The sequence below is a fragment of the Streptomyces sp. NPDC093984 genome, from assembly GCF_044764595.1.
Taxonomy (GTDB): Bacteria; Actinomycetota; Actinomycetes; order Streptomycetales; family Streptomycetaceae; genus Streptomyces; species Streptomyces cynarae.
On sequence record NZ_JBIWIM010000001.1, the window covers coordinates 1,643,061 to 1,741,903 of the forward strand.

75 protein-coding genes, 1 tRNA gene, 1 rRNA gene and 4 pseudogenes (1 of these 81 only partly in view) are annotated in these 98,843 nt (G+C 71.4%); 26 read left to right on the plus strand and 55 right to left on the minus strand.

What is annotated here, in order from left to right; genetic code table 11:
- The 7 genes from ACIRC0_RS07390 to ACIRC0_RS07420 all read right to left on the minus strand — a co-directional run.
- Nucleotides 1-531: the 5' portion of an NUDIX hydrolase gene (locus ACIRC0_RS07390; protein WP_263232473.1), read on the minus strand. 228 nt of this gene lie to the left of the window's left edge; the window shows 531 of its 759 coding nt (coding positions 1-531); the start codon lies at nt 529-531; its stop codon lies off the left edge, out of view.
- Between the two features lie 130 nt (nt 532-661).
- On the minus strand, nt 662-2,695 hold the full coding sequence (locus ACIRC0_RS07395; protein WP_403612777.1) for a glycogen debranching N-terminal domain-containing protein: 2,034 nt from the start codon (nt 2,693-2,695) through the stop codon (nt 662-664).
- Nucleotides 2,696-3,000: 305 nt separating this feature from the next.
- The gene (locus ACIRC0_RS07400; protein WP_403612444.1) at nt 3,001-4,542 is read right to left on the minus strand and encodes a DUF4192 domain-containing protein; all 1,542 of its coding nucleotides are present in this window, start codon (nt 4,540-4,542) and stop codon (nt 3,001-3,003) included.
- Nucleotides 4,543-4,746: 204 nt separating this feature from the next.
- Nucleotides 4,747-7,503: an alkaline phosphatase family protein gene (locus ACIRC0_RS07405; RefSeq protein ID WP_403612447.1), complete on the minus strand. Its 2,757-nt coding sequence runs from the start codon at nt 7,501-7,503 to the stop codon at nt 4,747-4,749.
- Between the two features lie 4 nt (nt 7,504-7,507).
- Nucleotides 7,508-8,872, minus strand: coding sequence for an ABC transporter permease (locus ACIRC0_RS07410; protein ID WP_403612450.1), 1,365 nt, complete (start codon nt 8,870-8,872; stop codon nt 7,508-7,510).
- Entirely contained in the window at nt 8,869-9,819 is a 951-nt protein-coding gene (locus ACIRC0_RS07415) for an ABC transporter ATP-binding protein (RefSeq protein ID WP_403612452.1), read from the minus strand. The genes ACIRC0_RS07410 and ACIRC0_RS07415 overlap by 4 nt, the downstream gene beginning before the upstream one ends.
- A gap of 328 nt (nt 9,820-10,147) precedes the next feature.
- A complete protein-coding gene (locus ACIRC0_RS07420) occupies nt 10,148-12,307 on the minus strand; it encodes a DEAD/DEAH box helicase (RefSeq protein WP_403612455.1) in 2,160 nt (719 codons plus the stop codon).
- Between the two features lie 407 nt (nt 12,308-12,714).
- Between ACIRC0_RS07420 and ACIRC0_RS07425 the strand changes: the two genes are divergently transcribed.
- Nucleotides 12,715-13,350, plus strand: a complete 636-nt coding sequence (locus ACIRC0_RS07425; RefSeq protein WP_403612458.1) for a hypothetical protein — start codon at nt 12,715-12,717, stop codon at nt 13,348-13,350.
- Nucleotides 13,351-13,820: 470 nt separating this feature from the next.
- Here the strand turns inward: ACIRC0_RS07425 and ACIRC0_RS07430 are convergent, their stop codons facing one another.
- From ACIRC0_RS07430 to ACIRC0_RS07440, 3 genes are all read right to left on the minus strand, one after another.
- Nucleotides 13,821-14,423, minus strand: a complete 603-nt coding sequence (locus tag ACIRC0_RS07430; protein ID WP_403612460.1) for a hypothetical protein — start codon at nt 14,421-14,423, stop codon at nt 13,821-13,823.
- Nucleotides 14,424-14,492: 69 nt separating this feature from the next.
- Entirely contained in the window at nt 14,493-15,194 is a 702-nt protein-coding gene (locus ACIRC0_RS07435) for a ribonuclease HII (RefSeq protein ID WP_403612463.1), read from the minus strand.
- 139 nt (nt 15,195-15,333) lie between these two features.
- Entirely contained in the window at nt 15,334-15,957 is a 624-nt protein-coding gene (locus ACIRC0_RS07440; protein WP_403612465.1) for a TetR/AcrR family transcriptional regulator, read from the minus strand.
- Between the two features lie 175 nt (nt 15,958-16,132).
- Here ACIRC0_RS07440 and ACIRC0_RS07445 point away from each other — a divergent pair, with 175 nt between their 5' ends.
- Nucleotides 16,133-17,680 (plus strand): MFS transporter, encoded by a 1,548-nt coding sequence (locus ACIRC0_RS07445; RefSeq protein ID WP_403612467.1) that lies wholly within the window; start codon nt 16,133-16,135, stop codon nt 17,678-17,680.
- 146 nt (nt 17,681-17,826) lie between these two features.
- Here the strand turns inward: ACIRC0_RS07445 and ACIRC0_RS07450 are convergent, their stop codons facing one another.
- From ACIRC0_RS07450 to ACIRC0_RS07460, 3 genes are all read right to left on the minus strand, one after another.
- On the minus strand, nt 17,827-18,732 hold the full coding sequence (locus ACIRC0_RS07450; protein WP_403612470.1) for an ADP-ribosylglycohydrolase family protein: 906 nt from the start codon (nt 18,730-18,732) through the stop codon (nt 17,827-17,829).
- Nucleotides 18,733-18,744: 12 nt separating this feature from the next.
- Nucleotides 18,745-19,404 carry a histidine phosphatase family protein gene (locus ACIRC0_RS07455; RefSeq protein WP_103841380.1) on the minus strand — a complete coding sequence of 220 codons (660 nt, stop codon included), beginning with the start codon at nt 19,402-19,404 and terminating at the stop codon, nt 18,745-18,747.
- A gap of 111 nt (nt 19,405-19,515) precedes the next feature.
- Nucleotides 19,516-20,121 carry a YdbC family protein gene (locus tag ACIRC0_RS07460; protein WP_403612474.1) on the minus strand — a complete coding sequence of 202 codons (606 nt, stop codon included), beginning with the start codon at nt 20,119-20,121 and terminating at the stop codon, nt 19,516-19,518.
- A gap of 128 nt (nt 20,122-20,249) precedes the next feature.
- Here ACIRC0_RS07460 and ACIRC0_RS07465 point away from each other — a divergent pair, with 128 nt between their 5' ends.
- Nucleotides 20,250-20,804, plus strand: a complete 555-nt coding sequence (locus ACIRC0_RS07465) for a TerD family protein (protein WP_403612476.1) — start codon at nt 20,250-20,252, stop codon at nt 20,802-20,804.
- A gap of 58 nt (nt 20,805-20,862) precedes the next feature.
- Here ACIRC0_RS07465 and ACIRC0_RS07470 read toward each other — a convergent pair whose 3' ends face one another.
- Together ACIRC0_RS07470 and nrdR are read right to left on the minus strand one after the other, a co-directional pair.
- Complete coding sequence (locus tag ACIRC0_RS07470) at nt 20,863-23,751, minus strand: vitamin B12-dependent ribonucleotide reductase (RefSeq protein WP_403612479.1); 2,889 nt, start codon at nt 23,749-23,751, stop codon at nt 20,863-20,865.
- A 150-nt stretch (nt 23,752-23,901) separates the two neighbouring features.
- The gene (nrdR, locus tag ACIRC0_RS07475) at nt 23,902-24,462 is read right to left on the minus strand and encodes a transcriptional regulator NrdR (RefSeq protein WP_403612481.1); all 561 of its coding nucleotides are present in this window, start codon (nt 24,460-24,462) and stop codon (nt 23,902-23,904) included.
- 523 nt (nt 24,463-24,985) lie between these two features.
- Between nrdR and lexA the strand changes: the two genes are divergently transcribed.
- Nucleotides 24,986-25,765 (plus strand): transcriptional repressor LexA, encoded by a 780-nt coding sequence (gene lexA / locus ACIRC0_RS07480; RefSeq protein WP_103841370.1) that lies wholly within the window; start codon nt 24,986-24,988, stop codon nt 25,763-25,765.
- A 218-nt stretch (nt 25,766-25,983) separates the two neighbouring features.
- On the opposite strand, the gene ACIRC0_RS07485 is transcribed toward lexA, so the two are convergent.
- The 4 genes from ACIRC0_RS07485 to ACIRC0_RS07500 all read right to left on the minus strand — a co-directional run bounded on the left by ACIRC0_RS07485 (nt 25,984) and on the right by ACIRC0_RS07500 (nt 32,523).
- Entirely contained in the window at nt 25,984-27,957 is a 1,974-nt protein-coding gene (locus ACIRC0_RS07485) for an ATP-dependent DNA helicase (RefSeq protein ID WP_403612483.1), read from the minus strand.
- 144 nt (nt 27,958-28,101) lie between these two features.
- A complete protein-coding gene (locus tag ACIRC0_RS07490; protein ID WP_403612486.1) occupies nt 28,102-28,878 on the minus strand; it encodes a GNAT family N-acetyltransferase in 777 nt (258 codons plus the stop codon).
- Nucleotides 28,879-28,948: 70 nt separating this feature from the next.
- Nucleotides 28,949-30,925 carry an IucA/IucC family protein gene (locus tag ACIRC0_RS07495; RefSeq protein WP_403612779.1) on the minus strand — a complete coding sequence of 659 codons (1,977 nt, stop codon included), beginning with the start codon at nt 30,923-30,925 and terminating at the stop codon, nt 28,949-28,951.
- 257 nt (nt 30,926-31,182) lie between these two features.
- Nucleotides 31,183-32,523 carry a diaminobutyrate--2-oxoglutarate transaminase family protein gene (locus ACIRC0_RS07500; RefSeq protein ID WP_403612782.1) on the minus strand — a complete coding sequence of 447 codons (1,341 nt, stop codon included), beginning with the start codon at nt 32,521-32,523 and terminating at the stop codon, nt 31,183-31,185.
- A 425-nt stretch (nt 32,524-32,948) separates the two neighbouring features.
- On the opposite strand from ACIRC0_RS07500, the gene ACIRC0_RS07505 reads away from it, so the two are divergent.
- Nucleotides 32,949-34,175 (plus strand): trypsin-like serine peptidase, encoded by a 1,227-nt coding sequence (locus ACIRC0_RS07505; RefSeq protein WP_403612488.1) that lies wholly within the window; start codon nt 32,949-32,951, stop codon nt 34,173-34,175.
- 99 nt (nt 34,176-34,274) lie between these two features.
- On the opposite strand, the gene hflX is transcribed toward ACIRC0_RS07505, so the two are convergent.
- From hflX to miaA, 6 genes are all read right to left on the minus strand, one after another.
- Nucleotides 34,275-35,765 (minus strand): GTPase HflX, encoded by a 1,491-nt coding sequence (hflX, locus tag ACIRC0_RS07510; RefSeq protein ID WP_403612490.1) that lies wholly within the window; start codon nt 35,763-35,765, stop codon nt 34,275-34,277.
- Between the two features lie 176 nt (nt 35,766-35,941).
- Nucleotides 35,942-37,444, minus strand: coding sequence for a M1 family metallopeptidase (locus ACIRC0_RS07515; RefSeq protein WP_403612492.1), 1,503 nt, complete (start codon nt 37,442-37,444; stop codon nt 35,942-35,944).
- Between the two features lie 210 nt (nt 37,445-37,654).
- Nucleotides 37,655-39,838, minus strand: a complete 2,184-nt coding sequence (locus ACIRC0_RS07520; protein WP_403612495.1) for a RelA/SpoT family protein — start codon at nt 39,836-39,838, stop codon at nt 37,655-37,657.
- Between the two features lie 504 nt (nt 39,839-40,342).
- Nucleotides 40,343-41,212 (minus strand): diaminopimelate epimerase, encoded by an 870-nt coding sequence (gene dapF, locus ACIRC0_RS07525; protein ID WP_403612497.1) that lies wholly within the window; start codon nt 41,210-41,212, stop codon nt 40,343-40,345.
- 84 nt (nt 41,213-41,296) lie between these two features.
- Nucleotides 41,297-41,785: a hypothetical protein gene (locus ACIRC0_RS07530; RefSeq protein WP_403612784.1), complete on the minus strand. Its 489-nt coding sequence runs from the start codon at nt 41,783-41,785 to the stop codon at nt 41,297-41,299.
- A 107-nt stretch (nt 41,786-41,892) separates the two neighbouring features.
- On the minus strand, nt 41,893-42,831 hold the full coding sequence (gene miaA, locus ACIRC0_RS07535) for a tRNA (adenosine(37)-N6)-dimethylallyltransferase MiaA (RefSeq protein WP_403612500.1): 939 nt from the start codon (nt 42,829-42,831) through the stop codon (nt 41,893-41,895).
- Nucleotides 42,832-43,013: 182 nt separating this feature from the next.
- Here miaA and ACIRC0_RS07540 point away from each other — a divergent pair, with 182 nt between their 5' ends.
- The gene (locus tag ACIRC0_RS07540; protein WP_403612503.1) at nt 43,014-43,289 is read left to right on the plus strand and encodes a hypothetical protein; all 276 of its coding nucleotides are present in this window, start codon (nt 43,014-43,016) and stop codon (nt 43,287-43,289) included.
- A 25-nt stretch (nt 43,290-43,314) separates the two neighbouring features.
- A complete protein-coding gene (locus ACIRC0_RS07545) occupies nt 43,315-43,566 on the plus strand; it encodes an antitoxin (RefSeq protein WP_403612506.1) in 252 nt (83 codons plus the stop codon).
- Between the two features lie 148 nt (nt 43,567-43,714).
- On the opposite strand, the gene ACIRC0_RS07550 is transcribed toward ACIRC0_RS07545, so the two are convergent.
- The 4 genes and pseudogenes from ACIRC0_RS07550 to ACIRC0_RS07565 all read right to left on the minus strand — a co-directional run.
- Complete coding sequence (locus ACIRC0_RS07550) at nt 43,715-44,425, minus strand: class III extradiol dioxygenase subunit B-like domain-containing protein (RefSeq protein WP_403612508.1); 711 nt, start codon at nt 44,423-44,425, stop codon at nt 43,715-43,717.
- 50 nt (nt 44,426-44,475) lie between these two features.
- The gene (gene miaB, locus ACIRC0_RS07555; RefSeq protein ID WP_403612511.1) at nt 44,476-46,005 is read right to left on the minus strand and encodes a tRNA (N6-isopentenyl adenosine(37)-C2)-methylthiotransferase MiaB; all 1,530 of its coding nucleotides are present in this window, start codon (nt 46,003-46,005) and stop codon (nt 44,476-44,478) included.
- A 106-nt stretch (nt 46,006-46,111) separates the two neighbouring features.
- Nucleotides 46,112-46,393: pseudogene (locus ACIRC0_RS07560) on the minus strand (carbohydrate ABC transporter permease); the annotation flags it as partial.
- A 36-nt stretch (nt 46,394-46,429) separates the two neighbouring features.
- Nucleotides 46,430-47,202 (minus strand): annotated as a pseudogene (locus ACIRC0_RS07565) (alpha/beta fold hydrolase); the annotation flags it as partial.
- Between the two features lie 85 nt (nt 47,203-47,287).
- Between ACIRC0_RS07565 and ACIRC0_RS07570 the strand changes: the two are divergent.
- Both ACIRC0_RS07570 and ACIRC0_RS07575 read left to right on the plus strand, forming a co-directional pair.
- Nucleotides 47,288-48,082 (plus strand): SGNH/GDSL hydrolase family protein, encoded by a 795-nt coding sequence (locus ACIRC0_RS07570; protein ID WP_403612515.1) that lies wholly within the window; start codon nt 47,288-47,290, stop codon nt 48,080-48,082.
- A gap of 87 nt (nt 48,083-48,169) precedes the next feature.
- The gene (locus ACIRC0_RS07575; RefSeq protein ID WP_200418558.1) at nt 48,170-48,400 is read left to right on the plus strand and encodes a hypothetical protein; all 231 of its coding nucleotides are present in this window, start codon (nt 48,170-48,172) and stop codon (nt 48,398-48,400) included.
- A 12-nt stretch (nt 48,401-48,412) separates the two neighbouring features.
- On the opposite strand, the gene tatA is transcribed toward ACIRC0_RS07575, so the two are convergent.
- From tatA to ACIRC0_RS07595, 4 genes are all read right to left on the minus strand, one after another.
- Nucleotides 48,413-48,670 (minus strand): Sec-independent protein translocase subunit TatA, encoded by a 258-nt coding sequence (gene tatA / locus ACIRC0_RS07580; protein WP_403612518.1) that lies wholly within the window; start codon nt 48,668-48,670, stop codon nt 48,413-48,415.
- Between the two features lie 156 nt (nt 48,671-48,826).
- Nucleotides 48,827-51,388, minus strand: a complete 2,562-nt coding sequence (gene mgtA, locus ACIRC0_RS07585; RefSeq protein WP_403612521.1) for a magnesium-translocating P-type ATPase — start codon at nt 51,386-51,388, stop codon at nt 48,827-48,829.
- The gene (locus ACIRC0_RS07590; RefSeq protein ID WP_403612523.1) at nt 51,378-51,734 is read right to left on the minus strand and encodes an ArsR/SmtB family transcription factor; all 357 of its coding nucleotides are present in this window, start codon (nt 51,732-51,734) and stop codon (nt 51,378-51,380) included. Before ACIRC0_RS07590 ends, mgtA begins: the two co-directional genes overlap by 11 nt.
- Before the next feature lie 105 nt (nt 51,735-51,839).
- On the minus strand, nt 51,840-52,244 hold the full coding sequence (locus ACIRC0_RS07595; RefSeq protein WP_403612525.1) for a MazG nucleotide pyrophosphohydrolase domain-containing protein: 405 nt from the start codon (nt 52,242-52,244) through the stop codon (nt 51,840-51,842).
- A gap of 95 nt (nt 52,245-52,339) precedes the next feature.
- Between ACIRC0_RS07595 and ACIRC0_RS07600 the strand changes: the two genes are divergently transcribed.
- Nucleotides 52,340-53,338 carry a TAXI family TRAP transporter solute-binding subunit gene (locus tag ACIRC0_RS07600; protein ID WP_403612527.1) on the plus strand — a complete coding sequence of 333 codons (999 nt, stop codon included), beginning with the start codon at nt 52,340-52,342 and terminating at the stop codon, nt 53,336-53,338.
- Nucleotides 53,339-53,459: 121 nt separating this feature from the next.
- Here the strand turns inward: ACIRC0_RS07600 and ACIRC0_RS07605 are convergent, their stop codons facing one another.
- Nucleotides 53,460-54,881, minus strand: coding sequence for an ATP-binding protein (locus tag ACIRC0_RS07605; protein WP_403612529.1), 1,422 nt, complete (start codon nt 54,879-54,881; stop codon nt 53,460-53,462).
- A gap of 9 nt (nt 54,882-54,890) precedes the next feature.
- Nucleotides 54,891-55,577, minus strand: coding sequence for a response regulator transcription factor (locus ACIRC0_RS07610; RefSeq protein WP_403612531.1), 687 nt, complete (start codon nt 55,575-55,577; stop codon nt 54,891-54,893).
- A 344-nt stretch (nt 55,578-55,921) separates the two neighbouring features.
- Between ACIRC0_RS07610 and ACIRC0_RS07615 the strand changes: the two genes are divergently transcribed.
- The 4 genes from ACIRC0_RS07615 to ACIRC0_RS07630 all read left to right on the plus strand — a co-directional run bounded on the left by ACIRC0_RS07615 (nt 55,922) and on the right by ACIRC0_RS07630 (nt 59,450).
- Nucleotides 55,922-56,698: an amino acid ABC transporter ATP-binding protein gene (locus ACIRC0_RS07615; protein WP_403612533.1), complete on the plus strand. Its 777-nt coding sequence runs from the start codon at nt 55,922-55,924 to the stop codon at nt 56,696-56,698.
- A gap of 84 nt (nt 56,699-56,782) precedes the next feature.
- Nucleotides 56,783-57,697, plus strand: a complete 915-nt coding sequence (locus tag ACIRC0_RS07620; protein WP_403612535.1) for a transporter substrate-binding domain-containing protein — start codon at nt 56,783-56,785, stop codon at nt 57,695-57,697.
- A gap of 164 nt (nt 57,698-57,861) precedes the next feature.
- Entirely contained in the window at nt 57,862-58,509 is a 648-nt protein-coding gene (locus tag ACIRC0_RS07625) for an amino acid ABC transporter permease (RefSeq protein ID WP_403612538.1), read from the plus strand.
- Nucleotides 58,506-59,450: an amino acid ABC transporter permease gene (locus tag ACIRC0_RS07630; protein WP_403612540.1), complete on the plus strand. Its 945-nt coding sequence runs from the start codon at nt 58,506-58,508 to the stop codon at nt 59,448-59,450. The genes ACIRC0_RS07625 and ACIRC0_RS07630 overlap by 4 nt, the downstream gene beginning before the upstream one ends.
- An 88-nt stretch (nt 59,451-59,538) precedes the next feature.
- Here ACIRC0_RS07630 and ACIRC0_RS07635 read toward each other — a convergent pair whose 3' ends face one another.
- Both ACIRC0_RS07635 and ACIRC0_RS07640 read right to left on the minus strand, forming a co-directional pair.
- Nucleotides 59,539-59,976: a hypothetical protein gene (locus ACIRC0_RS07635; protein WP_403612543.1), complete on the minus strand. Its 438-nt coding sequence runs from the start codon at nt 59,974-59,976 to the stop codon at nt 59,539-59,541.
- 76 nt (nt 59,977-60,052) lie between these two features.
- Nucleotides 60,053-60,511: a hypothetical protein gene (locus ACIRC0_RS07640; RefSeq protein WP_403612546.1), complete on the minus strand. Its 459-nt coding sequence runs from the start codon at nt 60,509-60,511 to the stop codon at nt 60,053-60,055.
- A 324-nt stretch (nt 60,512-60,835) separates the two neighbouring features.
- On the opposite strand from ACIRC0_RS07640, the gene ACIRC0_RS07645 reads away from it, so the two are divergent.
- Nucleotides 60,836-61,513 carry a LuxR C-terminal-related transcriptional regulator gene (locus ACIRC0_RS07645; RefSeq protein WP_403612548.1) on the plus strand — a complete coding sequence of 226 codons (678 nt, stop codon included), beginning with the start codon at nt 60,836-60,838 and terminating at the stop codon, nt 61,511-61,513.
- Between the two features lie 145 nt (nt 61,514-61,658).
- On the plus strand, nt 61,659-63,341 hold the full coding sequence (locus tag ACIRC0_RS07650) for an FAD-dependent monooxygenase (protein WP_403612786.1): 1,683 nt from the start codon (nt 61,659-61,661) through the stop codon (nt 63,339-63,341).
- 106 nt (nt 63,342-63,447) lie between these two features.
- Here the strand turns inward: ACIRC0_RS07650 and ACIRC0_RS07655 are convergent.
- Both ACIRC0_RS07655 and ACIRC0_RS07660 read right to left on the minus strand, forming a co-directional pair.
- A pseudogene (locus ACIRC0_RS07655) lies at nt 63,448-64,465 on the minus strand (IS481 family transposase); the annotation flags it as partial.
- A gap of 51 nt (nt 64,466-64,516) precedes the next feature.
- A pseudogene (locus ACIRC0_RS07660) lies at nt 64,517-64,810 on the minus strand (VOC family protein); the annotation flags it as partial.
- On the opposite strand from ACIRC0_RS07660, the gene ACIRC0_RS07665 reads away from it, so the two are divergent.
- The 4 genes from ACIRC0_RS07665 to ACIRC0_RS07680 all read left to right on the plus strand — a co-directional run bounded on the left by ACIRC0_RS07665 (nt 64,704) and on the right by ACIRC0_RS07680 (nt 66,996).
- Nucleotides 64,704-65,780 carry a helix-turn-helix transcriptional regulator gene (locus ACIRC0_RS07665; RefSeq protein WP_403612551.1) on the plus strand — a complete coding sequence of 359 codons (1,077 nt, stop codon included), beginning with the start codon at nt 64,704-64,706 and terminating at the stop codon, nt 65,778-65,780. The pseudogene ACIRC0_RS07660 and the gene ACIRC0_RS07665 sit on opposite strands and share 107 nt — an antisense overlap.
- Nucleotides 65,781-65,897: 117 nt before the next feature.
- Nucleotides 65,898-65,984, plus strand: a complete 87-nt coding sequence (locus ACIRC0_RS07670; RefSeq protein ID WP_315986099.1) for a putative leader peptide — start codon at nt 65,898-65,900, stop codon at nt 65,982-65,984.
- Between the two features lie 71 nt (nt 65,985-66,055).
- Nucleotides 66,056-66,598 (plus strand): cysteine dioxygenase, encoded by a 543-nt coding sequence (locus ACIRC0_RS07675; protein ID WP_403612553.1) that lies wholly within the window; start codon nt 66,056-66,058, stop codon nt 66,596-66,598.
- Nucleotides 66,595-66,996, plus strand: a complete 402-nt coding sequence (locus tag ACIRC0_RS07680; RefSeq protein WP_403612556.1) for a rhodanese-like domain-containing protein — start codon at nt 66,595-66,597, stop codon at nt 66,994-66,996. Before ACIRC0_RS07675 ends, ACIRC0_RS07680 begins: the two co-directional genes overlap by 4 nt.
- A gap of 110 nt (nt 66,997-67,106) precedes the next feature.
- Here ACIRC0_RS07680 and recX read toward each other — a convergent pair whose 3' ends face one another.
- The gene (gene recX / locus ACIRC0_RS07685; protein WP_403612558.1) at nt 67,107-67,883 is read right to left on the minus strand and encodes a recombination regulator RecX; all 777 of its coding nucleotides are present in this window, start codon (nt 67,881-67,883) and stop codon (nt 67,107-67,109) included.
- Between the two features lie 3 nt (nt 67,884-67,886).
- Complete coding sequence (recA, locus tag ACIRC0_RS07690; protein ID WP_403612561.1) at nt 67,887-69,017, minus strand: recombinase RecA; 1,131 nt, start codon at nt 69,015-69,017, stop codon at nt 67,887-67,889.
- Between the two features lie 323 nt (nt 69,018-69,340).
- On the opposite strand from recA, the gene ACIRC0_RS07695 reads away from it, so the two are divergent.
- The gene (locus tag ACIRC0_RS07695; RefSeq protein WP_403612564.1) at nt 69,341-70,114 is read left to right on the plus strand and encodes a hypothetical protein; all 774 of its coding nucleotides are present in this window, start codon (nt 69,341-69,343) and stop codon (nt 70,112-70,114) included.
- A 10-nt stretch (nt 70,115-70,124) separates the two neighbouring features.
- On the opposite strand, the gene ACIRC0_RS07700 is transcribed toward ACIRC0_RS07695, so the two are convergent.
- Both ACIRC0_RS07700 and ACIRC0_RS07705 read right to left on the minus strand, forming a co-directional pair.
- The gene (locus ACIRC0_RS07700; protein ID WP_403612566.1) at nt 70,125-71,339 is read right to left on the minus strand and encodes an AI-2E family transporter; all 1,215 of its coding nucleotides are present in this window, start codon (nt 71,337-71,339) and stop codon (nt 70,125-70,127) included.
- A 59-nt stretch (nt 71,340-71,398) separates the two neighbouring features.
- Nucleotides 71,399-71,593, minus strand: coding sequence for a DUF3046 domain-containing protein (locus tag ACIRC0_RS07705; RefSeq protein ID WP_366029482.1), 195 nt, complete (start codon nt 71,591-71,593; stop codon nt 71,399-71,401).
- 80 nt (nt 71,594-71,673) lie between these two features.
- On the opposite strand from ACIRC0_RS07705, the gene ACIRC0_RS07710 reads away from it, so the two are divergent.
- The 4 genes from ACIRC0_RS07710 to ACIRC0_RS07725 all read left to right on the plus strand — a co-directional run bounded on the left by ACIRC0_RS07710 (nt 71,674) and on the right by ACIRC0_RS07725 (nt 79,483).
- Complete coding sequence (locus ACIRC0_RS07710; RefSeq protein WP_403612569.1) at nt 71,674-72,618, plus strand: hypothetical protein; 945 nt, start codon at nt 71,674-71,676, stop codon at nt 72,616-72,618.
- 240 nt (nt 72,619-72,858) lie between these two features.
- Complete coding sequence (locus tag ACIRC0_RS07715) at nt 72,859-77,790, plus strand: ATP-dependent helicase (RefSeq protein WP_403612572.1); 4,932 nt, start codon at nt 72,859-72,861, stop codon at nt 77,788-77,790.
- A 25-nt stretch (nt 77,791-77,815) separates the two neighbouring features.
- On the plus strand, nt 77,816-78,658 hold the full coding sequence (locus ACIRC0_RS07720) for an Fpg/Nei family DNA glycosylase (protein ID WP_403612574.1): 843 nt from the start codon (nt 77,816-77,818) through the stop codon (nt 78,656-78,658).
- A gap of 63 nt (nt 78,659-78,721) precedes the next feature.
- Nucleotides 78,722-79,483, plus strand: coding sequence for an SDR family NAD(P)-dependent oxidoreductase (locus ACIRC0_RS07725; RefSeq protein WP_403612576.1), 762 nt, complete (start codon nt 78,722-78,724; stop codon nt 79,481-79,483).
- A gap of 586 nt (nt 79,484-80,069) precedes the next feature.
- Here the strand turns inward: ACIRC0_RS07725 and ACIRC0_RS07730 are convergent.
- The 9 genes from ACIRC0_RS07730 to ACIRC0_RS07770 all read right to left on the minus strand — a co-directional run bounded on the left by ACIRC0_RS07730 (nt 80,070) and on the right by ACIRC0_RS07770 (nt 94,613).
- Nucleotides 80,070-80,540: a Dps family protein gene (locus ACIRC0_RS07730; RefSeq protein ID WP_403612579.1), complete on the minus strand. Its 471-nt coding sequence runs from the start codon at nt 80,538-80,540 to the stop codon at nt 80,070-80,072.
- A 205-nt stretch (nt 80,541-80,745) separates the two neighbouring features.
- Nucleotides 80,746-81,123, minus strand: a complete 378-nt coding sequence (locus ACIRC0_RS07735; RefSeq protein WP_103845022.1) for a helix-turn-helix domain-containing protein — start codon at nt 81,121-81,123, stop codon at nt 80,746-80,748.
- Nucleotides 81,124-81,232: 109 nt separating this feature from the next.
- On the minus strand, nt 81,233-81,778 hold the full coding sequence (locus ACIRC0_RS07740) for a CinA family protein (protein WP_403612583.1): 546 nt from the start codon (nt 81,776-81,778) through the stop codon (nt 81,233-81,235).
- Entirely contained in the window at nt 81,775-82,602 is an 828-nt protein-coding gene (pgsA, locus tag ACIRC0_RS07745; protein ID WP_403612585.1) for a CDP-diacylglycerol--glycerol-3-phosphate 3-phosphatidyltransferase, read from the minus strand. The genes ACIRC0_RS07740 and pgsA overlap by 4 nt, the downstream gene beginning before the upstream one ends.
- Entirely contained in the window at nt 82,599-84,080 is a 1,482-nt protein-coding gene (rimO, locus tag ACIRC0_RS07750) for a 30S ribosomal protein S12 methylthiotransferase RimO (RefSeq protein WP_403612588.1), read from the minus strand. Before rimO ends, pgsA begins: the two co-directional genes overlap by 4 nt.
- 106 nt (nt 84,081-84,186) lie before the next feature.
- Complete coding sequence (locus ACIRC0_RS07755; RefSeq protein ID WP_403612590.1) at nt 84,187-85,056, minus strand: helix-turn-helix domain-containing protein; 870 nt, start codon at nt 85,054-85,056, stop codon at nt 84,187-84,189.
- A 289-nt stretch (nt 85,057-85,345) separates the two neighbouring features.
- Nucleotides 85,346-88,048 carry a DNA translocase FtsK gene (locus ACIRC0_RS07760; protein WP_403612592.1) on the minus strand — a complete coding sequence of 901 codons (2,703 nt, stop codon included), beginning with the start codon at nt 88,046-88,048 and terminating at the stop codon, nt 85,346-85,348.
- A gap of 138 nt (nt 88,049-88,186) precedes the next feature.
- Nucleotides 88,187-88,867, minus strand: a complete 681-nt coding sequence (locus tag ACIRC0_RS07765; RefSeq protein WP_263232409.1) for a two-component system response regulator — start codon at nt 88,865-88,867, stop codon at nt 88,187-88,189.
- A gap of 286 nt (nt 88,868-89,153) precedes the next feature.
- Entirely contained in the window at nt 89,154-94,613 is a 5,460-nt protein-coding gene (locus tag ACIRC0_RS07770) for a HAMP domain-containing protein (protein ID WP_403612595.1), read from the minus strand.
- 376 nt (nt 94,614-94,989) lie between these two features.
- Between ACIRC0_RS07770 and ACIRC0_RS07775 the strand changes: the two genes are divergently transcribed.
- Entirely contained in the window at nt 94,990-97,737 is a 2,748-nt protein-coding gene (locus tag ACIRC0_RS07775; RefSeq protein WP_403612597.1) for a SpoIIE family protein phosphatase, read from the plus strand.
- Between the two features lie 80 nt (nt 97,738-97,817).
- On the opposite strand, the gene ACIRC0_RS07780 is transcribed toward ACIRC0_RS07775, so the two are convergent.
- From ACIRC0_RS07780 to rrf, 3 genes are all read right to left on the minus strand, one after another.
- A tRNA-Thr gene (locus ACIRC0_RS07780) sits at nt 97,818-97,890 on the minus strand.
- Nucleotides 97,891-97,977: 87 nt separating this feature from the next.
- Complete coding sequence (locus ACIRC0_RS07785) at nt 97,978-98,640, minus strand: DegT/DnrJ/EryC1/StrS family aminotransferase (protein WP_403612789.1); 663 nt, start codon at nt 98,638-98,640, stop codon at nt 97,978-97,980.
- Nucleotides 98,641-98,752: 112 nt separating this feature from the next.
- Nucleotides 98,753-98,843 (minus strand): 5S ribosomal RNA (rrf, locus tag ACIRC0_RS07790); the annotation flags it as partial.

The following is a 98,843-nucleotide window of genomic DNA, read 5'->3' on the forward strand; positions in this document are numbered from 1 at the left end:
AGTGGCCAGCGAGGAGTACTCGATCTTGGATCGGGCGCGCTCGACACCGTCCGCCAGGATCTGCGCGTGATCGAAGGCGAGCGGAGCCACCGGTTCGCCGGCGCGGCCGTACCCGCCCTGCTGCAGCAGCTCCTCGACCGGCGCCCAGCGAACGTTGCTGGCGTCACCGCCGGCCCGGGGCGCGGGCAGGTCGGGGGCGAGCGCGAGATGGGCGACGCTCACCACCCTCATCCGCGGGTCGCGCTTCGGGTCGCCGTACGTGGCCAGCTGCTCCAGGTGGGCGCCGTTGTCCTGAGCCGGTGCGGACGGGTCGTGGGCCCGCAGCCCCGTCTCCTCGGCCAGCTCGCGCGCGGCGGCCTGCGCCAGGTCCTCGTCAGCCCGGACGAAGCCGCCCGGCAGCGCCCACCGGCCCTGGAAGGGCGGCTCACCCCTGCGCACCGCCAGCGCACACAGGGCGTGGCGGCGCACGGTCAACACGACCAGATCCACGGTGACGGCGAAGGGCGGGAAGGCTGACGGGTCGTAGGGCATGCCGCGATCATAGTCGTCTTCCTGACGATAAACACTCCCTTCCACGACCGCTTCGGCGGCTGATCCACTTCTGTCCCATACAGGTCTCATCGACAGCCGCCCTCCGTGCTGCCGCCCACGTCATCCGAGGTCACACCCCCAGCTGCAGCCCGTCGGCGGCCTCCTCCACCATGGCGAGGCCGAGCCGGCCCACGCGCACGGAGAAGGGGGCGCCGGCCAGCTTCAGTCCGGTCAGGACGATCTCACCGAGCGGGGCGCTGCGGACCGGACACAGGGTCACCGTGCCGGCGGGCGCGTCGGGACGGATTCCGACGAGCGCGGTGAGCAGCAGCACCCCGGCGGCGGCCGCCGTGGCGGCGGGCCGGCAGGCCGCCGGATGCGGCAGCGGCGCGCTCCCTTCCGTCCGCGGCTCGCCGGCGAACATCTCGGGCAGCCGGTATCCGAACGCCTCCGCCGCCGCCAGCATCCCCCCGAGCAGGCCGCCCGCCTCCTTCTCGTACCCGGCGGCGGCCAGTCCGGCGACGGCGACCGCCGTCTCCTGGACGCGCACCGCTCCCCCGCGGTGTCCGAACGGGTTGTACGCCGCCTCCCCGGCCGCCAGGCCGCGCAGTCCCCAGCCCGAGTCCATGGCGGGGCCGCCGAGCAACCGCGCGAGCTGCTCGGTGCGCACCTTGTCCAGCAGGCCGGGCGCCAGGGTGCCGCAGCCGAGCAGCCCGGTGTCGAGGAGGTGGGCGGCGCCCGCGCCGAGGTGCGGTACGAGGCGTCCGTCGCGGGTGCGGGCGGCCGCCGGTCTGCCCCCCGACCGGTCCTCGATCCAGAAGTCCTCGCAGAACGCGTCGCGCAGCTCCTCGGCCCATTCGCGCAGCTCGGCCCCGCCCGGTCGCCCGCATGCGTCGAGCAGGTCGGCGCCGACCACCGCGGCGCGGTGGGCGTACGCCTGGGTCTCGCAGCGCAGCGGCCCGGCCGGCTGCGGGTCGGGGAGGTAGACGCCGTCACCGACGGTGGTGCGCAGCCACCGCAGACAGTGCTCGGCCGCCGGCAGCAGCTCCTCCGTCTCCCGCTCGGGAAGTCCCCAGCGCCAGGCTTCCGCGAGGAGCACGGGGAACAGCAGGGTGGCGTCGGTGCCCGTGCAGCCCGGTGGCAGATGCGCGCCCGCGTCCCGGCGGGGCCCCGGGATCATGCCCGAGCGGAGCCCCGGGCCGCCGAGTTGGGTACGGGCGAGGATCCGCAGCGTGCCCGCGGCCAGCCGGGTGCCGAGCGGCAGCGTCATCCGGGCCGCCGCCAGGGACTCCGCGGGCGCCGGGCCGCAGCGCCACGGCGCTCCGGCCGCCGGCTGGATGTCGGAAGGGTGCACGGGGTCCCGGAGCAGCAGGGCCCTGAGGTCCTCGACGCAGGTGTCCAGCAGCGGCTGGACACGGGGGTCGTCCCCGGTGGCCCGGGCCTGCGCGAGCGGGCTCGCCGCGCCGTGTCCCACCGCTCTGACCGAAGCCGCGCCGTCCGGCCGCAGCCGCAGTTCCACGCTCCGCGTCCCGCCGGGCGGCAGTTCCAGCTCCCAGCGCAGGAGCCCCGCCGAGGCGAGGGCGTCCGTGGGAGGCGGTGCGGCCGTGACCGCGCAGTCGCCCTTCTGACACGACCAGCGCAGCCCGGAGTCATGGACGGTGGCGGGGACTTCGGGTCTGGTGCTGCCCGAGGCGATCTCTCCCAGTTCCGCGAGGTCGGTGCCCAGGGACACCTCCATCGGCAGCCGCAGCGGGCGCGGGGCCGCGCTGTGCAGGGTGATCCGCTCCGTTCCGTCGGCGAACCGAACGCGCTCCACGACGACGTCCGGATCCGGGCCCGCGTCGGGGGACGCGTGCACCGTCCCCACGAAGCGGGCCCGGTCGGCCGCGACCATGCGGGCCTGAACGGGAAGCGGCTCCCGCCCGGCCACCCGCACCTGGCAGCGGGAGAGCACGCGCCGGCCCGCTCGGTAGAACCCCTCCAGGCCCTGTCCCGTCAGCTGTCCCTGATCCGTGGAGATCACAAGGCCGGGCAGGGCGACGCAGATCAGCGCGGTGTGGGCGGGCGGCAGGTCGGCGATTCGGCGCGGCGCAGCGGGCAGGGGCGGAGGGCAGGCCTGGGGCCGGTCGACGTGCGGGACGGGAGCCGGTGTGCCGTCCGGCATCCAGGACACGGCCGGTGGGGTGCCCCGGGAAGACCGGGGCTCCGAGGGTCCGTGGCGGGGACGCCGGTTGCCGTCGGGTGTGGAGAACGGTGCGGGCAGGGGCATGGGGCGGCTTTCTCTGCGCTCGGTACGCCTGGGGTGCGCCCGGAGCCGGGTGGGCGGCTCCGGAGAGGGTCGTGAGCGATGCGGCGGCGCGACCCGTGCACGGGTTCCGCCACTCAGGTGAACGGATCGCGCCTGCCCGGGGTCACGCCCGTGGGAGGGGAAGCCGACCGAACGGCGGTACGCCGCACCGCAGGACGTGCTCATGTGCCGCCCTCCCCCGTACACCGGCCGGGACGGCGGCGGGCACCGGACCGGCCGGTCGCCTCCTCCGCAGCCCGCTGCCCTTCGCCACCAGGTGGGATGTCGGCAGGGCGCCTGCGAGGTGCCCCGGCCCCCTTGGCGGGACGACGGGTCGGCCGGCTGCCGCCACTCGCCGGCCGGACCGTGCGCCTGCGCCGGGGGGCGCCAGGGGCACGGGTGGGCTGCTGCGGGGTGGGCGCCCCGGTCGGGGCGGGGGGCGCGGCACCGTCCGGGAGCTCGGCCCTGTCATCCGACATCGTGGCCGGCGTCCCCTGCTTCCCTTCGCGGCCCGCACGTTCCGCACGCAGGCAGCGGCGGACGGTCTCCGGGTCGAGGCCCTCGTTGCAGGCCTGGTGCAGGAGGCGGGCGAAGAGGTAGTCCGGGTCCGCGCCCAGGGCCATGGCGAGGGCTTCACGGGCCTCGAGTTCGTCGCCGGTCGACCAGGCCACCCACCCGGCGAGCGTCAGCGGCGCCGCGGCGTGCTCACCGTACGAGCCGGCACAGCGACGGGCCAGGGCGCGCCACAGCCGCAGCGCCACGGCGGCCTCCGCGCCCTCCATCCACTCCGCCGCACGGTCGCGGGTCATGCGGTCCTGGAGGCCGACGATCAGGGCCGCGGCCTCGTCGTGCCCGAGCAGTTCGTCGTCGCGCCGGTCCGCGGCCGGGGCTGCGGACACCGGCGGGGCCGCGGCGAGCCGGGCCATGACCCGCTCGGCGAGTGCGAGCGTCTCGGCGGCGACCCCGTCGCGGGTGCCGTCGTCCAGGATTCTCCGCACGAGCGCCATGCTCGCGGCGTCCAGCGCCGCTTCCTGATCGAGCGCTGCCGCCGTCTCCCAGGGACTGAGCCGCGCCCGGAACTCCTTGAGCGTGCCGCGTACCTGAAGGCCCGCGTAGGTCGCGGCGGCGGCCAGGACGGAGGTGCCGGGCAGGCCCAGCGGCTGCCCCTCGGAGGGACAGCAGCCGGGGCTGGGGCACACATACGACCAGAAGCGGCCGTCGGAGAGGCACAGGGCCTCCACCACGGGCGCGTCGAGGCTGCCGCAGGCCGTGCGCAGCGACTGGGCCAGCGGCCGGAGTCGCTCCATCACATCGCGTCCGGTCTCACCGCTCGACGGTTCCTGGACCAGATAGGCGACCATGCTTTCCGGTCGGGCACCTCTGCGCTCGCTGCCGACCACCAGGCCGCGCGCCAACTGCTGTGCCGCGGACGGCCAGTCGCCGGGCTGGGCGGGGATGCCGAGCCGTGCGCGCCCGCCGAACCTCCCCCGCCCGTCCCGGTCGTGCAGTGCCACCAGCACGATGCTGTCCTCCGGACGGTACCCGAGCAGGTACGGCAGGGCGTCGGCCAGCTCGGCCGGGGTGCGCAGCGTGACCTGGGTTTCGCCCGGGCCTCCCGCCGAGGGGCCGTGTCCTGCGTACGCGATGGGCTCGCCGCTGTGGTGTGCGGATCCGTGCGTGTCTCCGATGCCGGAGGGGCCGGCCGCTTCGTCGTGGTTCGTCATGCCGCGACCATCTCGCGGATCATGGAGTTCCGCTTGACCTGTGGACAACCCTGATCATGGGCACGCCAGCAGTTGTCCACAGGCGGCCGGGGTCGCTCGCACGATGTCCGACCGATCGGGTTGCCTGGGCGCATGGACCACAAGGGAAGGGGCCTCGAGTCGGCGGTGACGCCGGCCCGGGACCCCTCGATGCGAACAGCTATGTCAGCCGTCGGACTCCGACGACGGGATGTAGGCGCCGGGCACGTCGTTCGGCGCGTAGATCTTGCTGTCACCGGGGTACGGCTTGGACCAGTTGTGCGTCTCGTACCACGTGAGACGGTTCATCTGCTCCGGGTTGGCGAAGTCGGGCACCGCCTTCGTACCGGTCAGCCGCTGGTGCGACTCCCAGGCCTTCCACTGCGCCGCGACCTTCTGCTCGGCCGCCGGCACCGTTACGGACGTCTGCGCGGGCGCCGCCTTGGCGTCCTGCGGCGCCGGGGTGTCCGGGCCGCAGGAGGGCTGGGTGCTCAGGCCGAGGGTCAGCGAGGTCCGGTTGGGCTGGGCCTTGAACGGCGTGTAGTCCGGCTTCTGGGTGAACGCGCCGAACATCGGGGTGGCCGCGCTGTCCATCTGGTTCATCGGGTGGATCCCGAGGATCTGCTCGATGGTGCGGATCATCGTGATCTGCGAGTAGTAGTGGTTGTCGACCTTGCCGTGCTGGGCATAGGGGCTGATGATCTGGACCGGGGCACGGTGGCCGTCGACGTGGTCGAGGCCGGCCTGGGAGTCGTCCTCGACGACGAAAATCGCCGAGTCCTTCCAGTACTTGCTGTGCGTGATCTCGTCGACCATCTTGCCGACCGCGAGGTCGTTGTCCGCGACCTCGGCGGCCGGGCTCGCCGGACCACCGGTGTGGTCGTTGGAGAACCAGAACATGTTCAGGTTCGCCGGACCGTTCTTCTCGAAGTCCTGCTTCCAGATCTGTTCCTTGTAGACGTCCGGGACGTTGAGGTCGAACAGCGGGAAGCCGGGCACCGACACCTTGTTGAGCGACGGGATCGCCGAACCCGTCTGGATGGGGTAGGCGGTCTTCTGCCCGGTCGCCTCCATGTTCTTGGCGTCGCAGTACAGGTTCTGCCAGGTCGCGCCGGCCGGCTTGCTCTCGATCGACTGGAACTCGCCGTAGTCCTTGACGGACTTGCCGGCCGCCTGCGCGCCGGTCCAGATGAACCCGGACTTCTGGTGGCCGAGAACGTCGTCCTCGGTGTCGTAGCTGCGCGTGTACTCACCGGCCGAGGACTCGGTGTACTCCGGGTTGTCGGCCTGCATCAGCCAGTTGTGGCCCTCGGCGGAGTTCGTGCCGACGTCGTAGAAGTTGTCGTACAGCCCGAACTGCTGCGCGAGAGCGTGCTGGTTCGGCGTCACGTTCTCGCCGAACTGCGTGAGCGACGAGTCGCCGTTGCCCTTCGCGATGTCACCGAGGACCTGGTCGTAGGTCCGGTTCTCCTTGACGAGCAGGAAGACGTGCTTGATCGTCGAGGGGGCGCCGAGCCGCGTCGGGACCGGCACCGGCTTCGCGTTGCTCTTGCCCTTGGCCAGCTTGACCGAGCCGGCGGTCCAGCCGTTCTGCTTGAAGACCTTGGCCGTCTCGGACCTGATGACGCTGTCGTCCGGCAGCGAGAACTGCGTCAGGCTGGAGGTCGTGTCGTGGGTGCCGTGGCCGGCGGCGGTGGTCGGGCGGCGCGCGTCGATGCCACGGGTGTTGGAGACGACCACGGTCTTGCCCACCGTGGTGATCCCCGAGGGGAAGTAGTCCGTCGGGAGCAGGCCGACGTAGCCGGCCGGCTGCTGCGAGGACGTGTACCGGTACACGGCGACCGCGTTGGCGCGGCCGAGCGTCACGAGCAGGTGACCGTCGTCGGTGAGCATCACCGCGTTGGGCTCGTAACCGACCGACGCCTCCGGCCACGGCTGCGTGGAGATGGTCTGGACGACCTTGTCGTTGGCGATGTTGATGACCGACACGTTGTTGTCGGCGGTGTTGGTGACGAACACCGCGCCCTTCTTGGCGTACACCGCGGTCGGGTGCAGACCGACGTCGATGGACCCGACGGCGGCGGACGGGTTCGCCACGTCGATGACGCTGACCGTGCCGGTGGTGGAGGCACCGGTCTCCGGGTTGGCCGGCACCTGGGTGCCGTAGGAGTTCATCGTGGTGTCGCCGGCCTTGGCCGGACGGCCGCCCTCGTTGCTGACGTAGAGCTTGTTGCCGACCAGGGCGACGCCACGCGGGGCGTTGCCCACGGCCCAGCTCTGCTTGATGGTCCCGGTCGCCGCGTCGATGGCGACCACCCGGTTCTGGCCGTTGACCGCGGAGTACACGGTGGAGCCGTCGGCCGAGAACACCGCCGCACCCACCAGCGCGTGCTTGGAGCCGTCGGCCGGTATGGAGACGGTCGTCGGGTTGGAGAGGGTGCCGTCCGCGTTCACGGTGAACTTGGTGTAGCCGTCGCTCTGGCCCAGCCACAGCTGCTTGCCGTCGGGCGAGTACGTCGGACCCTCCTGGCCGACGGAGCCGCTGCTGATGCGCAGGTCGTCCGCCTTGTTGCTGCCGACCTTCTGCTTCACCTGCCCGGTCTTGAGGTCCATGACGACCAGCGCCGCGTCACCGTCGGCGACCGCGGCCGCGAGGTGGCTGCCGTCCGGGCTGACCGACGACGACATGATCTTGCCGTCGTTGATGACGGTGCGGCTGCCGTACGGGGCGATGTACTGGTCGGCGGAGACGACCTGGCCGTTGGCGGTGACCTGGCCGACCTGCTGGGTGCCGAACTGGTGCGTCTGGGCGACAGCGGTGCCCGTGACGGCGAGGGCGACAGCGATGCCCGACGTCACCAGCACAGTCCGGCGGCCGACACGTCTACCGAAAAGGCTGACCCGCTCCTTCTCGTTGCTTCGACGCTGACGTGTTACCTGCATGGAACTATCCCTTCGAGGAGGTGTCGAGCAGTTCGACGTTTCCGTCGAACTGCCATAGGGGGTTCGGGGCGTCCCCGGTGGGGGTACGGACGAGGAAGTAGCCGTTCACTTCCTTCGGTCCGTCGCCGTCGGCCACGAACCGCCCGTCTGAGGCGACGTCAAGTTGGTAGATGGCCGTCCCTGCGGCCGCGACGCCGGGGAGATGCCAGGTGACGACGCAACGCCAGTCGTTGCCCGCCCCCTGGGGGGCGACCTGGCCGTCGCCCTTGTTGCACGCCGCCGTGGCCTTCAGTTGCGCCTCGGTGACGGCTGGGCGGTGGAGCTGCTCGGTCTGCATGCGGTAGAGGTGGGCGAACGCCGTGGCGACCGACCGCTGGACCTTGTCCTGCTCGATCCCGGAGCCCATCGACGGGGTCACCACGGCGACCACCACGACGGTGAGGGCGGTCAGTGCGACCAGCGGCAGGAGTCCGGTGGTGACCGCGCGACGCCCGGAACCGTCGTAGGCCGGGTTGGTGAAGTCGCGCCGCAGGAAGAGCAGGTACGCCAGCCCTGTCGCGAGCACGGCCCACACGAGGCCGACCACGATGCCGATCAGGAGCGGGCCGACCTGCGCCGGGCTGGTGAACAGACCGTTCCAGGAGATGAAGGCGTAGCCGGGCAGGGCGAGGCGCACGGCGACGGGCAGCGGCAGCATCTGGGCCACCTGCATCGCGAGCGCGACGACCGGGGGCAGCAGCAGCCCCATCGGCGACCGCCCCAGGGCGACCGACCCAAGCAGTCCGATCGCGGCGAGAGCCAGGGTCGGGGCGAGGGCGCAGGCCCAGGCGAGCAGGACCTTGCCCGCGGCGTCCCCCGGCGCGAGGAGATGGCCGTCGAGGCCGACGAGCGGCTGGTTGCCGACCGCCACGATCCCGCCGACCGTGCTGGAACAGGCCAGCCCGGCCACGAGCAGCAGGATGACGGTGAGACTGGCCAGCGCCTTCGCCGCGAAGATCCGCCTGGGCGACCGGACGGCCACGAGCAGGTGGCGCCAGGTGCCGAGCCGGTCCTCGGAGGCGAACACGTCGCCGGCGACCACGGAGGTCAGCAGCGGCAGCGCCCAGGTGCCCGCGAAGCCGAGCATCACCAGCGGTCCGGCCCACCCCGTGGCGTGCATCCAGCGGCCGAAGAGGGTGTCGGCGGGGAGCGTGCTCTGCCAGCTCACCCCGGCGACGAAGAGCGCCGGCGCTATCCAGCAGGTGAGGACCAGCAGGCGGATCCGCCATTGCGAGACCAGCTTGACCAGCTCGAACCGGTAGCCGCGCACCACCGAGACGCGGAGGGCACGGGCCACGACGACGTTGTCATCGACGATGGTCGCGGTCATCGGGCGGCCTCCTGCTGCTCGGTGAGGGCGAGGAACGCGGCTTCGAGCGGCGACACCACGGGGGCGAGCTCGCGCACCGCGACGCCCGCGTGCACGAGCCCCCCCACCAGTTCGTCGAGGGCGGGCACCAGCGCGCGCACCACGAGCGCCTCCGCGTCGTGCCGTTCGTGCCGTCCCACGGCGTCGTCGACGACCCGTATCCCGGCGGTTTCGGCAGCCAGCCGGCGTGCTGCCTGCGGGTCGGAGGTCCGCAGCCGGTAGTCGAGTTCACGGTTCTCGGCGGCCAGCTTGCCCAACGGGCCGGAGAAGACGACCCGTCCGGTGGCGATGATGGTGACCTCGGAGCACAGTGCCTCCAGGTCGTCCATGCGGTGGCTGGAGAGCACGACGCTGGTTCCGTCCGCCACGAGCCGGGTGAGGACACCGTGCACGTGTCTTTTACCGGCCGGGTCCAGGCCGTTGGAAGGTTCGTCGAGCACGAGCAGCCGGGGCTTGGTGAGCAGGGCGGCGGCGAGCCCGAGCCGCTGACGCATGCCGAGGGAGAAGCCGCGGGCCCGGTCGTCGGCGACCTCGGTGAGTCCGACCTGGTCGAGTACGTCGTCGATCGCCGTGGTCCGGGCGTCGTGGCCGCGGAGAGCGGCCAGTGCGGCGAGGTTCTGCCTGGCGGTGAGCGAGGGGTAGAGACCGGGCCCGTCCACGAAGCCGGCGACACCGTCGGGAGCGGCGAACGCCCGTCCGACCGGCGTACCCAGGATCTCGAGGCGGCCGCTGTCGGCGACGGCCAGGCCCAGCAGGAGGCCGAGCAATGTCGTCTTGCCGGCGCCGTTCGGTCCGACCAGGCCGTGGATCTGACCCTGTGTCACATCCAGGTCGATGCCGTCGAGTGCGACGACGTCACCGAAACACTTGGTGATGCCGCGAGCCCGGACTGCGAGGAGTCTGCCCATGGGTCCCTTCTTTCGAGTCCGCAGGGACCCTAGGGACGACACACAACGCAGACACAGACGCCTGGCTGAACGTTCGCGGAACGAATCGTCAAGGCGTCGGCAAGTCGTGCGCAGGAGCAGCCGGCATCGAGCGGGGCTCGGGAACGCCTGGACGCACCACGTCCGTACGAAGTACCGTGGCGCGCTTCATCGCGCCGCCGGCATGAAGCGGGCGCCCACGCGCAGCACACCGGTTGACTCCCGTCAGTCACGTTGAAGCAGACGCGACCGGGAGCTGAACATGCTGCAACCGGCCGCAGCCGGGAAGTGGACGCGGGCCGGGGGAAGCTCAGCCTGTGACAGCGAGGACCAACGGAAGGACCTGTTCGCTGCCTGCCCGGCGGAGGAGACGGGCGGCGACCGCGAGGGTCCAGCCGGAGTCGGTGTAGTCGTCCACGAGCAGGACGGGGCCGGGAGAGCCGGCCAGGGCACCGGCAAGCTCCTCAGGAACGGTCAGGGCGCCGGACAGCGCCCTGAGCCGCTGGGCGGAGTTGCTGCGGCGAGCCGTGTGCGCGCCACTCGGCCCGGTGTAGGTCAGGGTGCCGAGGAAGGGAAGGCGGCCGATGTCCGCGATGCCCTGGGCGAGGGAACCCACCAGTTGCGGGCGGGTCAGGGAGGGCACGGCGACGACTCCCACCGGCCGGGCAGAGGCGTCCGGGGCATCCGGCGCCCAGCCGCCCGGAGAGCGCGCCCAGTCGGCGAGGACCGCCACCGCTGCCCGCAGGACGTCGTCGGGGACCGGCCCGTCGGGCGCGTTCTCCGCCAGCAGCGGGCGCAGACGGTTGCCCCAGCCGATGTCCGAGAGCCGCCCCAGGGCACGCCCGGTGGAGCACTGCTCCGTGGCCGGGATGCGCCCCTTGAGGTCGACGCCCAGTGCGGGCATCCCCGTCGGCCACATGCGGCGCGGCTCGACCTCCACCCCCGGGCGGTCCAGTTCCTTGGCCGCCCCTGCCAACGTCTCCGCCGAAACGGCGGCATCGGCCCATGGCCCCGCGCAGTTGTCGCAACGACCGCACGGGGCCGCCCCCTCGTCGTCCAGCTGCCGGCGCAGGAACTCCATCCGGCACTGGGACGTGCTCACGTAATCGCGCATGGCCTGCTGCTCGGCGGCCCGCTGACGCGCCACCCGGGCGTACCGCTCGGAGTCGTAGACCCACTGCTCGCCGGTGGAGACCCAGCCGCCCTTCACCCGCTTGACCGCCCCGTCCACGTCGAGCACCTTCAACATCGTCTCCAGCCGACTGCGCCGTAGATCCACCGACGCCTCCAGGGCCGGCACGGACAGCGGCCGTCCCGCACCGGCGAGGGCGGAGAGGGTCTGTCGGACCTGCGCCTCGGGCGGGAAGGCGGTATCGGCGAAGTAGCGCCAGATGGCCTCGTCCTCCTTGCCCGGCAGCAGCAGCACATCGGCGTGGGCCACACCGCGCCCCGCACGCCCCACCTGCTGGTAATAGGCGATCGGCGAGGACGGCGAGCCGAGGTGCACCACGAAGCCCAGGTCCGGCTTGTCGAAGCCCATGCCCAGCGCCGATGTCGCCACCAGCGCCTTGACCCGGTTCTCCAGCAGGTCGGCCTCGGCCTGCAGCCGGTCGGCGTTCTCCGTGCGCCCCGTGTAGGAGGCCACCCGGAAGCCGCGCTGCCGCAGGAAGGCGGTCGCCTCCTCGGCCGCGGCCACCGTCAGCGTGTAGATGATCCCGGAGCCCGGCAGCTCGTCGAGATGCTCGGCCAGCCAGGCCAGGCGGTGCGCGGCGTCCGGCAGCTCGACCACACCCAGCCTCAGGCTCTCCCTCTCGAGCGGGCCGCGCAGCACCAGGGCCTCACCGGCGCCGGTACCCAACTGCTCGGCCACGTCCGCGGTGACCCGCGCGTTGGCCGTCGCCGTGGTGGCCAGCACCGGCACGCCGGGGGCCAGCTCAGCGAGCATCGCCCGCAGCCGGCGGTAGTCCGGCCGGAAGTCGTGCCCCCAGTCGGAGATGCAGTGCGCCTCGTCGACCACCAGCAGACCGGTCGTGGCCGCGAGCTTGGGCAGCACCTGATCGCGGAAATCCACAGAATTGAGACGCTCCGGGCTCACGAGGAGAACGTCGGTCTCGCCGCGCTCGATCTCCTCGTGGATGGTGTCCCACTCCTCCAGGTTGGCCGAGTTGATGGTGCGCGCCCGGATACCGGCCCGCGCCGCCGACTCCACCTGGTTGCGCATCAGCGCCAGCAGCGGCGAGACGATCACCGTCGGGCCGGAGCCACGCCGGCGCAGCAGCGCGGTGGCCACGAAGTACACCGCCGACTTGCCCCAGCCGGTGCGCTGCACCACCAGGGCACGTCGGTGCTCCCGCACCAGAGCCGCCACCGCTTGCCACTGGTCCTCCCGCAACCGGGCCGAGCCCCCCGGGTCACCGACGAGCTCGGCGAGGATGGCGTCGGCTTCAGCGCGGAGCTCGAGTTCGTCCATGTCCCCATGCAACCCGATGGCACTGACAATCGGCCACCTCACCCAGCGTGACCAACGGCTCGCGAGCGGTCCACGGACCACATGGACCACGGACCACGCACCACGCACCACGCACCGAAAGGCGCTCGCCGGAGCGGAGAGGGTGTGGCCGCTGGTCCTCACGTGCATGAGTGACCCGCCCCTTCGCTGGGAACACACTGGGCAGAGAGGTAGAGGGGATATAGGCCACACATCACCAGAAACCGGTCGGCAGCCCCAATTGCTCGTTGCCGCAACCCAGTTCGACGGGAAGAATTGAGGTCCGCTCCCCGCACGGCTCGTCCGTGATCCGGCAGGGCTCTGCCGCGGTGTGCACCCCCCAGTCCCACCCCGCCCGCACTGTGGGCGCGTCAGCCGAAGGGAGGATCGTGACCTTCGGATTCGCTCCGTCCTCGGCGGCATCCCTGGCAGATTCCGCCGACCCGTCCGCCGCTTCCGCCCATCCCGTGGCCCGACTGCTCGAGCCGGCGGAGTGGGCGGCCGCCGAGATTCCCCTGCTGCGCAACCCCCGCGAAGTCGTCAGCGGGCTGCACGCCCGGCACCGGCCACGCCCCTCCACGGCCGTGGTGGCCGTCCTGGATCCTGAGGAACGACTGTGCGCCAGCGCGTCGTTCACCCGGCGTCCCGCCCCGGCGGACGGGTGGGTGTTCCGCAACGCGCTGCTGGCCCAGTTGCGCCGGGTCATCCCCCACGACCTGCGGCGCCGGACGCCGGTGCGCACGGCGGTGCTGCTCTACTGCCGTGAGGGCGACACACGGTGGACGGAGGAGGACGGCGCGTGGATGTGGGGCCTGCGCGACGCATGCACGTTGCACGGGCTGCGCTGTGGTGCGTACATCACGCTGACGCGCGATGGCTGGCAGGTTCTCGGCGAGGACCGCGGGGGCCGCCGCCCCAACGCGGAGTCGACGCCCGAGGAGTTCGATCCGGCGGGCATACCGCTGCAACAGCCTCGCACCGGGGGCACTTCCTCGGACCTGATGCGCCGGGCCGCCGCCCGCTGAGCGGCACGGCACCGTCGCAGCGCCGCCGGGAGCGGCGACGCACGACGACGGAAGCCTCCACACCACCAGCTCGTGGGTCACTCGCCAGGAGGCGGCGGCCGCTCGCGGCGCCCCCGTTTCCGCGAACAGGCCACGCACCGGAAGAGCACGGAAGTCGCCCACGCCAGTAGCCTGAGGAAACCGTTCGCCTCTACGGCGGCACCGACGGCCGATACGGCGGCACTGCCCGCCGACATCGTCAGTGCCCACCGACGTGCGTCAGCGCCCAGCCGACATGTGTCAACGCCAGCCGACATGCGTCAGTGACCACCGACACCGGGAGCCCGACCACAGAAGGGCATGGCGAAGAGAGCGCCGTTCGGGGTGCCGTCGGCGCTGCACTCACCGCCGCGGCGGCCGAAGCCCGAACCGGCTACCCGGCTCGGTCCCCGGCGCGAAGGGCTGGACGCGAGCGGACCGGGTCGGTCCGCTCAGACGCCCGCGCCCAGCACCGAGTTGATCTGCTTCGGGTCGCCGCAGACGATCAGCAGGGCACCGGACCGGCTGAGCGCCAGCGGAAGCGTCGCTGCGACAGTGGCGTCGGCACCGCCGTTGACGGCGACCACGACCACCGGTCGGGCCGCGGCACGGGAGGCCACCGAGGCGTCGGCGTAGAAGACGTCGTCACCGGCGTCGTGCTGCGCCCAGTAGGCGGCCTCACCGAAGGACAGTTCGTGCGCGGCCCACGGGTGCGGCTCGCCGGTGGTGATCACCAGCACGTCACCAGGGGCGCGACCGGACTCCAGCAGCAGGTCGACGGCTTCCTCGGCGGCATCCAGCGCACCCTCGGCGGAGGCCGGGATCAGCTGGATCTGTGGAGTGGAGGCGGAAACGGACGGTCCGGGCTTGGCCGGCTCGCGCGGGGTGCGCTGGGCCGGCATCGGCCGGATGGGCCCCGGACGTCCGGGGCGGGCAGGGGCCGCGGGGCGGGGGCCCGGTACGGGACGGGGGGTCGGCGCGGTACGGCCGCCGGCCGTGGCGCGGGGACCCTGGGCACTCTCGTGAATCTGAGGCTCCTCGGGAATGAGAGGCATGAGCTGATTTTTATCAAACGCCGAAGCGACCGGCGTCGGCGGGTGGCACGTCAGTGCGACCGGAACCGGTCAGAAGTCGAAGCCGAGCTGGCCCTCGATTTCCGGAACGCTTCCGTCCGCCCAGCTGCGGACCTTCTTGAGGTGCCGCCACTGGGGCAGCGCATCAAGATACGCCCACGACAAGCGGTGGTACGGGGTGGGGCCCCGTTCCTCCAGCGCGGCCTTGTGCACCGGTGACGGATAACCGGCGTTGGCCGCAAAACCGAAGTCTGCATGGTCGATACCCAGTTCGGCCATCATTTTGTCGCGGTGAACCTTGGCTATCACCGAGGCCGCCGCGACCGCCACGCACGACCGGTCGCCCTTGATCACCGTACGGACCTTCCAGGGCGCGCCGAGGTAGTCGTACTTCCCGTCGAGGATGACGGCGTCGGGGCGGACGGGCAGCGACTCGAGGGCGCGTACCGCCGCGAGCCGCAGGGCGGCCGTCATCCCGAGGTCGTCGATCTCCTCGGGGGAGGCGTGACCTAGGGCGTAGGCCGTGACCCACGTCCGCAGCAGCTCGGCGAGTTCGGTGCGCCGCTTGACGGTCAGCAGCTTGGAGTCGGTGAGGCCCTCGGGCGGTCGGCGCAGACCCGTGACCGCCGCGCAGACGGTGACGGGACCGGCCCACGCACCGCGCCCCACCTCGTCGACACCGGCGATGACCTTCGCTCCGGTCGTTGCGCGGAGGGAGCGCTCGACGGTGTGAGTAGGTGGTTCGTACGGCATGGCGCCCTTAGCGTACGCCGCCGGGATCGCCGTGCGACACCCCGGTTTCCCCGGGCGACGGCACACGCGCCGGCGGCCGCCCGGAAGGACGGCGACAGCACCGCCGCATCCGGGCCGTCGCGGCGTCCCGGGAGCCGGATCAGTCCCCCACCGGACGCAGCAGCGGGATCATCAGCCGGTCGATCATCTCCTCGATCTCCTGGTCACTCCATTCGCAGGCGTTAATTTTCGTGCGATACATCATCATCGCCGGCATGACGTCGAAGACATATCCGTTCGCGGCGTCGGACCGCACCTCTCCCCGCTCGATTCCATGCGTGATGACCTGACGCAGCAACCTGACGCTCGGCTCGATGACGCCCTCATAGATCACACCCTGGAAACGCTCCGCCTCTAGGGTGTCGCATTCGTGAATGACTGAACGCAGGGCGAATCCGGGGCGCGAGTACATGGCGTCGCGGGCCTGCCGGCACAGGGCCAGCAGGTCCTCCCGCAGGGTCCCGAGGTCGGGCGCCTCGTCGAAGCGCGGCAGTCCGGCCTGGAGCGCGTCCGCGACGAGGTCCTCCTTGGACGGCCAGCGGCGGTAGACCGCCGCCTTGCCGGTCTGCGCACCGGCGGCGACGCCCTCCATCGTCAGGCCCTTCCAGCCGACCGTGCTGAGCTGCTCGAGCGTGGCGTCGAGGATCGCGCGTTCGAGCACGGCACCACGCCGGCGGAGCGAGGCCGGTCGGGGAGAGGCGGCCGTCCAGGACGAAGTACCCATCTGCGTTTCTCCGTTGAGCAGCGGAAGCGGGGATTCCGAGGATAGGGCGAGCAACTGGGCGGCGCAGCACGGCAACGAAGTCAGTGAACGCTTGCGTTCACTGACGGGGACTCACTACCGTGTGGCACGGAAAGTGAACGCGATCGTTCACTAACGCCTTCGTGGGGGACCCATCGTGACAACCTCTCCATTGATCGAGGACCAGAAGCCGAAAGCCGCCCGCCGGGAGGGGCGTCCCGGCATCGCACTCACCGTCATCGCGGCCTGCCAACTCATGGTGGTACTCGACGCGACGATTGTGAACATCGCGCTCCCGCACATTCAAGACGCGCTGAAGTTCAGCACGACCGACCTGACGTGGGTCGTCAGCGCCTACACGCTCACCTTCGGTGGCCTGCTGCTTCTCGGCGGGCGGGCCGGTGACATCCTCGGCCGGCGCCGGGTGTTCATGACGGGCATCCTGCTGTTCACCTTCGCCTCGCTGCTCGGCGGACTCGCCCAGGAGCCCTGGCAGTTGCTGGCCGCGCGCGCCCTGCAGGGCGTGGGTGGCGCGATCGCGTCGCCCACCTCACTGGCGCTGATCACCACCACGTTCGCCGAAGGCCCGGAGCGGAACCGGGCGTTCGGCGTCTTCGCCGCGGTCTCGGCCGGTGGCGGCGCGATCGGTCTGCTGACCGGCGGCATGCTCACGGAGTGGCTCGACTGGCGCTGGGTCCTCTTCGTCAACGTGCCCATCGGCGTGCTGATCGCCGTGCTCACACCGATGTACATCAATGAGTCCGAACGCCATCCGGGCCGCTTCGACATCGCGGGCGCCCTCACGTCGACGGCGGGCATGGCGTCGCTGGTGTACGGCTTCATCCGCGCCTCCGAGGACGGCTGGCGCGACAGCGTCACGATCGGGTCCTTCGCGGCGGCCGTGGTGCTGCTGCTGGCGTTCGCCCTCATCGAGAGGCGGGCCAGGGAGCCGATCACGCCGCTGCGGATGTTCGCCGACCGCAACCGCTCGGGCACGTACGTGATCATGTTGAGCCTGGCCGCGGCGATGTTCGGCATGTTCTTCTACATCGTGCTCTTCGTGCAGAACGTGCTGGGGTACACGCCGATCTCGGCGGGCGTGGCCTTCCTGCCGGTCACGGTGGCGATCGTGATCGGCGCCGGCCTCTCGCAGCGGTTCCTGCCGGTGCTCGGCCCCAAGCCGTTCATGCTGGTGGGCGCGACGCTCGTGACGATCGGGCTCGGCTGGCAGGCGTTGATCAAGCCCGACAGCTCGTACGCGGGCGGTGTGCTCGGCCCCATGCTGGTGTTCGGCTTCGGGATGGGCCTGAACTTCGTGACGCTGACGCTCACCGCGGTCTCCGGCGTCGCCCAGCACGAGGCCGGGGCGGCCTCCGGTCTGCTCAACACCACCCAGCAGGTGGGCGGTTCGCTCGGTCTGTCGATCCTGACCACGGTGTTCGGCACGGCGAGCAGGGACGAGGCGGGCAAGCAACTGCCGAAGTTCCTGGCGAACGGCACGGCGGAGCAGAAGGCGGAGTTCGCCAAGACGCACCGGTTGCCGGCTCCGTGGGGGAACGAGGTGCTCGCCCACGGCATATCGACGGCCTTCGTGCCAGCCGCCGCGATGGCGATCGTGGCTCTGGTCACGGCCGCGGTGGTCATCCGGGTACGCAAGAGCGACCTGGAGGCCCTGGCGGGCACGGCAGGCCCGGCCGCCGGCTGAATGTCCCCACCGTCGTTGTCCTCCGCCGCGCAACCGGAGGACAACGACGGCCGGGCGCCCGGGGCGGCGACGGTGAGGGAGCCGGTCCGGCTGTCGGCGGGCAGCCGGCCCCGCGGGTGGGAATTCCGCTCAGCGGTCCCCGCCGGCTACGAAAGCGACGGCGCCCACTCCGGCAGCCGCTCCGTTCGCTCCAGCCACTCCACCGGCGGAGCCCCCGCCTTCCCGGCGGCCACCACTCCGCCGACGATCGCGCACGTCGTGTCCATGTCGCCGCCCACCTGGGCGGTGGTCCAGAACGCCTTCGGGTAGTCACCGAGGGCGCGCGCGGCCGACCACAGCGCGAACGGCACCGTGTCGTGCGCCGTCGTACGCCGCCCGCAGCCGAGCACGGCCGCGACCGTCGTCGCGTCGCCGTAGTCCAGCATGTCCCGCGCCCGCCGCAGCCCCGCCGCGACGGCGCTCCTCGGTACCAGCGCGATCACCCCGTCGAGCAGGGCCTCGGCGCTCGGCGGCCCCGCCGGATCGGCGACGAGGGCGGCCGCCGCGGCCACGGCCATGGCACCGGCCACGGCCTCGCGGTGCTGGTGCGTCGTGTACGCGGAGATCTCCGCCTGATGGGTCGCCTGCTCCGGGTCGTCGGCGTACCAGGCACCGAGCGGCGCGATCCGCATCGCCGCCCCGTTGCCCCACGATCCCTGCCCCTTGAACAGCGCGGCCGCCAGCTCGCGCCAGTCGCCGCCCTCCCGGACGAGCCTCAGCAGGCGGCCCACCGCCGGCCCGTAGCCGCGGTCGAAGTCGTGGTGCTCGGCGAAGGAGCGGGCCAGCTCGTCCTGGTCGATGCGCTGGTGCGTGGCCAGCACGGCCACCACCGAACAGGCCATCTCGGTGTCGTCCGTCCACTGCCACACGCCCGGCGGCAGCTCGCGGCGCTGGAGGAGCGGATAGTTTGCGGGAACGAAGAACTGTGAGCCCAGCGCGTCCCCCACCGCGAGTCCGCGCAGACAGGCGAGCGCGCGCTCCAGGCGGCCGAGCGGAGAGAAGTCAGAGGTCATCGCCCTGCCACTCTAACCGGTGACCCAGTACGGATCCGGGTCTCGCCAGCGGTCGAAGGGCCGGTCGAGCCTGTACTTGCCGTTCTCCTGCAGCAGGAGCATGCGCGTCTCGCCGTTCCCGGGGTTGGACAGCGACTCGAATTCCGCGACCGTCCAGTGGAACCAGCGCATGCAGAACAGCCGCATGGCGAGCCCGTGGGTCACCAGGAGCACGTTCGGCGGGTGGTCGGGCTCCTCGAAGCTGCGGAACAGGCTCTCCAGGAAGCCGCCCACCCGGTCGTACACGTCGGCGCCGGACTCGCCCTGCGCGAAGCGGTAGAAGAAGTGCCCGTAGGCGTCGCGGTACGCCTTCTGCAGCCGTACGTCCTCGCGGTCCTGCCAGTTCCCCCAGTCCTGCTCGCGCAGCCGGGGCTCCTCGCGCACACGGACGAGGTCGGGGTCGAGGTGGAAGGCGCGGAGCGTCTCATGGGTGCGGCGGTACGGGGAGACGTACACGCTGACGCGTTCCCTGCCGAAGAGCTCCCGCAGCCGCTTGCCCGTCTCCTCCGCCTGCCGCCATCCCCTCTCGGTGAGCGGCAGCGCGTGGTCGGGCTCGCGCTCGTACACGGAGTCATCGGCGTTCCCCACCGACTCGCCGTGCCGGACAAGGACGATGCGCCGTGGTCGTGCCATGCCAAAACCCTAGATCGAGTGACGGCCGAACGGGCACCTGAGGGCCTCCATAAGGCGCAGGTCACACCGGAGCCACACCAAGAGGTCCGTCCGGTTTCCAAACGGCGGACGTCAGACCGTCCACGTCGGCTCCAGCTCCACGATGTCCCCGGTGAGCGCCGCGACGTCCGCCTCCGTCTGTGCCCGCAGCGCCAGCCGCTCCACGCGCTCCTCCCGGTACTTGCCGTGCTCCGCCGCCGACTGCCACATGGAAAGGATCATGAACTCATGGCCCGGCGCCTCGCCGAAGAGTCCGCGGATCATGCCGGGTGAGCCCGCCATGGCCGGGTTCCACACCTTCTCCTGCATCAGCGCGAAGTGCTCGGCGCGCTCCTCGTGGACCCGGCAGTGCGCGACGCGCACCAGGTCGGCGTCGGTGAAGCGGGGCTCGAAGCCGGTCTTCACATCGAAGCGGTGGTCGAAGAGCCGGACCTGCTGGTCCTTGAACGTACCCGCCTGCGCGGCGGCCAGCCGGTCGTGCGAGCGCGCCATGAACGAGTCGTAGAAGGCGCGGCTCTCCCAGAACGCGAAGATGTGCGCCACGCCGGGCCTGACCCGGCTGAAACCCCCGCCCTGTCCCCTGAAGCCCGGCTCCCCCAGAAGCCCCGCCCACTTTCGCTGCCCCCGTTCGAAACCGCGGCGGTCGACCACGGTGCAGCGAATCCACTTGACCAGCACCGCGCCATCGTAAGGCCAGCTTGCGTGGCGTTGGTCACGCTCCCGCGGAGTGCACCCGAGCGAGCGCCCCGCGCGCGAGGCACAATGGACAACTGGCGCTCATGGAACGGGAGTTCCCACAAGGGCGGATGACTACGGGGAGGGGATGGGAGATGACCGGTCTCAACAAGGGCATCCGCAAGGTCGAATTGGCGGTGAAGTGGGACCCGAGTCCCTCCGACCAGCCGCCCACCGACCTCGATATCGTGGCCGCGACCTATCTGGCGGATGACCCCTATGGGGCCCCCGCCTATGTGGTGCACTTCGACAGCCGCTCCCCCGACGGCACGATCTATCTCAACCGCGACAGCCTGGACGGCAAGGGCTTCGGCTGGGACGAGGTCATGACCGCGGAGCTGTACCGGCTCGACGGCCGGTACGCGCGCGTGGTGGTCGGCGTCGCCATCCAGCAGCGAGCCGGACGCAGGACGTTCGTCGGCGTCCTGAACCCGGCGCTGCGGGTCCGCGAGGACTACAACGTGCTCGCCGAGGACGACTTCGGGGGCGTCCTCGGCGCCACGGCGGCGAGGGTGGCGGAGTTCGTGCGCGACTCCTCCGGGGAGTGGACGTTCCACCCGGGCGTCCACGGCTTCGACACGGACCCGGAGGGCTTCGCCCACGTCATGGGCCGGCCGCTCTCCTAGGGCCTGTCCACGCCGAAGGGCGGCACGACCGGTGGTCGTGCCGCCCTTCGGGTGCCGGTCAGCTGCAGCCGCTCGTGGAGCCGCAGCCCTCGCAGATGTAGCAGGAGCCCGCCCGCTGCATCTTCGTGCCGCAGGAGAAGCACAGCGGGGCGTCCGCCTGGATGCCCAGCTGCATCTCCACCAGCTCGGCGCTGGTGTGCGCCTGCTTCGGGGCCGGCTTGGCCGCGGCGGACTCCGTCCTCGGCGTGGCGACCGCCTTCAGCTCCTGGGTGCGCGGAGCCGACTGGGCCAGGCCCTCGACGTCGACCTCCTCGTCGTCGATCGGCTCGTACGAACCGGTCTCCAGGTGGCGCTGACGCTCCTCGGCGGAGTGGATGCCGAGCGCCGAGCGCGTCTCGAAGGGCAGGAAGTCCAGCGCCAGACGGCGGAAGATGTAGTCGACGATCGACTGCGCCATCCGCACGTCCGGGTCGTCCGTCATACCGGCCGGCTCGAAGCGCATGTTGGTGAACTTGGAGACGTACGTCTCCAGCGGCACGCCGTACTGCAGGCCCACCGAGACGGCGATGGAGAAGGCGTCCATCATGCCCGCGAGGGTCGAGCCCTGCTTGGACATCTTCAGGAAGACCTCGCCGAGACCGTCGTCCGGGTAGGAGTTGGCGGTCATGTAGCCCTCGGCGCCGCCGACGGTGAAGGAGGTGGTGATGCCGGGACGGCCCTTCGGGAGGCGCTTGCGGACCGGGCGGTACTCGACGACCTTCTCGACCGTCGGCTCCGCGACGGGCTGCTCGGCCGGCTTCTCGGCGGTCTCCTTCTTCTTGGCGGAGAGGGGCTGGCCGACCTTGCAGTTGTCTCGGTAGATCGCGAGCGCCTTGATGCCCATCTTCCAGGCCTCGAAGTAGATCTCCTCGACTTCCTCGACGGTCGCCGACTCCGGCATGTTGACCGTCTTGGAGATGGCGCCGGAGATCCACGGCTGGATCGCGGCCATCATGCGGACGTGGCCCATCGGGGAGATGGCGCGCTCGCCCATGGCGCAGTCGAAGACCTCGTAGTGCTCCGGCTTGAGGCCCGGAGCGTCGATCACATTGCCGTGCTCGGCGATGTGGGCGACGATCGCCTCGATCTGCTCCTCCTGGTAGCCGAGGCGGCGCAGCGCCTGCGGCACGGTGCCGTTGACGATCTGCATCGAGCCGCCGCCGACCAGCTTCTTGAACTTGACCAGCGCCAGGTCCGGCTCGACACCGGTGGTGTCGCAGCCCATGGCGAGACCGATGGTGCCGGTCGGGGCGAGGACGGACGCCTGGGAGTTGCGGAATCCGTTCTTCTCGCCGATCCGCAGCACGTCCTGCCAGGCCTCGGTGGCCGCGGCCCACACCGGGGTGTCGAGGTCGTCCATGCGGACGGCGGTGGCGTTGGCGTCGGAGTGCTGCTTCATGACGCGCAGGTGCGCCTGCTCGTTGCGGGCGTAGCCGTCGTACGGGCCGACGACCGCGGCGAGTTCGGCGGAGCGGCGGTAGGCGGTGCCGGTCATCAGGGAGGTGATGGCACCGGCGAGGGCGCGGCCGCCGTCGGAGTCGTAGGCGTGGCCGGTCGCCATGAGCAGGGCGCCCAGGTTGGCGTAGCCGATGCCGAGCTGACGGAAGGCGCGGGTGTTCTCGCCGATCTTCTGGGTCGGGAAGTCCGCGAAGCAGATCGAGATGTCCATCGCGGTGATGACCAGCTCGACGACCTTCGAGAAGCGCTCGACGTCGAAGGACTGGTTGCCCTTGCCGTCGTCCTTCAGGAACTTCATCAGGTTCAGCGAGGCGAGGTTGCAGGACGTGTTGTCCAGGTGCATGTACTCGCTGCACGGGTTCGAGCCGTTGATACGGCCGGACTCCGGGCACGTGTGCCAGTGGTTGATCGTGTCGTCGTACTGGATGCCCGGGTCGGCGCAGGCCCAGGCGGCCTCGGCCATCTTGCGGAACAGGGCCTTGGCGTCGACCTCCTCGATGACCTCACCCGTCATGCGGGCGCGCAGGCCGAACTTCTCGCCGCTCTCGACGGCCTTCATGAAGGTGTCGTTGACGCGGACGGAGTTGTTGGCGTTCTGGTACTGGACGGAGGTGATGTCCTCGCCGCCGAGGTCCATGTCGAAGCCCGCGTCGCGCAGGGCGCGGATCTTCTCCTCCTCCTTCACCTTGGTCTCGATGAAGTCCTCGACGTCCGGGTGGTCGACGTCCAGGATGACCATCTTGGCGGCGCGGCGGGTGGCGCCGCCCGACTTGATCGTCCCCGCGGAGGCGTCGGCGCCGCGCATGAAGGAGACCGGGCCGGAGGCGTTGCCGCCGGAGGAGAGCAGCTCCTTGGAGGAGCGGATGCGGGAGAGGTTCAGGCCGGCGCCGGAGCCGCCCTTGAAGATCATGCCCTCTTCCTTGTACCAGTCGAGGATCGACTCCATGGAGTCGTCGACGGACAGGATGAAGCAGGCGGAGACCTGCTGGGGCTGGGCCGTGCCGACGTTGAACCAGACGGGGCTGTTGAAGCTGAAGATCTGGTGCAGGAGGGCGTACGCCAGTTCGTGCTCGAAGATCTCCGCGTCGGCGGGCGAGGCGAAGTACTTGTAGTCCTCACCGGCCTTCCGGTAGGTCTTCACGATGCGGTCGATCAGCTGCTTGAGGCTGGTCTCGCGCTGGGGGGTGCCGACGGCACCGCGGAAGTACTTGCTGGTGACGATGTTGACCGCGTTCACCGACCAGAACTCGGGGAACTCGACGCCACGCTGCTCGAAGTTGACCGAGCCGTCGCGCCAGTTGGTCATGACGACATCACGGCGCGCCCATTCGACCTCGTCGTACGGGTGCACGCCCGGGGTCGTGTGGATGCGCTCGATCCGCAGCCCCTTGGTGGCCTTGGCGCCCTTCGCTCGGGAACCTCGTGCCGGACCGCTCGCCGTCTCTGTCATGCCGCCTCCCTGTATCGGGCAAAAACGCCCTGAAGTGCCCTTTTCTTCCCATGGCACGGTGTTGTGTCTGCTTGTCACGCGCATCCTGCGCGGGCGCGCGTGACGGGTCTGTGTGCGCCGCCGACGGGGCCGACCGGGTCGGCCCGCCCGTCAGTCGGCGGCGGTGGCGGGCTGGAGGGCGTCGGCCGCCCCTCCGGGCCCGCGGTCGGTTCCCTGGCGCTCCGCGTCAGTGATCTCGTGGTCGTCTTCGTCCACGGCGGTGCGCTCCCGCTGCTGCCTGAGTTCCGCGATGGCGGCCTCGAAGTCCTCCAGCGAGTCGAACGCCCGGTAAACGGACGCGAACCGCAGGTAGGCGACGAGGTCGAGCTCCTGCAAGGGGCCGAGTATGGCCAGACCCACGTCGTGGGTGGTCAGTTCGGCGCTCCCGGTGGCCCGCACGGCCTCCTCGACCCGCTGACCGAGCTGGGCGAGTGCGTCCTCGGTGACAGGCCGCCCCTGGCATGCCTTGCGCACGCCGTTGATGACCTTGGTACGACTGAAGGGCTCGGTGACTCCGGACCGCTTGACCACCATCAGCGAACAGGTCTCCACGGTCGTGAAACGACGGGAGCAGTCGGGGCACTGGCGGCGCCTGCGGATGGACGTGCCGTCATCGGTCGTACGGCTGTCGACGACGCGGCTGTCCGGGTGCCTGCAGAAGGGGCAGTGCATGGCTCCATCCCTCCTTTTCAGCACGACGCATAGACCTCATGGGTCTCACCGGCCCCATGAAGCAGCCCCAAGCATAGGCGATCTCGGTGACCGCGAAGACCGGGGGGACCACAACTTGTGGGTCACTACTGCAATCCAACCACTACATGTAGCGATTGGCTCGTACATTCGGCGGCGACACGCGCGCCACGGCTGTCTTGGCAGGTGCCGCACGGCCATACCCGTTCGGACCATGCGCGGATACGGTGGACGCCACATGGAGAAGCGGGGCCGGTACGCGGCCCGCGGCGCATCGGATGGCAGACTGGGCGCTGTCCGTGGCGGCCCACAAGGCCCTCGCCCCGGCGGTGAAGAGTACAGCAGCGGGCACTTCCGTCTGCCGGAAGCGGTGTCGGCCAATACACCCGGAGACCTGATCACGTCAGGCAATTCCCGGTTTTTCACTCGAACGTGTGTTTGGCGCAACCTTTCGAAAGCAACTACCGTTGTGCTGCACGGGAGACCATCGAGAGGGGCCGACGACGTGACCACCACCGCAGACAGTGCCACCATCACTGCCCAGGACCGCTCCCAGGGCCGACTCGAGCCGGTGCATGCCATGAACGAAGCCACGAACCCGGAGGGACCGAAGAGGTCCCTGCCCGGCCGACCTCCAGGCATCCGGGCGGACAGCTCCGGGCTGACCGAGCGGCAGCGCCGGGTGATCGAGGTCATCCGGGACTCGGTACAGCGGCGCGGCTACCCGCCGTCGATGCGGGAGATCGGCCAGGCCGTCGGCCTCTCCAGCACCTCATCGGTCGCACATCAGCTGATGGCACTGGAGCGCAAGGGTTTCCTGCGCCGTGACCCGCACCGTCCGCGCGCGTACGAGGTGCGCGGCTCCGACCAGGCGTCCTCCGTGCAGCCCACCGACACCGCGGGCAAGCCCGCCGCGTCGTACGTCCCCCTGGTCGGCCGGATCGCGGCCGGCGGCCCCATCCTCGCCGAGGAGTCGGTCGAGGACGTCTTCCCGCTCCCGAGGCAGCTCGTCGGCGACGGTGAGCTCTTCGTCCTGAAGGTCGTCGGTGACTCCATGATCGAGGCTGCGATCTGTGACGGCGACTGGGTCACGGTCCGCCGCCAGCCCGTCGCGGAGAACGGTGACATCGTCGCCGCGATGCTCGACGGCGAGGCCACCGTGAAGCGGTTCAAGCGCGAGGACGGCCACGTCTGGCTGCTGCCGCACAACTCCGCGTACCAGCCGATCCCGGGCGACGAGGCGACGATCCTCGGCAAGGTGGTGGCGGTACTGCGGCGGGTGTGACCCTCCGCGGCGGGCGCACGGACGCCCGCCCCTGATCCGGGCCCCGGGACCCCTGCGCCGGTTCCGGGGCCCCATGCTGTCCGCGGCCGGGCACGCCGCGCACTCCGCCTTGCCCGCCACTGCACCGCCGCACACCGCACTCTTCCCTCCCCGCCATTGCGCCGGCGCGTGCCCTGGGCCCCAGCCTGCGCTGAGGGCGGCGCATGCGGGCGGGGAAGCTACGCTCCCTGGGCCTTCGCCGCCGCGTCGATCGCCGCCAGGGACTTCCGGACCTGGTTGCCGTCCGTCGTGTACCAGAAGTCCGGCAGCGACGCCTTCAGATAGCCGCCGTAGCGGGCCGTGGCGAGCCGCTGGTCCAGGACGGCGACCACACCTCTGTCTCCGGACGCCCGTACGAGCCGGCCGGCGCCCTGCGCCATCAGCAGCGCGGCGTGCGTGGCCGCGACGGCCATGAAGCCATTGCCCCCGGCCTCCTCGACGGCCTTCTGGCGGGCGCTCATCAGCGGGTCGTCGGGGCGCGGGAAGGGGATCTTGTCCATGACGACCAGCTGGCAGCTGGGCCCGGGGACGTCGACGCCCTGCCAGAGCGACAGCGTGCCGAAGAGGCACGTCCTCGGGTCCGCCGCGAAGTTCTTGATCAGCTCCCCGAGGGTCTCCTCGCCCTGGAGAACGATCGGGAACTCGGGGATACGGGTGCGCAGCTCCTCCGCGGCGAGCTGGGCGGCCCGCATCGACGAGAACAGGCCCAGGGTGCGGCCGCCGGCCGCCTGGATCAGCTCCGTCAGCTCGTCCAGCATGTCCGCGCGCTCGCCGTCCCGCGCGGGGCGTGACAAGTGCTTCGCGACATACAGGATGCCCTGCTTCGGATAGTCGAACGGGGAGCCGACGTCCACGCCCTTCCACTTCGGCGCCTCGTCGCCCTCCGTGCCCTCGGGGGCCAGGCCCAGGGACGCCCCGACGCCGTTGAAGTCGCCGCCCAGCTTCAGGGTGGCGGAGGTGAGGACGACCGAGCGGTCCGCGAACAGCTTCTCCCGCAGCAGCCCCGACACCGACATGGGGGCCACGCGCAGGGAGGCACCGAAGCGGTCATGGCGCTCGTACCAGACGACGTCCCACTCGGAGCCGTTGGTGATCCGCTCCGCCACGTCGTGCACGCTCTCCACGGAGGCGAGCGCCTGCTTGCGCACCGCGTCCTCGTCCTGGACGGACTTGTCACGGGTCGCGCCGATCGCGGAGATCACCGTGCGGCAGGCGTCGCGCAGCGCCATCAGTGCGTACGCAAGGTCCTCCGGGATCTCCTCCAGACGGCCGGGCAGGGCCAGCTCCATCAGCCGCTCGAAGCCCTCGGCCGCGGTCTGGAGCTGGTCGGCGGCCTTTTCGTTGACGAGTTTCGCCGCGCGGCGCACCGCACCGTTGACCTGGCCGGGGGTGAGCTCTCCGGTGGCGACGCCCGTCACCCGGGAGACCAGCTCGTGGGCCTCGTCGACGATCAGCACCTCGTGCTGCGGGAGGACCGGGGCACCCTCGATGGCGTCGATCGCGAGCAGCGCGTGATTGGTGACGACGACCTCGGCGAGCTTGGCCCGCTCACGGGCCGTCTCGGCGAAGCACTCGGCGCCGTACGCGCACTTCGAGGCGCCCAGGCACTCCCGGGACGACACCGACACCTGGGCCCAGGCGCGGTCGGAGACGCCGGGGGTGAGGTCGTCGCGGTCGCCGCTCTCCGTCTCCTCGGACCAGTCGCGCAGCCGCAGCAGGTCCTGGCCCAGTTTGCTGGTGGGCGCCGCGGCCTCGAACTGGTCGAAGAGGCCGTCCTCCTCGTCCTGCGGCACTCCCTCGTGCAGGCGGTGCAGGCACAGGTAGTTCGACCGGCCCTTGAGCATGGCGAACTCCGGGCGGCGGCGCAGCAGCGGGTGCAGCGCCTCCACCGTGCGCGGCAGATCCCGCTCGACGAGCTGCCGCTGCAGCGCCAGGGTGGCGGTCGCCACGACCACGCGCTCCCCGTGCGCGAGCGCCGGCACCAGATAGCCCAGCGACTTTCCGGTGCCGGTGCCGGCCTGGACCAGCAGATGGGAGCCGTCGTCGATCGCCTCCGCGACGGCCTGGGCCATGGCCACCTGGCCGGGGCGCTCCGTGCCGCCGACGGCTGCGACGGCTGCGTGGAGGAGTTCGGGGAGTGAGGGCTTTGTCATAGCGCGACCACCCTACGGTGCGGCACTGACAAACGGGCGCTGCATCCCTCGGCGCATGGAAGGCTCATGTGTGGTGCGGGGGCGCCGGGGTGGTGTGATGCGGGACGTACATCGTTACGCACAGTGATGACGATGGTGGAGGACCTAGAGCAGATGGCGCAGGGCCCGGTCCCGGACCATCAGGGCGGCCCGCTTGTCGGGCAGGTCGATCTCGGCGGAGAGACGGAAGCCGGCGCTCAGGAACGCGGCGACGGAGGGCGTGTTGCGCAGGTCGGGTTCGGCGACGACGCGAGCGCAGGAGGGACGCCGGTCGAGGACGAGGTCGGCGACGCAGCGGAGCAGTGCGGAGCCGAGGCCGCGCCCGCGGTCGGCGACACCGCCGATGAGGAGGTGGATTCCGGTGTCATGGGGACGCGCGGGGTAGTTGCGGGCCAGGGGGTCGAGGTCAGCGCGGTAGATCTCCCAGTAGCTCATGGGGGTGCCGTCCAGCACGCCGAGGCAGGGGACACTGCGTCCGTCACCGGCCAGTTGGGCGCGCAGGTGCCGCTCGGTCACCGAGGCGTCTCCGGCGAGTTCCCAGAAGACCGCCACGGCGGGGTCGTTCATCCAGCGCACGATCAGCGGGAGATCGCGGCCGAGGTGGACCGGCACGAGGTGGAAGACGCCCACGGGGGTGGTCGTGGCGCCCCAGTCGGCGACACGGTCGAGGAGGTCGTCGTCCGGCGGAAGGTCCGGCGTGCCCGGCTCCTCCCGGACGCGGAGCGCCAGGAACTCCCCGGGCAGCCGTAGATCGAGGGTTTCCTCGCAGTCGGAGCCGGAGTCCGGGCCGGTGCCGGATGGAGCGCCGGCTCCGGGGTCCGGGGCGGTGAGGGGCTCCACGGAGGCGGTGCCGGTGTCGGTGCTCGCGTCGGTGGGAGGCACGGCGACGCTCCTCTCATAAGACGGGACGGGTCATGTTCCTCGGGGATCGGGGCGGTGGGTTACGGCCGGGTCAGGGATGGAGGGGGTTGGTGATGGTGACGTAGACGGACTGGGTGTCGACCGGGCCGACGAGTTCGTCGAGGCCGTGCAGCCGGGTCAGCAGATTGGCCTTGCACCTGAGGACGGGTGAGTCGAGCAGGCGGGCCGGCAGGGACGTGCGCAGCCGGTCCGGACCGATGGCGGCGTCGGCGAGGAAGCGGCGGAAGGCGGCGAGCAACAGCGGCTCGTCGGCGAGGCGTTGGGAGCCGAAGGCCCCGATGAGACCGAGCACGTTGTTGATGCCGAGGTAGTAGGCGAAGCGTTCGTCGGTGACCTCGTCGGAGACGAACGTGTCGCTGTGTTCGCCGATGCCGGGCAGCCGTGCGTCGAGTTCGGCGCGGCGGGACGCGCGGAAGTAGTAGCCCTGGTTGTCGCGGTAGCGGCCGCCGGCGGGCCAGCCCTCGGCGTCCAGCAGGAGCACCGTGTTCTGCTGGTGTGCCTCCAGGGCGATGCCGGCCTCGCTGTCCAGCCAGAGCACCGGGCGGACCACGTGGTGGAGGTAGCGCAGGAACCACTCGATGGCGACGGCCCCCCGCGAGCGGCCGGTGCGCCCGGCGAGACGGGTGACGATCTCGGCGAGCCGGGAGCGCATGGCGGGCCGTCCGTCGGGGTGCGGGCGGGGCCGGGGCGAGACGAGCCCGGCGACGCAGGAGGCGTCGTCCGCCGGGGCGAAGGGGTTGTGGCGGATCACCACGTCGAGTCCGGCCACGGGGTTGCCGTCGTGATCGTCGACGGCGACCCAGGCCGGGTCGCGGACGATGTCGAAACCGGGGTGCGCCGCGCGCCACTGCTTGCCGAGGCCGCCGCGCAGCAGGCGGTGCACCTCGACGCCCCGGTGGAGTTCCTTGCGGAGGTTCTCCCGCCGGGAGTTGGTGATGCGCAGGCCCAGCGACAGCTTGAGCATCGCGGGAGCGCCCGAGCGGTGGACGGTGCGGACGGAGGAGGTGGGGTGCCAGGGCGTGCCGTGGGGGCCGAGGTCCCGGAGGAGTCCGGCGTCCAGCAGGGCGGCCGCCTCGGGGCGGTGCCGGATCTCGCGCGCCTGCCAGGGGTGCAGCGGCAGTGCGGTGAAGCCCTGAGGCAGCGGGAGATCCGGGCCGGCGAGCCGTTCGGTGAGCCGGTCGGCGGGCAGGGGCCGGCCGCCTTCCGTCCATGCCGAGTCGGCCGCGCACACCGAGGGCGCGACCGCGAACCAGTGCAGCGGGAAGGAGCCGCGCAGCTCGGGCGAGTAGAGCCGGGCCTCCGTGTCCGAGAGGCCCTCGCGGCTCTTGGCCGTGGGGTGCATCGGATGTCCGAGCAGCAGGGCCTGCTCGGCGGAGAGGAAGAGGTCCGCTCCGTCCGCGGGGCGCTCTCGGCGGTCGCTGAGGAAGGTGGCGGTACGGCGTGCGGAGTCGGCGACGCGGGCCAGCAGGTCGGTGACGTGGTTCGGCACGGCGCCCGGCGTCGGGGCCGGTGCTGCTCCGGCGGGGGCGGAGGCCGGGGCGGGGGCCGGTGCGGCCCCGGCGCCCGTCGTCTCCCGTGCCAGCAGTGCCGCCACCGTCACCGCGTCCACGGGCGGGGCCTGTTCCGGGGCGCCGGCCAGGCGGGGCGGGCCGAAGCGGTGCCAGCCGGTGGGGGACCAGTGGTGGACCGGGACGAGGAGGGCCGTGCCGCCGGCACGGAGCGGGATGCGCAGGGTGCCGTCGGCGGGAGCGGCGAGGTCGTTCTCGCGGACCCAGCAGCGGAGCAGGTTCTCCACGGTCGCGGCCTGGGCGGCCGTGTGCGGGTCGGGGTGGTCCAGAGGGTCCGCGGCGCTGCCGTGCGGCTCTTCGGCCTCCGGTGATGTCGCCTGCTGCGACGGCAGCCTGCCGGACCTCGGGGGCACGGTGACCTGCGCGTGGCCGGCGCGTGGCGTGGGGGCGGGGCAGTGCGTGGGGGCGGGGCAGTGACCGTCGGAGGCGGGGCGGTCCACGCCGTGGGCGGGGCCGTCGTGGGCGTGGCCGTCGTGGGCGTGGCCGTCGTGGGCGGGGCCGTCGTGGGCGGGGGTGGCGTTCAAGGCGTACCTCGTGAGTCGTTCCGGCTCGTCCGGCGACGGGCCGGGCGGTGCGGCAGCGGGTGCGGGTGCGGTGACCCCGGGACCGGTGAAGGTCGTTCCGGGGTCGACGGAGGTCGTGCAGGGCCGTCGGCCGGTCCTCGTGCCCGTGCCGGCGAAGGGCGGGGCGGGCGGGCTCAGGGATGGACCACCGGCTCTGCGGCCACCGCGGCCACCGCGTCGGCAAGCCGGTCCAGGACCGCGTCCGTCTGCTCGTCGGTGATCGTCAGCGGCGGCAGCAGGCGGATCACGCTCGCGTGCCGCCCGCCCAGCTCCACGATCAGACCGCGCCGCAGGCACTCCCGCTGCACGGCGGCCGCCAGCGCGGGCGCGGCGGGGCGTGCTCCGGCCCCGGGCAGGGAGGCCGAGGTGTCCGGGGGCGCCGGGTCGGATGCGGACTCGGGGTTCACCAGCTCGATGCCGATCATCAGCCCCCGGCCGCGTACGTCCCCGACGCACGGGAACTCGGCGGCGAGGCAGCGGAGTCGGTCCAGCATGCGGGCGCCGAGTGTGGCCGCGCGCTCGGCGAGGCGGTTCTCGCGGACGTACGCGAGGGTCGCGGTGCCGGCGGCCATGGCGAGCTGGTTGCCGCGGAACGTGCCGGCGTGGGCGCCGGGTTTCCACACGTCGAGGTCGTCGCGGTAGACGACGACGGCGAGCGGAAGGCTGCCGCCGATCGCCTTGGACAGGACCATCACATCGGGCACCACCCCGCTGTGTTCGACTGCCCAGAAGCGTCCGGTGCGGCCCACGCCCGTCTGCACCTCGTCCGCGATCAGCGGGATGGCCCGGGCCTCGGTGATCCGCCGCATACGGCGCAGCCAGGCGTCCGGTGCCGGGTGCACCCCGCCCTCGCCCTGGACCGGTTCGAGGATCATCCCGGCGGGCAGCGGCACCCCCGACTTGGTGTCGTCGAGGAGGGACTCCGTCCAGCGGGCGGACAGTTCGGCGCCGCGCTCGCCGCCGACCCCGAACGGGCAGCGGTAGTCCTGGGGGAACGGCAGACGTGTGACGCGGACGTCGCCCGCGCCCCCGGACGCCTCGAGCGCCCCCGCGGTCATGCCGTGGTAGGCGCCGGTGAAGGCCAGGATGCCGCTTCGCCCGGTGGCCGTGCGCACCAGTTTCAGTGCCGCCTCGACGGCGTCCGTCCCGGCCGGTCCGCAGAACTGCACGCGGGCACGATCGGCGAAGGCGGGCGGCAGGGTGCGGAACAGCTCCGTGGTGAAGGCGTCCTTCACGGGCGTGGCCAGATCCAGGACGTGCAGCGGCGCACCCGAGTCGAGGACCTTCCGGATCGCCTCCAGGACCACCGGGTGGTTGTGGCCGAGGGCCAGCGTGCCCGCGCCGGAGAGACAGTCCAGGTAGCGGCGTCCGTCGGCGCCCTCGATGGTGAGCCCGCGCGCCCGCACGGGAACGATCGGCAGGGCGCGCGCGTAGGTGCGCGCCGCGGACTCGCGCGCCGACTGCCGCCGCAGAATGCCTTCGTGCCCCCCGCGCGCACGCTCGCTTCCTGAGGCTCCCTCGCGCCCCTTCTCGGCTCCCGCGCGCCCTTCCGACGCGCCCTCCACCGGCACCACCGCAGTCTCCGTCACGGTCACGGCGTCAGTTCCTCCCGCTGTTCAGAGGCGATGGTCGAGGGCCCGGGCCGGGACGGCAGGCCCCCGCAGCTACCAACGACCCGAGCCGCACGGGGAAGCGGGCGGGCGGAAGATCTTTGGGCTCCGGACGCTCGGCCGGATCAGGCGGCTTGTAGCCGAACCGTTGCCGTACCGTGGGAACTCCCCCACAGCGAACGCATAGTGTGTGATGCCGTTCAGCGGAAGCGGATGATCATCCGTTGCCTACCGCCGTCCTCGGCGGTACGCCACTGCCCGGCACCGTTCCTTCCAGGGGGAGTTCCACCATGCGACCGATACGATCGCTCTTCGCCGTCCGCCCGAAAGGCGGTGCGCGCCGCAGAACCTCTCCGGTGCCGGCGGCGGTCGGCCTCGCGGTGGCGTTGGCGCTGACCGCGACCGCGTGCGACTCGGGCGGTGGCGGCGACGCGCACGCGGGGGCAAGCGCGTCCGCGTCCTCCGCGGGCGACGGCAAGATCAAGATCCCGGACGACATCAAGCAGAAGCTCAAGCAGCACGGGATCGACATCGACAAGTGGAAGAACGGCGCCTGGAAGAACTGGAACAAGGACGACTGGCTGCGCGAGGCCGACGATTTCATCAACCCGATCATCAAGGGTCTGTGGAACCCGGACCGGATGCGCAAGGCCGATGACCCTGCCAAGAAGGTCGACTCCAACGACCTCTCGGGTGACCAGGGCGTCACGGACCCGACCCCGGCACCGGTGAAGGCGCAGGCGGTGCCGGCCGCGTACCACGACAACGCGCCCACGGCGGGGAAGGTGTTCTTCGACTCCCCCAAGGGCACGATGGTGTGTTCGGCAACCGTGGTGGAGGACCCGGCGCACCCCGGGAAGTCCAACCTCGTGTGGACGGCGGGCCACTGCGTGCACGCGGGCAGGAACGGCGGCTGGTACCGCAACATCGCGTTCGTGCCGGCGTACAACAACTCCGGCCTGACGGCGGCCGAGTTGAGGAACGCGACGCGGCAGGAGCTCGCCCCGTACGGTGTCTGGTGGGGTGACTGGGCGCGGACCTCCGAGCAGTGGATCGAGCAGGGCGGTGAGACGGGCGGCCAGGGCGCGTCGTACGACTTCGCCGTCATCCATGTGACGCCGGAGCAGGGCAATGGCGGCAAGTCCCTGGAGGAGACCGTCGGTTCGGCGCTCCCCGTGAACTTCGACGCGCCGGCCGTTCCGAAGGTCGACAGCATCACCGCGACCGGTTATCCGGCCGCGCCTCCGTACGACGGCCAGAAGCTGTACCGGTGCCAGGACAAGCCGGGCCGGCTGTCACTCGGGCGGACGGACCCGACGATGTACCGCATCGGCTGCACCATGACGGGCGGTGCGTCCGGCGGCGGCTGGGTGGAGACGGGCGCGGACGGCAAGCCCGCCCTGGTCTCCAACACCTCGATCGGGCCGGTGACGTCCGGCTGGCTGGCCGGGCCGCGACTGGGCGCGGTGGCCAAGGGCGTCTACGAGGGGGTCAGCAGGAAGTTCGCGGACCGGTGACGCGCCCCGCCTCGCCCTCTTTCGTCCCCGGACACCCGTGAAGAAAGCGAAGCCCGCTCCCTGTCGCAGGGAGCGGGCTTCGAACCTTCGCGCCGCGGGTCAGAGCGCGGGAGCCGGCACGTACGGCGCCAGTTCCGCCGCCAGTTCCTCGTGCACCCGGGCCTTGAGCACGGTGCCCTCCGGGGTGTGCTCCTCGGAGATCACCTCGCCCTCGGAGTGGGCGCGGGCGACCAGCCGGCCGTGCGTGTAGGGCACCAGGGCCTCGATCTCGACCGACGGCCTCGGCAGCTCGTCGTCGATGAGCGCGAGCAGTTCCTTGATGCCCCGGCCGGTGCGGGCCGAGACCGCGATGGCGCGCTTCTCGATCCGCAGCAGCCGCTGGAGCACCAGCGGGTCCGCCGCGTCCGCCTTGTTGATCACGACGATCTCGGGTACGCCGGTGGCGCCGACGTCCGTGATCACCTCGCGCACGGCGGCCAGCTGCTCCTCCGGGTTCGGGTGCGAACCGTCGACCACGTGCAGGATCAGGTCGGAGTCGCCGACCTCCTCCATCGTGGAGCGGAACGCCTCGACCAGGTGGTGCGGCAGGTGCCGTACGAAGCCGACGGTGTCCGCCAGTGTGTACAGCCGCCCGCTCGGGGTCTGGGCCCGGCGCACGGTCGGGTCGAGGGTCGCGAACAGCGCGTTCTCGACCAGGACGCCCGCGCCGGTGAGGCGGTTGAGCAGGGAGGACTTGCCGGCGTTGGTGTAGCCCGCGATGGCGACCGAGGGCACCTTGTGGCGCCTGCGCTCCTGGCGCTTGATCTCGCGGCCGGTCTTCATCTCCGCGATCTCCCGGCGCATCTTCGCCATCTTCTCGCGGATCCGCCGCCGGTCCGTCTCGATCTTGGTCTCACCGGGGCCGCGGGTCGCGAGGCCGCCGCTGCCGCCGCCCATCTGCCGGGACAGCGACTGACCCCAGCCGCGCAGCCTCGGCAGCATGTACTGCATCTGGGCGAGCGCGACCTGCGCCTTGCCCTCGCGGGACTTGGCGTGCTGGGCGAAGATGTCCAGGATCAGGGCCGTACGGTCGATGACCTTGACCTTGACGACGTCCTCGAGGTGGATCAGCTGGCCCGGGCTCAGCTCACCGTCGCAGACGACGGTGTCGGCGCCCGTCTCGAGGACGATGTCGCGCAGCTCGTTCGCCTTGCCGGAGCCGATGTAGGTGGCCGCGTCGGGCGTGTCACGGCGCTGGATCACACCGTCGAGCACGAGCGCACCCGCGGTCTCCGCGAGGGCGGCCAGCTCGGCGAGGGAGTTCTCCGCGTCCTGCACGGTCCCCGACGTCCACACCCCGACGAGCACGACGCGCTCCAGGCGCAGCTGCCGGTACTCGACCTCGGTGACGTCCTCGAGCTCGGTGGACAGGCCGACGACACGGCGCAGGGCCGCGCGGTCGGAGCGGTCGAACTGGTCGCCGTCCCGCTGTCCGTCGATCTCGTGGCTCCAGGCGACGTCCTCTTCCATCAGGGCATCGGCCCGAAGACCTTCGGCGTAGGCGTGCGCGAGGCGCTTGGTGTCCTGGGAAGGGGAAGAAGAGGAGGTCATTGGGTCCTTACGTCGATGGGAATCCGGTTGCGGTGACGGAGTGGCGGCCGTGCGGGGCCTGTCACAGACGTCGTCACCGGTCACAACGCTCGAGTGCCCCGGAAGATTCCCGGTCACCCGCCCCGAGGGGGCCGCGCCGCCGACCTGATGATGGTCCCACGGCACGGCCCGTCCCGTCATCCGACTTGTTCAGTGCCTTTGGCGCTCTCGGCGGGCTCGCTCTTCCAGTCCGGGTGGCCGGGCATCGGCGGGGTCTTCTCGCCGTGGAGCCAGCCGCTGAAGAAGGCGCCGAGGTCGCGTCCGGCCATGTCGGACGCGAGGCGTTCGAAGTCGGCCGTGGTCGCCGTGGAGTCGTGGTGCAGGGCCACCCAGGTCCGCTCCAGGCGCTGGAACGCGTCGGCGCCGATCTCCTGGCGCAGGGCGTACAGCACCAGGGCCGCTCCGTCGTAGACGCTCGGCCGGAAGATGCTGATCTTCTGGCCGGGCTTCGGGGCCTTGGGCGCGGCGGGCGGGCCGCCGGAGGCGCGCCAGCCGTCCGAGAGGGCGTACGCCGCCTTCATCCGCGCCTCGAGGGACTGGTGCGCCGTCTCGTCCGCGTACAGGGCCTCGTACCAGGTGGCGTGTCCCTCGTTGAGCCACACGTCGGACCAGGTCCGGGGAGTGACGCTGTCGCCGAACCACTGATGGGACAGCTCGTGCACCATGATCGACTCGATGTACCACTTGGGGAAGGCCGGCTCGGTGAACATGCGTTTCTCGAAGAGTGAGAGCGTCTGCGTCTCGAGCTCGAAGCCGGTCCTGGCCTGAGCGATCAAGACCCCGTAGGTCTCGAACGGGTACGGGCCGACCTTCCTCTCCAGCCAGGCGATCTGGTCGGGTGTCTTCTCCAGCCAGGGCTCGAGCTTCGCCTGGTCCTTGGCCGGGACCACGTCGCGGACGGGAAGGCCGTGGGGTCCCGTGCGGTGCAGGACGGCGGTGCGGCCGATGGACACCTGGGCGAGTTCCGTGGCCATGGGGTGCTGGGTCCGGTAGGTCCAGGTGGTGGTTCTTCCGCTTCGCCGCGTGCTCACCGGGACACCGTTCGCCACGGCCGTGTAGTCGTCCGGCGTGGTCACGTCGATCGTGAACATCGCCTTGTCGGACGGGTGGTCGTTGCACGGAAAGACCAGGTGGGCGGCGTCGGCCTGGTTGGCCAGGGCGAGCCCGTCGTCGGTGCGCACCCAGCCGCCCTGCCGGTCCTTGCCGGAGACGGGGTCGCTGGTGTGCCGCACGGTGATGCGCAGCAGGCTGCCCTTGGGGAGCGGGACGCCCGGCGTGATGACCAGGTCCTCCCCCGCGCCGGTGAAGTCCGCGGGCAGGCCGTTGACGTCGACGGACTCGACCGTGCCGGGCGCGAAGTCGAGGTTGACGCGCTCCAGCCGCTGGGTGGTGCGGGCGTTGACGGTGGTGACGGCGGCGAGCGGCTTGCTGTTGTCGCCGGTGTAGGTGAAGGAGAGGTCGTACGACCGGACGTCGTATCCGGGGTTGCCGAGCGTGGGGTAGAGCCGGTCGCCGACGCCGAGGGGGACGGCGGGCGAAGGGGCGCTCGCGGCGATCAGACAGCCGGAGACGGCACAGGCGAGCAGGGCCGCCTGGGCACGGTGGACACGTGGCGTGGCGGAACGAAGGCTGAGCGGCATGGACCACCGCTATCAGCGCGCACTGCCCGGACGTGTCCGACGCGCACCGGTCCCACCCGAACGGGTTCAGCCGGGGGGACGGCTGATCGGGCGGGGGCCGCCTGCCGGGCCCGGCGGCGGCCGAACGGGGACGTCGGGCGGAGGCGTACGGGGACCGACGACAGCCCGGACGGGCAGCCCCTGCGCAGCGTCAGCGCACGGCTGCCGGCGTCAGTGCACGGTCGTCGCCGGGTGCTGGGCCCTGCTCACGTCGTACACCCCCGGCACGTTCCGCATCGCTCTCATCAGGGACGGCAGATGGGAGGCGTCCGGGAGCTGGAGTGTGTACGTGTGGCGTACCCGCTGCTGGCTCGGGGGCTCGACCGTGGCCGAGACGATGGCCACGCCTTCCAGGGCGATGGCCTCGGTCAGGTCCGCCAGCAGGTGCGGGCGGCCGAAGGACTCCGCGACGAGCGTGACCCGGCACTCGGTGGTGTCCCCCCAGCGCACGCCGACCTCCTCGCGCCCGTCGTTCTTCATGCGCTCCACTCCGGCGCACTCGACGCGGTGCACGGTCACCACGCCCCCGCGCACGGCGAAGCCGGTGACCTCGTCCGGCGGCACCGGCGTACAGCAGCCCGCGAGCCGCACGGAAGCGCCGGGCAGGTCCACGACGGCGTTGGCGTCGCGTGCGCCGGGCATGTCCGTGGTGGGGCGCGCGGGCAGAGCCGGCGGGCGTGCGGCGGTCCCTGGGCCGGTGGTGTGCGCGCCGGCGACGTCCAGCGGGCCCCGGGCGCCCGGCGCCGACGCGCCACCGACGGTCTCGGCGGACACCGGATGGGCCGCCAGCCATCGCTGGATCGCGATCCGCGCGGCCGGCGTGTGGGCGTGCTCCAGCCACTCCCGGGACGGCTCCGAGGCCGGGTCCTGGCCCATGAGGAGCTGCACGGTGTCGCCGTCCTTCAGGACCGTGCTCAGCGTGGCCAGCCGGCCGTTGACCCGGGCGCCGATACAGGCGTGCGCGTCCTCCCCGTACTGCGCGTACGCCGCGTCCACGCAACTGGCGCCCTCCGGAAGCCCCAGCGCGCCCCCGTCGGGGCGGAACACGGTGATCTCCCGGTCCTGGGCGAGGTCCTCGCGCAGCGATGACCAGAAGGTGTCGGTGTCCGGCGCCGCCTGCTGCCACTGAAGCAGCCGCGAGAGCCAGCCGGGCCGGGTGGGGTCGGCGCGCTCGCCGTCGGCCGGATCGTCGGAGGCGGGGGCATAGGGATTGCCGAGCGCGATCACTCCGGCCTCGGCGACCTTGTGCATCTGATGGGTGCGGATGAGGACTTCCGCGACCTCGCCGTCCTCCCGCGTGACCGCGGTGTGCAGCGACTGGTACAGGTTGAACTTGGGTACGGCGATGAAGTCCTTGAACTCCGACACCACCGGGGTCATGCAGGTGTGCAGCTCGCCGAGGACCGCGTAGCAGTCGGCGTCCTCGTTCACGAGCACCAGCAGGCGCCCGAAGTCCGCACCGCGCAGCCGGCCCCGCTTGCGGGAGACGCGGTGGACGGAGACGAAGTGCCGTGGCCGGATGAGGACTTCGGCCGGGATCCCGGCCTCGCGCAGCACCGTGCGCACCTGGTCGGCCGTCTCGGCGAGCGGATCGTCGCCGTGCGCCGCGTTCTCCGCGATGAGTTCCCTGGTGTGCTCGTACTCCTCCGGGTGCAGGACCGCGAAGACGAGGTCCTCGAGTTCGGTCTTGAGCGCCTGGACGCCGAGGCGCTCGGCGAGCGGGATGAGCACGTCCCGGGTGACCCTGGCGATGCGTTCCTGCTTCTCCCGCCGCATCACGCCGAGCGTGCGCATGTTGTGCAGCCGGTCGGCGAGTTTGATCGACATCACGCGGACGTCGTTGCCGGCGGCGACGAGCATCTTGCGGAAGGTCTCGGGCTCGGCGGCCGCTCCGTAGTCGACCTTCTCCAGTTTGGTGACACCGTCGACGAGGTAGCGCACCTCCTCGCCGAACTCCTCGCGCACCTGCTCGAGTGTCACATCGGTGTCCTCGACGGTGTCGTGGAGCAGGGAGGCGGTCAAGGTCGTGGTCTCGGCGCCCAGTTCGGCGAGGATCAGCGTCACGGCGAGAGGGTGCGTGATGTACGGCTCGCCGCTCTTGCGCATCTGTCCCCGGTGCGAGGACTCGGCCAACAGGTAGGCGCGACGCAGCGGTTCGAGGTCCGCGTCGGGGTGGTGGGCGCGGTGGGCCTCGACGACGTGGCCGATCGCGTCGGGCAACCGGTCGCGGGTGGCGGGGCCGAGCAGTGCGGCCCGGCCCAGCCGGCGCAGGTCGAGCCGGGCACGGCTCTTCCTTCGGTGGCCCCCGGCCGTTGCAGGGGCGGGGTCGGCAGGGTTCGTGGCCTCCGCACTCATTGGGCACCTCCGGCTGCGTCGACCGGCGGACGGAGTGCCTGCTGGCGTTCGCGGCGCAGGGGCTCGCGACGGTCCCCCGTCCCGGCCGGTGCTTGATGCTATCGAGCCCACCACGCCTGCCCGACCGGCTCTCGCCGAGCGTGAAACGGATCACCCATTCGAGCGATGTCTTGAAGGTTTACGCGTTTCCGCCAGGGGAATCCCCTCCGGCCGTCGATTCGGGCGTTTCCACCGGCCCGGAGCTGGGGATCGGAGCGCCGGAAGCGGCTGGGGCTGTGATCCGGAGCCGGACGGCGACAAGGCCGAGCGCCCATTTTCGGCCACCGCGCGGTGCGCCGCGTCACCGCCCTCATGCCACGCCGTGCTTCGGCGCGCCGTCCGTTCGCCCCCCAAAGGCCAAGGTGGGAGCTTGAGTTCGGGCAGCCGCAGGAGCCGGCAGGAGACTCCTCCGGCCCGTTAGCCCGGGGACTCCCGGTCCGCGCGAGGACGTCGTCGAGCCGCGCGTCAGCGGGCCGCGGTCCGGAGCCACTCGGCGTCGATCTCGCCCTCGGCGACGATCACCGCCGGGCCGGTCATCTCGATCTCGCCGTCCGGGCGCTCGGTGATCACCAGGGTGCCGCCCGGGACGTCCACGGTGTACGTCACGGGGGTGCCCGTCACGGCCGGGTCGGCGCCGTCGCGGCGGGCCGTGGCGACGGCCACCGCGCACGCGCCCGTGCCGCACGAGCGGGTCTCCCCGGAGCCGCGCTCGTGGACGCGCATCGCGACGTGGCGGGGAGCGCGGTCGACCACGAACTCGACGTTCACCCCGTCCGGGTACGCGGAGTCCGGGCTGAACGGGGGCGGGGTGTACAGGTTCCCCGCGTGCGCGAGGTCGTCGACGAAGGCGACCGCGTGCGGGTTGCCCATGTTCACGTTGCGCGCGGGCCAGCTGCGCTCGCCGACACTGACCGTGACGTCCCCTGCGGGCAGGACGGCCCGGCCCATGCCGACGGTGACATCGCCGTCCTTCGCGAGGTGGACTGTCTTGACACCCCCGCGCGTGGCGATCGCGAGATCGCCCTCGGTCACGTGACCGGCGCGCTGGAGGTAGCGTGCGAACACCCGTACGCCGTTGCCGCACATCTCCGCGACCGAACCGTCGCTGTTGCGGTAGTCCATGAACCACTCCGCCTCCCCGGCCATCTCCTTGGCCTCGGGGTGCGCGGCGGAGCGCACGACGTGCAGCAGACCGTCGCCGCCGATGCCCGCGCGGCGGTCGCACAGGGCGGCGACGGTGGCCGGGGGCAGGTCGATGACGTTCTCGGGGTCCGGGATGATCACGAAGTCGTTCTCCGTGCCGTGCCCCTTGAGGAAGGCGATCCGCGTGCTCATTCCTCGATCGTACGGGGTGAGTACGACAGCGGCGTACGGCGAGGCCGGTACGACAGCGGCGTCAGCCGCGCCCGGCGAGGGTGGTCAGCGCAGCCGGGCCACGCGCCACACGGCCAGCGCGACGACCACGACGACCACGACGGCATACCCGAGGACGACACGCCAGTCCGGGCGCCGCCCGGAGCCGCGCTGCGGCAGGCCGGGCCACGTGTAACCGACGCGCCGCGCGGCCATCATGCCCCAGCCTGCCGCGCACGAGCAGATCAGCAGGCCGAGCATGGCCACCACGGCGCCGCCGTCACCGAACTCGAACGCCAGCGGGAAGGCGAACATCAGAGAGCCGACCGCGGCCAGCCCCACGATCGGGGCGAGCTGCCAGATCCGCAGCCGGCGCTGCGGGCGCAGCTCGACCTCGACCTCGAGCCCGGTGGACAGTTCGTCCACGTCCGGCCCGTCGGCGGTCACACCGCCCGGGAGCTGCTCGTCGGGACCGTCGGAACTGAGCCTTGGGTCCTCGTCCTGCGCGGTCCCGTGCTGCGCGCCTTGTGCGGTGTCGCGAGGGCCGGCCTCCATCGCCACGCGCCCTCCCAACTCGGACTCACTTGGTCGATCGAAGCTCGATGATGGCACGCCGCATGAGGCCCGGATGGCGGCCGGAGCGTCCCGATGCCATCACGTGATCAGGCTGTAACCGGTCGTTCGATGAACGCCAGCGCGAGGTGCGGAAGTTCCCCGAGGTCGTCCGCGGCACCGCTGAGCCAGTGCACGCGCGGGTCACGGCGGAACCAGGAGTCCTGACGGCGCGCGAAGCGCTTGGTGGCGCGTACCGTCTCGGCGCGCGCCTCTTCCAGGGTGCACTCCCCCGCGAGCGCCGCGAGCACCTGCTGATATCCGAGCGCGCGCGATGCCGTACGCCCCTCGCGCAGGCCCCGCGCCTCCAGCGCCCGTACCTCGTCCACGAGGCCCGCCTCCCACATCCGGTCGACCCGGCGCGCGATCCGCTCGTCCAGCTCGGGCCGGCTGACGTCGACGCCGATCTGGACGGTGTCGTAGACCGAGTCGTGACCCGGAAGGTTGGCGGTGAAGGGCCGGCCGGTGATCTCGATAACCTCCAGGGCCCGGACGATCCGGCGGCCGTTGCTCGGCAGGATCGCCTGGGCGGCCTCCGGGTCGGCGGCGGCCAGGCGCGCGTGCAGCGCTCCGGAGCCGCGCAGGGCGAGCTCCTCCTCGAGCCGGGCGCGCACCTCGGGGTCGGTGCCGGGGAACTCCAGGTTGTCGACCGCGCCGCGCACGTACAGCCCTGAGCCGCCCACCAGGACGGGCCAGCGGCCCTCGGCGAGCAGCGCGTCGATACGGGCGCGGGCGAGGCGCTGGTACTCGGCGACGGACGCCGTCACCGTCACGTCCCAGATGTCCAGCAGATGGTGCGGAACACCGCCGCGCTCCTCGGGCGTCAGCTTGGCGGTGCCGATGTCCATCCCCCGGTAGAGCTGCATGGAGTCGGCGTTGACGACCTCCCCGCCGAGCTGCTGGGCCAGGAATACTCCCAGATCGGACTTTCCGGCCGCGGTCGGTCCGACGACGGCGATGACCCGCGGCGCGGGGGCTGCACTACTCACCGCAACAGTCTCGCAAACCTCCGGACCCCGCCTCGAACGAGTTACGTGACGCCCCGAGTGGGGGGTCGTTGCCTGTTGCGTGGTTCCGGCCACCGGTTCGAGAACAGGTGACGCGGGGCGACGCAATGGGACGCACCGGGCTACGCGGTATTTCGCCCGCACGAGTAACGTATGGAGTGGATATGGGCGTTTTTGTACGGCTTCTCCGGAGGTCGAGGACGACCGAGGGGAGCCGGTCGGCCGAGGCGGAGGCCGCACAGGCGGTGGAGGGCGCCGATGCGGGGGCCACGGACGAGGTGAAGGACGCGGACGCGGGCGCGGCCGAGCCCGACGGGAAGCCGGAGGGCGCACGGCAGATGAGCGCGGAGGCCGCCGCCGACGACGGGGGCGCGATCCCGAAGCAGCAGTCCGCCGAGAAGGCCGCCGACAGCGAGGCCGACGAGGGCGCCCGTACGTAACCGCTTGAGCCAGGGAAGGTGGACCATGGGCCTCGTGGACAACCTGAAAGCCAAGGTCTCGGACCTCGCGCAGCAGCACGAGGACAAGGTCGACCGCGGCCTCGACAAGGCCGCGAAGATGATCGACGAACGGACCAAGGGCAAGTACAGCGACAAGATCCACACGGGCACGGACAAGGCGAAGCACGCGGTGGAGCGCCTCGCCCACGGGGACACCGGCCCGTCGACCGGCGAAGCGGCGCCCCCGGAGACACCGCAGCCGCCTTCGGCCTCCTGATCACGCTCCGGACAGCGTCCTGACCACGCTCCGGACAGCGCGTTACCCATCGGCGGACGGCCGCGGGGCCACGGCCTCCCGGCCGTCCGCCGTGTCGGGGTACCACGGCGGGAGCTCCCCGAGCCCGGCGGCCGCGCTCACGGGACCGCTACGACCAGGCGGCCACCATGTACCCCACGCCGTACGGCGCCTCGTCGTACAGCAGGCTGCCGGACAGGCGTACGCCTTCCGCCGCGCCCGCGAGGATCTGCCAGGGGGCCCGGCCGCGGGCCTGCAATGCGTGGGCCAGGGCCGGATCAAGGGATCTCAGGGCCGTCACGTCCGCCGCACCCAGCGCCCGCGCGACCTCGGCGTCGAAGTCGGCCGCGCGGTCGTCCAGGTAGCCCGGCGCCTTCACCGAGCGGCACGCGCTGGCGTCGCCCATGATCAGCAGGGCCGTCCGCCGGGCCTGGGCGGCCAGCCCGGCCCCGATCTCTGCGCACCGGTCGGGGGCCAGGTGTTCCGGCACTCCCAGGCCCTCCACGGGCGCGGCGGCCCAGCGCGTGCGCTCCAGCAGCCACGCGGCGACCGCGAGCGACGGCGGAAGCTCACGCTCCTGAGCCGTGCCGCCCGCACCCAGCCGTACGTCGACGTCCACACCGAAGCCCCGGAACGACCCCCGCGCGCCCTCCGCGTAGGTGCCCGCCTCGCCCTCCCCGGTGGGCCCGACGACCACCAGCCGGTCGGGGCGGGCGGCGGCGAGCACGCCCAGCGCGTCCTTGCAGGCGGCCCGGGCGCCGTCCAGTTCGGGCGCCGCACCCGCGGCGACCTCGGGCACGAGCAGGGGCGGACAGGGGCAGACGGCGGCGGCGACAAGCATGATCCGCAGCCTAACCGGGCCGGACGCCGCGTACGGCGGTGACGGTGGCGTCAGTCGCAGCCGCAGGCGCCGGCGGTGGCCACCGGCAGCGGCGCGGGCACGCCGACCTTCGGCAGACCCAGCATCACGCCGGCCGGCTTGGCGGCCTCCGCCGCGTTCCGCTTGGCCCACGCGTCGCCCGCGCGCGTGCGGCGCACCTCGAGGACGGGCCCCTCGGCGAGGAGGTGGTGCGGGGCGGCGTAGGTCACCTCGACGGTCACCACGTCACCGGGGCGCACCTCCTGCTCCGGCTTGGTGAAGTGGACCAGGCGGTTGTCGGGGGCGCGGCCGGACAGCCGGTGGGTGGCTCCGTCCTTGCGCCCCTCGCCCTCGGCGACCATCAGCTCCAGGGTGCGGCCGACCTGCTTCTTGTTCTCCTCCCAGGAGATCTCCTCCTGGAGGGCGACGAGCCGCTCGTAGCGCGCCTGGACGACCTCCTTGGGGATCTGGTTCTCCATCTCGGCGGCCGGGGTGCCGGGCCGCTTGGAGTACTGGAAGGTGAACGCCTGCGCGAACCGCGCCTCGCGCACCACGTGCAGCGTCTGCTCGAAGTCCTCCTCGGTCTCCCCGGGGAAGCCGACGATGATGTCGGTGGTGATCGCGGCGTGCGGGATGGCGGCGCGCACCTTCTCGATGATCCCCAGGTAGCGCTCCTGGCGGTAGGACCGGCGCATCGCCTTGAGCACGGCGTCCGAGCCGGACTGCAGCGGCATGTGCAGCTGCGGCATCACGTTCGGCGTCTCGGCCATGGCCGCGATGACGTCGTCGGTGAAGTCGCGCGGGTGCGGGGAGGTGAAGCGGACGCGCTCCAGGCCGTCGATGGTCCCGCAGGCACGCAGCAGCTTGCTGAAGGCCTCGCGGTCGCCGATGTCGGAGCCGTAGGCGTTCACGTTCTGCCCGAGCAGCGTGATCTCGGAGACGCCCTCGGCGACCAGGGCCTCGACCTCGGCGAGGATGTCGCCGGGCCGGCGGTCCTTCTCCTTGCCGCGCAGCGCCGGGACGATGCAGAAGGTGCAGGTGTTGTTGCAGCCCACGGAGATCGACACCCAGGCCGCGTACGCGCTCTCGCGCCGTGTCGGCAGTGTCGACGGGAACGCCTCCAGCGACTCGGCGATCTCGACCTGCGCCTCCTGCTGCACGCGGGCGCGCTCCAGCAGGACGGGCAGCTTGCCGATGTTGTGCGTACCGAAGACGACGTCCACCCAGGGCGCCTTCTTCACGATGGTGTCGCGGTCCTTCTGCGCCAGGCAGCCGCCGACGGCGATCTGCATGCCGGGCCGGACGGCCTTCCTCGGCGCGAGGCGGCCGAGGTTGCCGTAGAGCCGGTTGTCGGCGTTCTCCCTCACCGCGCAGGTGTTGAAGACGACCACGTCCGCGTCGCCGTCCGCCCCCTCGGGCGCGCGCACGTACCCGGCCCCTTCGAGCAGCCCGGCCAATCGCTCGGAATCGTGGACGTTCATCTGGCACCCGTAGGTGCGGATCTCATAGCTCTTGGGTGCGTGAACGTCCACTGCGGGGCTCCGGTCGCTGCTGCTGGTCATGGAACAAGGGTAGGCGGTACTCGCAGAGCCCTGTCCCGAAGAGCCCTGTCCGGCCATGGGCCGGAGCGCACTGCTCCGACGGACCGGACGGAGACGGGACCGTCCCTCACTTGACGGCCCCGCTCGTGGCGCCCGCGGCGACGTGGCGCTGGGCGATGACGAGCAGCACGGCCGCCGGGGGGGATGCCAGGACCGCGGTGGCCATGACGGCGTTCCACTGGTTCGTGTGCGCGCCGATGTGCTCGTAGATACCGAGTGTGATCGGCCGCACGGTCTCCGTGGTGGTCAGCGTGAGGGCGAAGAGGAAGTCGCTCCAGGCGAAGAGGAAGGTGAAGAGCGCCGCGGTGATCAGCGCGTTGGTACTCAGCGGGAGCACCACGGAGCGGAAGTCCGCCTTCGTCACGGCGGCCCGGCTCCCGTCGGGTCACTTCGCCAGGAAGGCGAGGAGGGCCTGGTTGACCTCCTCGGCGTGGGTCCACAGCAGGCCGTGCGGAGCGCCCTCGATCTCGACGTAGTCGGTGGAGGGGAGCGCCTTGTGGAACGGCCGCGCGGTCCCCTCTACGGGCAGGATGCGGTCGCCCGTACCGTGCAGGATCAGGGCCGGCACATCGATGGCCGGGATGTCGGCCGGAAGCCGGTGTACCAGGTCGAGGGCGCGGCGGCCGCGGCGAAGAAACCGCCGCCCGCGGCGACGTTCCAGCTGTTGCGGACGGCCTCCTCGCTGATTCTGGTGCCGAGGTTCTCGTCGAGGTTGTAGAAGTCCTTGTAGAAGTCCGTGTAGTACGCGTAGCGGTCCGCCTTGACGGCCGCGACGACGCCGTCGAAGAACTCCTTCGGGGCGACCCCGTCCGGGTTGTCGTCCGTCTTGAGCAGGCAGGGCTCCAGCGACGCCAGGAAGGCGACCTTGGCGACCCGGGCGGAACCGTAGGTGGACACGTACCGGGCGACCTCACCGGTGCCCATCGAGAACCCGACGAGGACGGCGTCCCGCACGTCGAGGGTCTCCAGCACGGTGTTCAGGCCGGCCGCGAAGGTGTCGTAGTCGTAACCGGTCGTCGGCTGGCTGGACTCCCCGAAGCCACGGCGGTCGTAGGTGATCACGCGGTAGCCGGCGTCGAGCAGCACGGCACTCTGCCGCTCCCAGGAGTGGCCGTCGAGCGGGAATCCGTGGATGAGGACGACCGGCTGACCTATACCGGGAGAATTGTTGACATGAACACTTCCCATGAGTGGTTGCCCGCTGTACCACATGAGTGCCGGCTTTCCCGCTCTGGGAGGTTTCGTGAGACGCATCAAGTCGCTGTCAGCCCTTGCCACGCTGAGCCTCGCGATCATGTTCAGCCTGGTACTCACCGGTCCGGCACACGCCGCCGGACCCGCATACGTCGCGCTGGGAGACTCGTACTCGGCGGGCAACGGCGCGGGGAACTACGACAGTTCGAGCGCCGACTGCCACCGCAGCTTCAGCGCCTACCCGTACCTGTGGAAGAACGCCCACGCGCCGTCCTCGTTCGCCGACACCTCCTGCTCGGGCGCGGCCACCACGGATGTGACCGGCAGTCAGTTAGGCCCGCTGAACTCCGGCACCGGGCTCGTCTCGCTCACCGTGGGCGGCAATGACGCGGGCTTCTCGGACGTCATGACCACCTGTGTGACCGGCTCGGACTCCGACTGCGTCAACCGCGTCGACCAGGCCGAGAGCTACGCCCGGAACACGCTGCCCGCCCGCCTGGACGCCACCTACGACGCGATCCGCGCCAAGGCGCCCAACGCCAAGGTGGTCGTGCTGGGTTACCCGCACATGTACACCCTCGACGTCTTCTGCGTCGGCCTCAGCGACACCAAGCACCGCAAGATCGACGAGGCCGCGGACGTCCTGGACAGCGTCATCGCCGGCCGGGCCGCCGCCCACGGCTTCGTCTTCGGCGATGTGCGCACCACCTTCAAGGGCCATGAGCTGTGCTCCGGCGACGGCTGGCTGCACTCCCTGGTGGCCTCGCCGAGCTGGGAGTCGTACCACCCCACCGCCACCGGGCACGCGAACGGCTACTACCCCGTCCTCAACGCCAACAGCTGACCGCAGGCGAGCCGCCGAAGCGCCCGGCGCCGGGCCAGTGGCGCACCTCACAACACTTCAGCGGTTGCGCAACTCTAAAGTTCAGACATGGATCTTCATGTCGCGACGAAGTGGGAGACGGCGGTGCTCGCCGGAGGGCCGGCCGACGGCCTGCGCATGCAGGTCGCGGGCCGGCCCTCGGTGCTGCAGGTGACGTACCCGTGCCGGGTGGAGTCCCCGGCGGACGGCGTACGCGTGGAGGCGCTGTACGTCTACCGGCGCCAGCTGGGCGTGAACAGCGAGCCGCTGGCCTACGGCTACGACAGCGCCAGCCCCTGACGGCGCGCGGCCTCAGCCGGCGGCGGCCGGCGGCCGCTCCGTGGCCGTCTCCGCGGCGGTCCGGACGGCCGTCGGCTCCACCGGAGTGGGCGCGGAGGCGGCGGGCGCGGAGGCGTTCTCGTCCTTCATCGCCTTGGCCTCGCTCTTGAGGATGCGCATCGACTTGCCCAGCGCCCGGGCGGTGTCCGGGAGCTTCTTCGACCCGAACAGCACGATGACGACGATCGCCACGATCAGCAGGTGCCAGGGTTCCAGTCCGTTACGGAGCATGACGCGCCCGCCCTTCCTCGCGTCGGCCGAGGACGCCACTCGCCGCTCGCCCGTGCCATGTTGGTTGCTACGTTGCGCAACTGTACAACCCGCGGTCGGCGGCGAAACCGAGCCGAAGACGAATCGAGCGGAAACTGACGGAACCCGGCCGGCCGGTCAGCGCTGCGCGCCGGACCGTCGTTCGTAGCGCGCTTTGACCGCCCACAAGGCGAGCGCGTACAGGGCGAGGACGGCGGCGAGCAGCAGGTAGTACGCCACCGGCAGCGCGGTCAGGCCGAGCAGCGAGCCCAGCGGGGACAGCGGAAGCAGGAGCCCCACGGCGGCCAGAACGCCCGCGGCCCGTCCGAGCGGGCCCGGCGCGCGTCCCTCCGCGAGGCGCCGGCCGGACCTCAGCAGCAGCATCACCAGCGCCTGGGTGAGCAGGTTCTCCGTGAACCACGCCGAGTGGAACACCGCGTCGTCGTCGAGCGCGTCCGGCCCGTGCAGCGCGAGCGCCAGGACGGCGAAGGTGGCGAGGTCGGCGACCGCGTTGAGCAGTCCGAAGCCGGTGATGAAGCGCAGGAAGTCACGCGGTCGCAGCACCGTGGGCCGGGCGAGGGCCAAAGCCGCGGGGCGGTCGTAGGCGAAGGCGAGCTGAGCCGCGTCGAAGCACAGGTTCTGGGCGAGGACCTGGGCCGGGAGCATCGGCAGGAAGGGCAGCAGCAGGCCCGCGGCGAGCATCGCGACGACGTTGCCGAGGTTCGAGGAGAGCGTGACGCGCAGATACGAGGCGATGTTGCCGCTGGCGTGACGGCCGGCGGCGACGGCGTGGTCGATCGCGGTGAGGTCCTTGTAGGCGAGGACGACGTCCGCGCTCTCGCGGGCCACGTCGACGGCGTCGCGCGGGGCGACGCCCACGTCGGCGGCGTGCAGCGCGGGCACGTCGTTGACGCCGTCGCCGAGGAAGCCGACGGTGTGCCCGGCCGCGCGCAGGTCGGTGACGATCCGGGCCTTGTCCTCGGGGGTGCAGCGGGCGACGACGGTCGCGGCGGCGTCGTCCGGGGCACCCGCGACCCGCACCCGGCCGGGGTCGAGGCCGAGGTCACGGCAGACGCGGACCGCGGTGCCGGGGTGATCGCCGGTGAGGATCCGCACGGTGACGCCGCGGGCGGCGAGGTCCCGCAGGGCGCGGGCGGCGGTCGGGGCGAGGGCGTCGCGGAAGGTGACGAAGCCGCGGAAGGTCAGGCCGCGTTCGTCGGCGGGGGTGTAGGGGCGGGTGCGGGCGGGACGGTCGGCGGTGGCGACCGCGAGCACCCTCAGGCCGTCGCCGGCCTCGCGCGCGGCCCGTGCCAGCAGGCGCTCACGCTCGGCGGGCTCCAGCGCGCAGCGCTCCAGTACGTCCTCGGCGGCGCCCTTGACGACGAGGACGTGCCTGCCGAGACCGCCGCGGACCACGGCGGTGGCGCGCCGGCGGACCGGGTCGAACGGCAGCGCGGCCAGGCCCTCGCAGTCCTCCCAGGCACCGTCGGCCGCGTCCAGGATCGCCTCGTCCAGGGCGTCCGGGGCGGGCAGGTCGGCGAGCTGGAGGGTCCACCAGGCGCTGACGGCCGCCCAGCGCAGCACCTCGGGCGCGTCCTTGCCGTCGCCGTCCAGGGCGCGTTCGACGACCGGCCGGTCCTGGGTGAGGGTGCCGGTCTTGTCCAGGCACAGCACGTCGACGGCGCCGAGGTCGTGCAGTGCCGGCAGGCGTTTGACGATCACTCCCTGGCTGCGGGCGAGCAGGGAGGCGCCGCGGGCCAGGCAGGTGGTGACGATGACCGGCAGCATCTCGGGGGTGAGGCCGACGGCGACCGCGACGGCGAAGGGCAGCGTCTGCAGGCCCCGGCCGCGCAGCGCCGCGCCCGCCATGAGGACCAGCGGCGGGGTGAGCAGCATGAACCGGATCAGCACCCAGGAGATGCCGTGCACGGACCGGTCGAAGGCGCTCGGCCCGCGCGCGGCGGGCGTGCCGTGGGCCCGCGCGAACCGGGTCCGGGCGCCCGTGTGGAGGACGAGCGCGGTGCCGCTGCCGGAGGCCACGCTGCTGCCCTGGAAGCAGAGGTGGGGCTGGGCGAAGGGTCCGCCGCCGAAGGCGGCGGGGACGTCGGGCGCGCTCTTGGCGACCGGCGCCGACTCGCCGGTGAGCGCCCCCTGGTGCACGGTCAGGCCGCCGGCGCGCAGCAGCCGTACGTCGGCGGGTACGAGGTCGCCGGGCCCGAGCCGGATCACGTCGCCCGGCACCAGTTCGGCGGCCGGTATCTCGCGCTCGCGTGGCGGACGGTCCGCCTCCGGTCGGCGCACCACGGTCGCGGTGGTGGCGACCAGGTCGCGCAGCGCGGCCATGGAGCGGTCGGCCCGGTGCTCGCCGGTGGCGCGCAGGACGCAGCTGACCACGACGAGGGAGAGGATCACACAGGCGGTGCCCCAGGCGGTGACGGTCGCCGAGACCAGGCCGAGGCAGAGCAGCACACTTGTGAACGGGTCGCGCAGCCCGCGGACGAAGCGCCGGGCCCAGGAGGCCGTACGGGCCTCGGGGAGCACGTTCTCCCCGGCCTCACCGAGCCGGGCCTCCGCCTCCGCCTCGGTGAGCCCGCGCAGACTGCTCTCCAGGCGGCGCAGCTCCTGCAGGGACGTGGGGCCGCCGGCGCCGGGGTCCGGGCCGGGCGGGGGTGCCGGTTCCGCGGCGGTCTCAGAGGCCACGGAGCCGGGGGGCCGGGACGTCGGCCGGGACCGCACGGTCGGTCAGCCGGCCGACCAGGAGGCGCACCACGGTCACGACGTCCGCGTCGTCGACGAAGTACACCTGGCGGCGGCCCTCACGGCGGGAGCCGACGAGTCCGGCGAGCTTGAGCTTCGTCAGGTGCTGGCTCACGGCGGGCAGCGCGCCGCCGACCCGCTCGGCGAGCCCGGTGACATCGCTCTCGCCCTGCGCGAGCGCCCACACGATGTGCAGCCGCGCGGGCGAGGCCAACAGCCCGAAGGCGGCGGCCGCCTGGGACAGCACCTCGGCGGGCGGATCCTCGAAACCACCGCCGACTGGCGTCACTGGGCCTCCTGTTCACACCGGGGTCGTCTCGTCCTTGCAAGGGGTCAGTTTAGGCGGGCCCGCCGGGCCACGGTCGCCGAGCCGGACGCCGGGGCGGTGCTGTCCCTACCGCTCCGCGGGCGACCAGCCCTGGCGGCGCAGCACCGCAGAGACGTCAGGAGCGCGGTAGTGGTCGCCCTTGAGGACCTTGCCGTCGGCCCGGCGCGACACCGTGCCGTCCGGGCCGATCTTCGTCATGTTGGCGCGGTGGATCTCGGCGATGACGGCGTCGAGGTCGATGCCGTGCACCAGGGCCGTCCCGTACGCCACGTACACGAGGTCGGCCAGCTCGTGCGCCAGCCGATCGAGCGGGCCGGTGACGGACACCTCGGCGACCTCCGCGGCCTCCTCGGCGAGCAGCTCACCCCGGTGCGCGGCCAGTTCCGGGGAGACCTCCGTCGGCTCGGAACGCACGTCGAGACCGAAGGCGAGGTGGAACTCACGGACGAGGGAGGCGGGGGAAGGACGCATCCGCCGACCCTACCGTTCGCCGGCACCCGTCCTCCTCCCTCCCCTTGTCGGTCCCGGCCTGGTCAGGGGGACCGCGGCCTGGCAGGATCGCGCGCATGCTTCAGGCACTCCCCCGTATCGGCAGACGCCGCGCGCTGCTGGGCTCGGCGGCCGCGTGCGCGGTCCTCGGGCTGCTGCTGTGGTGGCTGCTGCCGATCGGCGAGGAGTCCCCGAGCGGCACGGTCACCTTCAGTACGGGCACCCCGAGCGGCGTCTACGAGAAGTACGGCACCCTGCTGCGGCAGACGATCGCCCGGGACATGCCGCAGCTGGACGTACGGCTGCAGAACAGCGACGGGTCGCAGGAGAACGTGCGCCGGGTGGCCACCGGGAAGGTGGACTTCACGATCGCGGCGGCCGACGCGGTGGAGACGTACCGGCTTCAGAGCGGGCCCGGCGCCGGCCGGCTGCGCGGCTGCGCCCGGCTGTACGACGACTATGTGCACCTGGTGGTGCCGCAGTCGTCCGCCATACGGTCGGTGGCGGACCTGAAGGGCCGCGCGGTCGCCGTCGGGCCGAGTGGCTCCGGGGTGCGGCTGATCGCGGAGCATGTGCTGAAGGCGGCCGGGCTGGACCCCGAGAAAGACATCACGCCGCTGTCCGACGGCATCGGGACGATGCCCGGGCTGCTGAGGCAGCACCGGATCGACGCGTTCTTCTGGTCGGGCGGGCTGCCCACCGGCGCGATCACGGATCTGTCGCAGCACTTCCCGGTCCGCCTGGTGCCGATCGGCGCCGACCTGGTGGCGAAGCTGCACGCGCAGGGCGGCGCGTCCCACTACTACCGGGCCGCGGTGATGCCGGCCGACGCCTATCCAGAGGCGCAGCAGGGCGTCTCCGTGCAGACCGTGGCCGTCGCCAACCTCCTCGTGACACGTCAGGACATGAACGCCGACCTGACCGACGAGCTGACCCGCGTGGTCATCGACAGCCGCGACCGGATCGGCGCACAGGTGCACGCGGCACAGCTGGTGGATCTGCGCACGGCGATCTACACGGACCCGCTGGAACTGCACGACGGCGCGCGGCGGTACTACCGGTCGGTGAAGCCGTAGTTCCCGCCACCTGGTGGCCTACTCCCCTGGAGGCTCGGCTCCCGACCCCCGATCGGCCTGGACGGCCCCAGCCTCGAACGCCGGACAGGCCGATGGCGCCCTGCCCCGGCCGCGAAGTCCCTCAGACCCCGGCGCGCCCCGCCCCCGCCGCCGTCCGGGGAAGCGACACCGTCACCCTGAGGCCGTGCGGCTCGTGATGCGCGTACGAGATCGAGCCCCCGCCCGCCGCCAGCAGCGTCTGGGTGATCGACAGGCCGAGGCCCGAGCCCTTGACGTTCTGGTGGGCGGCGCTGCGCCAGAAGCGGTCGCCGACGCGGGAGAGTTCCTCGTCGCTGAGGCCCGGGCCGCCGTCGGTGACCACCACCGTGGCGGTGTCACCGGCGGCCGCGACCTCCACTTCCACGCCCTGGCCCGCGGGAGTGAACTTCACCGCGTTGTCGATGACCGCGTCCAGCGCGCTGGACAGGGTCACGGGGTCCGCCCAGGCCGTGGTGGCCGGGCAGGTTCCGGTCAGCCGTACGCCCTTGGCCTCGGCGGCCGGCCCCCAGGCCGCGACCCGCTCGGCGGTCAGCGCGCCGATGTCGGTGAGCCGCAGTTCCGCCTCCGCGTGCTCGGCGAGCGCCAGGTCGAGCAGGTCGTCCAGGACCTGCGCGAGGCGCTTGCCCTCGGTCCGCACCGAGGCGATCTCCTCGTTGCCCTCCGGCAGTTCCAGCGCGAGCAGTTCGATGCGCAGCAGCAGCGCGGCCAGCGGATTGCGCAACTGGTGGGAGGCGTCGGCGACGAAGGCGCGCTGCTGCTCCAGGACCTGCTCGACGTTGTCCGCCATCTCGTTGAACGACCGGGCGAGCCGCCTCAGTTCCGGCGGCCCGCCCGCCGCCGCGACCCGGGACTTCAGGCGTCCGGTCGCTATGTCGTGGGTCGTCGCGTCCAGGACCCGTACCGGCCTGAGCACCCACCCGGTCAGCCGCAGCGCCGCGCCGACGGCGAGCAACATCGCGGCGACCTCCCCGGCGCCGATGAACAGCCAGCCGTGCAGGATCCTCGACCGCATCTGCCCGGTGGGCGAGTCGGTGACGACGACCGCGACGACGTCACCGTCGCGGATGACCGGCGAGGCGACCACGAGCCGGCTGCGCTGCCAGGGCCAGACCTGCTCGGGATCGTGGCTGCGCCGCCCGAGCAGCGCCTCGTTGAAGGCGTCGCGGCCCTCGCCCTTCTGCGGCAGGAACCAGTCCCCCGGCGCGTTGGCCATGGGCGTGTCGTCGCGGTAGAAGACGCCGGCCCGGATGCCGTACACGCTGTAGTACATGCGGAGCTCACCCGCCAGGGTCTCGCCGCGCTCGTCCGTGACGTCGGCCCGGGAGCCGGTGGGCCGGTCGGTGACGAACTGGGCGAGGGCGGCGAAGCGCGCCGTGTCGTCGATGCGGTCGACGACGACCCGCTGCTGCTGTGCGGCCGCGAGGCTCACCGCGAGCGGCACACCGAGCGCGAGCAGCACGGCCGCCATCAGGACGATGAGCAGCGGAAGGAGACGTGTGCGCACCCGTACCCGCTACGCGGCCGGGGCGACGAGCCGGTACCCGACGCCGCGCACGGTCTCGATCAGCGCGGGCATGCGCAGCTTGGAGCGCAGGGAGGCGACGTGTACCTCCAGGGTGCGCCCGGTCCCCTCCCAACTGGTCTGCCACACCTCGCTGATGATCTGCTCACGGCGGAACACCACACCGGGGCGCTGGGCCAGCAGGGCGAGCAGGTCGAACTCCTTGCGGGTCAGCTGGACGACGGAGCCGTCCACGCTGACGCGGCGGGTGGGGAACTCGATGTGCACGGGGCCGAGGCGCAGCGCGGTCTCGGTGGCGCCGGTGTCGTCCAGGTGCGGGGTGCGGCGGCTGACCGCGTGGATGCGCGCGAGCAGTTCCCCGGTGTCGTACGGCTTGACCACGTAGTCGTCGGCGCCGAGGTTCAGGCCGTGGATCCGGGACCGTACGTCCGAGCGCGCGGTGACCATGATCACCGGGGTGCCGGTGCGCTTGCGTATCTTGGCGCAGACCTCGTAGCCGTCCTGGTCGGGCAGGCCCAGGTCGAGGAGGACGACGCCGAAGCCGGCGCCCTCGGGGACCAGCGCCTGGAGCGCCTCCTCGCCGCTGCGGGCGTGGGTGACCTCGTAGCCGTGCCGGGCCAGGACCGCGGACAGGGCGGCCGCGACGTGGTTGTCGTCCTCGACGAGAAGCAGTCTCATGCCGGCCCCCTCCGGTTTTGTCGGCCCTACGGTCTCTGTGCGCTCTCGACGTGCGCAAGGGCGTCGCCCCCGCGCCGCACCGGAAAGACGTCACCCACCCGAACGCGTGGGCACGCGCGCGTGCACCAAGGAAGTCACGCCGATGAACGAGGACGCCGTCAAGAGGCTTCGGGGCGCGGGCGGCATCCGTTACCCAGCCGGTACGCGGTCCGCCGGATTCGCTACGAGCCGTGTCCGGCCGCTACCGGATTGTGATGCTCAGATCTCCCTCAGATGTAATGACGCAGGTCGTGCGGCCTCACTACTGTCCTCCGAAACCGAGTGAGGACGGAGCCAGTGAGCACATGACCGAAGTATCGGTGGCCAAGGACTCGGTGGCCGCGACCGACGAACTGGTCGTCCTGAGGAGCGTCAACAAGCACTTCGGCGCGTTGCACGTGCTCCAGGACATCGACCTGACCATCGCGCGTGGTGAAGTCGTCGTGGTCATCGGCCCCTCCGGGTCCGGCAAGTCCACCCTGTGCCGCACCATCAACCGTCTGGAGACCATCGACGCGGGCGAGATCCTGATCGACGGCAGGCCGCTGCCCCAGGAGGGCAAGGAGCTGGCCCGGCTGCGCGCCGACGTCGGCATGGTCTTCCAGTCCTTCAACCTCTTCGCGCACAAGACGGTGCTCGAGAACGTGATGCTGGGCCAGATCAAGGTCCGCAGGACCGACAAGAAGAAGGCCGAGGAGAAGGCGCGCGCGCTGCTCGACCGGGTGGGCGTCGGCACCCAGGCGGACAAGTACCCCGCCCAGCTCTCCGGCGGCCAGCAGCAGCGTGTCGCGATCGCCCGCGCGCTGGCGATGGACCCCAAGATCATCCTCTTCGACGAGCCGACCTCGGCCCTGGACCCCGAGATGATCAACGAGGTCCTGGAGGTCATGCAGCAGCTCGCCCGGGACGGCATGACCATGGTCGTGGTCACCCATGAGATGGGCTTCGCCCGTTCGGCCGCCAATCGGGTGGTCTTCATGGCCGACGGGCGCATCGTGGAAGAGGCCCGGCCGGACCAGTTCTTCAGCAATCCGCGCAGCGACCGGGCGAAGGACTTCCTGTCCAAGATCCTGCACCACTGACGCCCGTACACATGCCTCTGCGGACCGTGCAGACACGCGTCCGACTTCCCACGGCCGGTACCGAAGACACGAAGGATTCTCACCATGAAGCTCCGCAACTCCGCCATCACGGCAGCTCTCGCCGTCCTCGCGCTGACCGTTTCGGCCTGCGGCGGCGAGTCCGGCAACGCCGGTGACCAGCCCGGCGGGACCGGCGCCACCAACCAGCCCAAGCTGCCCACGTACGCCGTCGCGCAGAACGTGAAGATCGACTCCGCCACCCTGAAGAGGGCCCAGCAGGCGGGCAAGCTGGTGATCGGCGCCAAGAACGACCAGCCGTACCTGGGCTTCGAGGACACGGACGGCAAGCGCTCGGGCTTCGACATCGAGATCGCCAAGATGGTCGCCGCCGACCTCGGCTTCAAGCCGTCGCAGATCGAGTTCAAGACCGTCGACTCCAACGTCCGCGAGACCACCATCTCCAAGGGTGAGGTCGACCTCTACGTGGGCACCTACACCATCAACGACAAGCGCAAGCAGCAGGTCGGCTTCGCGGGCCCGTACTTCATGGCGGGAGCGGACCTCCTCGTCCGCAAGGACGAGAAGGACATCACCGGGCCGGACTCGCTCAAGGGCAAGACCGTCTGCTCCATCAAGGGCTCGACTCCGCTGCAGGAGATCAAGAAGCCCCAGTACGGCGCCAAGACGGTGGAACTGTCGAAGTACTCGGAGTGCGTCCAGCAGCTGCTCAACAACGAAGTCGACGCGGTGACCACCGACGACGCGATCCTCAAGGGCTACGCCGCCCAGCGCCCGACCAAGCTGAAGGTCATCGGCAAGCCGTTCACCAAGGAGCCGTACGGCGTCGGCATGAACAAGGACGACAAGGCGCTGCGCGACGCGGTCAACGACGCGCTCGAGAAGCACGAGAAGAACGGCGACTACAAGAAGGCCTACGAGGCGACGCTCGGTCTGTCGGGCTCCTCGTACACGGAGCCTCCGGCCGTCGAGCGCTACTGACCACCGACGAGACGCCGCGACTCAAGGTGCCGACGCAGCCCACCGCCGCAGATCGGCACCGTTCGCGTCCGCGGTGACGAACCGTCCGTCCCAGGCACCTTCGGGCCGATGTGCCCGGGATCGGACTCCCCCCGCCCTTACGCCGCCCACGAGGACCTCACCCCGTGAACGTATTGCTCGACCATCTCGCGGAATTCCGCGAGGGGTTCATCGGCACAGTCCTGCTGACCCTGGCCAGCGGACTCCTCGCGATGGTGCTCGGTGTCATCATCGCCGGGTTCCGTGTCTCCCCGGTGCCTCCGCTGCGGATGTTCGGCACCGTCTGGGTCACCCTCTTCCGCAACACCCCACTGACCCTGCTGTTCCTCATCGCATGGTTCGTCGTGCCGGTGATCTTCGTACCGGGTCTGAGCCCGTGGATGAAGGCCCTTCTGGCGCTGGGCTTCTACACCTCGGCCTTCGTCTGCGAAGCCGTGCGGTCAGGCATCAACACTGTGCCCCTGGGGCAGGCGGAGGCCGCCCGCTCCCTGGGTATGACCTTCTCGCAGACGCTGCGTCTGATCGTCCTGCCCCAGGCCACGCGCACCGTCGTCCCACCGCTGAGCTCGATCTTCATCGCGCTGACCAAGAACTCGGCGATCGCGGGCGCCTTCAGCGTCACCGAACTGTTCGGTGTGCAGAAGCTGCTGAGTGACCAGGGCTTCGCCATCGCCTGGATCTTCCTGTGGGTGGCCCTGGGCTACCTCGTCATCACGTTCTCCATCAGCGGTCTCTTCCGGCTGCTGGAGCGGCGCCTGGGGGTCGCACGATGAGTTCGAGCGTTCTGTACGACGCACCCGGCCCCAGGGCCCGTCTGCGCAACCGACTCTTCACGGTGATCGGCTGCCTGGCCGTGGTCGGCCTGGTCGCCTTCGTCGGGTACCGCATGGACGCCAAGGGCCAGTTGGACCCGAAGGTGTGGGACATCTTCAACAACGCGGGGGTGCGGACCAACATCCGCGACGGCGTGTTGACCACCTTGAAGGTGTTCGCCGTGGCCGGCGCGCTCTCCCTGGTGCTGGGCCTGCTGCTCGCCGTGGCGCGGTTGTCCGAGCACAGGCCCGTCCGCTGGTTCGCCACGGGGTTCGTGGAGCTGTTCCGCGCGGTACCGCTGCTGATCACGATCTATGCCCTGTGGGTGCTTTTTCTCACCTACAAGAACGATCTCGGCGCCGTCGGGGACAACACCGCGTTCTGGGGCCTCGTCATCGGCCTGACCGTCTACAACGGTTGCGTACAGGCCGAAGTGTTCCGCGCGGGCATCAACGCCGTGCCGCGCGGACAGGTCGAAGCGGCGTACGCACTCGGACTGCGCAAGTACCAGGTGATGACGACCCTCTTGCTGCCTCAGGCGGTGCGGTCCATGCTGCCGACCATGATCAGCCAGCTGGTCGTCACCCTGAAGGACACCTCGCTCGGCTACATCATCACCTACACGGAGCTCCTCTTCGCCACCCGGACGATGGCCAACAACATCATCGTCAACGGTGAGAACCCGTTCACGGCGGTCACCATCGTCGTCGGCGCGATCTACATCGCGATGTGCCTCGCGCTCTCCTCGCTCGCCACCTGGATAGAGCGGCGCGGTCGCCGTGCGAAGACCGGTGTCACGGTTGCTGCGGCGGCCGAGCCGGCCGAAACCCCCGGAGTGCTCGACGGCACGGGAGGGGTCCTCGGCCCCGTCGACGGCGATGGGGATCGCACGGTGAAGTAGTCGGCGAGCCGGCTCTTGTCGGCACGACCGGGCGCGGTGTCCTGCCTGTCGCGGCGGGGACGGGCAGGACACCGTCGGCGCCCTCGGATCAGTGCACGGGCTTGATGGTGACGCTCGCCGTCATGTCCATGGGATCCTGATGGACGGTCAGCGTGACGTTGGCATTCATGTCCCCCATGGGCGTCAGCAGGACGGACTTGTTGCAGCCCTTGGCCGACGATTCGACGGTGTCGTAGGTACCACCCCACCTCACGGCAGCACGTGCCCGCCAGTTGGCACATGCGTTGTACGTGATGCGGATCGAGTGCTTGCGCAGGTTGGGCAGCGAGGTGCTGCGGTACTGCTTGTCGACCCACTTGTACGAGTGGGGGAGCCCGCCGATGTTGATGGTGCCCGAGCGCTGGCCGAGGTAGATCTCGGAGGGACCGTCCGCGGACGCCGACGGCGCCCCCAGGGCGGTCGCCAGGACTGCCGTGCCGAGAAGCATGGCTGCGCGACGCCTCACCTTGGTCTCTTCACCGTGCATGATTAACCTCCTTCAGAAGCCTCTCGCATGGAGGATCCACGCTTGAGGAAGATTTGAGCTTTGCGAAGGAATCGCCTTACGCCGGGTATTCGCCCCAGTTCCAGCGCCAGGTGTCCTTGAACGGCACCCGCCCGGCGTGCTTGTAGACGATGGTCGCCTCGGCATAGAAGGTCTTGCACTCGCTCTTCGGCGGCAACGCCTTTACGAGGGTCGAAGCCGGCGCCTTCTTGTCCGCAATGTTGTCGCGGTAGACAACCTTGGGACGGGGCTTGAAGCAGTGGATCTGCCCGGCGAGGCTGGCGACCTCCCGACCCCTGGGGCAGCCCCGGTCCGTCTCGAACCACGCCTTGAGGTAGGTGCCGAACTGGTCCGAGTCGTACCACACCTTGAGGATCGGGTTTCCGCAGTGGACGGCCGCCGCCGATGCGGCGGCGGGAGTCGCTGCGGCCGGCGCGGTCGCCGCACCCATCGTCAGCAGACAGGCGGCCGCGGTCGCACCCCACGCCGCACCCCGGCGTGTCCAATTACCGTCCATATCACTCTTCCTCTCATTCAGGGACCTGTAAGGCATTACCATCATGAGCTCCCGACGAAGAGAAAAAGACCCCCCACACAGGGGGTACGGGACAAGCACCCCCGAAAAGGGGGTTGACATTCACCGAGCGACATCAACCGAGCGCGCCGAAAAAGAAGTTATTTGCCCTAGCAACTTATTTAATGCTGAGCAATCCGAAAGGGCTTGACGTGCACGCGCAATAATCAGAGGATCGCATGGCTGGCGCTCGTCGTGACCGGACGAGAGCCGGGCCACACATGCCGTTGCGTACGCACAGCACCACACGGGGACCGCATGCTACGGGTGGGAATCATCGATGACAGATCGCTATGCCGCGCAGGCCTGCGCGGCATGCTGCAAGCCCTGCCTCCTGACTCGCACCGGAAGCTGCGGACCAGCGTCGTGGCCGAAGGGAAGCGAACGCAGGCGGCCGCCTTGGTGACGAACACCCGCCCGGACCTCCTCATCAGCGGTGACGCCTGCGGCAAGGACTCTCTCCCGCTCGTGGAGACCGTCGCCCGCCTCCCGGCGTCACCTGCCGTCCTGGTCATCGCGGAGCGCATCACACAAAGGGATGCCAGCACCCTCCTCGTCAACGGGGCGGCCGGCGTTCTGCTCCATCGCTCTGCGCCTCAACACCTGACCTGGGCCCTCGCCGCCGTCACCGAGGGAAGCCGCGCCCTTTCCCCCGAAATCGCCGACGCGATCATCCACGGCCACCCCGCCTCGGCCCGCCCTGCTAACGGGGCACAGGAACGCGTCGCCGGCCTGAGCACGCGTGAGCGCGAAGTTCTGGCCCTCCTCGGCGACGGCCTTCCCAACCGTGCCATCGCCCAGGCTCTTCACATCAGTCCGGAGACGGTCAAGGACCATGTCCGTACCCTGTGCATCAAACTTCGCGCGGACAACCGGATCCAGGCCGCCCGTATCGCCTGGCAGGCCGACGTCACCACCGTGCCTGTATGGGACGTCACTGGCTGAGGCGCACTCAGCCATGCCACAACGGCCGTCACTTGACGCAAGCACCTGCAATAGGTTGCATACATTCTGTGATCGTGCGCCCTGCTCCATACTCGTGTTCACATGAGGCCGTCAGAACACCGCTGTGGGCAGGGGGCGCCACGCCGTGGACCCGGTGATCATCGTGGGGGCGGGGCCCGTCGGGCTCTCGCTCGCGCTGGCTCTGGCACGGCAGGAGGTGCCGTCCGTGGTCCTCGACGAGGGCCCGGGCAAGGACGAACAGCGGGCCGCACGCACGGTGGTGCTGCGCGAGGACACGGCCGCCTTGATGGAACGCCTGGCCGGAGTGCCGCTCACCGGGCCGGGACTGCGCTTCACCGGGTGGCGGTCGATGCGGCGCAAGCAACTGACCCGGAAGGTCACCTTCGAGCCGGACGGCACGGCGCTTGAGCGCGGCAGCGGATACGGCCCCACGGCCGAGCGGGCCGCCGAGGGCCGCAAGGGCACGGTGGAGGAACCCGGAGGGCCGGCACCGCTGCACATCGCCCAGCATGTGCTGACCGGAGCCCTGCGCACCGCCATCGCCGGACAGCCGCTGGTCAAGGTCGCCGTCGAGAGCCGCCTCGACGCCCTCGAGCAGGAACCCTCCGGCGTCACCGCGCACACGCGCGGCCCACGGAGCACCTGGTGGCGCGGCAGCCACCTCGTCGGCTGCGACGGGCCGCGCTCGACGGTCCGCAAGCTCCTCGACATCCGCTTCCCCGGCCGTACCGCGGTGGAACGGCACGCCGTGGCCGCCCTGCGCGCCGAACTGCCCTGGCCCGGCGAGGCGTTGCTGCACCGCATGCCGCCGTGGCGGACGTCCGGCCCCTCGGGCGGCGAGGTCACGGCACGCCCCCTGCCCGACGGGGTGTGGCGGCTGGACTGGCTGCTGCCGCCGGGCAAGGACCTGGTCACGCCCGAACTGCTGGTGACCCGCATCCGGGAGACCCTCGCCGGCTGGAACGGGGGCACCACCCCCGCCTACGACCTGCTGGACACCGGCGTCCACACCGTCCACCACCGGCTCGCCCGCCGCTGGCGCGCCGGCCGGGTCTTCCTCGCCGGGGACGCCGCGCACCTGCTCGGAGCGCTCGGGACGCAGGGCCTCGACGAGAGCCTGCGGGACGTCGACAACCTCGCCTGGAAGCTGGCACTGGTCTGGCACCACGGGCCGCACGAAGCGCTGCTCGACAGCTACCAGGCGGAGCGCCGCGCCGCGGTCGCGGCCCGATTGCGCGCCGCCGACCAGGCGCTGCCGCTGCTGCGCGGCGGCGGGGGCCTGCGGTCCTACGTACCCGGGTCCGCCCGCGGCCATGACGGCCTCCTCACGGACGGCCACCTGGGGCGGGGCGCGCTGGGCACGCCGGCGACGTACGCCGCCTCACCGCTGGCGGCGGATGACGGCGAGTCGACGGCGTTCGTGGGCACGGAGCCCGGAGCGCAGGTGGTGGACGTGCGGGTGACCGCGGAGGACGGGGCGTTCGTACGGCTGCGGGACCGGCTCGGCCGCGGATCGCTGCTGGTGGTGCTGGTCGCGCCGGGCACCGGCGTATGGGAGCGCAAGCACTGGGTGTCGGCCGGGATCATGCCCCGGCTCGCGGCGGCGGTGACCGCCCTGCCGCACCCCGCGGAACTGCTGGTCGCCGAGAGCTACCCGGGCGCCGCCGCCCACACCGTCCTGCTGATCCGGCCGGACGGCCATCTGGTGACGGCACTCGCCGGGGTGCGCCCCGCGGACCTGTACGCGGCGGCCGAGGCGGCCCTGGGCGGCCCGGCGAAGACACAGGCGACGGCGAGCGCGCGCTAGGTGTGATGTCTCATGAGGTTGGTGCCACGAGATTTTCGATCGCGAGCTGCTGCGGGTAGTTGTCGAGCGGTTCGGGCGGATGCTCGAAGGTGACGCGGTAGTCCCTGTCGGAGGCCCGGCTGATTGGTGGTCTGCCGCCGAGCGCGGAATGTGGCCGCTCGTGGTTGTAGTAGTTGAGGAAGTCGGCGAGTGCGGCACGGCGTTCCTGTTCGGACGTGTAGTCGCGGACATAGGCCCACTCCCGGGCGAGCGTCCCGTTGAACCTCTCCACTTTCCCGTTCGTCCGGGGCGTGTAGAGGCGGGTGCGCTTGTGGTTCGTGCCGGTCGCGGTGAGCGCGTCCGCCCAGGCGTGGGAGCGGTAGCACGCGCCGTTGTCGGTCAGCACGCGATGGATCGTGACGATGTCGTGGGCGGCGAAGAACGCGACCGCACGGTGCCAGAAGGCGGACGCCGTGACGGCGCGCTCGTCCTCCAGGGCCTCGGTGTAGGCCAGGCGGGAGTGGTCGTCGAGCGCCGTGTGGAGATAGGTGTAGCCGACTTTCCCGGTGTCCGGACCGGTGCGCTTGGAGGCGCGAGCTGCGTCGGTGCCGATGCCGTGCATGCGCCAGCCGCCTCCGGCCGGGATACGGCCGAGCTTGTTGATGTCGACGTGAATCAGGTCGCCGACGCGGTCGTGCTCCTAGCGGATGACCTTGCGCAGTTGCTCGCCGGTCGGCGGGTCGAGGTCGCGTAGCCGGTTGAGGCCCGCCGGACAAGGATGCGGTGCACGGTCGCCGGCGCGATCGTGACGCAGTGCAGCCGCTGAAGGTCGGCGGCGAGCCGTGCGGGCCCGTGCTTGGTTTGCCGCCGCAGCGCTTCCACCAGGTCAGCGATGTCCTCGGCGGTGCGGGCCGGGCTGGTGGCGGGGCGGGAGGAGTGGTCGAGCAGGCCGTTCTCGCCGTGCGCGCGCCAGCGGGCGTACCACTTGGCCAGGCAGCGGCCGATAGCCCGGCCTCGGCAGCGACATGCGCGATCGGTCGGCCAGCGTCGATCCGCAGGCACAACCGCAGACGTCCCTCGGGGGTCAGCGGTGCGTTCCGGTGCCCCCTGCTGCTGGCGCTCCTGAACTCGGCGGCCGCGTTCATCGGGAGCACCGGGATCTCAGGGTGTTCCCGCGTGAGTGACTGTTCCTGGCGTCAACGTGCGAACTTCTCGATGGCCGCCGGGGTGACGGGGGCGAAGAAGTTGACGAGGTTGCCGTCGGGGTCGCGGAACAGCAGCGACCGGTTGCCCCAGGGCATCGTGGTGGGCTCGTTGACGAAGTCGGTGACGAAGTCGGTCAGGTTCTGGTGAACGCGGTCCACGTCGTCGACGCGGAACTCGATGATCATGCTGTGGTTGTCCGCTGGGCGGGCGGAGCCCGGGGCGAACAGCGGGACGGTGCGGGTGCTGGCGATCGCGAGGGTGGCGTTGGTGGTCTTGAGTTCGGCGCTGCTGCAGTCGGGCGGCACCCGGACGGTGGCCGAACTCGCCGACCGGCTCGGCGTTGATGGGCGCACCGTGCGGCGGTATGTGGATCATCTGATCGACCTTGACGTGCCCGTGGAGTCGGTGCGCGGCCGGTACGGCGGGTACCGGCTCGCCCCCGGGTACCGTTTGCCTCCGCTCATGCTCAGCGATGACGAGGCGCTGGCCGTGCTGCTCGGCCTGGTCGCCGGCCGCCGAGCAGGGTTGACGACGACAGAGCGCACGGCGAGCGAGACGGCATCGGCCAAGATTGGGCGGGTGCTGCCCAAGCACGTCGCCCGCCGGCTCGACACACTCCTGGAATCGCTCGCCTTCACGGATCAGCCCCGTGAGTTCGCCACCCCGGACGCTGGGGCCCTGCTCACCTTCGCCGATGCGGTGCGCCACCGCCGACCGGTCTCGATCAGATACACCGACCGCGACGGCCGACGCAGCGAACGCACGCTGCACGCGTACGGGATCGTCGCCCATTCGGGCCGGTGGTACGTCACGGGTACGGACCCCGAGATCGGCGAGGACCGAACCTTCCGGCTCGATCGCATCGCAAACGCGAGGACCCTGCCCGGCTCGTTCGAGGCGCCCGTGGGTCCCGATCCGGCACAGCGCGTGTTGTCAGGGTTCGCCACGGCTGAGTACCGACATGAGGTGACCTTGCGGATCTACGGGACCGTTGAGCAGATCCGCGCCCACCTTCCCGTCAGTGTCGCGAGCCTGGAGGAGCACGCGCCCACGGCAGGCAAGGGCCGGGCGACCGAGCGCTGGCTGCGCGTCGAACTACGGGCGGAGCGGCTCGACTGGTTGCCTCCGGCACTCGCCTCACTCGACCGGCCGTTCGTAATCGAGCGCCCCGATGAACTGCGCGACCTCGTCACCGCGCTCGCCGATCGCCTCGCGTCCTACGCCCGCCAAGCCAGCGAGGAACCAATGTCATGAGATGCCACAGCTAGGTGCTGCGGAGGGGAACTCCTTTGCCCGCACTCACGGTCACCATGAGGTCCACATGGTGACCGTGAGTTGACCGGTCGACACCGCCATGGTGTACTCCGGACCATGACCGACACGTATGCGCGCCTGTGGCGGAGGGTCCATATGGACCTCGTCCGCTATGCGGGCTGCGTGTGTCGCCCGTCCTGTTGATCTCGCTTCTTTCACCGCGCGCAGCGCCCCTGCCGCAGCGCGCCCCGGCGAACCCTCAGGACGGTACCCCCTTGTCTGTCTCCCCTTCTGTGCCCCTGTCCGCGGACTCCGCCCGGACCGAGGCTCCCACCCAGGCCGAACTCCTCGACTTCGCGCGGCGCACGGCCGCCGACGCCGAGCTGATCGCCTCACTCCCACTGGATCCCGAGGGCCGCACCTGGGTACGGCTCGAGGGTCCCGGCGGCAGCGAGGCCTGGCTGATCGGCTGGCCGCCCGGCACGGGCACCGGCTGGCACGACCACGCCGAGTCGGTCGGCGCCTTCGTCACCGCATCGGGCGAACTCAAGGAGAACTCCCTCGCGGTCCGGCTGCCGTCCGACGGCTGGAAGACCCTGGAACTCACCGACGGAGTCGACCGCGAGCGGCGACTGCCGGCCGGTAACGGCCGCTCCTTCGGCCGGCACCATGTGCACGAGGTGCTCAACGAGTCCACCGAGCGACACGCCGTCTCGGTGCACGCCTACTACCCGCCCCTGCCGCAGATCCGCCGCTACAGTCGCACAGGTCAGGTGCTGCGGCTGGAGCATGTCGAACGCCCGGAGGACTGGCAGTGAGTACCGCACCCGAACACCCTGTGGGCATCGACGCGTTGCTGGATCGGGTCCGCGAGGACCTGGACCGGGTGGAGCCCGCTGAGGCCCACCAGGCCGCACGGGCCGGCGAGGCCCTGCTCGTGGACATCCGCTACGCGGCCCTGCGGGACCGTGACGGACTCATCCCCGGCGCGCTGGTCGTCGAACGGAACGAACTGGAGTGGCGCCTGGACCCGCAGGGCAGCCACCGCCTCCCCGAGGCCACCGGGCACGACCTGCGCGTCGTGGTCGTATGCAACGAGGGCTACGCCTCCAGCCTGGCCGCCGCGTCCCTGCGCCAACTGGGCCTGCACCGCGCGACCGACCTGGTGGGCGGCTTCCAGGCCTGGAGAGCGGCGGGACTGCCGGTGGCGTCGTAGGGCTTTGCTGGGGTTGGCCGTTGGGGGCTGGTGGGCTTGTTGCAGGCTTGGGCTTCGTGATGACGGGAGGGGGGAGGGCCCCGCCCCTCCCCCCTCCCCCTCCCCCGGCTTCAGAACCCCTCGTCCCCCAGCCCCTCCGTGTCCTCCCCCTCCTCCGCCAGGGCCTGGCGGACCACGCGCAGGGCCATCCCCTCGGAGTAGCCCTTGCGGGCGAGCATGCCCGCGAGGCGGCGCAGGCGTTTGTCGCGGTCGAGGCCCCGTGTGGCGCGCAGTTTGCGGGCGACGAGCTCGCGCGCTGTGGCCTCTTCCTGCTCGGCGTCCAGCTGTCCCACCGCCGCGTCGATCAGCGCGGAGTCCACGCCCTTCGTCCGCAGCTCCTGGGCGAGCGCCCGCCGGGCCAGGCCCCGGCCGTGGTGCCGGGATTCCACCCAGGCGTCCGCGAAGGCGCTGTCGTCGATCAGGCCGACCTCCTCGAATCGCGACAGCACCTCGTCCGCGACCTCCTCGGGGATCTCCCGCTTGCGCAGGGCGTCCGCGAGTTGTTTGCGCGTGCGTGGAGTTCCGGTGAGCAGACGCAGGCAGATCGCCCGCGCCTGCTCAACCGGGTCCCCCGGGTGCTCCCCCGTCCCGGCCCTCGACGAGAAGGAAGAGCCTCCGTCCTGTGGGGCGCCGGCCGGTTCCCCGCCGCCGTGCCGCCGCCCTCGCCCGCGTCCGCCGCGCACGCGGCCCTCGCCGCGTGGAGCGTCCTCGCCGTGCGCGTCCGCGTCGCCGCGCACGTTGTCGTACGCCCCGTCACCGCCCCCGACGAACCCCGTGTCGCGCCCGCTTCCCCGCCGCTGCGGGGTCACGGGGTGGGCGTGCTCGGCCCAGTCGGTTCGTCGTGTCATGGGCTAGCTCTTGGCCGCCGGGGCCTTGGCTGTCCTGGCCGCCTTGGCCGCCGGTGCGGGCTCCGTCTTGGCGGTGTCGCCGGCCGCGGGCGCGGCACCGGCCGCGTCCGTGCCCGGCTCGGCGGTGGGCTCCTCCGGCCGGACGCCGACGCCCAGCTTTTCCTTGATCTTCTTCTCGATCTCGTTGGCCAGGTCGGGGTTGTCCTTCAGGAAGTTGCGCGCGTTCTCCTTGCCCTGGCCGAGCTGGTCGCCCTCGTACGTGTACCAGGCGCCGGCCTTGCGGACGAAGCCGTGCTCCACGCCCATGTCGATCAGGCCGCCCTCGCGGCTGATGCCCTGGCCGTAGAGGATGTCGAACTCGGCCTGCTTGAAGGGCGGCGCGACCTTGTTCTTGACGACCTTGCAGCGGGTGCGGTTGCCGACCGCCTCCGTGCCGTCCTTCAGGGTCTCGATGCGGCGGATGTCGATGCGCACCGAGGCGTAGAACTTCAGCGCGCGGCCACCGGTCGTGGTCTCCGGGGAGCCGAACATCACGCCGATCTTCTCGCGGAGCTGGTTGATGAAGATCGCGGTGGTCTTGGACTGGTTGAGCGCGCTGGTGATCTTCCGCAGGGCCTGGCTCATCAGACGGGCCTGCAGACCCACGTGGCTGTCGCCCATCTCGCCCTCGATCTCCGCGCGCGGGACGAGCGCGGCGACGGAGTCGATGACGATGAGGTCCAGGGCGCCGGAGCGGACCAGCATGTCCACGATCTCCAGGGCCTGCTCGCCGTTGTCCGGCTGGGAGAGGATCAGGTTGTCGATGTCGACGCCGAGCTTGCGCGCGTACTCGGGGTCGAGGGCGTGCTCCGCGTCCACGAAGGCGACCTGACCGCCGGCCTTCTGGGCGTTGGCCACCGCGTGCAGGGTCAGCGTGGTCTTGCCGGAGGACTCCGGTCCGTAGATCTCCACGACGCGGCCGCGCGGCAGGCCGCCGACACCGAGGGCCACGTCGAGCGCGGTCGACCCGGTCGGGATGACCTCGATGGGCTCCTTGGACCGCTCGCCCATGCGCATGACCGCGCCCTTGCCGAATTGTCGTTCAATCTGTGCGAGGGCGGCGTCGAGGGCCTTCTCGCGGTCGGTACCTGCCATGGGTTCCACCCGGTTTGCTTGAGTCGATCGCTTCACGTCAAAGACGCTAACGCCTGCCACTGACAATGCGCCCCGACGCCCGTCCGGCTGTGGATAACTCGGGTACTTCTCCGTCAAAACCGTGTCGAAATACCCGCCGTGAGCCCGCCGGAGCCTCCATAAGAATGGATGTTCGATTTTTGTGTCAAGCGGACCGACGGACACCTGCGAGCGTACGGTCGCGCGCTGACAGCGGCCCGGTGCCGGGCTACTCCCCGCGGGGTACGGCGGGTGCCTTCGGCCGGAGGACGACGGGCCGAGGCCGCTCCCGGGAGCCTTGGCGCATGAAAAACGAGAGGAGCGCTCTGACGCGCGGAACCGGCATGCGCCCCGTGGAGCGGCTGTGCCATGCGACCGGCGCCTTCCTGGTTCTCTCCGGTCTGGCGCACCTGGTGGTGTTCCTCGTCGACGGCGGCCCCTGGGACGGTCCCGTCTCCTGGCGCAAGCCCTTCACGTTCGGGCTGTCCTTCGGGCTGACGCTGATCGCGGTCACCTGGGTGACGTCGTACCTCCGCGTCGGGGCGCGGCTCCGCGCGGTGCTGCTCGCCGTGTTCGCCGCCGACTGCGTCGGGGAGGTCGCCGGGATCACCCTCCAGGCGTGGCGGCGCGTGCCCTCGCACCTCAACACCGAGACCCCCTTCGACACGGCGGTGGCGATGACGCTCGCGCTGGGCGGCGCCGTCCTCGTCGTCGTGCTCTCGACGTTCGCCGCCGCCGCTTTCCGGCACCGGCCGAGCGGCCCCCTCGGCATGGCGCTCGCGCTGCGCTCCGGGTTCGCGATCCTGATCGTCGCGCTGCTCTCGGGCGCCGCGATGATCGCACGCGGGACCGTGCTGTCCCGCGCCGGGCACCAGCAGGCGGCGTACCACTCCACGGCGCCGCTCAAGCCGCTGCACGGGGTCAGCCTGCACGCCGTGCTGGTGCTGCCCGCGCTGGCCTGGCTGCTGTCCCGCACGTCCTGGCGCGAGGCCACCAGGCAGCGGGTCGTGTACGCGGCGGTCGGCGGCTACGCGGCCGCCGTGCTCGGCGCGGGGATCTGGGCGGCCCTCTCCTGGTGAGCGGGTGCCCTCAGCGCGCGAACAGCCGCCGCACGCGCGTCGTGAGACCGCCCGAGCCGCGCGTGCGGTGCCCGTGGACGCGGGGGTCGTCGGTGACGTCGTACCGCTTCACGTACGCCCCCAGGAAGGCCTGCAGCGTGGCGACCGCGGGGATGGCGATCAGCGCGCCCACCGCGCCGAGGAGGGCGGTGCCCGCTATGACGGACCCGAAGGCGACCGCGGGGTGGATGTCCACGGACCGCGCGGTCAGCTTGGGCTGCAGCATGTAGTTCTCGAACTGCTGGTAGACCACGACGAAGATCAGCACCCACAGCGCGTACCAGGGGGCCACGGTGAAGGCGATCAGCATCGGCAGGGCACCCGCGAGATAGGTGCCGATGGTGGGGATGAACTGGGAGACCAGGCCGACCCAGACAGCGAGCACGGGTGCGTACGGAATGCTCAGCGCCTGCAGCAGGACGTAGTGCGCGACGCCGGAGATCAGCGCCATCAGGCCGCGCGAGTAGAGGTAGCCGCCCGTCTTGTCGACGGCGATCTCCCAGGCGCGCAGCACCTCGGCCTGCCGGGCGGGCGGCAGCACCGAGCACAGCGCGCGCCGCAGCCTGGGCCCGTCGGCGGCGAAGTAGAACGAGAACAGGCCGATCGTCAGCAGCTGGAAGAGGCCGCCCAGGACCTGGGCGGAGACGTCCAGGACACCGGTGGCGCCGTTCTGGACGTACTTTCTGAGCCAGTCGGAGTGGACCAGGCTGTCCTGCACGTCCACGCGTCTGACATGCGTATGGAACGTGGTGTTGATCCAGTTGATCACCGAGTCGAGGTAGCCCGGGAAGCCCTCGACCATCTTGATGATCTGGCCGGCGAGCATCGAGCCGAGGAGCGTGACGAACCCGGCGACGGCGATCGCCAGGCCGAGGAACACAAGGAAGGTGGCCAGCCCCCGGCGCATGCCGTGGGCGGCCATCCAGCTGACCGCGGGCTCGATGGCGAGCGCCAGGAAGAACGCGATCAGGATGTTGATCAGCAGGCCGATGAGCTGGTGGAACGCCCAGCTGCCCAGTTGGAAGACGGCGACGAGCGCGAGGGCGAGCACCATGGCGCGCGGCAGCCAGCGCGGCATACGGGCGCCCGGCGCGGCGCCGCCGTCCGACGGGGGCGGCGGGGGCGGTGTCGTTCCGAGCGGTGATGCCTGCTGGGGGACCTGTGCGGTCTCGTCTGTCGGGGCCACGGAGCAAGTCTCGCCCACACCGGCGGCATCCGGGGACCCCTGTGGATCTCGGCGCTTCTTCAGCGCTTCTCCCGCGGAACGTCCACGGCCGTGCACACGGCGCGCCACACGTCCTTGGCCTCCCAGCCGGCTTCCAGCGCCTGGTGCACGGTGCGCCCGCCGAGTTCCGCCATCACGTGGTCGCGCGCGAAGGTGTCGGCGTAGGCCTCACCGAAGTGATCCGCCATCCGCTGCCAGAAAACCGTCAACCGCATGACACCAGTATCCCGCCCCTGAGAGTGGGGCCGGGCCGGGACGGCTTGCCGAGAACGCTTTCCGTCCTACGGTCTGACCCATGGCCGAAACCGGAGCATCCCCACTCCTTCCCGCGCCCTCGGCGCGCACCCCGCTCTCCCGCGCCGAGCACTTCGTGTGGCTCACCGCGCGCGTGCTGGAGCAGCGCCGTTTCGCGTACCACTTCCTGGGCGGCGGCGCCGACCCCGTGGAGACCGCGCTGGCCGCCTACCGCAACGAGGACGAGGGGTACGGTCACGCCCTCGAACCCGACCTGCGCGGCCCGGTCAGCCAGCCCCTGCACACCGCCCACGCCCTGCGGGTGCTGGACTCGATCGGCCGTTGCGGCGGGCAGCGGGTGGAGCGCGTGTGCCGCTATCTGACCGCCGTGTCGACACCGGACGGCGCCCTTCCGGCGGTGCATCCCGTGCAGCGCGGCTACCCGGTCGCCCCCTTCGTGCCCATCACCGACAACCCGCCGAGCGATCTGCTCGCCACGGGCCCGGTGGTGGGCCTGCTGCACCGCAACGAGGTGTGGCACGCGTGGATGTTCCGGGCCACCGACTTCTGCTGGCAGGCGGTCGAGTCCCTGGACAAGTCGCATCCCTACGAGGTCGAGGCGGCCGTGGCGTTCCTGGACTCGGCGCCCGACCGCCCGCGCGCCGAGGCCGCGGCCCACCGCCTGGGCCGCCTGGTGCGCGAACAGCGGCTCGCGGTCCTCGACCCGGACCGTCCGGGGGAGTATCCGGTCGCCTCCGGGTACGCACCGGGCGAGCACCACTTCCCGTACGACTTCGCGCATACCCCGGACTCCCTCGCCCGCGCGTGGTTCACCGACGAGGAGATGGCGCGCGCCCTGGACTTCCTCTCGGCCGAGCAGCAGGAGGACGGCGGCTGGCCGGTCCGGTGGCGCCAGTGGGCTCCGGGCACCGCCCTGGAGGCCCGCCCCATGGTGACCATCGACGCGCTGCTCACCCTCAGGGCGTACGGACGGTCCATCGGCTGACGGAGGGCGGCCCCACGCCCGCGTGCCGCCCCCGGGCACACGGACCGGCCGGCCGGCGGCCGAACGAGCCCGTCACCTCCGGCATCCTGGCCGTCATCGGGCCCGAACCGACCTGCCACGGCCCCTTCCGCACGGCCGGTCGCCCTCGCCCACGATGGCCGCCCTGCCCCGGGCGGGTCGGCTTGCCGTATGTCTTCGCAGGTCACGGGCATTGTCAGTGGGCGGGTGCAGGATGGACGCATGGTCAGCTCCGCACACCCGGCCCTCGACGGCTTCTCACCCGCGACCCGCGCCTGGTTCACGGGGGCGTTCTCCGCGCCCACCGCGGCCCAGGCCGGGGCGTGGCGTGCCATCGCCGCGGGCTCGGACGTGCTCGTGGTGGCCCCGACCGGCTCCGGCAAGACACTGGCCGCCTTCCTCGCCGCGCTGGACCGGCTGGCGGCCACCCCACCGCCGGCCGACCCCAGGAAGCGCTGCCGGGTGCTGTACGTGTCCCCGCTGAAGGCCCTCGCGGTCGACGTGGAGAGGAACCTGCGCAGTCCGCTCACAGGCATCCGCCAGGAGTCGGTCCGGCTCAGCCTGCCCGAGCCGGAGGTGAAGGTGGGCATCCGCTCCGGCGACACCCCGGCCGCCGAGCGCCGCGCCCTGGCCACGCGTCCGCCGGACATCCTGATCACTACTCCGGAGTCGCTGTTCCTGATGCTGACGTCGTCCACGCGCGACGCGCTGACGGGCGTGGAGACGGTCATCCTGGACGAGGTGCACGCGGTCGCGGGCACCAAGCGGGGCGCGCACCTGGCGCTCTCCCTCGAGCGGCTCGACGAGCTGCTGCCGAAGCCCGCGCGCCGCATCGGCCTGTCCGCCACCGTGCGCCCGGTGGACGAGGTGGCCCGCTTCCTTTCCCCACGCCGCAAGGTGGAGATCGTCCAGCCCGAGTCGGGCAAGGAGTTCGACCTCTCGGTCGTCGTGCCCGTCGAGGACCTCGGCGAGCTGGGCGGCTCCCCGGTCTCCGACGGCACCGAGGGCGCGGAGCGCCCGTCCATCTGGCCGCACGTCGAGGAGCGCATCGCCGACCTGGTCCAGGCCCACCGCTCCACCATCGTGTTCGCCAACTCCCGCCGCCTCGCGGAGCGACTGTGCAACCGGCTGAACGAGATCGCCTACGAGAGGGCGACGGGCGAGACGCTGGAGGAGCACCACGCGCCCGCCCAGCTGATGGGGGGCTCCGGCGCGGCCCAAGGGGCACCCCCGGTCCTCGCGCGCGCCCACCACGGGTCGGTCTCCAAGGAGCAGCGCGCTCTCGTCGAGGAGGACCTGAAGGCGGGCCGGCTGCCGGCGGTGGTCGCCACCTCCAGCCTCGAGCTGGGCATCGACATGGGCGCGGTGGACCTCGTCGTCCAGGTCGAGTCGCCGCCGTCCGTGGCGTCCGGACTGCAGCGGGTGGGCCGGGCGGGACACCAGGTCGGCGCGGTCTCCACCGGCGTGGTCTTCCCCAAGTACCGCGGCGACCTCGTACAGGCGGCCGTGGTCACCGAACGGATGCGCACGGGCGCGATCGAGTCGCTGAAGGTTCCGGCGAACCCGCTGGACGTGCTCGCGCAGCAACTCGTCGCGATGACGTCGCTCGACACCTGGCAGTTCGACGACCTCCTAGCGGTGGTGCGCCGGGCGGCGCCGTTCGCCTCGCTGCCGGAGTCGGCGTTCACGGCGGTGCTGGACATGCTCGCGGGCCGCTACCCCTCCGACGCCTTCGCGGAGCTGCGGCCGCGCGTGGTGTGGGACCGCGTCGCGGGCACCATCACCGGCCGCCCCGGCGCCCAGCGGCTCGCCGTCACCTCCGGGGGCACCATCCCTGACCGCGGGCTGTTCGGGGTGTTCCTCGCCGGTGCCGATCCCAAGAAGGGCGGCGGCCGGGTCGGCGAGCTGGACGAGGAGATGGTCTACGAATCCCGGATCGGGGACGTGTTCACCCTCGGCACCAGCTCCTGGCGCATCGAGGACATCACCCGCGACCGCGTCCTGGTCTCCCCCGCGCCCGGCGTCCCCGGCAGGCTGCCGTTCTGGAAGGGCGACCAGCTGGGCCGCCCGCTGGAACTGGGTCGCGCGGTGGGCGCGTTCCTGCGCGAGGTGGGCTCGATGCCCAAGGAGGACGCGCGCCTGAGGCTGCTCGCGGCGGGCCTGGACGCCTGGGCCGCGGACAACGTGCTGTCGTACCTGGACGAACAGCGCGAGGCCTGCGGCCACGTCCCCGACGACCGCACGATCGTCGTCGAGCGGTTCCGTGACGAACTGGGCGACTGGCGGGTCGTGGTGCACTCCCCCTTCGGCGCCCAGGTGCACGCCCCCTGGGCGCTCGCGCTGGGCGCCCGCCTGTCCGAGCGCTACGGCATGGACGCCCAGGTCATGCACGCCGACGACGGCATCGTGCTGCGCCTGCCGGACGCCGACCTGATGGGCCTGGACCTGCTGGATCAGGAACCGATGAGGGCCGGCTCGGAGTACGACGCCGAGCAGGCGCCCGTCGGCGCGGCCGACGTCGCCTTCGACAAGGGCGAGGTCGACCAGATCGTCACCGACCAGGTCGGCGGCTCGGCGCTGTTCGCGTCCCGGTTCCGTGAGTGCGCGGCCCGCGCACTGCTGCTGCCGCGCCGCAACCCGGGCCGGCGCACCCCCCTGTGGCAGCAGCGCCAGCGCGCGGCCCAACTGCTGCAGGTGGCGAGCGAGTTCGGCTCGTTCCCGATCGTCCTGGAGGCGGTACGCGAATGCCTGCAGGACGTCTTCGACGTCCCGGGCCTGATCGAGCTGATGGGCGACCTGGAGTCCCGCAAGGTGCGGCTCGTCGAGGTGACCACCCCCGAGCCGTCACCGTTCGCCCGCTCGCTGCTGTTCGGGTACGTCGCCCAGTTCCTCTACGAGGGGGACTCTCCGCTCGCCGAGCGGCGGGCCGCGGCGCTGTCGCTGGACTCCCGGCTCCTGGCGGAGCTGCTGGGCCAGGCGGAGCTGCGGGAGCTGCTCGACGCGGAGGTCCTGACCGAGCTGGAGCGGGAGCTGCAGTGGCTCACCGAGGATCGGCGTGTCAAGGACGTCGAAGGGGTCGCGGACGTGCTGCGGGTACTGGGACCGCTCACTGACGCCGACCTGGTGGCGCGGGGGGCCGACCCGCAGTGGGCCCGTGAGCTGGCGGCGGCCCGCCGCGCGATCAAGGTCCGGATCGCGGGCGCCGACCACTGGGCGGCGGTCGAGGACGCGGGCCGGCTCCGCGACGCGCTCGGCACGGCGCTGCCCGTCGGCGTCCCGGAGGCGTTCACCGAGCCGGTCAAGGACCCGCTCGGCGACCTCCTCGCCCGGTACGCGCGCACCCACGGTCCCTTCACATCGGCGACGGCGGCCACGCGGTTCGGACTCGGGGTCGCGGTCACCGAGGGCGCGCTGCAACGACTGGCGGCATCCGGGCGGATCGTCCAGGGCGAGTTCCATCCGGCGGGCATCGGCCAGGAGTGGTGCGACGCAGCGGTACTGCGCCGGTTGCGGCGCCGTTCGCTGGCGGCGCTGCGACACGAGCTCGAGCCGGTGCCGGCGCCGGCCCTGGCGCAGTTCCTGCCGCAGTGGCAGCACGTCGGCATCGGGCACGGACTGCGGGGCGTGGACGGACTGGTGCGCGCCATCGAGCAGTTGCAGGGCGCGTCCGTGCCCGCGTCCGCCCTCGAGAAGCTCGTCCTGCCGTCCCGCGTCGCGAACTACACCCCCGCGATGCTGGACGAACTCACGGCCGCCGGGGAGGTGGTGTGGGCGGGCGCGGGCGCGCTGCCCGGCAAGGACGGTTGGATCTCCCTCTACCTGGCGGACGCCGCCCCCGTGCTGCTGCCCGCCCCGCACCCCCTGGAGCCGACCGCCCTGCACCAGTCGATCCTGGACGCCCTCTCGGGCGGCTACGGACTGTTCTTCCGGCAGATCGCCGACCAGGTTCGCGCCACTACCCACCCGGACGTCACCGAGCCTCAACTGGCCGACGCGATCTGGGACCTGGCGTGGTCCGGGCGGCTCACGAACGACACGCTGGCGCCGATGCGGTCCCTGCTCGGCTCGGGCCGCACCGCGGGAGCCACGGCCCACCGCGCCAAGCGCGCGGTTCCACGCGGGCGCTACGGCTCACTGACGGCCGCCGCCCGGCCCCAGTCCCGTACGGGTCCGCCGACCGTCGCCGGCCGTTGGTCCCTGCTGCCCGCACACGAGGCCGACCCCACCGTCCGCGCCCACGCCCTGGCCCGGACGCTGCTCGACCGGCACGGCGTGGTGACCCGGGGGGCGGTAGCCGCGGAGGGGGTGGAGGGCGGCTTCTCGGCCGTGTACCGGGTCCTGTCCGCCTTCGAGGAGAGTGGTCAGGCACGGCGCGGTTATGTCGTCGAGGGACTGGGCGCGGCACAGTTCGCGATGGACGGCGCGGTGGACCGGCTGCGCGCGGTGGCGAACGCCCGCGAGCGGGGCGAACCGCTGCCGGGCGCCGGAGCGGGGCCTGGCGCGGGGAGCGGTTTCGCCGGAGCTCCCACAGACCCGTTCGCCTCCGCCGCAGGCCCGGGCAGCGACGGCCCCGAGGACCCGTTCGACATCGACTTCGCCGACGCCTTCGACATGGGCCCGGCCGCCCAGGACCCGCTGTCCGCCGCGGGCTTCGGGGGCCCCCGCTCGGGGTCCGGCTTCTCCTCCGGGCCTCCCGCCTCCCGGTCGCCCTACGGGCAGCACGGACGAGGGGGCCCGCCGAGCCGCACGCGCACGTCCGGGCCGGCCCGGGCCGTGGTCCTGGCCGCCGCCGACCCCGCGAACGCGTACGGCGCGGCGCTGCCCTGGCCCGAGCCGCCGACGGGTGCGGGGCACAAGCCGGGGCGGAAGGCGGGTTCGCTGGTGGTCCTGGTCGACGGCGAGCTGACGCTCTACGTGGAGCGGGGCGGCAAGACCGTGCTGGCCTGGCCCTCCACCCCGGAGACCGGGCCGACCGAGGACGAGCGTCTGCGTATGGCCGCCGAGGCCCTGGGGACGGCCGCCAGGGCGGGTTCCCTCGGTACCGTGACGGTGGAAAGGATCAACGGAGCCTCGGCCCTGTCGTCCCCCTTCGGCGTCCTCCTGGAAGGAGCGGGCTTCATAGCGACCCCACGGGGACTGCGGATCCGTGCCTGAGCCCCCGACGTGCCACTCTTGAGCCATGCCCGAAGGTGACACCGTCCACCAGGCCGCGAAGCGTCTGCACGGCGCGCTCGCGGGGAAGGTGCTGACCCGTTCCGACCTCCGGGTGCCCAGGTACGCGACGGCCGATCTCACCGGCCGTACCGTCCTGGACGTCACCCCGCGCGGCAAGCACCTGCTGACCCGTATCGAGGGCGGCCTCACGCTGCACTCGCACCTGATGATGGACGGGTCGTGGAAGGTGTTCGCGGCGGGACAGCGCTGGAGCGGCGGTCCCGCCCACCAGATCCGGGCGATCCTCGGCACCGTCGACCGCACGGCGGTCGGCTACCGCCTGCCCGTCCTGGAACTGCTGCGCACCGCCGACGAGCACCGCGCCGTGGGGCACCTCGGCCCCGACCTCCTCGGCCCCGACTGGGACCCCGGCACGGCCCTGGAGAACCTGCTGCGCGACCCCGCCCGCCCCCTCGGCGAGGCCCTGCTCGACCAGCGCAACCTGGCCGGCATCGGCAATGTCTACAAGAGCGAGCTGTGCTTCCTGCTCCGGGTGACCCCGTGGCTCCCCGTCGGCGAGCTCCCGGCCGAGCACGCCGCCCACCTGCCCACCCTCGCCAAGAAGCTGCTGGAGGCGAATCGCGACCGCCCGGCGCGAAACACCACCGGACGGCGCGAACAGAACCTCTTCGTCTACGGACGCGCGCCCCGCCCCTGCCTCCGCTGCGGCTCCCCGGTCCAGGTGGCGGAACAGGGCGACGGCTCCCGGGAGCGGCCCACCTACTGGTGCCCGGCCTGCCAGTGGGGCCCGGCTCCCGCCCCGGGCGCGTCGGACCACCGCCACAGCCGCCCGCGCCCAGCCGATTGACGGACCGGCAATTGACGAACGACCAATTGACGGACCGTCAGATACGCTCGTAGCGTCGCTGTCATGTCCGTCACGGCGTACGACCTCAGCGAACGCACCGTCTTCGTCACCGGCGCCGCGAGCGGCATCGGCCGGGCCACGGCCGTGCTGCTCGCCGAGGCAGGCGCGACGGTGCACTGCGCCGACCGCGACGCGCCGGGACTGCGCGAGACGGCGGCCCTGATCGAGGACCGGGGCGGCACGGCGCACACCCACCACCTGGACGTGACCGACCGGGCCCGGCTCAGGCAGGCGGTCGCGTCCTGCCAGCGCGTCGACGCGCTGGCGGCCGTCGCCGGGATCATGCACACCGGCCCGGTCCTCCAGACACGGGACGAGGACCTGGACCGGGTACTGGCCGTCAACTTCAAGGGGGTCCTGTACGCCTGCCAGGAGGCGGCGCTCCGGATGATCGCGGACGGGACCCGCGGCAGCATCGTCACGATGGCGTCGAGCGCCGTCGACACCGGCGGCCCGGGGCTGCTCTGCTACAGCGCGGCGAAGGCGGCCGTGGTGCAGCTGACGAAGACCCTGGCGACCGAGGTCGGGCCGCACGGCATACGGGTCAACGCCGTGGCACCGGGCTGGACCCGTACGCCGATGACCGACCGGCACGGGGAGGCGCAGGAGCGCACGGAGGCGTTCATGGCGCGGCTGTCACCACTGCGCCGGACCGGCGAACCGCAGGACGTCGCGCACGCCGTGCTGTACCTGGCCTGCGACGCCTCGTCCTTCGTCACGGGGCAGATCCTCCGCCCGAACGGCGGCGTGGCCATGCCCTGGTGACCAGCCGCAGCGACATGACAGGTGCCAGCCGCAGCGCCAGGGCCCGGGGGCGGGCGCGGCCGGGCCGGTCACGGGCTGCCCTCAGGAGTCCCCTGAGCACCCCCGGACGCCGTCGTACCGGCCCCGCACACTCCCCCCTGCGTACCCGCCCCCTCACCCTGGTTGCGCGCCCCTCCCGCGCCCCCTCACGGCCTGCCACCGCCGCCAGGCCCGAGCCCACTGATCCGACCCGGCCGCCCCCACGGCCCTGGCCTTCGGCACACAGTGCACCGGCAGCAGACTCAGTCCCCATCCCCCGATGGCGACCGCACCTTCCAGCACCCCTGCGTCGGGTGCCAGCACGAGTCGGAGCACCCCCCACCACCACAGCGCACCCAGCGCCAGCGCAACCCCCCAGCGCGCCGTGCGCCCCGCCATGGCCGTCACCTCCAACCCGAGGAACCAGACCCTAGACCGGGCCGTCAGCGCCAGGGAGGGCGCACCAGCGGCACACAGGCGCACCGGACCCAGCGCATGCCCCCGGCATCTGGCGCACGCGGCGCACCCCGCGCACACCCCGGCCGGGCCGCCCCGGAGCGCTGTGCGCTCACGCGTTCTCCGCCTGGAACATCCAGTGGTGCTTCTCCAGCTCGGCGGTGACGTTGATGAAGATGTCCTGGCTCACCGGGTCGGCGTCGGCGGTCGTCTGCACCCGTTCCCGCATCCGCGTGATGACCGCGCCGAGGGCGGACACGAGCGTTCCCACCGCGTCCGTGTCCTTGACCCAGCCCTGGGGCACGGAGCCGATGCCGCTGCTCTGGGCGACCGTCGCGGCGCGCCCGTCCGGCGGGACGCCGAGCGCGGAGGCCCGTTCGGCCACGGTGTCGGAGTGCCGCCGTGCGGTGTCGACGACCTCGTCGAGCTGGAGGTGGATGGAACGGAAGCGCGGCCCGACGATGTTCCAGTGGATCTGCTTCGCCACGAGGGAAAGGTCCAGCAGGTCGACCAGGGCGCCCTGCAGCGCCCCGGAGACGGTCTTCAGGTCCGTGTCGGGCAGCGGGCTCTTCACGACGTACATCGGCATCCTCCGCGAGCGTTCGTAAGACCCCGAGCCCCCGCCCCTCCACCATGACGGCCCCGCCCGAACCCGGCAAACGGGAGTCGCGCCGGCGCCGGGAGCGCGCAAGAGCCCCGGCCGGGCCCCTCCAGGTCTCCCCGGAGAAGCCCCGGCCGGGGCTCTCGTACATACAGCTTGCCGCCTCACCCGCTCCCGCGCGTGAGGATCAGGCGGCCACCACGTCCACTGCTTCGGCGGGGGCCTTGATCGTGACCCGTTCCGGTGGGACACCGGTGACGGACACGGAGTTGAGCATCGGGCGACGCACCGGTGCGGGCACCGGCTCGGTGGCCGCCGCCGACTGTGCCAGCTCGGCGAGCGCGAGCTCGTCGCTCACTTCCCGCATGAGCTCGGACATCCGTACGTCCAGCGCGTCGCAGATCGCGGAGAGCAGTTCGGAGGACGCCTCCTTCTGCCCCCGCTCCACCTCGGAGAGATAGCCGAGCGAGACTCGGGCGGTCGAGGAGACTTCGCGCAGAGTACGGCCCTGGCGCTGGCGCTGCCGACGCAGCACGTCACCCAGCAGGCGACGGAGCAGAATCATCGGTGGCTCCCTCCTCGGACCGCGTAGCCGCATCCTTCTCGCCCCACCGTACCGCCTTGCGCCGCGGCCGTGCGGGGAGCGCTGTTGTGTTCACTGAAAGCTGCAAACATCAAGTCCCCCCGTTCTGTTCCGTATCCTGTGCCCGCTCATTCCCGGTCTGTTCGCCCGCAAGCTGCTCCAGGAGCAGTGCGAGCACGCTCCGTACACTCTCCATACGGATTTCCGCACGGTCGCCGTTCAACCGCAGGGAGGCCACTTTCTCGCCACCAAGTTCGTCGGAAACCTCTTCGAGGGGCCCGGCGACGGCCACGAAGACCGTGCCGACCGCCTGTCCGTCCTGTGGGTCGGGGCCGGCCACTCCGGTCGTGGCGAGTCCCCAGTCGGCGCCCAGCGCCTTGCGCACGCCGGCCGCCATCTGCCCCGCGACCTGCGGGTCCACCGCACCGCGGGTATCCAACAGGGTACCGTCCACACCGAGCAGGTCCCGCTTGAGATCGGTGGCGTACGCGGTCACGGAGCCGCGGAAGACCGCGGAGGCCCCGGGCACCGCCGTGAGCTCCGCGGCCACCAGGCCACCGGTCAGCGACTCGGCGACGGCGAGGGTCTCGCCTCTCACCGTGAGTAGTCGCAGCAGCTCGGCGGCCATGGAATTCACCGCTCCGCCTCCTCGGCCGCGGCCCGGCGCTCGGCGATGCCGCGCCTGCGCAGCACAATGGCCTGTCTCACATAGTCGAGCCCGGTCAGCACGGTCAGCACGATGGCCACGGCCATCACCCAGAACCTCAGAGTCGCCAGCCAACCTGTGAGCGCCAGCACATACATGCCGACCGCCACGCCCTGCGTCAGCGTCTTCAGCTTGCCGCCCCGGCTCGCCGGGATCACCCCGTAGCGGATGACGAGGAAGCGCAGCAGGGTGATACCGAGCTCGCGGCCGAGTATGACGGCCGTCACCCACCACGGCAGATCGCCGAGGGCGGACAGACAGATCAGCGCCGCACCCATGATCGCCTTGTCGGCGATGGGGTCGGCGATCTTCCCGAAGTCGGTGACCAGGTTGTAGGTGCGGGCCAGATGGCCGTCGAACAGGTCGGTGATCATGGCGATGGCGAAGGCCGCCCAGGCGAGCGAGCGCCATGCCGGGTCATAGCCGCCGTCGGCCAGCATGAGGGCGACGAAGCCCGGGACGAGGAGCAGGCGGAGCATCGTCAGGAGGTTGGCGACGTTCCAGACGCTGGCCTGATTGACCGCGGCGGCCGTCAGCTTGCCGCCCCGCGCCGACCGTGCGCCCTCCTGCCCGTCGGCAGGGCCGGAGCCGCCGGGTGCGTCCGGGCCGCTGACGGACTTGGCGACCGAGGCACCGGCGGGCCCTTTGGCCGGCTTGGCCCCGGTCCTGCCGGTCGCGCCCGAGGCGCCCGGCGTGGACGCCGCTCCACGCGCACCGGAGGAGCCACCCGCCGCGGAGGCTGGGATTCCGGTCATCTGCCCGCCTCCTCAGGACACCCGTGCGCCCCCGCAAGGGGCTCGGCCACCAGATCGACACCTTCCGTACCGACCACCTTCGCCTCGACCATACGGCCGACGCTCAGGCCTTCGCCCCTCGTGAACAGCACCTGGCCGTCCGTCTCGGGCGCCTGGTGCGCGGCTCGGCCGTACGCGGCGGCCTCGTCGTCGTCCTCGTCCACCGACTCCACGAGCACGTGGACGGTCTCGCCGACGCGCTCCTCGGCGCGCTGGGACACCAGTTCCTCGGCGAGCCGGGAGATGTGGGCCAGCCGCTCGGCGACGACGTCCTCGTCGAGCTTGTTGTCGTACGTGGCGGCCTCCGTGCCCTCCTCGTCGGAGTAGCCGAAGACACCGATCGCGTCCAGCCGGGCGCCGTTCAGGAAGCGCTCCAGTTCGGCCAGGTCGGCCTCGGTCTCGCCGGGGAAGCCCACGATGAAGTTGGAGCGCACGCCCGCCTCGGGTGCCTTGCCGCGGATCGTGTCGAGCAGCTCCAGGAAGCGGTCGGTGTCGCCGAAGCGCCGCATGGCGCGCAGCACGCCGGGCGCGGAGTGCTGGAAGGACAGGTCGAAGTACGGCGCGACCTTCGGGGTCGAGGTCAGCACGTCGATCAGGCCCGGGCGCATCTCGGCGGGCTGGAGGTAGCTGACGCGGACCCGCTCGATGCCGTCCACATCGGCCAGCTCCGGCAGCAGGGACTCCAGGAGGCGGATGTCGCCCAGGTCCTTGCCGTAGGAGGTGTTGTTCTCGGAGACCAGCATGATCTCCTTCACGCCCTGTTCGGCCAGCCAGCGGGTCTCGTTCAGCACGTCGCTCGGGCGGCGTGAGATGAAGGAGCCCCGGAAGGAGGGGATGGCGCAGAAGGAGCAGCGCCGGTCGCAGCCGGAGGCGAGCTTGACCGAGGCGACGGGCGAGCCGTCGAGCCGGCGGCGCAGCGGCGCCCTGGGGCCCGAGGCCGGGGCGACGCCCTCGGGGAGGTCCGCCGGGGTACCGTGCCCGGGCAGGGCCACGTCGGCCGCCGACTGCCGCTCCGCGGGGCTGATCGGCAGCAGCTTGCGGCGGTCGCGCGGGGTGTGGGAGGCGTGGATGCCGCCGGACAGGATGGTCTGGAGCCGGTCGGAGATGTCCGCGTAGTCGTCGAAGCCGAGCACGCCGTCGGCCTCCGGAAGGGCCTCGGCCAGCTCCTTGCCGTACCGCTCGGCCATGCAGCCGACCGCCACCACGGCCCGGGTTCTGCCGTGTCCCTTGAGGTCGTTCGCCTCCAGGAGGGCGTCCACAGAGTCCTTCTTGGCGGCCTCGACGAAGCCGCAGGTGTTCACCACGGCGACGTCCGCGTCCTCGGCGTCCTCCACGAGCTGCCAGCCGTCCGCCTCCAAACGGCCTGCGAGCTCCTCCGAGTCCACCTCGTTACGGGCGCAGCCAAGGGTGACGAGTGCGACGGTACGGCGTTCAGGCATGGGCTCAAGACTACTTCGTCCCACTGACAGCCCACGTCGACGGGGTTGGCCGATCTTGGCCAACCCCGTGTGTCCGTGCCCCTTGAGTCCCGCTGAGTGCCGCCCGTCAGCCGGTGACGGGGTCGCCCTTGGTGTAGGTCAGGCGCTCGACCTGGCCGGGGCGGAAGTCGTCCTGGATCTTCTTGCCGTTGACGTAGAGCTGGATGGCGCCCGCGTCGCCGAGGACGAGGTCGATCTTCTCCTTGTCCTGGAAGGTCTGCGAGTCGCCCTTCTTGAGCAGCCCGTCGAAGAGGGTTCGGCCGTTGTGGTCCTTGGCGGAGATCCAGCTGCGGCCGTCGGTGGCGCTCACCTGGACCGTCACCTTGTCCCGGGGCGCGGCCGCGATGGCGCTCTCGGACGGCTCGGGCTTCTGTTCGGCGGGCTTGCTGCTCTTGGGCGTGGGCGAGGCGGACTTTCCGGTGGTCGCCGTGGGGCCCTTGGCGACCGGCGTTTCGGCGGTGTCCGAACTGCCGGTCCCCTTGATCAGGGTGAATCCGACGAAGCCGATCACCACGACTATGGCGGCGACCATGGCCGCGGTCCAGTTGGGCGAGCGCCGGTCGGGCCGGATGCGCTCCGCCTCGAAGAGCGGGGCCGCCGGGGTCGGGGCGGGCCGTGCGCCGTGCTCGGCGGCGTACTGATCCAGCAGAGGGGCCGGGTCGAGGTGCACCGCGCGCGCGAGCGTGCGGATGTGACCGCGGGCGTAGACGTCGCCGCCGCAGGGGGCGAAGTTGTCCTCTTCGATCGCGTGCACGATGGCGACACGGACCCGGGTGGCGTTGCTGACGTCGTCGACGGTCAGCCCGGCCGCGATCCGCGCCTGTCGCAGGGCCCGGCCGATCGAGGGGCGATCCGACGCGGAGGCGTCGTCACGGCCGTCTTCGAACGGACGAGCGTCCTCAGGGGAGTTGCCGTCAGGGGAGTTGCCGATGGACACGGGGGCGCCTTTCGAGCGTGTAGCCACCTGTGCTGGAAGTTCAGTCTAGGAGGGGTGCGAAAGGGTGGGGCAACCGGGCGGTAGGACTTTGTACGCCATCAGAATGGCCGGTCATCCTGATGTCGGGAGACAGGTCTGTTCTCTCTCAACTTGACGTTCGATGGCGGGAAACGGTTGCTCACGGAACACTTACGAGTGGGTCACGGCCGAGCGTCCGAGCGCCCCGCCGGGCGCACTCGGACCCGCTCGGCCGGCCCTCTCGCGGGGCGGCCCGGGACCGTCCGGATCCCTACTGTTGAGACTCCCCACGGATGAGGGCGAGCACGCCGTCCAACTCGTCGGGTTTCACGAGAACGTCACGTGCCTTGGACCCCTCGCTGGGACCGACGATGTTCCGCGACTCCATGAGGTCCATCAGCCGCCCGGCCTTGGCGAAGCCGACGCGCAGCTTCCGCTGGAGCATCGAGGTGGATCCGAACTGGGTGGAGACGACCAGCTCGGCGGCCTGGCACAGCAGGTCGAGGTCGTCGCCGATGTCCTCGTCGATCTCCTTCTTCTGCTTGCCGCCGACCACGACGTCGTCCCGGAAGACGGGCGTCATCTGCTCCTTGCAGTGCCGGACGACGGCCGCGACCTCCTCCTCGGTCACGAACGCGCCCTGCATGCGCACCGGTTTGTTCGCGCCCATCGGCAGGAACAGCCCGTCGCCCTTGCCGATCAGCTTCTCGGCGCCGGGCTGGTCGAGGATGACGCGCGAGTCGGCCAGGGAGGAGGTCGCGAAGGCGAGCCGGGAGGGCACGTTCGCCTTGATCAGGCCGGTGACGACGTCCACGGACGGCCGCTGCGTGGCGAGCACCAGGTGGATGCCGGCGGCGCGTGCGAGCTGCGTGATGCGCACGATCGCGTCCTCGACGTCCCGGGGCGCGACCATCATCAGGTCGGCCAGCTCGTCGACGATCACCAGCAGGTACGGGTAGGGCTGCAGGTCACGTTCGCTGCCCTCCTGCGGCTTCACCTTGCCGTGCCGGACGGCCTCGTTGAAGTCGTCGATGTGCCGGAAGCCGTACGCCGCCAGGTCGTCGTAGCGCAGGTCCATCTCGCGCACGACCCACTGGAGCGCCTCGGCGGCCCGCTTGGGGTTGGTGATGATCGGCGTGATCAGGTGCGGGATGCCCTCGTACGCGGTCAGCTCGACCCGCTTGGGGTCGACGAGGACCATGCGCACGTCCTCCGGGGTCGCGCGCATCATGACCGAGGTGATCAGGCAGTTGATGCACGACGACTTGCCGGAGCCGGTGGCGCCGGCGACCAGCAGGTGCGGCATCTTGGCCAGGCTGTGCATGACGTAGCCGCCCTCGACGTCCTTGCCGAACGCGACCAGCATCGGGTCGTCGTCCTCGGCGGACTCGGCGAGGCGCAGCACATCACCGAGGTTGACCATCTCCCGGTCGGTGTTCGGGATCTCGATGCCGACCGCGGACTTGCCGGGGATCGGGCTGATGATCCGCACGTCGGGGCTGGCGACGGCGTACGCGATGTTCTTGGTGAGCGCGGTGATCCGCTCCACCTTGACGGCGGGGCCGAGCTCGACCTCGTACCGGGTGACCGTCGGGCCGCGGGTGAAGCCGGTGACGCGGGCGTCGACCTTGAACTCGGTGAAGACGTTGGTGAGTGCGTCGACGACGGCGTCGTTGGCGGCGCTGCGCGCCTTGCCGGGACCGCCCCGGTGGAGCAGGTCCAGGGAGGGCAGGGCGTAGGTGATGTCGCCGGACAACTGCAGCTGCTCGGCGCGCGCCGGCAGCTCGCGGGGCTCCTGCGGGGCCTTCTTCGTCAGGTCGGGCACCGCGGCCTGGGACGCGGACTCCTCCGGCTGGGGGCGCGCGGCCGGCACGGGCGTCGGCGTGGTCGGCTCCCGGTCGGCGACGCTCACGCCCTGAGTGAGGTCGGCGACGACCGGGGACGGCGGCATGCCGTGCAGGACGGCACCGTCCAGGGCAGCGGCGGCGGCCGCCGCGACGTCCACGGCGTCCATCTTCCTGCCCATGGCGGGCTGCTGCACGGCGGGGCGCCGGGGACGGCCGCGGCGCCGGGAGAGCGCCTCCTGCTCGGCTCCGTCCGGGTCGTACACGTCGGGGGCGGGGCCACGGCGCCGGGTGCGGGGCAGCGCCTCGCGCCACTGCTCGTCGTAGCGTTCGTCGTCCTCGGTCAGGAACTCGTCCTGCGGGTCGTGCAGGAGCCCGAGCCTGAGGCCGAGGTGGCGCAGCCGCCGCGGGATGGCGGTGACGGGGGTGGCGGTGACGACGAGGACGCCGAAGAACGTGAGCAGGACGAGCAGCGCCACGGCGAGGGCGTCGCCCATGGTGTACGTCAGCGGGGTGGCCGCGGCCCAGCCGATGAGCCCGCCGGCGTCCCTTATCGCCTGCATGCCGTCGCTGCGCGCGGGGGCGCCGCAGGCGATGTGCACCTGGCCGAGCACGCCGAGGACGAGCGCGGACAGGCCGATGACGATGCGGCCGTTGGCCTCCGGCCGCTCCGGGTGGAGGATCAGGCGCACGGCGATCACGCCGAGCAGGAGCGGCACCAGCAGGTCGAGGCGGCCGAAGGCGCCGGTCACCAGCATCTCGACGAGGTCGCCCACGGGACCGCGAAGATTGGCCCAGGTGCCGGCGGCGACGATCAGCGACAGCGCGAGCAGCAGGAGCGCGAGACCGTCCTTGCGGTGCGCCGGGTCGAGCCCCTTCGCGCCCCGCCCCAGGCCGCGGAACAGGGCTCCGACGGCGTGCGCGGCGCCGAGCCACAGGGCGCGTACGAGTCTGTACACGCCCGCGGTCGGGTTGGGCGCCGGTGCGGGGGCGGCCTTCTTCGCCGCTGCCTTCTTGGCGGGCGCCTTCTTGGCGGCGGCTTTCTTGGCGGGGGCCTTCTTCGCCGGAGCCTTCCTGGGAGCGGCCGCCTTCTTCGCGGGCGACTTCTTGGCTGCGGGACGTGGGGCCATGGGTGTGAGATTACCGGTGGAAAGCGCAGGGAACACGCGCCCCTGCGGCTTCACCCGTTCGTGTCGCCTCAGGAGAGGCGCGAAGTTGACGTCGCCTCAACCGGGCGTTCACGGCGCCGACCCGGTCACCGCCACGCGTCAGTTCTGCGAAGGCACCGACGGCGCCCCGCTGCCCGTCCCCGGCTCCAACGCGTCCAGCGCCCTGCGCAGGCCGGTGAGTTTGCGCTCGAGGTGGGCCGCCGTCGCCACCGCGGCCGCGTCCGCGGACTCGTCGTCCAGCTGCTTGGACAGTGCTTCCGCCTGCTCCTCCACCGCCGCGAGCCGCGCCGAGAGCTCGGCGAGGATGCCCGCCGGCTCCTTGCTGTCGCCGCCCCCGGACTTGCCGCCCTCCAGCTGGAGCCGCAGCAGGGCCGCCTGCTCCCGCAGTTGGCAGTTCTTCATGTACAGCTCGACGAAAACGGAGACCTTCGCCCGCAGCACCCACGGGTCGAACGGCTTGGAGATGTAGTCCACCGCACCCGCCGCGTACCCCCGGAAGGTGTGGTGCGGGCCGTGGTTGATGGCGGTCAGGAAGATGATCGGGATGTCCCGGGTGCGCTCGCGCCGCTTGATGTGCGCGGCGGTCTCGAACCCGTCCATTCCCGGCATCTGGACGTCCAGCAGAATCACCGCGAAGTCGTCCGTCAGCAGCGCCTTGAGCGCTTCCTCCCCGGACGATGCCCTGACCAGCGTCTGATCGAGCGCAGAGAGGATGGCCTCCAGCGCCAGCAGATTCTCCGGCCGGTCATCGACCAGGAGGATCTTGGCCTTCTGCACCATGGCCCGCCCTCCTCGCCCCGGCTTGGGGCCTCCCCTGTCCACAGGACTCGGGATGACGCCGCCCGGCGCCGCCCCAGGGGACGACTCCCTTGCGCCGCCCGTCCTTGTGCCGGTCATCGTAGCCGCACCCCGCCCGTCGCCACACCCTGTCACCGCGATGTCACTGTGCACATACCAGAAACGCGGCAGGAGACGAGAAGGTTCCCCGCACACCACACTTCTACACGGCTCTCGCCACCCTCAGTCGGCAACTCCGCGTGAACGGCAGGCGTTCTCCGCCATCCCTTCACTCCCCGCGCATCCACTGTTCCATCACCGAAAGAAGATGATCGGGATCGACCGGCTTGGTCACATAGTCGGATGCGCCCGACTCGATGGCCTTCTCCCGGTCGCCCTTCATCGCCTTCGCCGTCAGCGCGATGATCGGCAGCCCCGCGAACTGCGGCATCCGCCGGATCGCGGTGGTCGTGGCGTACCCGTCCATCTCCGGCATCATGATGTCCATCAGGACGACCGCCACGTCGTCGTGCTGTTCCAGTACCTCGATGCCCTCACGGCCGTTCTCGGCGTACAGCACCGACAGACCGTGCTGCTCCAGGACACTGGTCAGCGCGAAGACGTTGCGGATGTCGTCGTCGACGATCAGCACCTTCTCGCTGTCGAACCGCACGCCCTGCCGTGGCAGCAAGCCCCCCTGAGGCTCACCGCCGACCTGCTCCTGGCCCGCTCCGCCCCGGCCCGCGGTCACGGCCCTGCGGCGGCGCCGGAAGAGCGCCGCGGGACCGTTCTGGGTCTCCTGGTACGACTTCACCTCGGCCGGGGTCTCGATGTCCGGCGCGGACAGCTCGGCCTCGGAGGCCAGCAGCTCACCGGCCTCCAGGGCGGGCGCGAGCTGCGAGTAGCCGTGCGGCGGCAGTTCGCTCGGGTGCAGCGGCAGGTACAGGGTGAACGTCGAGCCGCGGCCGGGCTCGCTCTGCGCGTGGATCTCACCTCCGAGCAGCCGGGCGATCTCCCTCGAGATGGACAGCCCGAGGCCCGTACCGCCGTACTTGCGGCTGGTGGTGCCGTCGGCCTGCTTGAACGCCTCGAAGATCACCCGCATCTTGCTCGCCGGGATGCCGATGCCGGTGTCGGCCACCGAGAACGCGATCATCTCCGAGTCCGCATCCCGCAGCGAGCCGGCCTCCAGCAGCTGCTCCCGGATGGCCACCGGGACGTCGCCGCCCGCGGGCCGGATGACCAGTTCCACGGCCCCGGTGTCGGTGAACTTCACCGCGTTGGACAGCAGGTTGCGCAGCACCTGCAGCAGCCGCTGCTCGTCGGTGTGCAGCGTGGCCGGCAGCTCCGGCGACACCCGGACCGAGAAGTCGAGGCCCTTCTCCGCGGTCAGCGGCCGGAAGGTGGCCTCCACGTAGTCCACCAGCTGGACGAGCGCGATCCGCGTCGGGGAGACGTCCATCTTGCCCGCCTCGACCTTCGACAGGTCCAGGATGTCGTTGATCAGCTGGAGGAGGTCCGAGCCGGCGCCGTGGATGGTCTCGGCGAACTCCACCTGCTTCGGCGAGAGGTTGCCCTCGGCGTTGTCGGCCAGCAGCTTGGCCAGGATCAGCAGCGAGTTGAGCGGCGTGCGCAGCTCGTGCGACATGTTGGCCAGGAACTCGCTCTTGTAGCGCATGGACACCGCGAGCTGCTCGGCGCGCTCCTCCAGGACCTGCCGCGCCTCCTCGATCTCGGTGTTCTTGACCTCGATGTCGCGGTTCTGCTGGGCCAGCAGCTCGGCCTTCTCCTCCAGTTCGGCGTTGGACGCCTGGAGGGCCTTCTGCCGCTGCTCCAACTCCTCCGACCGCAGCCTCAGTTGCTCGGTCAGCTCCTGCGACTGCTTCAGCAGCACCTCCGTCTTGGTGTTGACGGAGATGGTGTTGACGCTGGTCGCGATCATCTCGGCGATCTGGTTGAGGAAGTCCTTCTGGATCTGCGTGAACGGCGTGAAGGACGCCAGCTCGATGACGCCGAGCACCTTCCCCTCGAAGAGCACCGGAATGACGATCACCTGGGCGGGCGGCGCCTCCCCGAGCCCGGAGGAGATCTTCAGATAGCCGCTGGGGGCGTTCTCCACCAGGATCGTGCGCTTCTCCATGGCCGCCGTCCCGATCAGCGCCTCACCCGGCCGGAACGACGTCGGCATGGAGCCCATCGAGTAGCCGTAGGAGCCCAGCATGCGCAGCTCGTACTGGTCGTCGTTCTCGGCGCTCACGTCCTGGCCGTCGACCAGCGGCATCGCGACGAAGAACGCGCCGTGCTGCGCGGAGACCACCGGCGTCAGCTCGCTCATGATCAGCGACGCCACGTCCTCCAGGTCACGGCGGCCCTGCATCAGCGCGGAGATACGGGCCAGGTTGCCCTTGAGCCAGTCCTGCTCCTTGTTCGCGATCGTGGTGTCGCGCAGGTTGGCGATCATCTTGTTGATGTAGTCCTGAAGCTCCTGGATCTCCCCGGAGGCGTCCACGTCGATCTTCAGGTTGAGGTCGCCGCGCGTCACCGCGGTCGCCACGCGCGCGATGGCGCGCACCTGCCGGGTCAGGTTCCCGGCCATCTCGTTCACGGACTCCGTCAGGTCCCGCCAGGTGCCGTCGACATCCCGCACGCGTGCCTGACCGCCGAGCTGACCCTCCGTGCCCACCTCGCGGGCCACGCGCGTGACCTCCTCCGCGAAGGAGGACAGCTGGTCGACCATCGTGTTGATGGTGGTCTTCAGCTCCAGGATCTCACCGCGCGCGTCGATGTCGATCTTCTTGGTCAGGTCGCCCTTGGCGATCGCCGTGGTCACCATGGCGATGTTGCGCACCTGACCGGTCAGGTTCGACGCCATCTGGTTCACGGACTCCGTGAGGTCCTTCCACGTGCCGGCCACGCCCGGAACGTAGGCCTGGCCGCCCAGGATGCCGTCCGTGCCCACCTCGCGGGCCACCTTGGTGACCTGGTCGGCGAACGAACTCAGCGTCTTCACCATCGTGTTGAAGGTGTCCGCGAGCTGCGCGACCTCGCCACGCGCCTCGATGGTCACCGTCCGTGTCAGGTCGCCGTTGGCGACCGCCGCCGCGACCTGGGAGATGTTCCGCACCTGCATGGTCAGGTTGTTGGCCATGAGGTTGACGTTGTCGCTGAGGTCCTTCCAGATGCCCGTGACACCGGGGACGTGCGCCTGACCGCCCAGGATGCCCTCGGTGCCCACCTCGCGGGCCACCCGCGTCACCTGCTCGGCGAACGACGACAGCTGGTCGACCATCGTGTTGACGGTGGTGACCAGTTCGAGGATCTCGCCCTTGGCGTCGACGGTGATCTTCTTGGACAGGTCGCCCTTGGCGACAGCGGTCGTGACCTCGGCGATGTTGCGCACCTGCATGGTCAGGTTGTTCGCCATGCCGTTCACGGACTGCGTGAGGTCCTTCCAGGTGCCGGAGACGCCCTGCACCTCGGCCTGACCGCCCAGGATGCCCTCCGTACCGACCTCACGGGCGACGCGCGTGACCTCCTGGGCGAACGACGACAGCTGGTCCACCATCGTGTTCAGCGTGTTCTTCAGCTCCAGGATCTCCCCGCGCGCGTCCACGGTGATCTTCTGGGAGAGGTCACCGCGCGCCACGGCGGTCGCGACCTGCGCGATGTTGCGCACCTGCGCGGTGAGGTTGCCGGCCATGCCGTTCACGGAGTCCGTGAGGTCGCGCCACACGCCGGCCACTCCCGGCACCTGCGCCTGACCGCCCAGCCGGCCCTCCGTGCCCACCTCTCGGGCCACCCGCGTCACCTGCTCGGCGAAGGCGGAGAGCTGGTCGACCATCGTGTTGATGGTGTTCTTCAGCTCCAGGATCTCACCGCGCGCGTCCACGTCGATCTTCTGCGACAGATCGCCGCGCGCCACGGCCGTCGTCACCTGCGCGATGTTGCGCACCTGACCGGTCAGGTTGGACGCCATCGAGTTGACGGAGTCGGTGAGCTCCTTCCACGTGCCCGACACGCCGTCCACGCGGGCCTGGCCGCCCAGGCGGCCCTCCGTGCCCACGTCCCGGGCCATGCGGGTCACCTGGTCGGCGAAGCTCGACAGCTGGTCCACCATCGTGTTCACGGTGTTCTTCAGCTGGAGCATCTCGCCGGAGACGTCCACGGTGACCTTCTGCGACAGGTCGCCGTTGGCCACCGCCGTCGTCACCTGCGCGATGTTGCGGACCTGACCGGTGAGGTTGCGGAAAGCGGTGTTGACGGAGTCCGTCAGGTCCTTCCACGTACCGGCCGCGCCCGGCACCTGAGCCTGACCGCCCAGCTCACCCTCGACGCCGATCTCCCGCGCCACGCGCGTGACCTCGGCACCGAACGCCGACAGCTGGTCGACCATGCCGTTGACGGTGTTCTTCAGCTCGAGCATCTCGCCGGCGACGTCGACCGTGACCTTCTGCGACATGTCGCCGTTGGCCACCGCCGTCGTCACCGCGGCGATGTCCCGCACCTGGGTGGTCAGATTCCGGAAGACCGTGTTCACCGAATCGGTGAGGTCCTTCCACGTTCCCGCCGCACCCGGCACGTTCGCCTGGCCGCCGAGCTGCCCCTCGGCGCCCACCTCGTTGGCCACGCGCGTGACCTCGTCCGCGAAGATCCGCAGCGTCTCGGTCATCTGGTTGATCGTCTCGGCGAGGCGCGCGACCTCGCCGCGCGCCGGCACGGTGACCTTCTGCGACAGGTCACCGTTGGCGACGGCCGTGGTGACCTGCGCGATCCCGCGAACCTGGGCCGTCAGGTTGCCGGCCATCACGTTCACCGAGTCGGTGAGGTCCTTCCACACCCCGGCGACGCCCGGCACCTGCGCCTGGCCGCCCAGGATGCCCTCCGTGCCGACCTCGCGGGCCACCCGCGTCACCTCGGACGAGAAGGCGGACAGTTGCTCCACCATCGTGTTGACGGTGTTCTTCAGCTCCAGCATCTCGCCGGCGACATGCACCGTGACCTTGCGCGACAGATCACCCTTAGCGACTGCCGTCGTCACCAGCGCGATGTCCCGCACCTGCGCGGTCAGCCGGTAGGCCATCGTGTTGACCGACTCCGTCAGGTCCTTCCACGAACCGGACATACCGCGCAGCCGGGCCTGCCCGCCCAGCTTGCCCTCGGTGCCCACCTCGATGGCGACCCGCGTGACCTCGTCGGTGAACGTCGACAGCTGGTCGACCAGATTGTTGACGGTGCGGGCGACCTTCAGGAACTCGCCGCGCAGCGGATGCCCCGTCCCCTCCGGACCCGGCGCCCGCAGCTCCATGCGCGGCGACAGATCGCCCTCGGCCACCGCGGACAGCACCCGGCTGACCTCGGAGACCGGCCGGACGAGATCGTCCACGAGCGCGTTGGACGCCTCGATCGCCGTCGCCCAGGAACCCTCACAGGCACCCGTCTCCAGCCGCTCGGTGAGCTTGCCCTCACGCCCGACCACACGCCGCACCCGCGCCAGCTCACCGGTCAGATGCAGGTTCCGGTCGGCCACCTCGTTGAAGACGGCGGCGATCTCGGACATGACCCCGTCACCGGAGACGGTCAGCCGCTTACGGAAGTTGCCGTCCCTCATCGACACCAGGGCCGCCAGCAGCCGGTTCAGGGCCGCCGTGTCCACCTCGGTGGTTGCGCCCCGCCCCGCGCGCTGGTTGCCCAGGGACTGTCCGCCTTTCGCGCGCGTCTTCGTGCCACGCGTCGCTGCGCCAGACTCCACTGTGTCCCTCCCGCAGGGATCGACCATCACTGCTGTGCTCAGGGGTACTGCTCGACATAACGGTTACCGATGCGTAGTCCTGCCCGCTCCAGCCAGGCACACGCGCGTGCTCCTGCCCGGCGTGGCAGAAGACACTCGGCCCGCCGGACCTTCTCCTAGAAGCTTGCCCAGTGTTTCACCATGCCGGAACCAGGCCATAACAGTTCGGCAGCTTCGCACACGCTCCGCACACCCTCTGGACGTAAACACCCGCGACCGGCATCCGCATGGACGGCGAAGGTAAGTAACCTTGCATGCGGCTGTCCAGCCGCAGCGGTCGACCGGCCTGGGCGGTGGCACGAGCACGAGCGGGCAGGCATCGGAGGGGCGCCGCACCATGACCACCGGACTGCATCCCGGGGGACCACCCCAGGATCCCCGGCAGAGTGAGGACGAGCCACTGCCTCGGCAGGAGGGGGTCGGCCCGGGAGCCCTGCACGTCGAGAACCGGACGAGGAGTTCTGTGATCACCGCCCGCGCGGCCGCCAGCTTCGAGCCCGTCGGACGATCGGTCGCGAGCGCCCGGTCCTTCGTCCGCGACACCCTCCAGGGCTGGGGTTTCGCCGACATCGTCGACGACGCCGTGGTCCTCACCAGCGAGCTCGTCACCAACGCCGTCGTCCACGCGGGCACCGCCGCGGACGTCCTGTGCCTGCGCAGCGACGATGGCGTACGCATCGAGGTCGCCGACCGGTATCCGGAGCGCGAGATCCCGCTGCAGTCGACCGCCGTCGACATGGGCAGCCCAGACCGGGAGGGCGGCCGCGGCCTGCAGCTCTGCGCCGCCCTGGCCGGCCGCTGGGGCGTGGAGTACACGCCCACGCACAAACAGGTCTGGTTCCAGCTCGACCTCCCCGAGCGCCCGGTCGGCACGCGCGCGGCGGGCCCCGCCCTCCCCCCCGACCTGCTGCCGCTCGCCGACGGCCGGGTCCGCGTCGCGGTCGTCCAGATCGACCGCTCCGGCTGCATCACCGCCTGGAACGAGGACGCGGAGGAACTGTTCGGCTATGCCGGTGAGCAGGTCACCGGCAAGCCGCTCACCGACCTCGCGGCCTGGCCGCACACCCCGGGCATCGGCACGGGCATCGCCGAGGCCCTCCAGCTCTCCCGCTGGGAGGGCAGCTACGGCATCCGCGGCGCCGACGGCCGCGTGATCCCCGTCTACGCCTCCCACCTGCGTGTGCGCGACACGGCGGGCGAGCCGTCCACGGTCTGCCTGCTGGTGCGCGACCACGAGCGGGCCGTCCTGCAGACCCCGCTGCGCGGCCCGGCCCCCGACACGACCACGGCCGCGGACGGCCAGACGGCCGACCCCTTCGAGGTCTTCATCGGCTCCCCCGCCCCCGACGACCTCGACGGCCTGCTGCAGCGCACGGTGGAACGGGCCCGCGACATGCTCGACGGCGACGCGGCCTTCCTGCTGCTGGCCACCGACGACGAGACGGAGCTGGAGGTACGCGCCTCCACGGGCCTGCCCTCCGCCCGCCAGCGCTTCGCCCGCGTCCCCGTCGAGGCCGGCCCCGGCCGCTACGGCTCGGCCCGCATGCCGGCCGTCCACGACGACCTCACGGCCGTACCGGGCGCGGTCCCGCTGCTGAACGGCACCGGTATGCGCTCGGTGGTGACGGTCCCGCTGAAGGTCGAGGGCCGGCTCACCGGCTCCCTCGGCGTGGCGGCGGAGGCCCCCTCCCGGTACTCCAACGAGGAGGCGCTGCGCCTTCAGTTCGCGGCAGACCGCATCGCCCTCGCCGTGGAATCGGCCCGCCTGGGCGAGCTGGAACGCCTGCGCCGCGGCTCCCTGAGCTTCCTCGTGGAGGCCTCCGACCTCCTCGCGGGCACCCTGGACCGCGACCAGACGCTGGCGCTGATGGCCCAGATGACGATCCCGACCCTGGCCACCTGGTGCGCGGTCTACACGATCGCCGACCAGGCCTCCGAGCCGTACCTGTCGTACGTCCTGCACGAGGACGAGGACCGCATCGACGGCCTCAAGGCCCTCCTGTCCAAGATCCCGCCCCCGGAGCCGATCCCCACACCGGGCGCCCGCATCTGGACGGCCCCCGGGGAGGCGGCCCACCAGGCGGCCCTGCGCACCTCCATGCGGAGCCTCGGCCTCGGCGAGCCGGCGACGGTCAGCTCCGGCATCGGCACGACGCTGGCGACGGCCTCGGCGGTGGGAGGCGAAACGGTCGTACTGCCGCTGGTGGCCCGCAACCGCGTCATCGGCATGCTGACGCTGGGCAAGCCGACGGACGAACACTTCCGGCAGGAGATCCTGGAACTGGCCGAGGACTTGAGCCGCCGGGCCGCCCTCGCCCTGGACAACGCCCGGCTGTACTCGGAGCGCACGGCCATCAGCCAGTCCCTCCAGCGCAGCCTGCTCCCACCGGGACTGCCGCAGATCGACGGCGTCGAGGTGGAGGTCATCTACCGCGCGGCCGGCGAGGGCAACGAGGTCGGCGGCGACTTCTACGACCTGTTCCCGATCCGCGACGGCGCGTACGGCTTCGCCATCGGCGACGTCTGCGGTACGGGACCGGAGGCCGCCGCGGTCACGGGCCTGGCCCGCCATGCCCTGCGGCTGCTGGCCCGCGAGGGCTTCGGCGGCCCGGCCGTCCTGGAACGCCTGAACTCCGCGATTCTCGACGAGGGCGCCCGCAGCCGCTTCCTGACGCTCCTCTACGGCGAGTTGTGGCCGCAGGAGGACGGCAGCGCGGTGCTGAAGGTGGTCTGCGCAGGCCATCCGCTGCCGCTCCGGCTGCGCCAGGACGGCACGGTGGAGCCGGCGGCCGAACCGCAGCCGCTCCTCGGCGTCATGGAGGACCTGGAGCTGTACGAGCAGACGGTGACGCTCGACCCGGGCGACGTCCTGCTGTGCGTCACGGACGGCGTCACGGAACGCCGCGAGGGCCGGCGCATGCTGGGCGACGACGGTCTCGCGGACGTGCTGACCACCTGCACTGGCCTTACGGCGGGCGCGGTGGCGGCCCGCATCATGCGGGCGGTGGAACGCTTCGCCTCCGACGCCCCGTCGGACGACATGGCGATTCTGGCGATGCGTGTCCCGGACCTTCCCAAGGAGTGAGAGTCCGGGACACGGGTCCGGGGCATGGGTCCCGGACATAAGAGAAAGGCCCCGCCCTGTTGGGCGAGGCCTTTTCTTCGAGCCCCCAAACGGAATCGAACCGTTGACCTTCTCCTTACCATGGAGACGCTCTGCCGACTGAGCTATAGGGGCTTGTCGCGCTTTCCGAGGTTTCCCTCGCGGCAACGGGATAGATCATACCCCGACCTGACGTGTGCTCCCAACCGTCGGGGCACCGGTTCAGAAAGCGGGCTGCAGCAGTCCGCCCAGGGCGTTGCACGCGGAGACGATCCTGTTCATCTCACGCTTGGTCAGGGACCCGTCCACCGGTAGCGAGAGCGTCTCGTCGGCGGCCCGCTCGGTCTCCGGCAGATACACGTCGCGCCGGAACTTCGGCATACGGTGCACGGGCGTCTTCACCGGAACCCGGCACTCAACTCCCCTGGCGCGCACGGCTCGTGCGAAGGCGTCGCGGTCGGGCCGACCGTTGCCCGGTACCCGCACGACGTACTGCTGATAGGTGTGGCCGCCGCCGTCCTCGGGCGTGCGCACGCCCCGCAGCCGCTTGTCGAGGTAGGCCGCCCGCTCGCGCCGCTGCGCCACCTCGGCGTACGGCGTCTCGGACTCGCCCTGCTCCAGCACCAGCAGACCGTGTCGCTGCCCGACCTCGTGAAGCGCGGCGACATCGGCCTGCCGTCCGAAGCGGTGCACGACGACGACCGCGGCGGTCCGGGAGTTCACCACGGCCTCCACGGCCGCCGGGTCCAGGCAGTACGTCGCCGGGTCTATTTCGGCGAAGACCGGCGTCGCACCCGCCGAGGCCACGGCCTCGGCCACCTCGATGTTGCCGAACGCCGGCACGATGACCTCGTCACCGCGGCCGACACCTGCGGCCGTGAGCATTCCAGCAGTACCCATGGCTGGGATGCTGGTCCGGCAACGTGAACGCGAAGTGACGCGCAACGCAAAAGAGCGGGTCCCTGAACCGAAGTTCGGGGACCCGCTCTGAAGAATTGTTCGGCGGTGTCCTACTCTCCCACAGGGTCCCCCCTGCAGTACCATCGGCGCTGTAAGGCTTAGCTTCCGGGTTCGGAATGTAACCGGGC

What these genes read in the sequence shown, in the direction of transcription:
- ACIRC0_RS07395 (WP_403612777.1), bottom strand. Translation starts at nt 2,695, where the DNA reads ATGCCGGACGGCACACCGGCTCCCGTCCCGCACGTCGACCGGCCCCAG.
- ACIRC0_RS07400 (WP_403612444.1), bottom strand. Translation starts at nt 4,542, where the DNA reads ATGACGAACCACGACGAAGCGGCCGGCCCCTCCGGCATCGGAGACACG.
- ACIRC0_RS07405 (WP_403612447.1), bottom strand. Translation starts at nt 7,503, where the DNA reads ATGCAGGTAACACGTCAGCGTCGAAGCAACGAGAAGGAGCGGGTCAGC.
- ACIRC0_RS07410 (WP_403612450.1), bottom strand. Translation starts at nt 8,872, where the DNA reads ATGACCGCGACCATCGTCGATGACAACGTCGTCGTGGCCCGTGCCCTC.
- ACIRC0_RS07415 (WP_403612452.1), bottom strand. Translation starts at nt 9,819, where the DNA reads ATGGGCAGACTCCTCGCAGTCCGGGCTCGCGGCATCACCAAGTGTTTC.
- ACIRC0_RS07420 (WP_403612455.1), bottom strand. Translation starts at nt 12,307, where the DNA reads ATGGACGAACTCGAGCTCCGCGCTGAAGCCGACGCCATCCTCGCCGAG.
- ACIRC0_RS07430 (WP_403612460.1), bottom strand. Translation starts at nt 14,423, where the DNA reads ATGCCTCTCATTCCCGAGGAGCCTCAGATTCACGAGAGTGCCCAGGGT.
- ACIRC0_RS07435 (WP_403612463.1), bottom strand. Translation starts at nt 15,194, where the DNA reads ATGCCGTACGAACCACCTACTCACACCGTCGAGCGCTCCCTCCGCGCA.
- ACIRC0_RS07440 (WP_403612465.1), bottom strand. Translation starts at nt 15,957, where the DNA reads ATGGGTACTTCGTCCTGGACGGCCGCCTCTCCCCGACCGGCCTCGCTC.
- ACIRC0_RS07450 (WP_403612470.1), bottom strand. Translation starts at nt 18,732, where the DNA reads ATGACCTCTGACTTCTCTCCGCTCGGCCGCCTGGAGCGCGCGCTCGCC.
- ACIRC0_RS07455 (WP_103841380.1), bottom strand. Translation starts at nt 19,404, where the DNA reads ATGGCACGACCACGGCGCATCGTCCTTGTCCGGCACGGCGAGTCGGTG.
- ACIRC0_RS07465 (WP_403612476.1), top strand. Translation starts at nt 20,250, where the DNA reads ATGACTACGGGGAGGGGATGGGAGATGACCGGTCTCAACAAGGGCATC.
- ACIRC0_RS07470 (WP_403612479.1), bottom strand. Translation starts at nt 23,751, where the DNA reads ATGACAGAGACGGCGAGCGGTCCGGCACGAGGTTCCCGAGCGAAGGGC.
- nrdR (WP_403612481.1), bottom strand. Translation starts at nt 24,462, where the DNA reads ATGCACTGCCCCTTCTGCAGGCACCCGGACAGCCGCGTCGTCGACAGC.
- ACIRC0_RS07485 (WP_403612483.1), bottom strand. Translation starts at nt 27,957, where the DNA reads ATGACAAAGCCCTCACTCCCCGAACTCCTCCACGCAGCCGTCGCAGCC.
- ACIRC0_RS07505 (WP_403612488.1), top strand. Translation starts at nt 32,949, where the DNA reads ATGCGACCGATACGATCGCTCTTCGCCGTCCGCCCGAAAGGCGGTGCG.
- hflX (WP_403612490.1), bottom strand. Translation starts at nt 35,765, where the DNA reads ATGACCTCCTCTTCTTCCCCTTCCCAGGACACCAAGCGCCTCGCGCAC.
- ACIRC0_RS07515 (WP_403612492.1), bottom strand. Translation starts at nt 37,444, where the DNA reads ATGCCGCTCAGCCTTCGTTCCGCCACGCCACGTGTCCACCGTGCCCAG.
- ACIRC0_RS07520 (WP_403612495.1), bottom strand. Translation starts at nt 39,838, where the DNA reads ATGAGTGCGGAGGCCACGAACCCTGCCGACCCCGCCCCTGCAACGGCC.
- dapF (WP_403612497.1), bottom strand. Translation starts at nt 41,212, where the DNA reads ATGAGCACGCGGATCGCCTTCCTCAAGGGGCACGGCACGGAGAACGAC.
- ACIRC0_RS07530 (WP_403612784.1), bottom strand. Translation starts at nt 41,785, where the DNA reads ATGGAGGCCGGCCCTCGCGACACCGCACAAGGCGCGCAGCACGGGACC.
- ACIRC0_RS07540 (WP_403612503.1), top strand. Translation starts at nt 43,014, where the DNA reads ATGGGCGTTTTTGTACGGCTTCTCCGGAGGTCGAGGACGACCGAGGGG.
- ACIRC0_RS07545 (WP_403612506.1), top strand. Translation starts at nt 43,315, where the DNA reads ATGGGCCTCGTGGACAACCTGAAAGCCAAGGTCTCGGACCTCGCGCAG.
- ACIRC0_RS07550 (WP_403612508.1), bottom strand. Translation starts at nt 44,425, where the DNA reads ATGCTTGTCGCCGCCGCCGTCTGCCCCTGTCCGCCCCTGCTCGTGCCC.
- miaB (WP_403612511.1), bottom strand. Translation starts at nt 46,005, where the DNA reads ATGACCAGCAGCAGCGACCGGAGCCCCGCAGTGGACGTTCACGCACCC.
- ACIRC0_RS07575 (WP_200418558.1), top strand. Translation starts at nt 48,170, where the DNA reads ATGGATCTTCATGTCGCGACGAAGTGGGAGACGGCGGTGCTCGCCGGA.
- tatA (WP_403612518.1), bottom strand. Translation starts at nt 48,670, where the DNA reads ATGCTCCGTAACGGACTGGAACCCTGGCACCTGCTGATCGTGGCGATC.
- ACIRC0_RS07595 (WP_403612525.1), bottom strand. Translation starts at nt 52,244, where the DNA reads ATGCGTCCTTCCCCCGCCTCCCTCGTCCGTGAGTTCCACCTCGCCTTC.
- ACIRC0_RS07600 (WP_403612527.1), top strand. Translation starts at nt 52,340, where the DNA reads ATGCTTCAGGCACTCCCCCGTATCGGCAGACGCCGCGCGCTGCTGGGC.
- ACIRC0_RS07610 (WP_403612531.1), bottom strand. Translation starts at nt 55,577, where the DNA reads ATGAGACTGCTTCTCGTCGAGGACGACAACCACGTCGCGGCCGCCCTG.
- ACIRC0_RS07615 (WP_403612533.1), top strand. Translation starts at nt 55,922, where the DNA reads ATGACCGAAGTATCGGTGGCCAAGGACTCGGTGGCCGCGACCGACGAA.
- ACIRC0_RS07620 (WP_403612535.1), top strand. Translation starts at nt 56,783, where the DNA reads ATGAAGCTCCGCAACTCCGCCATCACGGCAGCTCTCGCCGTCCTCGCG.
- ACIRC0_RS07630 (WP_403612540.1), top strand. Translation starts at nt 58,506, where the DNA reads ATGAGTTCGAGCGTTCTGTACGACGCACCCGGCCCCAGGGCCCGTCTG.
- ACIRC0_RS07635 (WP_403612543.1), bottom strand. Translation starts at nt 59,976, where the DNA reads ATGCACGGTGAAGAGACCAAGGTGAGGCGTCGCGCAGCCATGCTTCTC.
- ACIRC0_RS07640 (WP_403612546.1), bottom strand. Translation starts at nt 60,511, where the DNA reads ATGGACGGTAATTGGACACGCCGGGGTGCGGCGTGGGGTGCGACCGCG.
- ACIRC0_RS07665 (WP_403612551.1), top strand. Translation starts at nt 64,704, where the DNA reads ATGATCATGCTGTGGTTGTCCGCTGGGCGGGCGGAGCCCGGGGCGAAC.
- ACIRC0_RS07670 (WP_315986099.1), top strand. Translation starts at nt 65,898, where the DNA reads ATGACCGACACGTATGCGCGCCTGTGGCGGAGGGTCCATATGGACCTC.
- recX (WP_403612558.1), bottom strand. Translation starts at nt 67,883, where the DNA reads ATGACACGACGAACCGACTGGGCCGAGCACGCCCACCCCGTGACCCCG.
- recA (WP_403612561.1), bottom strand. Translation starts at nt 69,017, where the DNA reads ATGGCAGGTACCGACCGCGAGAAGGCCCTCGACGCCGCCCTCGCACAG.
- ACIRC0_RS07695 (WP_403612564.1), top strand. Translation starts at nt 69,341, where the DNA reads ATGAAAAACGAGAGGAGCGCTCTGACGCGCGGAACCGGCATGCGCCCC.
- ACIRC0_RS07705 (WP_366029482.1), bottom strand. Translation starts at nt 71,593, where the DNA reads ATGCGGTTGACGGTTTTCTGGCAGCGGATGGCGGATCACTTCGGTGAG.
- ACIRC0_RS07710 (WP_403612569.1), top strand. Translation starts at nt 71,674, where the DNA reads ATGGCCGAAACCGGAGCATCCCCACTCCTTCCCGCGCCCTCGGCGCGC.
- ACIRC0_RS07715 (WP_403612572.1), top strand. Translation starts at nt 72,859, where the DNA reads ATGGTCAGCTCCGCACACCCGGCCCTCGACGGCTTCTCACCCGCGACC.
- ACIRC0_RS07720 (WP_403612574.1), top strand. Translation starts at nt 77,816, where the DNA reads ATGCCCGAAGGTGACACCGTCCACCAGGCCGCGAAGCGTCTGCACGGC.
- ACIRC0_RS07725 (WP_403612576.1), top strand. Translation starts at nt 78,722, where the DNA reads ATGTCCGTCACGGCGTACGACCTCAGCGAACGCACCGTCTTCGTCACC.
- ACIRC0_RS07730 (WP_403612579.1), bottom strand. Translation starts at nt 80,540, where the DNA reads ATGTACGTCGTGAAGAGCCCGCTGCCCGACACGGACCTGAAGACCGTC.
- ACIRC0_RS07735 (WP_103845022.1), bottom strand. Translation starts at nt 81,123, where the DNA reads ATGATTCTGCTCCGTCGCCTGCTGGGTGACGTGCTGCGTCGGCAGCGC.
- pgsA (WP_403612585.1), bottom strand. Translation starts at nt 82,602, where the DNA reads ATGACCGGAATCCCAGCCTCCGCGGCGGGTGGCTCCTCCGGTGCGCGT.
- rimO (WP_403612588.1), bottom strand. Translation starts at nt 84,080, where the DNA reads ATGCCTGAACGCCGTACCGTCGCACTCGTCACCCTTGGCTGCGCCCGT.
- ACIRC0_RS07760 (WP_403612592.1), bottom strand. Translation starts at nt 88,048, where the DNA reads ATGGCCCCACGTCCCGCAGCCAAGAAGTCGCCCGCGAAGAAGGCGGCC.
- ACIRC0_RS07765 (WP_263232409.1), bottom strand. Translation starts at nt 88,867, where the DNA reads ATGGTGCAGAAGGCCAAGATCCTCCTGGTCGATGACCGGCCGGAGAAT.
- ACIRC0_RS07775 (WP_403612597.1), top strand. Translation starts at nt 94,990, where the DNA reads ATGACCACCGGACTGCATCCCGGGGGACCACCCCAGGATCCCCGGCAG.
- ACIRC0_RS07785 (WP_403612789.1), bottom strand. Translation starts at nt 98,640, where the DNA reads ATGCTCACGGCCGCAGGTGTCGGCCGCGGTGACGAGGTCATCGTGCCG.